The sequence below is a fragment of the Pseudomonas sp. NPDC089758 genome, assembly GCF_044748705.1.
In the GTDB taxonomy this organism is placed as follows: domain Bacteria; phylum Pseudomonadota; class Gammaproteobacteria; order Pseudomonadales; family Pseudomonadaceae; genus Aquipseudomonas; species Aquipseudomonas putida_X.
On record NZ_JBIVGN010000006.1, the window covers coordinates 170755 to 282590 of the forward strand.

Annotated in this window: 119 protein-coding genes, 3 tRNA genes and 1 pseudogene (2 of these 123 only partly in view); 73 read left to right on the plus strand and 50 right to left on the minus strand. The window is 59.3% G+C overall.

Annotated features, from left to right (window positions below):
* The 4 genes in view from ACIPZH_RS10975 to ACIPZH_RS10990 are tightly spaced (at most 2 nt apart) and all read left to right on the plus strand, a layout consistent with a single transcriptional unit that may run on beyond the window.
* Positions 1-206, plus strand: partial view of an NAD(P)/FAD-dependent oxidoreductase gene (locus ACIPZH_RS10975; protein ID WP_241805318.1) — the end only. The gene continues 1042 nt to the left of window position 1, outside the view; the window shows 206 of its 1248 coding nt (coding positions 1043-1248); its start codon lies off the left edge, out of view; its stop codon occupies positions 204-206.
* On the plus strand, positions 203-1015 hold the full coding sequence (locus ACIPZH_RS10980) for a DUF1365 domain-containing protein (protein ID WP_400636180.1): 813 nt from the start codon (positions 203-205) through the stop codon (positions 1013-1015). Before ACIPZH_RS10975 ends, ACIPZH_RS10980 begins: the two co-directional genes overlap by 4 nt.
* The gene (locus ACIPZH_RS10985; protein WP_400636181.1) at positions 990-2249 is read left to right on the plus strand and encodes a class I SAM-dependent methyltransferase; all 1260 of its coding nucleotides are present in this window, start codon (positions 990-992) and stop codon (positions 2247-2249) included. The genes ACIPZH_RS10980 and ACIPZH_RS10985 overlap by 26 nt, the downstream gene beginning before the upstream one ends.
* Positions 2250-2251: 2 nt before the next feature.
* The gene (locus tag ACIPZH_RS10990; protein ID WP_400636182.1) at positions 2252-2740 is read left to right on the plus strand and encodes a DUF2878 domain-containing protein; all 489 of its coding nucleotides are present in this window, start codon (positions 2252-2254) and stop codon (positions 2738-2740) included.
* Position 2741: 1 nt separating this feature from the next.
* On the opposite strand, the gene ACIPZH_RS10995 is transcribed toward ACIPZH_RS10990, so the two are convergent.
* Together ACIPZH_RS10995 and ACIPZH_RS11000 are read right to left on the minus strand one after the other, a co-directional pair.
* Positions 2742-3278 carry a DUF3833 domain-containing protein gene (locus ACIPZH_RS10995; protein WP_267816910.1) on the minus strand — a complete coding sequence of 179 codons (537 nt, stop codon included), beginning with the start codon at positions 3276-3278 and terminating at the stop codon, positions 2742-2744.
* A 2-nt stretch (positions 3279-3280) separates the two neighbouring features.
* Positions 3281-3787, minus strand: a complete 507-nt coding sequence (locus ACIPZH_RS11000) for a chalcone isomerase family protein (RefSeq protein WP_400636262.1) — start codon at positions 3785-3787, stop codon at positions 3281-3283.
* 311 nt (positions 3788-4098) lie between these two features.
* On the opposite strand from ACIPZH_RS11000, the gene ACIPZH_RS11005 reads away from it, so the two are divergent.
* A complete protein-coding gene (locus tag ACIPZH_RS11005) occupies positions 4099-5397 on the plus strand; it encodes an MFS transporter (protein ID WP_400636183.1) in 1299 nt (432 codons plus the stop codon).
* A gap of 107 nt (positions 5398-5504) precedes the next feature.
* On the opposite strand, the gene ACIPZH_RS11010 is transcribed toward ACIPZH_RS11005, so the two are convergent.
* Together ACIPZH_RS11010 and ACIPZH_RS11015 are read right to left on the minus strand one after the other, a co-directional pair.
* Positions 5505-6257 carry a TerC family protein gene (locus ACIPZH_RS11010; RefSeq protein ID WP_400636184.1) on the minus strand — a complete coding sequence of 251 codons (753 nt, stop codon included), beginning with the start codon at positions 6255-6257 and terminating at the stop codon, positions 5505-5507.
* A 25-nt stretch (positions 6258-6282) separates the two neighbouring features.
* Complete coding sequence (locus tag ACIPZH_RS11015; protein WP_241805325.1) at positions 6283-6522, minus strand: hypothetical protein; 240 nt, start codon at positions 6520-6522, stop codon at positions 6283-6285.
* Positions 6523-6656: 134 nt separating this feature from the next.
* Here ACIPZH_RS11015 and nhaR point away from each other — a divergent pair, with 134 nt between their 5' ends.
* The 3 genes from nhaR to ACIPZH_RS11030 all read left to right on the plus strand — a co-directional run bounded on the left by nhaR (position 6657) and on the right by ACIPZH_RS11030 (position 9611).
* Positions 6657-7550, plus strand: a complete 894-nt coding sequence (nhaR, locus tag ACIPZH_RS11020) for a transcriptional activator NhaR (protein WP_400636185.1) — start codon at positions 6657-6659, stop codon at positions 7548-7550.
* Positions 7551-7626: 76 nt separating this feature from the next.
* Positions 7627-8838 (plus strand): serine/threonine transporter SstT, encoded by a 1212-nt coding sequence (gene sstT / locus ACIPZH_RS11025; protein ID WP_400636186.1) that lies wholly within the window; start codon positions 7627-7629, stop codon positions 8836-8838.
* 125 nt (positions 8839-8963) lie between these two features.
* Positions 8964-9611, plus strand: a complete 648-nt coding sequence (locus ACIPZH_RS11030; RefSeq protein ID WP_400636187.1) for a YceH family protein — start codon at positions 8964-8966, stop codon at positions 9609-9611.
* 5 nt (positions 9612-9616) lie between these two features.
* Here the strand turns inward: ACIPZH_RS11030 and ACIPZH_RS11035 are convergent, their stop codons facing one another.
* The 9 genes from ACIPZH_RS11035 to ACIPZH_RS11075 form a co-directional block, all read right to left on the minus strand.
* On the minus strand, positions 9617-9805 hold the full coding sequence (locus ACIPZH_RS11035; RefSeq protein ID WP_012315031.1) for a hypothetical protein: 189 nt from the start codon (positions 9803-9805) through the stop codon (positions 9617-9619).
* A gap of 57 nt (positions 9806-9862) precedes the next feature.
* Positions 9863-11425 carry an alkyl hydroperoxide reductase subunit F gene (gene ahpF, locus ACIPZH_RS11040; protein ID WP_400636188.1) on the minus strand — a complete coding sequence of 521 codons (1563 nt, stop codon included), beginning with the start codon at positions 11423-11425 and terminating at the stop codon, positions 9863-9865.
* A 124-nt stretch (positions 11426-11549) separates the two neighbouring features.
* On the minus strand, positions 11550-12113 hold the full coding sequence (gene ahpC / locus ACIPZH_RS11045; protein WP_012315033.1) for an alkyl hydroperoxide reductase subunit C: 564 nt from the start codon (positions 12111-12113) through the stop codon (positions 11550-11552).
* A 265-nt stretch (positions 12114-12378) separates the two neighbouring features.
* A complete protein-coding gene (gorA, locus tag ACIPZH_RS11050; RefSeq protein ID WP_400636189.1) occupies positions 12379-13734 on the minus strand; it encodes a glutathione-disulfide reductase in 1356 nt (451 codons plus the stop codon).
* 175 nt (positions 13735-13909) lie between these two features.
* The gene (gene galU, locus ACIPZH_RS11055; protein WP_012315035.1) at positions 13910-14749 is read right to left on the minus strand and encodes a UTP--glucose-1-phosphate uridylyltransferase GalU; all 840 of its coding nucleotides are present in this window, start codon (positions 14747-14749) and stop codon (positions 13910-13912) included.
* Positions 14750-14797: 48 nt separating this feature from the next.
* On the minus strand, positions 14798-16159 hold the full coding sequence (locus ACIPZH_RS11060) for a UDP-glucose dehydrogenase family protein (RefSeq protein ID WP_400636190.1): 1362 nt from the start codon (positions 16157-16159) through the stop codon (positions 14798-14800).
* Positions 16160-16258: 99 nt separating this feature from the next.
* Positions 16259-17191, minus strand: coding sequence for a c-type cytochrome (locus tag ACIPZH_RS11065; protein WP_400636191.1), 933 nt, complete (start codon positions 17189-17191; stop codon positions 16259-16261).
* A complete protein-coding gene (locus ACIPZH_RS11070; RefSeq protein ID WP_400626839.1) occupies positions 17188-17838 on the minus strand; it encodes a c-type cytochrome in 651 nt (216 codons plus the stop codon). The genes ACIPZH_RS11065 and ACIPZH_RS11070 overlap by 4 nt, the downstream gene beginning before the upstream one ends.
* A 145-nt stretch (positions 17839-17983) precedes the next feature.
* The gene (locus tag ACIPZH_RS11075; RefSeq protein ID WP_267816941.1) at positions 17984-18343 is read right to left on the minus strand and encodes a hypothetical protein; all 360 of its coding nucleotides are present in this window, start codon (positions 18341-18343) and stop codon (positions 17984-17986) included.
* Between the two features lie 160 nt (positions 18344-18503).
* Between ACIPZH_RS11075 and ACIPZH_RS11080 the strand changes: the two genes are divergently transcribed.
* The 8 genes from ACIPZH_RS11080 to csrA all read left to right on the plus strand — a co-directional run bounded on the left by ACIPZH_RS11080 (position 18504) and on the right by csrA (position 24291).
* Positions 18504-18806, plus strand: coding sequence for a DUF1883 domain-containing protein (locus ACIPZH_RS11080; RefSeq protein WP_241805335.1), 303 nt, complete (start codon positions 18504-18506; stop codon positions 18804-18806).
* A gap of 7 nt (positions 18807-18813) precedes the next feature.
* Positions 18814-18984 (plus strand): hypothetical protein, encoded by a 171-nt coding sequence (locus tag ACIPZH_RS11085; protein WP_241805336.1) that lies wholly within the window; start codon positions 18814-18816, stop codon positions 18982-18984.
* A gap of 31 nt (positions 18985-19015) precedes the next feature.
* Positions 19016-20092, plus strand: coding sequence for a nitronate monooxygenase family protein (locus ACIPZH_RS11090; RefSeq protein WP_241805337.1), 1077 nt, complete (start codon positions 19016-19018; stop codon positions 20090-20092).
* A gap of 137 nt (positions 20093-20229) precedes the next feature.
* Positions 20230-20988: a molybdate ABC transporter substrate-binding protein gene (modA, locus tag ACIPZH_RS11095; RefSeq protein WP_400636192.1), complete on the plus strand. Its 759-nt coding sequence runs from the start codon at positions 20230-20232 to the stop codon at positions 20986-20988.
* Positions 20988-21668 (plus strand): molybdate ABC transporter permease subunit, encoded by a 681-nt coding sequence (gene modB / locus ACIPZH_RS11100; RefSeq protein ID WP_400636193.1) that lies wholly within the window; start codon positions 20988-20990, stop codon positions 21666-21668. The genes modA and modB overlap by 1 nt, the downstream gene beginning before the upstream one ends.
* Position 21669: 1 nt before the next feature.
* Positions 21670-22761, plus strand: a complete 1092-nt coding sequence (gene modC / locus ACIPZH_RS11105; RefSeq protein ID WP_400636194.1) for a molybdenum ABC transporter ATP-binding protein — start codon at positions 21670-21672, stop codon at positions 22759-22761.
* Positions 22762-22818: 57 nt separating this feature from the next.
* On the plus strand, positions 22819-23841 hold the full coding sequence (locus ACIPZH_RS11110; protein WP_241805341.1) for a DNA topoisomerase IB: 1023 nt from the start codon (positions 22819-22821) through the stop codon (positions 23839-23841).
* A 252-nt stretch (positions 23842-24093) separates the two neighbouring features.
* Complete coding sequence (csrA, locus tag ACIPZH_RS11115) at positions 24094-24291, plus strand: carbon storage regulator CsrA (protein WP_012315047.1); 198 nt, start codon at positions 24094-24096, stop codon at positions 24289-24291.
* A gap of 62 nt (positions 24292-24353) precedes the next feature.
* On the opposite strand, the gene ACIPZH_RS11120 is transcribed toward csrA, so the two are convergent.
* The 3 genes from ACIPZH_RS11120 to ACIPZH_RS11130 are packed head-to-tail and all read right to left on the minus strand — an operon-like array spanning position 24354 to position 27329.
* Entirely contained in the window at positions 24354-24707 is a 354-nt protein-coding gene (locus ACIPZH_RS11120) for a response regulator (RefSeq protein ID WP_012315048.1), read from the minus strand.
* A gap of 10 nt (positions 24708-24717) precedes the next feature.
* Positions 24718-26163 carry an ATPase domain-containing protein gene (locus tag ACIPZH_RS11125; RefSeq protein WP_400636195.1) on the minus strand — a complete coding sequence of 482 codons (1446 nt, stop codon included), beginning with the start codon at positions 26161-26163 and terminating at the stop codon, positions 24718-24720.
* Between the two features lie 5 nt (positions 26164-26168).
* Positions 26169-27329 carry a nitrogen regulation protein NR(II) gene (locus ACIPZH_RS11130; protein ID WP_400636196.1) on the minus strand — a complete coding sequence of 387 codons (1161 nt, stop codon included), beginning with the start codon at positions 27327-27329 and terminating at the stop codon, positions 26169-26171.
* A 299-nt stretch (positions 27330-27628) separates the two neighbouring features.
* On the opposite strand from ACIPZH_RS11130, the gene ACIPZH_RS11135 reads away from it, so the two are divergent.
* Positions 27629-27713 (plus strand) — tRNA-Leu (locus tag ACIPZH_RS11135).
* A 176-nt stretch (positions 27714-27889) separates the two neighbouring features.
* Positions 27890-28303, plus strand: a complete 414-nt coding sequence (locus tag ACIPZH_RS11140; protein ID WP_241805345.1) for a DoxX family protein — start codon at positions 27890-27892, stop codon at positions 28301-28303.
* A 1-nt stretch (position 28304) separates the two neighbouring features.
* Here ACIPZH_RS11140 and ACIPZH_RS11145 read toward each other — a convergent pair whose 3' ends face one another.
* On the minus strand, positions 28305-28508 hold the full coding sequence (locus tag ACIPZH_RS11145; RefSeq protein WP_241805346.1) for a hypothetical protein: 204 nt from the start codon (positions 28506-28508) through the stop codon (positions 28305-28307).
* 253 nt (positions 28509-28761) lie between these two features.
* On the opposite strand from ACIPZH_RS11145, the gene ACIPZH_RS11150 reads away from it, so the two are divergent.
* Complete coding sequence (locus ACIPZH_RS11150; RefSeq protein ID WP_400636197.1) at positions 28762-29436, plus strand: polysaccharide lyase family 7 protein; 675 nt, start codon at positions 28762-28764, stop codon at positions 29434-29436.
* 276 nt (positions 29437-29712) lie between these two features.
* On the plus strand, positions 29713-30117 hold the full coding sequence (locus ACIPZH_RS11155; RefSeq protein WP_267817006.1) for a hypothetical protein: 405 nt from the start codon (positions 29713-29715) through the stop codon (positions 30115-30117).
* 48 nt (positions 30118-30165) lie between these two features.
* On the opposite strand, the gene ACIPZH_RS11160 is transcribed toward ACIPZH_RS11155, so the two are convergent.
* From ACIPZH_RS11160 to ACIPZH_RS11170, 3 genes are all read right to left on the minus strand, one after another.
* Positions 30166-30423: a hypothetical protein gene (locus ACIPZH_RS11160; protein ID WP_400636198.1), complete on the minus strand. Its 258-nt coding sequence runs from the start codon at positions 30421-30423 to the stop codon at positions 30166-30168.
* Between the two features lie 163 nt (positions 30424-30586).
* Positions 30587-30883: a hypothetical protein gene (locus ACIPZH_RS11165; protein ID WP_267817010.1), complete on the minus strand. Its 297-nt coding sequence runs from the start codon at positions 30881-30883 to the stop codon at positions 30587-30589.
* A gap of 359 nt (positions 30884-31242) precedes the next feature.
* A complete protein-coding gene (locus tag ACIPZH_RS11170; protein WP_400636199.1) occupies positions 31243-32244 on the minus strand; it encodes a zinc-dependent alcohol dehydrogenase family protein in 1002 nt (333 codons plus the stop codon).
* 107 nt (positions 32245-32351) lie between these two features.
* On the opposite strand from ACIPZH_RS11170, the gene ACIPZH_RS11175 reads away from it, so the two are divergent.
* Complete coding sequence (locus ACIPZH_RS11175; RefSeq protein WP_400636200.1) at positions 32352-33251, plus strand: LysR family transcriptional regulator; 900 nt, start codon at positions 32352-32354, stop codon at positions 33249-33251.
* A gap of 27 nt (positions 33252-33278) precedes the next feature.
* Here the strand turns inward: ACIPZH_RS11175 and ACIPZH_RS11180 are convergent, their stop codons facing one another.
* Entirely contained in the window at positions 33279-34109 is an 831-nt protein-coding gene (locus ACIPZH_RS11180) for an AraC family transcriptional regulator (protein ID WP_400636201.1), read from the minus strand.
* Between the two features lie 129 nt (positions 34110-34238).
* On the opposite strand from ACIPZH_RS11180, the gene ACIPZH_RS11185 reads away from it, so the two are divergent.
* Positions 34239-34757 (plus strand): carboxymuconolactone decarboxylase family protein, encoded by a 519-nt coding sequence (locus ACIPZH_RS11185; protein ID WP_400636202.1) that lies wholly within the window; start codon positions 34239-34241, stop codon positions 34755-34757.
* A 12-nt stretch (positions 34758-34769) separates the two neighbouring features.
* A complete protein-coding gene (grxC, locus tag ACIPZH_RS11190; protein WP_400636203.1) occupies positions 34770-35024 on the plus strand; it encodes a glutaredoxin 3 in 255 nt (84 codons plus the stop codon).
* A gap of 233 nt (positions 35025-35257) precedes the next feature.
* Here grxC and ACIPZH_RS11195 read toward each other — a convergent pair whose 3' ends face one another.
* From ACIPZH_RS11195 to ACIPZH_RS11205, 3 genes are read right to left on the minus strand one after another with little or no spacing between them, the layout of a single operon-like run.
* Positions 35258-35467, minus strand: coding sequence for a hypothetical protein (locus ACIPZH_RS11195; RefSeq protein WP_400636204.1), 210 nt, complete (start codon positions 35465-35467; stop codon positions 35258-35260).
* Positions 35461-36735, minus strand: coding sequence for a translesion error-prone DNA polymerase V subunit UmuC (gene umuC, locus ACIPZH_RS11200; protein WP_400636205.1), 1275 nt, complete (start codon positions 36733-36735; stop codon positions 35461-35463). Before umuC ends, ACIPZH_RS11195 begins: the two co-directional genes overlap by 7 nt.
* A complete protein-coding gene (locus ACIPZH_RS11205) occupies positions 36725-37153 on the minus strand; it encodes a LexA family transcriptional regulator (protein ID WP_241805353.1) in 429 nt (142 codons plus the stop codon). The genes umuC and ACIPZH_RS11205 overlap by 11 nt, the downstream gene beginning before the upstream one ends.
* A gap of 102 nt (positions 37154-37255) precedes the next feature.
* Here ACIPZH_RS11205 and ACIPZH_RS11210 point away from each other — a divergent pair, with 102 nt between their 5' ends.
* A complete protein-coding gene (locus ACIPZH_RS11210) occupies positions 37256-37945 on the plus strand; it encodes an SOS response-associated peptidase family protein (protein ID WP_400636263.1) in 690 nt (229 codons plus the stop codon).
* 239 nt (positions 37946-38184) lie between these two features.
* On the opposite strand, the gene ACIPZH_RS11215 is transcribed toward ACIPZH_RS11210, so the two are convergent.
* Both ACIPZH_RS11215 and sohB read right to left on the minus strand, forming a co-directional pair.
* Positions 38185-38258 (minus strand) — tRNA-Cys (locus ACIPZH_RS11215).
* A 152-nt stretch (positions 38259-38410) separates the two neighbouring features.
* Entirely contained in the window at positions 38411-39430 is a 1020-nt protein-coding gene (gene sohB, locus ACIPZH_RS11220; protein ID WP_241805354.1) for a protease SohB, read from the minus strand.
* Positions 39431-39626: 196 nt separating this feature from the next.
* Here sohB and ACIPZH_RS11225 point away from each other — a divergent pair, with 196 nt between their 5' ends.
* The 4 genes from ACIPZH_RS11225 (at position 39627) to ACIPZH_RS11240 (ending at position 42761) form a co-directional block, all read left to right on the plus strand.
* On the plus strand, positions 39627-40337 hold the full coding sequence (locus tag ACIPZH_RS11225) for a histidine phosphatase family protein (protein WP_400636206.1): 711 nt from the start codon (positions 39627-39629) through the stop codon (positions 40335-40337).
* Between the two features lie 55 nt (positions 40338-40392).
* Positions 40393-40710 carry an SCP2 sterol-binding domain-containing protein gene (locus ACIPZH_RS11230; protein ID WP_241805356.1) on the plus strand — a complete coding sequence of 106 codons (318 nt, stop codon included), beginning with the start codon at positions 40393-40395 and terminating at the stop codon, positions 40708-40710.
* Positions 40711-40902: 192 nt separating this feature from the next.
* Complete coding sequence (locus ACIPZH_RS11235; RefSeq protein ID WP_241805357.1) at positions 40903-41970, plus strand: phosphotransferase family protein; 1068 nt, start codon at positions 40903-40905, stop codon at positions 41968-41970.
* Positions 41971-41993: 23 nt separating this feature from the next.
* Positions 41994-42761 (plus strand): SDR family oxidoreductase, encoded by a 768-nt coding sequence (locus ACIPZH_RS11240; RefSeq protein WP_400636207.1) that lies wholly within the window; start codon positions 41994-41996, stop codon positions 42759-42761.
* Here ACIPZH_RS11240 and ACIPZH_RS11245 read toward each other — a convergent pair whose 3' ends face one another.
* On the minus strand, positions 42762-43583 hold the full coding sequence (locus tag ACIPZH_RS11245; protein ID WP_400636208.1) for a class I SAM-dependent methyltransferase: 822 nt from the start codon (positions 43581-43583) through the stop codon (positions 42762-42764). It abuts the gene before it with no gap.
* A 91-nt stretch (positions 43584-43674) separates the two neighbouring features.
* Positions 43675-44025, minus strand: a complete 351-nt coding sequence (locus ACIPZH_RS11250; protein ID WP_267817053.1) for a hypothetical protein — start codon at positions 44023-44025, stop codon at positions 43675-43677.
* Between the two features lie 112 nt (positions 44026-44137).
* On the opposite strand from ACIPZH_RS11250, the gene ACIPZH_RS11255 reads away from it, so the two are divergent.
* Entirely contained in the window at positions 44138-44440 is a 303-nt protein-coding gene (locus tag ACIPZH_RS11255; RefSeq protein ID WP_241805361.1) for an RcnB family protein, read from the plus strand.
* Position 44441: 1 nt separating this feature from the next.
* Here ACIPZH_RS11255 and ACIPZH_RS11260 read toward each other — a convergent pair whose 3' ends face one another.
* Positions 44442-45602 (minus strand): GGDEF domain-containing protein, encoded by a 1161-nt coding sequence (locus ACIPZH_RS11260; RefSeq protein ID WP_400636264.1) that lies wholly within the window; start codon positions 45600-45602, stop codon positions 44442-44444.
* A gap of 224 nt (positions 45603-45826) precedes the next feature.
* Here ACIPZH_RS11260 and ACIPZH_RS11265 point away from each other — a divergent pair, with 224 nt between their 5' ends.
* The 4 genes from ACIPZH_RS11265 (at position 45827) to ACIPZH_RS11280 (ending at position 50015) form a co-directional block, all read left to right on the plus strand.
* On the plus strand, positions 45827-46006 hold the full coding sequence (locus tag ACIPZH_RS11265; RefSeq protein ID WP_241805453.1) for a hypothetical protein: 180 nt from the start codon (positions 45827-45829) through the stop codon (positions 46004-46006).
* A gap of 51 nt (positions 46007-46057) precedes the next feature.
* Positions 46058-46444: a glycine zipper domain-containing protein gene (locus ACIPZH_RS11270; protein ID WP_267817057.1), complete on the plus strand. Its 387-nt coding sequence runs from the start codon at positions 46058-46060 to the stop codon at positions 46442-46444.
* A gap of 191 nt (positions 46445-46635) precedes the next feature.
* On the plus strand, positions 46636-48465 hold the full coding sequence (locus ACIPZH_RS11275) for an SLC13 family permease (RefSeq protein ID WP_400636209.1): 1830 nt from the start codon (positions 46636-46638) through the stop codon (positions 48463-48465).
* 125 nt (positions 48466-48590) lie between these two features.
* Positions 48591-50015: a diguanylate cyclase gene (locus ACIPZH_RS11280; RefSeq protein ID WP_400636210.1), complete on the plus strand. Its 1425-nt coding sequence runs from the start codon at positions 48591-48593 to the stop codon at positions 50013-50015.
* A 1-nt stretch (position 50016) separates the two neighbouring features.
* On the opposite strand, the gene ACIPZH_RS11285 is transcribed toward ACIPZH_RS11280, so the two are convergent.
* Positions 50017-50778, minus strand: coding sequence for a TSUP family transporter (locus tag ACIPZH_RS11285; RefSeq protein ID WP_241805454.1), 762 nt, complete (start codon positions 50776-50778; stop codon positions 50017-50019).
* Between the two features lie 100 nt (positions 50779-50878).
* Between ACIPZH_RS11285 and ACIPZH_RS11290 the strand changes: the two genes are divergently transcribed.
* Positions 50879-51799 (plus strand): LysR substrate-binding domain-containing protein, encoded by a 921-nt coding sequence (locus ACIPZH_RS11290; protein WP_349974911.1) that lies wholly within the window; start codon positions 50879-50881, stop codon positions 51797-51799.
* Positions 51800-51915: 116 nt separating this feature from the next.
* Here ACIPZH_RS11290 and ACIPZH_RS11295 read toward each other — a convergent pair whose 3' ends face one another.
* Together ACIPZH_RS11295 and ACIPZH_RS11300 are read right to left on the minus strand one after the other, a co-directional pair.
* Positions 51916-52110 (minus strand): hypothetical protein, encoded by a 195-nt coding sequence (locus tag ACIPZH_RS11295; protein ID WP_196996614.1) that lies wholly within the window; start codon positions 52108-52110, stop codon positions 51916-51918.
* A gap of 194 nt (positions 52111-52304) precedes the next feature.
* Positions 52305-52565, minus strand: coding sequence for a hypothetical protein (locus tag ACIPZH_RS11300; RefSeq protein ID WP_267817067.1), 261 nt, complete (start codon positions 52563-52565; stop codon positions 52305-52307).
* Between the two features lie 319 nt (positions 52566-52884).
* Here ACIPZH_RS11300 and ACIPZH_RS11305 point away from each other — a divergent pair, with 319 nt between their 5' ends.
* Positions 52885-53070: a hypothetical protein gene (locus ACIPZH_RS11305; protein ID WP_400636211.1), complete on the plus strand. Its 186-nt coding sequence runs from the start codon at positions 52885-52887 to the stop codon at positions 53068-53070.
* Between the two features lie 159 nt (positions 53071-53229).
* Here ACIPZH_RS11305 and arfB read toward each other — a convergent pair whose 3' ends face one another.
* The 4 genes from arfB to vasI form a co-directional block, all read right to left on the minus strand.
* Complete coding sequence (arfB, locus tag ACIPZH_RS11310; RefSeq protein WP_267817069.1) at positions 53230-53643, minus strand: alternative ribosome rescue aminoacyl-tRNA hydrolase ArfB; 414 nt, start codon at positions 53641-53643, stop codon at positions 53230-53232.
* A 735-nt stretch (positions 53644-54378) separates the two neighbouring features.
* Positions 54379-57984, minus strand: a complete 3606-nt coding sequence (gene tssM / locus ACIPZH_RS11315) for a type VI secretion system membrane subunit TssM (RefSeq protein ID WP_400636212.1) — start codon at positions 57982-57984, stop codon at positions 54379-54381.
* Positions 57959-59449, minus strand: a complete 1491-nt coding sequence (gene tssA, locus ACIPZH_RS11320; RefSeq protein ID WP_400636213.1) for a type VI secretion system protein TssA — start codon at positions 59447-59449, stop codon at positions 57959-57961. Before tssA ends, tssM begins: the two co-directional genes overlap by 26 nt.
* Entirely contained in the window at positions 59437-60069 is a 633-nt protein-coding gene (gene vasI / locus ACIPZH_RS11325; RefSeq protein WP_400636214.1) for a type VI secretion system-associated protein VasI, read from the minus strand. The genes tssA and vasI overlap by 13 nt, the downstream gene beginning before the upstream one ends.
* A gap of 334 nt (positions 60070-60403) precedes the next feature.
* On the opposite strand from vasI, the gene tssB reads away from it, so the two are divergent.
* From tssB to ACIPZH_RS11465, 28 genes and pseudogenes are all read left to right on the plus strand, one after another.
* Positions 60404-60907: a type VI secretion system contractile sheath small subunit gene (gene tssB, locus ACIPZH_RS11330; RefSeq protein WP_400636215.1), complete on the plus strand. Its 504-nt coding sequence runs from the start codon at positions 60404-60406 to the stop codon at positions 60905-60907.
* Positions 60908-60924: 17 nt separating this feature from the next.
* A complete protein-coding gene (tssC, locus tag ACIPZH_RS11335) occupies positions 60925-62415 on the plus strand; it encodes a type VI secretion system contractile sheath large subunit (protein WP_400636216.1) in 1491 nt (496 codons plus the stop codon).
* The gene (tssE, locus tag ACIPZH_RS11340) at positions 62412-62822 is read left to right on the plus strand and encodes a type VI secretion system baseplate subunit TssE (RefSeq protein WP_241805374.1); all 411 of its coding nucleotides are present in this window, start codon (positions 62412-62414) and stop codon (positions 62820-62822) included. Before tssC ends, tssE begins: the two co-directional genes overlap by 4 nt.
* Before the next feature lie 3 nt (positions 62823-62825).
* The gene (gene tssF / locus ACIPZH_RS11345; protein WP_400636217.1) at positions 62826-64592 is read left to right on the plus strand and encodes a type VI secretion system baseplate subunit TssF; all 1767 of its coding nucleotides are present in this window, start codon (positions 62826-62828) and stop codon (positions 64590-64592) included.
* Positions 64556-65572, plus strand: coding sequence for a type VI secretion system baseplate subunit TssG (gene tssG, locus ACIPZH_RS11350; RefSeq protein ID WP_400636218.1), 1017 nt, complete (start codon positions 64556-64558; stop codon positions 65570-65572). Before tssF ends, tssG begins: the two co-directional genes overlap by 37 nt.
* Entirely contained in the window at positions 65569-66126 is a 558-nt protein-coding gene (locus ACIPZH_RS11355) for an FHA domain-containing protein (protein ID WP_400636219.1), read from the plus strand. Before tssG ends, ACIPZH_RS11355 begins: the two co-directional genes overlap by 4 nt.
* Positions 66123-66917, plus strand: coding sequence for a type VI secretion system lipoprotein TssJ (gene tssJ / locus ACIPZH_RS11360; RefSeq protein ID WP_400636220.1), 795 nt, complete (start codon positions 66123-66125; stop codon positions 66915-66917). Before ACIPZH_RS11355 ends, tssJ begins: the two co-directional genes overlap by 4 nt.
* Before the next feature lie 52 nt (positions 66918-66969).
* A complete protein-coding gene (tssK, locus tag ACIPZH_RS11365; RefSeq protein ID WP_400636221.1) occupies positions 66970-68307 on the plus strand; it encodes a type VI secretion system baseplate subunit TssK in 1338 nt (445 codons plus the stop codon).
* A gap of 1 nt (position 68308) precedes the next feature.
* Entirely contained in the window at positions 68309-69157 is an 849-nt protein-coding gene (gene icmH / locus ACIPZH_RS11370; protein WP_400636222.1) for a type IVB secretion system protein IcmH/DotU, read from the plus strand.
* A gap of 134 nt (positions 69158-69291) precedes the next feature.
* Entirely contained in the window at positions 69292-69816 is a 525-nt protein-coding gene (locus tag ACIPZH_RS11375; protein ID WP_400636223.1) for an Hcp family type VI secretion system effector, read from the plus strand.
* 72 nt (positions 69817-69888) lie between these two features.
* Positions 69889-72288 carry a type VI secretion system Vgr family protein gene (locus ACIPZH_RS11380; RefSeq protein ID WP_400636224.1) on the plus strand — a complete coding sequence of 800 codons (2400 nt, stop codon included), beginning with the start codon at positions 69889-69891 and terminating at the stop codon, positions 72286-72288.
* Between the two features lie 3 nt (positions 72289-72291).
* The gene (locus ACIPZH_RS11385; RefSeq protein ID WP_400636225.1) at positions 72292-73161 is read left to right on the plus strand and encodes a VRR-NUC domain-containing protein; all 870 of its coding nucleotides are present in this window, start codon (positions 72292-72294) and stop codon (positions 73159-73161) included.
* Positions 73158-74423, plus strand: a complete 1266-nt coding sequence (locus tag ACIPZH_RS11390) for a type VI immunity family protein (protein WP_400636226.1) — start codon at positions 73158-73160, stop codon at positions 74421-74423. The genes ACIPZH_RS11385 and ACIPZH_RS11390 overlap by 4 nt, the downstream gene beginning before the upstream one ends.
* Positions 74416-76482 carry a type VI secretion system Vgr family protein gene (locus ACIPZH_RS11395; RefSeq protein ID WP_400636227.1) on the plus strand — a complete coding sequence of 689 codons (2067 nt, stop codon included), beginning with the start codon at positions 74416-74418 and terminating at the stop codon, positions 76480-76482. Before ACIPZH_RS11390 ends, ACIPZH_RS11395 begins: the two co-directional genes overlap by 8 nt.
* 14 nt (positions 76483-76496) lie before the next feature.
* Positions 76497-77852, plus strand: coding sequence for a DUF2169 domain-containing protein (locus ACIPZH_RS11400; protein WP_400636228.1), 1356 nt, complete (start codon positions 76497-76499; stop codon positions 77850-77852).
* Position 77853: 1 nt separating this feature from the next.
* The gene (locus tag ACIPZH_RS11405) at positions 77854-78210 is read left to right on the plus strand and encodes a DUF4150 domain-containing protein (RefSeq protein ID WP_400636229.1); all 357 of its coding nucleotides are present in this window, start codon (positions 77854-77856) and stop codon (positions 78208-78210) included.
* 4 nt (positions 78211-78214) lie between these two features.
* A complete protein-coding gene (locus ACIPZH_RS11410) occupies positions 78215-79306 on the plus strand; it encodes a hypothetical protein (RefSeq protein ID WP_400636230.1) in 1092 nt (363 codons plus the stop codon).
* 21 nt (positions 79307-79327) lie between these two features.
* Entirely contained in the window at positions 79328-79759 is a 432-nt protein-coding gene (locus ACIPZH_RS11415; RefSeq protein ID WP_400636231.1) for a hypothetical protein, read from the plus strand.
* Between the two features lie 13 nt (positions 79760-79772).
* Positions 79773-80192 carry a tol-pal system YbgF family protein gene (locus ACIPZH_RS11420; protein WP_267817137.1) on the plus strand — a complete coding sequence of 140 codons (420 nt, stop codon included), beginning with the start codon at positions 79773-79775 and terminating at the stop codon, positions 80190-80192.
* Positions 80193-81347: 1155 nt separating this feature from the next.
* Entirely contained in the window at positions 81348-81863 is a 516-nt protein-coding gene (locus tag ACIPZH_RS11425; protein WP_267817139.1) for a hypothetical protein, read from the plus strand.
* Between the two features lie 48 nt (positions 81864-81911).
* Positions 81912-82283, plus strand: coding sequence for a hypothetical protein (locus ACIPZH_RS11430; RefSeq protein WP_400636232.1), 372 nt, complete (start codon positions 81912-81914; stop codon positions 82281-82283).
* A 126-nt stretch (positions 82284-82409) separates the two neighbouring features.
* Positions 82410-82910, plus strand: a complete 501-nt coding sequence (locus ACIPZH_RS11435) for a hypothetical protein (protein ID WP_267817143.1) — start codon at positions 82410-82412, stop codon at positions 82908-82910.
* 378 nt (positions 82911-83288) lie between these two features.
* Complete coding sequence (locus tag ACIPZH_RS11440; protein WP_400636233.1) at positions 83289-83951, plus strand: GAD-like domain-containing protein; 663 nt, start codon at positions 83289-83291, stop codon at positions 83949-83951.
* Between the two features lie 278 nt (positions 83952-84229).
* The gene (locus ACIPZH_RS11445) at positions 84230-84772 is read left to right on the plus strand and encodes a hypothetical protein (protein WP_400636234.1); all 543 of its coding nucleotides are present in this window, start codon (positions 84230-84232) and stop codon (positions 84770-84772) included.
* Between the two features lie 312 nt (positions 84773-85084).
* On the plus strand, positions 85085-85582 hold the full coding sequence (locus tag ACIPZH_RS11450; RefSeq protein ID WP_400636235.1) for a hypothetical protein: 498 nt from the start codon (positions 85085-85087) through the stop codon (positions 85580-85582).
* Positions 85583-86006: 424 nt separating this feature from the next.
* The gene (locus ACIPZH_RS11455; protein WP_267817150.1) at positions 86007-86447 is read left to right on the plus strand and encodes a hypothetical protein; all 441 of its coding nucleotides are present in this window, start codon (positions 86007-86009) and stop codon (positions 86445-86447) included.
* A 720-nt stretch (positions 86448-87167) separates the two neighbouring features.
* Positions 87168-87635, plus strand: coding sequence for a hypothetical protein (locus ACIPZH_RS11460; RefSeq protein WP_400636236.1), 468 nt, complete (start codon positions 87168-87170; stop codon positions 87633-87635).
* 551 nt (positions 87636-88186) lie between these two features.
* A pseudogene (locus ACIPZH_RS11465) lies at positions 88187-88363 on the plus strand (LysR family transcriptional regulator); the annotation flags it as partial.
* 184 nt (positions 88364-88547) lie between these two features.
* Here the strand turns inward: ACIPZH_RS11465 and ACIPZH_RS11470 are convergent.
* The 10 genes from ACIPZH_RS11470 to ACIPZH_RS11515 form a co-directional block, all read right to left on the minus strand.
* Complete coding sequence (locus ACIPZH_RS11470; protein WP_400636265.1) at positions 88548-88667, minus strand: hypothetical protein; 120 nt, start codon at positions 88665-88667, stop codon at positions 88548-88550.
* A 356-nt stretch (positions 88668-89023) separates the two neighbouring features.
* Positions 89024-89099 (minus strand) — tRNA-Gly (locus ACIPZH_RS11475).
* A 63-nt stretch (positions 89100-89162) separates the two neighbouring features.
* Positions 89163-89723: a CDP-diacylglycerol--glycerol-3-phosphate 3-phosphatidyltransferase gene (pgsA, locus tag ACIPZH_RS11480; protein ID WP_400636237.1), complete on the minus strand. Its 561-nt coding sequence runs from the start codon at positions 89721-89723 to the stop codon at positions 89163-89165.
* 33 nt (positions 89724-89756) lie between these two features.
* The gene (gene uvrC / locus ACIPZH_RS11485; RefSeq protein ID WP_241805391.1) at positions 89757-91580 is read right to left on the minus strand and encodes an excinuclease ABC subunit UvrC; all 1824 of its coding nucleotides are present in this window, start codon (positions 91578-91580) and stop codon (positions 89757-89759) included.
* A gap of 5 nt (positions 91581-91585) precedes the next feature.
* Complete coding sequence (uvrY, locus tag ACIPZH_RS11490) at positions 91586-92224, minus strand: UvrY/SirA/GacA family response regulator transcription factor (RefSeq protein WP_012315215.1); 639 nt, start codon at positions 92222-92224, stop codon at positions 91586-91588.
* A gap of 63 nt (positions 92225-92287) precedes the next feature.
* Positions 92288-92677: a helix-turn-helix domain-containing protein gene (locus ACIPZH_RS11495; RefSeq protein ID WP_241805392.1), complete on the minus strand. Its 390-nt coding sequence runs from the start codon at positions 92675-92677 to the stop codon at positions 92288-92290.
* A 179-nt stretch (positions 92678-92856) separates the two neighbouring features.
* A complete protein-coding gene (locus tag ACIPZH_RS11500) occupies positions 92857-93288 on the minus strand; it encodes an N-acetyltransferase (protein ID WP_267817161.1) in 432 nt (143 codons plus the stop codon).
* A gap of 127 nt (positions 93289-93415) precedes the next feature.
* Positions 93416-94111, minus strand: coding sequence for a glutathione S-transferase N-terminal domain-containing protein (locus ACIPZH_RS11505; RefSeq protein WP_349975094.1), 696 nt, complete (start codon positions 94109-94111; stop codon positions 93416-93418).
* Positions 94112-94184: 73 nt separating this feature from the next.
* Positions 94185-94685 (minus strand): PaaI family thioesterase, encoded by a 501-nt coding sequence (locus tag ACIPZH_RS11510; protein WP_400636238.1) that lies wholly within the window; start codon positions 94683-94685, stop codon positions 94185-94187.
* Between the two features lie 99 nt (positions 94686-94784).
* On the minus strand, positions 94785-96167 hold the full coding sequence (locus ACIPZH_RS11515) for an amino acid permease (protein ID WP_400629634.1): 1383 nt from the start codon (positions 96165-96167) through the stop codon (positions 94785-94787).
* A gap of 254 nt (positions 96168-96421) precedes the next feature.
* On the opposite strand from ACIPZH_RS11515, the gene ACIPZH_RS11520 reads away from it, so the two are divergent.
* Together ACIPZH_RS11520 and ACIPZH_RS11525 are read left to right on the plus strand one after the other, a co-directional pair.
* On the plus strand, positions 96422-97318 hold the full coding sequence (locus tag ACIPZH_RS11520; protein WP_400636239.1) for a LysR substrate-binding domain-containing protein: 897 nt from the start codon (positions 96422-96424) through the stop codon (positions 97316-97318).
* A gap of 105 nt (positions 97319-97423) precedes the next feature.
* The gene (locus ACIPZH_RS11525; protein WP_400636240.1) at positions 97424-98668 is read left to right on the plus strand and encodes an aspartate aminotransferase family protein; all 1245 of its coding nucleotides are present in this window, start codon (positions 97424-97426) and stop codon (positions 98666-98668) included.
* Between the two features lie 3 nt (positions 98669-98671).
* Here the strand turns inward: ACIPZH_RS11525 and ACIPZH_RS11530 are convergent, their stop codons facing one another.
* The gene (locus tag ACIPZH_RS11530; RefSeq protein WP_241805399.1) at positions 98672-98974 is read right to left on the minus strand and encodes a hypothetical protein; all 303 of its coding nucleotides are present in this window, start codon (positions 98972-98974) and stop codon (positions 98672-98674) included.
* Positions 98975-99113: 139 nt separating this feature from the next.
* Between ACIPZH_RS11530 and ACIPZH_RS11535 the strand changes: the two genes are divergently transcribed.
* Entirely contained in the window at positions 99114-99539 is a 426-nt protein-coding gene (locus ACIPZH_RS11535; RefSeq protein ID WP_400636241.1) for a hypothetical protein, read from the plus strand.
* A gap of 73 nt (positions 99540-99612) precedes the next feature.
* The gene (gene fusA, locus ACIPZH_RS11540) at positions 99613-101724 is read left to right on the plus strand and encodes an elongation factor G (RefSeq protein WP_400636242.1); all 2112 of its coding nucleotides are present in this window, start codon (positions 99613-99615) and stop codon (positions 101722-101724) included.
* 177 nt (positions 101725-101901) lie between these two features.
* On the opposite strand, the gene ACIPZH_RS11545 is transcribed toward fusA, so the two are convergent.
* Positions 101902-103344: a SulP family inorganic anion transporter gene (locus ACIPZH_RS11545; RefSeq protein WP_400629639.1), complete on the minus strand. Its 1443-nt coding sequence runs from the start codon at positions 103342-103344 to the stop codon at positions 101902-101904.
* Positions 103345-103447: 103 nt separating this feature from the next.
* On the minus strand, positions 103448-104602 hold the full coding sequence (locus tag ACIPZH_RS11550) for a hypothetical protein (protein WP_267817175.1): 1155 nt from the start codon (positions 104600-104602) through the stop codon (positions 103448-103450).
* Positions 104603-104743: 141 nt separating this feature from the next.
* Between ACIPZH_RS11550 and ACIPZH_RS11555 the strand changes: the two genes are divergently transcribed.
* From ACIPZH_RS11555 to ACIPZH_RS11575, 5 genes are all read left to right on the plus strand, one after another.
* Complete coding sequence (locus tag ACIPZH_RS11555) at positions 104744-105478, plus strand: secretin N-terminal domain-containing protein (protein WP_400636266.1); 735 nt, start codon at positions 104744-104746, stop codon at positions 105476-105478.
* Positions 105479-105971: 493 nt separating this feature from the next.
* On the plus strand, positions 105972-107297 hold the full coding sequence (gene aceA, locus ACIPZH_RS11560; protein ID WP_012315229.1) for an isocitrate lyase: 1326 nt from the start codon (positions 105972-105974) through the stop codon (positions 107295-107297).
* A gap of 393 nt (positions 107298-107690) precedes the next feature.
* Positions 107691-109448, plus strand: a complete 1758-nt coding sequence (locus tag ACIPZH_RS11565) for an OPT family oligopeptide transporter (RefSeq protein ID WP_400636243.1) — start codon at positions 107691-107693, stop codon at positions 109446-109448.
* 394 nt (positions 109449-109842) lie between these two features.
* The gene (locus tag ACIPZH_RS11570) at positions 109843-110085 is read left to right on the plus strand and encodes a hypothetical protein (protein ID WP_349975102.1); all 243 of its coding nucleotides are present in this window, start codon (positions 109843-109845) and stop codon (positions 110083-110085) included.
* A 151-nt stretch (positions 110086-110236) separates the two neighbouring features.
* Positions 110237-110533, plus strand: a complete 297-nt coding sequence (locus tag ACIPZH_RS11575; protein WP_400636244.1) for a DUF3077 domain-containing protein — start codon at positions 110237-110239, stop codon at positions 110531-110533.
* Positions 110534-110860: 327 nt separating this feature from the next.
* Here ACIPZH_RS11575 and ACIPZH_RS11580 read toward each other — a convergent pair whose 3' ends face one another.
* Positions 110861-110974 carry an NUDIX domain-containing protein gene (locus ACIPZH_RS11580; protein ID WP_400636245.1) on the minus strand — a complete coding sequence of 38 codons (114 nt, stop codon included), beginning with the start codon at positions 110972-110974 and terminating at the stop codon, positions 110861-110863.
* Between the two features lie 787 nt (positions 110975-111761).
* Here ACIPZH_RS11580 and ACIPZH_RS11585 point away from each other — a divergent pair.
* On the plus strand, positions 111762-111836 hold the 5' portion of the coding sequence (locus tag ACIPZH_RS11585) for a hypothetical protein (protein WP_241805407.1). It continues 684 nt past the right edge of the window; 75 of the gene's 759 nt are visible here — the first part of the coding sequence; its start codon is at positions 111762-111764; the stop codon falls past the right edge of the window.

Sequence of the window (111836 nt, forward strand, 5' to 3'; positions counted from 1 at the left end):
TGGTGGACCCCACGCAGATCCTCGCTCGCTTCAACTACGCGCACCCGCAGTACAGCCTTGTCGCCCTCGCCGCCCAGGCCCGGCAGGCTGAACTGCAGGGCCGCCAGCACAGCTACTTCTGCGGCGCCTACTGGGCCAACGGCTTCCACGAGGACGGTGTGGTCAGCGCCTTGAAAGTGGCCGAGTGTTTTGGGGAGGCGTTGTGATCAGCAGCCTGTGCCACGGCTGGGTCAGCCATCGGCGCCTGACCCCGCGCCAGCATGCCTTTCGCTATCGGATCGGCATGTTCTACCTGGACCTGGATGAGCAACCCTACCTGCTCAGCCTAAGCCGCTGGCTGGGGCGGTCGCGACTGGCGCCGCTGAGCTGGCGCGAGAGCGATTACCTGCCAGCGCTGACCGGCAATGGCACGCCACTGGCCCAGGCCGCTCGGCAATTGGTTGGCCAGGCGACCGGGCAAACCCCGGAAGGCGCCGTACACCTGCTGACCCAGCCGCGCTGCTGGGGCCTTTCGTTCAACCCGGTGAGTGTCTACTTCTGCCACGACCAGGCGGGCCAGTTGCAAGCCATCCTGCTGGAGGTGCGCAACACGCCATGGCGCGAGCGCTTTCACTACGTATTGCCGGTGCAGGACGGCCTGTCTACCGGGTTTTCCGTGGCCAAGGCGTTTCATGTGTCGCCGTTCATGCCCCTGGACATGGAGTACCGCCTGCGTTTCTTGCTCGATGCGCGGCGCGTGCACGTGCACATGGAGAACTGGCGCGAAGGGCAAAAGGTGTTCGATGCCGACCTGGCGCTGCAGCGCGGGCCGCTGGATCGCACTGCCCTGCACCGCCACATCCTGAGTTTCCCCTGGATGAGCCTGCGCACCGTAGCGGCCATCTACTGGCAGGCCTTGCAGCTACTGCTCAAGCGCACGCCCATCCACGACCATAGCGCCAGCCTGGGCAACCTGAGCCTGGGCCAAGCCGCCTCCAAGGAGTTAGATGATGACCGAGCCCACCCTGAGCGTTAGCAAGTCCACCGGCCTGACACCGCTGCTTGGCAACCTGGCCAGGACCGCCGTGCTGGCCCAGTTGCGCGGCTTGGCCCACGGCAGTTTGCGGGTCATCTGCAATGATCGTCAGTGGACCTTCGGCGAAGCCGGCAGCGCCCTGCAAGCCGAGGTCGAGATCGTTGACGAGGCCGCCTGGAGCCTGGTCGCCAGTAACGGCTCGATCGGCGCTGGGGAAGGCTATATCCATGGCTACTGGCGCACCCCCGACCTGGCCGCAGTCACCCGTTTGTTCGTCGCCAACCTTGATGTGCTCGATGCCATGGAGGGCGGGCTGGCACGCCTGGCACGCCCGGCCCTGCACCTGCTGCACCGGCTCAACCGCAACAGCCGACGCGGTGCGCGGCGCAACATCCTGGCCCATTACGACCTGGGCAACGCCTTGTTCGAACGCCTGCTCGACCCAACCATGATGTACTCGGCGGCGCAGTTCGAGAGCGCCGAGCAAACCCTGGAGCAGGCGCAACTGAACAAGCTTGAACGCATCTGCCAGAAGCTCGAACTCAAACCTCACGAACACCTGCTGGAAATCGGTACCGGCTGGGGCAGCCTGGCCATCCATGCTGCCACCCGGTATGGCTGCCGCGTCACTACCACGACGCTGTCCGAGGCACAGTACGCCCATACCCAGCAGCGGGTGCAAGCGCTGGGCCTCACGCAACAGGTCACGGTACTGCGCGAGGACTACCGCGACCTGAGCGGGCGCTTCGACAAGCTGGTTTCGATCGAGATGATAGAAGCCGTCGGCCACCGGTACCTGCCCACCTACTTCCGCCAGTGTGCCGCCCTGCTCAAAGAGGATGGCCTGATGCTGCTGCAGGCCATCACCATTCGCGACCAACGACACGCCCAGGCGCGGCGCTCGGTGGACTTCATTCAGCGCTACATATTCCCGGGCGGTGCGCTGCCATCCTTGAGCGTGCTGCTGGACACCGCCAGCCGCAAGACCGGGTTGAACCTGGTGCATATGGAGGACTTTGGCCAGGACTATGCCCGCACCTTGCGCCACTGGCGCGATAACCTGCGCCAGGCGCGCACGGCACTCAAGGAACTGGGTTACGACGAAACCTTCCAGCGCCTGTGGGAGTTCTACCTGTGTTACTGCCAGGGCGGTTTCGAGGAGCGTGCCATCGGCGTGGCGCAATTGTTGTGGGCCGCGCCGAAGGCCCGTCGGGCGCCTTTGTCAGGTGCCTGAACATGTCCCGTACCTGGCTTATCGCCAACGCCGTAGGGTTGCAGGCTGGCTGGTGGGTGTGTGTACTCGGCGCCCACACGCCCTGGTTGCTTGCGCTGGTACCGTTGGGCCTGGCGCTGCACTTGGGTTATTGCCATGAGCGTCGGGCAGAAGCGCGTGCGCTGCTGGCGGTAGGGTTTGCAGGTTGCCTGCTGGACAGCATCTTGGGGGCGCTGGGGGTATTCGCGTTTGCCCAGTGGCCCCTGCCCGGCTGGCTGGCCCTGATGTGGCTGGTATTGGCCAGCGGTTTACGCCACAGCCTGGCCTGGGCTACCCACCCGCTCTGGCTTGGGGCGCTGCTGGGACTGTGCGGTGGGCCGTTGGCCTACCTGGCCGGGGCGCGGATAGCCGGTGTGGAACTGCCGATGGGGCCCATGCCCACCGCCCTGCTGCTGGCAGGGGTCTGGGCGGTGGCATTTCCGTTGATGCTACGCCTGGCAAGAGCCACCTGAGTCACGGCACAGCCGTTGGCAGGCGGCGGAAGAACAAGGTGATCTGCCCAACCTCCACACCCAGCTTGCGCATGCTCGAGCGGTTGATCAGGGTGTCCTCATCCATCAGGTACATCCAGTCATCGATGTCCATTTCCCAATGCCGGCCGTCGACCGGCAGGTCCAGGCGGTAGCGCCAGTGCAGTGCATTGCCCGCAACCTCACCGCGGGCTTCGCCGATCACATCGCCCGCACGCCCGCGCCAGCGCCCGGGGCCGTCCGGGGTCAGGGTCCAGGTGCGTTGCTGACGCGTACCGTCGCTGTACACGAAGTGCTCGTCAAGAATCAGCCGGTCCCCTTCGCGGCGGCTGTCGATGCGCACATCGAAGCGTTTGACCACCTCCCCCGAGCGATTCTGGAAGATGCCCCAAGCCTGCACCGGCACGGAAAAGAATGTGACCAGATCCAGCGCGGGTTTTTCACGGGCGTAATGGTCGACTTCGACATTGCCGCAGCTGGCCAGCAGCAGGCAGCCGACCAGTAGCAAGATTCTTCGCATGTTCAATCTCCTGGTTCATTACCGGCCAGGCCGAGCAGGCGCTGGCGCAATTGGGGGTCACGGGCACGCGGGTCCAGCCAGATACCAAAAAATGCCCGGGCAAATACTGGGTCGGCGATTTCGCGACGCAGTTGGCCATTGACATAGAACCGGCAGCCCTGCCCCGGCAGGTACACCCCGGTGATGCGCGTGCCCGGGCGCACATCGACGAACGCCCCATTCATCGCTTGCGCCCAACGCTCAAGCGTGGCCTCGGCCAGGGGACGGTCGCTCAAGCGCTGCATTTCATCGAGACTGGCCTGCACCAGCGTCTCGCGTGACAGCCCCCGGTGGTAAAGAAGTTCCAGGGCAAACGGCTCACTCCAGCCCTGCGGCGAGCCGGCGCTCCACAAACGGGCGGTATAGACACGCAGGCCAAACCAGGTGAACTCACCGCTGCCCACGCTGCGTGCGTCGGGCACCGCTGGCCGCCAGTCCGCCAGGGCGGGTGGCAAGACGGTAAGCGCCATGGTAAGCACGAACAGATTCAGGGCTGAGATAGAGCTGCGCATGGCCATACTCTGAAGACCGTGATACCTAAATATTGTACAAGTATATTTTCATGTACAACTTTATGCAGAGATATCGGTTTTTCCACGCAAAATAATGACAGACGGCGACTGTTCGGTTATCGAACGCTAGAGCATTCTCTGGCATTGACGGTCCTTGTTTCACTGCTCACCATGCCCCGGCCTTGCGAATGCGTCCTGCCTTGAGCCAAACCCGCGAGCTAGAAGCATCCAGCAACTCATTACAATTTCAAGAAACAGGTACATCGGCCATGCCTCCTATTCCCCCTGCTTCCATGGGCAGCAAGATTCGCGACGCCTTCGCTGTCGGCAAGACGCGCTGGGGCATGCTTGCCCTGGTGTTCTTCGCCACCACACTGAACTACATCGACCGCGCCGCCCTCGGCATCATGCAGCCCATGCTGGCCAAGGACATGAGCTGGACGGCGATGGACTACGCCAACATCAACTTCTGGTTCCAGGTGGGTTACGCCATCGGCTTTTTGCTGCAGGGCCGGCTGATCGACAAAATCGGCGTAAAACGCGCATTCTTCATGGCGGTACTGCTCTGGAGCCTGGCCACCGGCGCCCATGGCTTGGCCACATCGGCCGCTGGCTTCATGGTCTGCCGCTTCATCCTCGGCCTGACCGAGGCCGCCAACTACCCGGCCTGTGTGAAGACCACCCGGCTGTGGTTCCCCGCAGGTGAAAGAGCCATCGCCACCGGGCTGTTCAACGCCGGCACCAACGTTGGCGCGATGGTCACCCCCGCGCTGCTGCCAGTGATCCTGGCTGCCTGGGGCTGGCAGGCGGCCTTTATCGCCATGGGCTGCCTGGGGCTGGTCTGGGTGGTGTTCTGGGGCTTGAAATACTTCAACCCCGAAGAGCACCCCAATGTGCGCCAGAGCGAGCTGGAGTACATTCAGCGCGAGGCCGAGCCTGAGGCGGTACGTGTGCCCTTCAGCCGTATCATGCGCATGCGCGGTACCTGGGCCTTTGCCGTGGCGTTCGCGATCACCGCACCGGTGTTCTGGTTCTACCTGTACTGGCTGCCACCTTTTCTCAACCAGCAGTACAACCTGGGCATCAGCGTGACCCAGATGGGCATCCCGCTGATCCTGATCTGGCTAACGGCCGACTTCGGCAGCATTGGCGGCGGCATCCTTTCGTCCTGGCTCATAGGCCGTGGCGTACGCGCCATACGGGCCCGCCTGATATCGATGCTGATCTTCGCCTGCACCATGATCAGCGTGACCTTCGCCGCCAACGCCAGTGGCCTGTGGGTAGCGGTGCTCGCCATTGCCGTGGCGGTCGGCGCGCACCAGGCCTGGACGGCGAACATATGGAGCCTGCTGATGGATTACACGCCCAAGCACCTGATAAGCACGGTGTTCGGCTTTGGCAGCATGTGTGCGGCCATCGGCGGCATGTTCATGACGCAGATCGTCGGCACGGTGCTGACGGTCACCAATAACAACTACGCCGTGCTGTTCACCATGATCCCGGCGATGTACTTCATTGCACTGGTGTGGTTGTACTTCATGGCACCGCGCAAGGTGGAAGCGGCGTAAGGGGCAGTTGCGTTCTTCTGGCAGGGCCTGCCGGCACAGACCCGTCAGTCAGGCGACTGGGGGCCGGGCTGCCGGCGAATGGGGCGCCTCGCGCCCCCTGCCTTGAATCAGCCTTCGGTCGCTTCACGCTTCATGCGTGCGCGGCGGGCCAGGATGTTGAGCACTTCGATCGCCGTCGAGAAGGCCATTGCCGCATACACATACCCTTTGGGCACATGGGCACCGAAACCTTCAGCGATCAAGGTCATGCCGATCATGATCAGGAAGCCCAAGGCCAGCATGACTACGGTCGGGTTGTCGTTGATGAAGTTCGCCAACGGGTCAGCGGCCACCATCATCACGATCACGGCAGTGACCACGGCAATGATCATGATCGGCAGGTGCTCGGTCATGCCCACAGCGGTGATGATGCTGTCAACCGAGAACACGATGTCCAGCAACAGGATCTGGAAGATCGCGGCAGCGAAGCCCAGGGTGACTGTGGAGGACACCTTGGCTTCTTCCTTGGCGCCGTGCGGGTCGACGTTCTCATGGATTTCCTTGGTCGCTTTCCACAGCAGGAACAGGCCACCGGCAATCAGGATCACGTCCTTCCAGGAGAAGGCATTACCGAACACTTCGAACACCGGGTCGGTCAACTGAACGATCCACGCCACCGTGCTGAGCAGCGCCAAGCGCATGACCAAGGCCATGCTGATACCGATCCGGCGTGCCTTGGAGCGGTATTCGACCGGCAACTTGTTGGTCAGGATCGAGATGAAGATCAGGTTATCGATGCCCAGTACCACTTCCATCGCCACCAGCGTGGCAAGTGCTACCCAGGCGGTGGGGCTTGCAGCGAGTTCCAGCAAATATTCCATTTTTCAGTCCTGCAACGTTTCTGGGTCAGATGTCCTGGGTTTTGTCTTGCTGGTCAGCGGCCTTGGGCTGCTGCCCTTCGGTGCCGATAGCGTCGCTCAGCGCCTGCTGCGCCGCTTCGTTGGTGTCATCGATGGCCTGCTTGGCCGACTTGGCGGCCTGGTCGAGCATCTGCTGGGCAGATTTCTCGGCTTGGTCGCAGCCTGCCAGGCTCATCAGCGCCAAGGCTAGCACCAAGGGTGTGCCAATGGATTTGAATTGCAGCATGGGGTCCTCGCTTGTCGATATACCGGCGGCGCGCAATACGCCTGATGGCATCGAATTCTAAAGATGACGATACATCAGGAAAATTCGTATTTTCACCGGGTATACTTCGGTTTTAACGAATCGGGAATCCAGTGATGCTCAACTATCGACAGCTTCACTATTTCTGGGCCGTGGCCAAGACCGGCAGCATCGCCCGCGCCAGTGAGCAACTGAACCTGACCCCGCAGACCATCAGCGGTCAGATCAGCCTGTTCGAGCAAACCTATGGCCTTGAACTGTTCCAGCGGGTTGGGCGGCAGCTGGAACTGACCGAAACCGGTCGCCAGACCTTGGTCTACGCCGAACAGATGTTCCAGATCGGCAGTGAGCTGGAGGCGATGTTGCGAGCGGGCCCGCAGGAGCAGATCCTGTTCCGTGTGGGGGTGGCTGACGTGGTGCCCAAGTCCATCGTCTATCGCCTGCTCGCGCCCACCATGGAGCTGGACGACGTGTTGCGCATCAACTGTCGTGAGGACAAACTCGAACGTTTGCTGGCCGACCTGGCGATCCAGCGCCTGGACCTGGTGATCTCTGACAGCCCGATGCCCAGCCACCTGGATATCAAGGGTTACAGCCAGAAGCTTGGGGAGTGCGGCTTGAGCTTCTTCGCTACAAAAGCGTTGGCCCAACGCCACGCTGGCGTCTTTCCTGGCTGCCTGCACGATGCACCCTTGCTGATCCCGGGCCAGGAGACAGTGGTGCGCAGCCGGCTGCTGCGCTGGCTTGGCGAGCAGCAGGTGCAGCCGCGGATAATCGGCGAATTCGACGACAGCGCCTTGATGCAGGCGTTCGGCCAGTCCGGCAGCGGTATCTTCGTGGCTCCCAGTGTGATTGCCGAGGAAGTGTGCCGCCAGTACGGGGTGGAACTGATCGGGCAGACCGAAGCGGTGCACGAGTCGTTCTACGCTATTTCAGTCGAGCGCAAGGTCAAGCACCCCGGCATCGTGGCCATTACCGAGGGGGCGCGCCGGGAGCTATTCCACTGGTGAGCAAAGAGGCCGGGACGACCCTACCAAGGTCTATGGTAAAGTCACGCCCTTTCAAGATACCGAGATAGCGCAGCACATGTCCCCCTTCCTCAACCTCCTCAACCGCACCAGCCTGGTGACCCAGATCGTCATCGGCCTTATCGCCGGTATTGTCCTGGCCTTGCTTGCGCCAGCCATCGCCCTCGACCTGGGCTTTCTCGGCAAGGTGTTCGTCGGCGCCCTGAAAGCAGTCGCACCGGTGCTTGTGTTCATTCTGGTGATGGCCTCGATCGCCAACCATCGCCATGGCCAGGAAACCCACATCCGCCCGATTCTCTGGCTGTACGTGCTAGGCACTTTCTCCGCGTCAGTGGTGGCCGTTGTTGCCAGCATGCTGTTCCCTTCGCAGCTTGCGCTAAGCAACGGCGATGTCACCCTGAGCGCGCCTGGCGGCATTGGTGAAGTGCTGCAAAACCTGGTATTGAGCGCCGTCGACAACCCGATCAATGCCCTGCTCAACGCCAATTTCATTGGTGTGCTGACCTGGGCCATTGGTTTGGGCGTGGCCCTGCGCCATGCCGGGACAACCACCCGAACCGTAGTCGAGGACCTGTCCAACGGCGTAACCCTGATCGTGCGTGTGGTCATCCGCTTCGCCCCACTGGGCATCTTCGGCCTGGTCAGCTCGACACTCGCTCAGTCTGGCCTCGACGCCCTGCTTGGCTACCTGCACCTCCTGGCGGTGCTGATTGGCTGCATGCTGTTCGTGGCACTGGTGATGAACCCGCTGATCGTGTTCTGGAAGATCCGCCGCAACCCTTACCCATTGACGCTGCTGTGCCTGCGCGAGAGTGGGATCACGGCGTTCTTCACCCGCAGCTCAGCGGCGAACATTCCGGTCAACATGGCACTATCCGAGCGCCTGGGGCTGCATGAAGACACCTATTCGGTATCCATCCCGCTGGGTGCGACCATCAACATGGCGGGCGCGGCCATCACGATCACCGTGCTGACCCTGGCAGCGGTGCACACGCTGGGCATCCCGGTCGACCTGCCTACCGCCGTGCTGCTGAGCATGGTGGCGGCGGTCTGCGCCTGTGGTGCGTCTGGCGTGGCCGGCGGTTCGTTGCTGCTGATCCCGCTGGCATGCAGCCTGTTCGGCATTCCCAGCGAGATTGCCATGCAGGTGGTGGCTGTGGGCTTCATCATTGGCGTGCTGCAGGACTCGGCCGAGACTGCACTGAATTCTTCGACCGATGTGCTGTTCACTGCGGCGGCCTGCCAGGCGCAAGAGCGCCGCAGCGCCTGAGACACGTGGGGCCGCATGGCGGCCCTTTCGCTGCCACGCAGGCTCCCATAGCAGCCCCCAAGTGATTGCTTAAGCCAAGCGCTTTACCTACGCTAGTGGCCTTTTCCTCGCAATGAGAGTTGGCCATGTCAGAACATCAAACCGCAGACGAAGGCCGCTTCAGCAGTATCGAGATCCGCATTCTCGGCGCGCTGATCGAAAAACAGGCCACCAGCCCTGAAAGTTACCCACTGACCCTCAATGCCCTGGTGCTGGCCTGCAACCAGAAGACCAGCCGTGAGCCGGTGATGAACCTGACCCAGGGCCAGGTCGGCTTGGCGCTGCGTGCCCTGGAAGGCCAAGGCATGACCCGACTGCAGATGGGTAGCCGCGCAGACCGTTGGGAGCAGCGGGTGGACAAGGCACTGGAGCTGGTACCGGCCCAGTTGATACTGATGGGCCTGATGTTTCTGCGTGGGCCGCAAACGCTCAACGAGCTGCTGACGCGCAGCAACCGCCTGCACGACTTCGACGACACCGAGCAGATCCAGCACCAGCTCGAGCGCCTGATCTCGCGTGGTTTGGCGCTGCACCTGCCACGCCAGGCCGGGCAGCGCGAAGACCGCTATACCCATGCGCTGGGGAATCCGGCCGAAATCGAGGCGATTCTTGCGGCTCGCCAGCAGGAAGGCGGGGTGCGCAACAGTGGCGGCAATGTGTCGGAAGAAAGGATCGAAGCCCTGGAGGCACGAATTGCCGCGCTGGAGGCGCGCCTGGCCGAGCTTGAAGGCTAAGCCACTCAGTGTTCCGGTTCGGGGAAGTTGCGGCAGCTTTTGCGCTCGGCCATTTCCCGGTCACTGGGGCGCTGGTCGACGAACACGGTACGGCCGTCTGCGTAGATCTCCAGGTAACCCCAGTGCAGGTCCTGCTCCTGCTGCCCGGGCTGGGGTGGCACTAGCCACCAGGGTTCACGGCTGATCAGGGTCATGGCTAACAATTCCGGAGGGTGTCGGCACTAAGCATAGACACCCCCCGGTTGTCAGCGTTACGCCGGCGCCGAGGTGCGGATCAGGTGATCGAAGGCCGCCAGCGAGGCCTTGGCACCCTCGCCCACTGCAATGACGATCTGCTTGTACGGCACGGTGGTCACGTCCCCGGCTGCGAAGACGCCCGGGATGCTGGTAGCACCTTTGGCATCGACAATGATCTCGCCACGCGGCGACAGCTCGACCGTTCCCTTGAGCCAGTCGGTGTTGGGCAACAGGCCGATCTGCACGAAGATACCTTCCAGCGCCAGGTCATGCAGCTCGTCGGTGGTGCGGTCCTTGTAGCGCAGGCCGGTCACCTTCTCGCCATTGCCCAGCATTTCAGTGGTCAGCGCGCTGGTGATCACCTTGACGTTCGGCAGGCTGTGCAGCTTACGCTGCAGCACGGCGTCGGCACGCAGCTGGCTGTCGAACTCGATCAACGTCACCTGGGCGACGATACCTGCCAGGTCGATCGCTGCTTCCACGCCGGAGTTGCCGCCGCCGATCACCGCCACACGCTTGCCCTTGAACAGCGGGCCGTCACAGTGCGGGCAGTAAGCCACGCCACGGGCGCGGTACTGCTGCTCACCCGGCACGTTCATTTCGCGCCAGCGGGCGCCCGTGGCGAGGATCACGGTCTTGGCTTTGAGCGAGGCGCCGCCGGCAAGGCGCACTTCGTGCAGGCCACCGTCGGTGGCAGGAATGAATGCTTCACCGCGCTGAAGGTTCATGATGTCGACATCGTACTGCTTGACGTGCTCTTCCAGTGCAGTCGCCAGTTTCGGCCCCTCGGTTTCCTGCACGGAAATGAAGTTCTCGATGGCCATGGTATCGAGCACCTGGCCGCCGAAACGCTCGGCAGCGACACCGGTACGGATACCCTTGCGTGCTGCGTAGATGGCGGCGGCAGCGCCGGCGGGGCCACCACCGACCACCAGCACGTCAAAAGCGTCCTTGGCGTTGATCTTCTCGGCCTGGCGGGCGCCGGCATTGGTATCGATCTTGCCGAGGATCTCTTCCAGGCCCATGCGGCCCTGGCCGAACACTTCACCGTTCAGGTAGATGCTGGGCACGGCCATGATCTTGCGCGACTCGACTTCGTCCTGGAACAGCGCGCCGTCAATGGCCACGTGGCGTACGTTGGGGTTGAGCACCGCCATCAGGTTCAGCGCCTGGACCACGTCGGGGCAGTTCTGGCACGACAGCGAGAAGTAGGTCTCGAAGGTGAACTCGCCTTCCAAGGCCTGGATCTGCTCGATCACTTCGGCACTGGCCTTGGAGGGGTGGCCGCCGACTTGCAGCAGCGCCAGCACCAGGGAGGTGAATTCGTGGCCCATGGGGATGCCGGCAAAACGCAGGCTGATGTCGGCACCCGGGCGGTTGAGCGAGAACGACGGGCGACGGGCATCGGTACCGTCCGCACTCAAGGTAATGAGGTTCGACAGACTGGCAATTTCCACCAGCAGGTCGTGCAGTTCGCGGGACTTCGCGCCGTCGTCGAGGGATGCAACGATCTCGATCGGCTGGGTGACCCGCTCCAGGTAGGTTTTCAGTTGCGATTTAAGCGTGGCGTCCAACATACGGGCGATTCCTTTTTCAATCTTCGGATACAAAAACGCCCAGGCAATAGCGCCCGGGCGTTTGGCGGGGCAGTGAGTACTTCAGCTTTGGCGGCTGCTCACCGCCCACGACTGGCGCACGGTCTTAGATCTTGCCGACCAGGTCCAGGGATGGCGCGAGGGTAGCTTCGCCTTCTTTCCACTTGGCTGGGCAGACTTCGCCTGGGTGAGCGGCGATGTACTGGGCAGCCTTGACCTTGCGCAGCAGCTCGCTGGCGTCGCGGCCTACGCCACCGTCGTTGATTTCGACGATCTTGATCTGGCCTTCCGGGTTGATCACGAAGGTACCGCGATCGGCCATGCCGGCTTCTTCGATCAGCACGTCGAAGTTGCGCGAAATGACGTGGGTCGGGTCACCGATCAGCGGGTACTTGATCTTGCTGATGGTGTCGGAAGTGTCGTGCCAGGCTTTGTGGGTGAAGTGGGTGTCGGTGGACACGCCGTAGATTTCCACGCCCAGCTTCTGGAACTCGGCGTAGTTGTCAGCAAGGTCACCCAGCTCGGTCGGGCAGACGAAGGTGAAATCGGCCGGGTAGAAGAACACGACAGACCACTTGCCCTTCAGGTCGGCTTCGCTGACCTGAACGAATTCGCCGTTGTGGAAGGCGGTGGCGTTGAACGGTTTGACCTGGCTGTTGATGATTGGCATGAGAGACGCTCCTTCATGGGGTTGGAATCAGTTGATGGAGAGAATCCTAACCGCTGGTCGCCATGAAGGCTCATTGGCAAACCTCATGCTTGCGATTGGTTTTGGCTATAAGCGAGGTTTATTAATAGAAGGGATTGGGCTGAGCAAAGGATTGCGCACGCTTGTGCGGCCCCTCGCCGGCAAGCCGGCTTCCCTTGGTAGGCGCCGGCTTCAGGGCTGGGCCGTACCTGGGAAGCCGGCTTGCGGGTTTCAGGGGGAGTGAGGTTCAGCGCGTAACGGTGCGCATGGTGACGAACTCTTCCGCCGCCGTCGGGTGCACGCCAATGGTCTCGTCGAACTGCTGCTTGGTAGCGCCAGCCTTCAGGGCAACACCCAAGCCCTGGATGATCTCGCCAGCCTCAGGGCCGACCATGTGGCAGCCCAGCACCTTGTCGGTTTCGGCGTCCACCACCAGTTTCATCAGGGTCTTTTCCTGGATGTCGGTGAGGGTCAGTTTCATGGCGCGGAAGCGGCTTTCGAAGACCTGCACCTTGTGCCCGGCTTCCAGTGCCTGCTCTTCAGTCAGGCCCACGGTACCGATCGGCGGCTGGCTGAACACTGCGGTGGGGATGTTCTGGTAATCCACCGGGCGGTATTGCTCGGGTTTGAACAGGCGCCGTGCCACGGCCATGCCCTCGGCCAGGGCGACCGGGGTGAGCTGCACGCGGCCAATCACATCGCCAATGGCCAGGATCGTCGGAGCGGTGGTCTGGTACTGCTCGTCCACACGGATGTAACCGCGGCCGTCCAGCTCCACACCGGTGTTTTCCAGGCCCAGATTGTCAAGCATCGGCCGTCGGCCGGTGGCGTAGAACACGCAATCGGTGACCAGTTCACGGCCATCCTTGAGGGTGGCCTTGAGGCTGCCGTCTTCAAGCTGCTCGATGCGCTGGATATCGGCATTGAACTGTAAGTCCATGCCGCGTTTTTCCAGCTCTTCCTTCAAATGGGTACGCACCGAACCGTCGAAACCGCGCAGGAACATGTCGCCGCGATAGAGCAACGTGGTGGCAGCGCCCAGCCCTTGGAAAATGCCGGCGAACTCGACCGCAATGTAGCCGCCGCCCACCACCAGCACCCGGCGTGGCAGCGCTTTGAGGTAGAACGCCTCGTTGGAGGTGATGGCCAGTTCCTTGCCCGGAATGTCCGGTACCTGGGGCCAGCCACCCGTCGCGATAAGGATGTGCCCGGCGCTGTAGCGCTGGCCTTGCACTTCCACTTCGTTGGCGCCGGTGATGCGCGCATGGCCTTGCAGCAGCGTCACGCCGCTGTTGACCAGCAGGTTGCGATAGATGCCGTTGAGGCGTTCGATTTCGCGGTTTTTGTTGGCGATGAGGGTACCCCAGTCGAAGTGCCCCTCCTCCAAGGTCCAGCCGTAGCCGGCAGCCTGCTCCAGTTCATCCGCGACGTGGGCGCCATACACCAGCAGCTTCTTGGGCACACAACCAACGTTCACGCAGGTGCCACCCAGGTAGCGGCTTTCGGCTACCGCCACTTTTGCGCCAAAGCCCGCTGCGAAGCGCGCCGCGCGCACACCACCGGACCCGGCACCAATCACGAACAGATCAAAATCGTAGGCCATGTATTCAGTCTCCTTGGCTGGCGCTCAGCATACCGCCGTTGGCCGCCACAAACAAAAAAGCCACCCAGCCGGGTAATGCACGGCAGTCAGCATTTTCAGGGCCGCTGTGCGGCTCCAAATCGCTTGACTGTAGTGCATTACCCCGAAGGGTGGCTCGTAGACCCGCGGTGGCTTATCAGTAAGCCTTGCCGGTCTTGTAGTAGTTCTCGAAGCAGAAGTTGGTCGCGTCGATGTAACCTTCGGCGCCGCCGCAGTCGAAACGCTGGCCCTTGAACTTGTAGGCGATCACGCAGCCGTTCTGCGCCTGCTGCATCAGTGCGTCAGTGATCTGGATCTCGCCGCCTTTGCCCGGTGGGGTGTTGCGGATGATATCGAAGATATCCGGGGTCAGGATGTAGCGGCCGATGATCGCCAGGTTCGACGGAGCGTCTTCCGGGGCAGGCTTCTCGACCATGTTGGTCACACGGAAGATGTCGTCGCGGATCATGTCGCCGGCAATCACGCCGTACTTGTTGGTTTCCTGCGGATCGACTTCCTGGATGGCGATGATCGAGCAGCGGAACTGGTTATACAGCTTCACCATCTGGGTCAGTACGCCGTCACCTTCCGGGTTGACGCACAGGTCATCGGCCAGCACCACGGCAAACGGTTCGTCACCGATCAGCGGCTGGCCGGTGAGGATGGCATGGCCCAGGCCTTTCATTTCGGTCTGGCGGGTGTAGGAGAACGAGCACTCGTTGAGCAGGCGACGGATGCCGACCAGGTATTTTTCCTTGTCGGTGCCCTTGATCTGGTTTTCCAGCTCGTAGCTGATGTCGAAGTGGTCTTCCAGGGCGCGCTTACCGCGGCCTGTGACAATGGAAATCTCGTTCAGGCCAGCGTCCAGGGCCTCTTCAACGCCATACTGGATCAGTGGCTTGTTGACCACTGGCAGCATTTCCTTGGGCATGGCTTTGGTAGCAGGCAGGAAGCGAGTGCCGTAACCGGCTGCCGGGAACAAGCATTTCTTGATCATAAACGTCCTTAAACAAAGGCGGAGCCTGTGGAATTCGGCGCAGTCTAATCAGGCGGCAGTCACCTTACAATGCCCCGCCTGGGGCCGACCGATGCCATGATAGAGATAACCCAGTGTAGATAGTTCCAAGGGATCGTAAATATTACGGCCATCAAATATTACCGGCATGCGCATCAGCCCACGCACACGGCTGAAATCCGGTTGGCGGAACTGCTTCCATTCAGTCACCAGGGCCAGTGCATCGGCACCTTCCACGCAGGCGTAAGGGTCCTCGGTCAGCTTCAGTTGACCACTGGCCAGCGCCTGCGCATAGCGCTCGGCAACCCCGGCCAGCGCCACCGGATCGCAGGCCTGCACGCGTGTGCCTGCGGCCAGCAACGCATCGAGCAGCACCAGGCTGGGCGCCTCGCGCAGGTCATCGGTGCCCGGTTTGAAGGCCAGCCCCCATACCGCCACGGTACGGCCGCGCAGCACACCACCGAAATGCTGTTGCAGGGCGGTGAACAACAGGTTTTTTTGCTGATCGTTGCGGGCCTGTACTGCCCGCAGGATGGCAGGCTGATAACCTTGCTGCTCGGCTGTGCGCAGCAACGCACGGATGTCCTTCGGGAAGCACGATCCCCCATAGCCACAGCCGGCGTAGATGAAATGGCTGCCGATGCGCCGGTCGCTGCCAATGCCGTGGCGCACCTGCTCGATGTCCACGCCCAGGTGGGCGCACAGCCCGGCCAGTTCGTTGATGAACGATATCTTGGTGGCCAGGAAGGCGTTGGCGGCGTACTTGCTGAACTCGGCCGCACGCGGGGACATCACCAGGATACGTTCGCGGTTGCGCACAAAGGGCGCGTAGAGGCGTTGCAAGCACTGCCGTGCGGCCTCGTTGTCCGTGCCTATGATGATGCGGTCCGGGCGCATGAAATCGTCGATGGCGCTGCCTTCCTTGAGAAACTCCGGATTGCTCGCCACCTCGACGGTAAAGCCGGCGCTGCGCTCGCGCAGGCCCTGCATCACCTGCCGGGCCACGCGCTCTGCGGTGCCGACCGGCACGGTCGACTTGTTGACCACCAGGCAACTGCGCGGCAAATGGCGGCCAAGGCTGTCGGCCACGGCCAGGACGTGCTGCAGGTCGGCCGAGCCGTCTTCCAGGCTGGGCGTACCCACGGCGATGAACACCACCTGCGCCTTGGCCAGCGACGGCTGCCACTGGTCGCTGAAGCTCAGCAGCCCTTGCTCCATGCCCGCTTGCAGCAGTGCCTGCAACCCCGGCTCATGGATCGGACACTGGCCCTGCCGCAGCTGTGCCAGGCGGTGCGGGTCACGCTCCAGGCACACCACCCGGTTGCCCATCCCGGCGAAACAGGCTGCCGTCACCAACCCTACATACCCTGCCCCGATCACACAGAGGTCCATGGCCGCGCTCCTTGAGTGAGATAGCGGACATTGCTACCGCCCAGGGGTTGCAAAGCGGTGACGGCGCGATGACAGAACAGTGCGCCAACGGTGAGCGCGTCAGCTACCGGTGCCCTGCCCGATCAGCACCCCGTCGACCTTCTGCCCATACAGGTTGACGCCGTCGTTGGCATGGAACTTCAGCCGGGTCTTCTCGACAGAGCCCTCCACCAGCCGAGGGTCCTGCGGCCGTTCGTGGCGGTTGACCCAGGCTGCCACATCCCACGCCTGCTGATCACTCAGGCTGCCTGGCCGGCCCAGCGGCATGTTGCGCTTGATGAAGGAAGCCGCCGTATTGATCCGGTGCATGCCGGCGCCCCAGTTGTAGGAATCCTTGCCCCACAACGGCGGCATCACGTATTCGTCGGCCACCTTCTGCCCTTCGCCGTTGTCCCCGTGGCAGATGGCGCACTGCTCGCGGTAGACCTGCTGACCGCGCTTGAAGTCATAGCCACCTTTGGGTTGCGGTACTTCAGGGTACCCGCGCCCGGCGATCTCCACCCCTGTAGGGGCTTTGGTGGCCAACCAGTAGGCATAGACCGACAGCGCGGTCATCTGCGGGCTGTCGGCGGCCGGTGGCTTGCCGTTCATGCTGAACTGGAAGCAGCCCTGGATACGCTCGGCGAAGGTGTTGACCTTGTCATTTTTCTTGCGATATGCCGGATACATAGGGTACGCACCCCACATCGGCGCGGAGTGCGCCAAGCGGCCTTGGTCCAGGTGGCAGTTGCTGCAGTTCATGCCGTTACCCACCGCCTCAGGCATCAGTCGGCGGGTGTCGACGAACAGCGCATGGCCCTCGCGCACCATGTTGCCGAAAGCGTTGTCGGGCAGTTCACGCTCAGCGGGAGGCGCAAACTGCGCTGAGCCCTTGGCAGCAGTAACGTTCAACTGCGACTGGTCTTCCATGGCGATGGGCGCCGCAACAGCATGCCCCATGGCCGACAGCAGCAACGCTGGCATCAGTGCTTTCTTGGCTTTCACGGCTTTCATGGCTTGACCTCCTGGCTGGCAGGGGTGGCAAAGAATGCTGCGATTGCCTGGACCTCTTGGTCGCTCAGGGCCTTGGCCACGCCGACCATCAGCTGATTGGGGTCGTTGCTGCGGCTGCCATCGCGCCAGCCGTTGAGTTGCGCCGCCAGGTAGCTGGCAGGCTGACCTGCCAGGGGCGGAAAGTGCTCGCCCACACCACTGCCACCAGGGCCATGGCATTGCACGCAACCGGGAATGTTACGGCTCCAGTCACCGTAAAGCGCCAGGCGGGTGGTGGGGTCGTTAGCGATCTGCTGGCGGCGCACACCTGGGGCCTGCTCGCCTGGCAGGCTGGCCAGGTAGCTGCTGACGGCCGTGATCTCATCCTCGGTCAAGGCCTTGGCCAGCGGCTCCATCACCGCTTGTTTGCGGCTGCCGGCACGCCAGTCATGCAACTGTTTGCTCAGGTAACCTGCCGGCAGGCCGGCCAGGCGTGGGAAGCCAGCGGCGGCTATGCCCTTGCCGTCAGGGCCATGGCAGCCCAGGCAAGCCATGGCGGCGGGGTTGGCGCCACCCTGGGTGAAGATCTTCTGGCCATCGGCGGCGTGCGCCATGGGCCAGGCCACGATCAGCAGGCTGCCGATCAGGACTCGACTCAACGGGGTCATCACGAATCTCCATTTCTTTTGTTATAAGCTTAGGCTTAAAACACATAAGCAAATGGATACTAGCCCCGCCTGGGAACTGCCAACAACGGCAACACGACCAGCACATGGCAATTGGCCTTGTTAACCGCGTTTTACTTGAGCCAGATCAACCGCCAGAGATGCACTTGGTCGCCGCAGTGCGCACATCGCCCAAACGCAGTGGGAAGTTGTTCAAGCGTTCATGCAGCTTGATGCTGCTGCCGCTGCCACGTTCATCGATATCCACCAGTGCCGCTGGCCCGGCGCCGGCCGTCAGCTTTTGCGGCACGATCAAGCGCAGGCCATCGCCGCGCTGCTCTTCGACCAACGGATCACGGGTGTTCGCCAGCTCCTTCTTGACACAGTCGGCATACTCGCGGGGCGTCTTGCCAGAGATCACATCCATCGTTTCGTGCGACTGCTCCAGCTCGGAAACGCTGACACAACCACCCAGCGTCAGGGACAACGCCGCCACCATCCACTTCATTTGGCATACCTCAGCTATCAGGAATGCATCAGACCACGGCCAGGCACTTTTGCTCCGTGCTTTGGCAGATTTATCTAGCCCCACGCCATCCGGCGCGCCAGCCAATCCCGACATCGTGGTATCGTTCGCGTTTGCTGAACCCGACTTTGCGGAGCACCCCATGAAATTCGTACACCAGCGCGAGCATCTGAACGAGGACGACATCGTCGTCATCGAGTGCTCTCAACGCTGCAACATCCGCCTGATGAACGACGCCAACTTCCGCAGCTTCAAAAACGGCGGCCGACACACCTACCACGGCGGCCACTTCGAGCGGTTCCCGGCCAAGATCACGGTACCTAGCACCGGTTTCTGGAACATCACCATCGACACCGTGACCACGCGCCCGATCTCGGTAACGCGCAAGCCAACCTTGTCCCACAAGATCAAGATCATCCGTCGTTCGTCGTCCAAACTCAGATAAGACCGCCATGAACCAGAACATCAAGTACGTCATCAAATACAAGCTCGACGGCGAACGCCGCTGGGACTTCGCCGTCATGTCCGATGCCTCGCACGAGCAGGCACTGGAAGCCCTGCGCAAGATCCACGGCGACGACGCCGACAAGATCAGCGAGATCCACGTCAGCAAGGCCCTGTAAAAACCGCTGGGAAAACCGCTGGGAGAACTGCATGAGCAACTGGCCCGACCGTCGTATTCTCGATCTGCTGGGCATCGAGTTGCCCATTCTCCAGGCGCCCATGGCCGGCGCCAGCGGCTCGGCCCTGGCCATCGCCGTGGCCAACGCCGGGGGCCTGGGCGCCCTGCCCTGCGCCATGCTTACCGGCGAGCAGGTGCGCGACGAGATCGCAGCCTTTCGCAGCGCTTGCCCGAGCGCCCCGCTGAACCTGAATTTCTTCTGCCACCAGCCGCCAGCCCCTGACGTCGACCGCGACAAGCGCTGGAAGCTGGCACTCAAGCCGTACTACACCGAACTGGGCGCCGACTTCGAGGCTCCCACCCCGGTGTCCAACCGCGCCCCCTTTGACGAGCACAGCTGCCAGTGGGTCGAACAACTGCGCCCGGAGGTGGTGAGCTTCCACTTCGGCCTGCCCGACGCTGCGCTGCTGCAGCGTGTGAAAGCAACCGGAGCCAAGGTGCTGTCCAGCGCCACTACGGTGGAAGAAGCGCTGTGGTTGGAGGCCAAGGGTTGCGACGCGATCATTGCCATGGGCAGTGAAGCCGGTGGCCATCGCGGCATGTTCCTCAGTGAAGACATCAACAGCCAGATCGGCACCTTCGCCCTGGTGCCGCAGGTTGCCGATGCAGTCGGGGTGCCGGTGATCGCCGCTGGCGGCATCGCTGACCCTCGTGGCCTGGTTGCCGCGCTGGCTCTGGGGGCCAGCGCCGTGCAAATCGGCACGGCCTACCTGTTCTGCCCGCAGGCCAAGGTGTCTGCGGCCCACCGGCGCGCGCTGGACAGTGCTTCGGCCAGCGACACGGCCCTGACCAACCTGTTCACCGGGCGCCCGGCACGCGGCATCAACAACCGCGTCATGCGCGAACTGGGGCCGATGAGTGAACTGGCGCCACGCTTCCCCCTGGCTGGCGGCGCGCTGATGCCGTTGCGGGCAATCACCGATCCACAAGGCAACAGCGACTTCAGCAACTTGTGGGCAGGGCAAGCGTTGCGGCTGGGCAAAGCGATGCCGGCTGAACAGCTGACCCGGGAAATTGCAGAGAGGGCGTTGACGCTGATTGGCCGTTAGCCACTGACCTGGGGTGCAGCCCCTGAAGGGATTGCGCCAATTTCAGCTATCAAGCCAGGCAGCACCTTCCGGCTTCAGGGCTATCGCTATATAGTTACCGCTATAACGATAACCTGCACTCCCAAGGAGCTGTTTTCATGCGTACACGCTTGCCCCTCCTGGCCGCCACTGCCCTCGCCTGCATCCTATCCGTCAACAGCGCCTGGGCCGACGAGGTGCAGGTTGCGGTCGCTGCAAACTTCACCGCGCCGATCCAGGCCATCGCCAAGGACTTCGAGAAAGACACCGGCCACAAGCTGATCGCTGCCTACGGCGCCACCGGGCAGTTCTACGCACAGATCAAGAACGGCGCGCCGTTCGAGGTGTTCCTCGCCGCCGATGACAGCACCCCGGCCAAGCTGGAGCAGGAAAAGGACATCGTCCCCGGCTCGCGCTTCACCTACGCCATTGGTACGTTGGCCCTGTGGTCGGCCAAGGACGGCTACGTTGACGCCCAAGGTGAGGCACTGAAGAAAAACCAGTACAAGCACCTGTCCATCGCCAACCCGAAAGCGGCGCCCTACGGCCTGGCCGCCACACAAGTACTGGCCAAGCTTGGCTTGGCTCAAGCCACCCAGGGCAAGATCGTCGAAGGCCAGAATATCACCCAGGCCTTCCAGTTCGTCTCCACCGGCAATGCCGAGCTGGGTTTCGTCGCCCTGTCGCAGATCTACAAGGACGGCAAAGTCACCCGTGGTTCGGCCTGGGTCGTACCGTCCGAACTGCACGACCCTATCCGCCAGGACGCCGTCATCCTCAACAAGGGCAAGGACAACCCGGCGGCCAAGGCACTGGTTGAATACCTCAAAGGCCCCAAAGCCACTGCGATCATCAAGTCTTATGGTTATGAACGCTGATGCCACTGGACGCCAGTGACCTGGGTGCCATCTGGCTGACCGTCAAGCTGGCCAGCCTGACCACCCTGATCTTGCTGCTGATCGGCACGCCCATCGCCTGGTGGCTGGCGCGTACGCGCTCTTGGCTGCGCGGGCCGGTGGGCGCGGTGGTTGCGCTGCCGCTGGTGCTGCCGCCGACGGTGATCGGGTTTTACCTGCTGATCGCCCTCGGCCCGCATGGCTGGATAGGCCAGGCCACCGAGGCGCTGGGCCTGGGCAGCGTGGTGTTCAGTTTCACTGGCCTGGTGATCGGCTCGACGGTGTACTCCCTGCCGTTCGTGGTGCAACCGCTGCAGAACGCCTTCGCTGCCATCGGCCAGCGCCCGCTGGAAGTCGCCGCGACCTTGCGCGCCAGCCCGTGGGACACCTTCGTACAGGTGGTGCTGCCGCTGGCACGGCCTGGTTTCATCACCGCCAGCATCCTTGGTTTTGCCCACACCGTAGGCGAGTTTGGTGTGGTGCTGATGATTGGCGGCAACATCCCTGACAAGACCCGCGTGGTCTCGGTGCAGATCTTCGATCACGTCGAGGCCATGGAATACACGCAAGCCCACTGGCTGGCCGGTGCCATGCTGGTGTTCTCGTTCTTGGTGCTGCTCCTGCTGTACGCAGGGCGCCGAGGCAAGCCTGGCTGGAGCTGAAATGAGCGGATCGATTGTGGCGCGCATCAAGCTTGCGCGTGACGACTTCACCTTGGATGTCGACCTGCAACTGCCAGGGCGCGGCATCAGCGCCCTGTTCGGCCATTCCGGCTCGGGCAAAACCTCGTGCCTGCGCTGCCTGGCCGGCCTGGAAAGGGCCGCGAGCGCCTATATAGAGGTCAATGGTGAAGTCTGGGAAGACAGTGCGCGCAACTACTTCCAGGCGCCCCACCTGCGGCCGGTCGGCTACGTGTTTCAGGAGGCCAGCCTGTTCCCGCATTTGTCGGTGCGTGGCAACCTGGCGTTCGGCTGGCGGCGAATTGCACCAGACGAGCGCAAGGTCAACCTCGACCAGGCCTGCCAACTGCTGGGCATCGGCCACCTGCTCGAGCGCAGGCCGGCAACCCTGTCGGGCGGCGAGGCTCAGCGTGTGGGTATCGCCCGGGCACTGCTCAGCAGCCCGCGCCTGTTATTGATGGATGAGCCCCTGGCCGCACTGGACGGGCCGCGCAAGCGCGAGATCCTGCCCTACCTGGAGCGCCTGCACGATGAACTGGACGTTCCCGTGATCTACGTCAGCCATGCCCAGGACGAAGTGGCGCGGCTGGCCGACCACCTGGTGCTGCTGGAGCAAGGCAGGGCAACGGCCAGCGGCCCGATTGGGCAAACGCTCGCGCGCCTGGACCTGTCGCTGGCCCAAGGCGACGATGCCGGCGCGGTATTAGAGGGCGTGGTGGTTGACCACGACGCCCATTACGGCTTGCTCGACCTGCGCCTGCCTGGCAGTCAAGCGCCGGTGCTACGCATTGCCCACCCGGCGCACGAAACGGGCAGCACCTTGCGGGTCAAGATTCAGGCCCGCGACGTCAGCCTGACGCTATCGCCAGATGGCGCCTCCAGCATCCTCAACCGGCTGGCCGTGCGGGTGCGTGACGTGCACCCGGCAGACAACCCGGCGCATGTGCTGGTCAGCCTGGATGCCGGCGACAATGCCCTGCTGGCGCGCATCACCCGCTTCTCGGCGGACCAGCTCGGCCTGCATCCGGGGCAGGCGTTGATCGCGCAAATAAAGTCGGTAGCGCTATTGGGCTGAGCATCACTCGCGCGGCCGCTGTCCATTGATCAGTGACCTGATCGAGGCCTGCCGCCCATGCTTGACTGCACCCTACCCGCCAGCCTGCATTACGTTGACGATAGCCAGCCCGGCCTGAGCCGGCGCCGCTGGCGCGACCGTTTCATCTACCTCGATGCCCAAGGCCAACGGGTGCGCGACAGCGAAACCCTGGCGCGCATCGCCGCCCTGGTGATCCCGCCAGCCTACACCGACGTGTGGATTTGCGCCGACCCGCAAGGCCACCTGCAAGCCACAGGGCGCGATGCGCGTGGCCGCAAGCAATACCGCTACCACGCACAGTGGCGCGAGCTGCGCGATCAACACAAATATGGACGCATGCTGGCCTTCGCCCAGGCATTGCCCAAGCTTCGGGCACAGCTGGAGACCCACCTGGCGCGCCCGGGGCTGGACCGGGAGAAGGTAATGGCACTGGTGGTCAGCCTGCTGGACCACACACTGATCCGCATTGGCAACCAGCGCTATTTACGCGACAACAAATCCTACGGCCTGACCACGCTGCGCAACCGCCATGTGAAGGTCGAGGGCAGCACCATCCGCTTCCAGTTCCGCGGCAAGCGCGGCGTGGAACACAATGTCACCCTGCGCGACCGACGCCTGGCCAACCTGCTCAAACGTTGCATGGAGCTGCCGGGCCAAGCGCTGTTCCAGTACTTGGACGAAGAAGGCCAGCGGCACAGCATTGGGTCCAGTGAGATCAACCAGTTCCTGCAGCAACTGACCGGTGCCGATTTCACTGCCAAGGATTACCGCACCTGGGCAGGGAGCAGCCTGGCGCTGAGCCTGCTCAGGCCGCTGGCCTGGGAGCCGGAGAGCGAGGCCAAGCGCCAGGTTGCGAGCATCGTCAAGCAGGTGGCCGCGCGCCTGGGCAACACCCCGGCCGTATGCAGGCGCTGCTATATCCACCCTGCCGTGCTGGAGCATTACGCGTTGGGACGCCTGGCAGAGCTTCCTGGCCGCCGCGTCCGCAAGGGCCTTGATCCCGAAGAAGTGGCATTGCTGTTGTTTCTGCAGGCACTGGAGCAAGCACAAGCCAATTGAACGAGCCTATACCTGTAATCATGCAGAGAAATTTCCCATTAAGGCCGAAGCGCCCTATCCTTGCCACCGAGCACCTTCGCCGGACGCTTACCCGCGTTTCACCACGGCACCTGCAACTAAAGACACACAACAGAATTTGCTTTACGGGGAATTAATATCCGCCGAAAGCGTCTTTAATGAGAAGGAAGAGGGACAGGCTCCCACCACTGCGGCACTTGCCGGGTGGATTTCGATACCACCAAGGAGAACTACATGCTGATACTCACCCGTAAGGTTGGCGAAAGCATCGTCATCAACGATGACATCAAAGTCACCATTCTGGGCGTCAAGGGGATGCAGGTGAGGATTGGCATTGATGCACCAAAAGATGTCCAGGTGCACCGTGAAGAAATCTTCAAGCGTATCCAGGCCGGTAGCCCGGCGCCGGAAAAGCACGACGATCAACACTGACTGCGACACTTCAAGCCGCACGGACGCGCTTGATCGATTGCGTACCTACCGCAGCCCGAGCCTCAGGCGCCAAGCAGCTCGCGCACTTTGGCGATCAACTTGTCCACGTCGAACGGTTTGTCGAACGCCGCAGCGAACAGCTCCGGGCGTCCTTGGCTGGCCTGCGCGCCACTCATCAGGATCACAGGGAGGTCGGGCAACTGCAGCTCTTTGCGGATGGCCAGCACCAACTCTTCGCCGTTGAGCACCGGCATCATGTAGTCGGTGATCACCAGATCCACGCGTTTTTCCTGTAACGCTTCCAGGGCCTTGCGCCCATTGCTCGCCTTTTCTACCAGAAAGCCTTCGTCCTCCAGGGCAAAGCCCAGGATATCGGCGATCAGGTATTCGTCATCGACGATCAGAATAGTGTTCATCCGCCGCCCTTCACCCGCTGCCTTGGGGCACGGGCGTACCCGAGAGCACACCGGATGCGCCCTCGAAAGCCTTGTGCAGGTGAATGCCCTGTGGGCCGATATGCAACTCATGCAGCGCAGGGTCATGATGGCTGTCACGCACCTTGAGCACTGACAACATGCGCCGCAGTTGCGAATCCAGTTCGACAAAACGCATCAATAACAGGTTATCGACGATGCTCGACAGGTCGGGGGCCGGGGCGGTGATTTCCGAGCCGAACAGGTCGCGCATCTCCCAGGTGAGCATGACGCTGACATCGCGTGCGCGCAGCTCCCCAGTCAGGGCGCGGAAAAACGCATTGAGCCGTGCCGGGTCAGTTGCCAGGCGGCTGAATGCGCCCAGGCTGTCGATCAGCACACGCTTGCTACCCTGCTGCTGGACTTGTTCCAACAGGCGGGCACCGACCTGGTCGAGCAAGCCCTCGGTCGTCGGCTGCCAGCTCAGTTGCAAAGCACCTTGCCGCTCCAGCGCGTCGAAGTCGTAACCCAAGGAAGCGGCCTTCAGGCGTACCCTGGCAGGTGTTTCATAGAAGCCGAAATGCAGCGCAGGGCTTTCGGCGGTTGCTGCGCCAAGAAAGGCCAGGCCCAGCGACGTCTTGCCTGCACCGGAGGGGCCCATCAACAAACTCACCGAGCCACTGGCCAGCCCGCCGCCCAACATTTCGTCCAACGCGGTTACGCCCGAGGTCACCTGGCTCAGCGTGGCCGAACCCAGCTGGCTGGGGTGGCTGTACAGCGCTTCCAGGCGCGGGTAAACATGGATCCCGTCCTCGTCGATCAGGCATTCATGGCGCCCGGACAGTGCACCGCTACCCCGCGTCTTGCGCAGTTGCACATGGCGCACGGCGCGGCTACCCAGCAACTGTTCCCCCAGTTCGATCACGCCATCGACCATGGTGTGCTCGGGGCTGCCTTCATCGAGCCGGGCACTGGTCAGCAGCAGCGCGGTACAGCCGGCAAAAGCGGCATGCCCCTGCAATTCAGAAACGAACTTCTTGGTATCCAGTGTGGTTTCCGCGCGGACCCTGGCATTGAGCAGGCCGTCGACGATCAGCAGGCTGGCTTGCTGCCGGGCAATTTCCTGGCGGAGCAATTTGACCACCGCATCGAGCCCCTCCTTTTCGAGGGTATCGAAGGCACTGACGAACTGGATCTGGTCACCGATCAGCGCCGAGTCGAAGAACCCCATGGTCGCCAGATACTGAAAAAGCCGTTCATGGGACTCGCTGAGCAGGGTGGCAACCAACACTCGTCCACCCGTGCGTACATGACCACATGCCAACTGGTTGGCGAGGATGGTCTTGCCCGCGCCAGGTGGGCCCTGAACGATGTAGGAGCCGCCTGTGACCAGGCCGCCCTTGAGCAAGGCATCGAGCCCTTCGATCCCCGTCAACAGCCGCTTGAGTGCCTGAACCATGGGAGTTACCTGTGGGGTTGAGGGGCCGCAGCGTGCTCCGACGCCGGCAGGTAAAGGCGCATGCAGGTGCCCTTGCCGACCGTACTTTGCACAGTGATTGCGCCGTTGCTTTGCTTGGCAAAGCCGTAGGCCTGACTGAGCCCGAGACCTGTACCCTTGCCAAAAGGCTTGGTGGTGAAAAATGGCTCGAAGATGCGTGGCAGCACTTGGGAGTCGATGCCAGCACCGGAGTCGCGCACTTCAAAGCACACGAACGTGCCGTGCAGCCCGTCTACTTCGCCGGTGAGCTCGACAGCATCAAGCGCAATACAGATTGTGCCGCGCTCACCGACGGCATCGCGGGCATTGAACAGCAAATTGAGCAGTACCATCTGCAACTGCCCGGCATCTACCTCGATCACGGGCAGGTCAGGTTGCAGGTGCTCTTGCAGTTCGATATCGCTCGGCAAGGCGTGCTCCAGCAAACTGCGCGTGGAAGCCAGTACCGTAGCGGGCGCCACCACCGTGACATCCATCTGCCGATGCCTGGCGAACGTCAGCAGTTGCTGCGTCAGCTCGGTACCACGCTGGCCTGCATCCAGGATGTGCTCCAGCATACGCTGCACACGCACGGGGTCCGGACTGTTCAGTGCCAGCTTGGCCGAACTCATGATGATGGTGAGCAGGTTGTTGAAGTCGTGCGCCAATCCGCCGGTCAATTGGCCCAGCGCCTCGAGCTTTTGCGCCTGGAACAGCTGAGCACGCATGGCGTCCAGTTGCAGTGCCGATTCGCGCCGGTCGGTAATATCGCGCGTGACCTTGGCCAGGCCAATGATCTGTCCCAGATCATCGCGGATCACATCGAGGGCGGCCAACGCCCAGAATTGCGTACCGTCCTTGCGTACCCGCCAGCCCTCATCTTGCGCCACGCCCAGCTCGATGGCTTGCTTGAGCAGATAGTCAGGGCGCCCTTCAGCGCGGTCTTGGGGTGTGAAGAACAGCGAGAAATGCCGGCCTATCACCTCGTCGGCACGGTAGCCCTTGATCCGTTCAGCGCCGGCATTCCACGACACCACGTGGCCAGAAGGGTCGAGCATGTAGATGGCATAGTCCACCACAGCCTGCACCAGTTGCTCGTAGCGGTTGGCGGTCATTGCAGGTGGGGCGATGCAGTCGGCTGAAACCATGCAAACTCCACTGGCACAGCGGTTGGGCGGTAATGAGTGCGGCCAGCGTAGCCTCAGGCATGGGCGGACGATGCACCCGTTAGCACGATGATGGCTGGCTAAGTACGCAGACGCTGCACTTATTGGATCCAGTAAGGAACGGCACAGTGGCCTAATGACAGCGAGGTGTCAATCGCCTGTGCAAATGCCACCCACTTCTTAGATCATAGGCGCTATGGTTGACGCAACTATAACAATGGGTTATAAAGCGCGCCTGATTACCAGCGCCTTCTGCTCAGAGGCGTGCCGGTTTCAAGCGTGCGAGTGTGGTGGAATTGGTATACACAGCAGACTTAAAATCTGTCGGCGTGAGCCTTGCGGGTTCGAGTCCCGCCACTCGCACCATATTCCTCGAAAAGGCGCCCTTACGGTAATGCCCTTCAGTCAAGCGATGTGCTGCATAGCAGCCCTGACAACGCCAACTGACCGACATCAGCCATACGGCGCCTTTTTGCTGCCCGGCGGAAATTCGCCTTGCAGCTGCTAGAGTGGAGTTTGTCTGCATCCACTGGAAGGCTGCCATGCGCTACTCCCTGCTTGCTGGTCAACGCGACGTGATCATCCTGGTCGCCCGTGTGCTGTTGATGATCCTCTTCGTCATTTCCGGCTGGGCGAAGCTGACCGGCTTCGAGGGCACGGTCGGCTACATGACGTCGCTGGGAGCCCCCGCGCCCATGGTCGCCGCAGCGGTCGCCGTGATCATGGAATTCTTCGTCGCGATCATCCTGATCCTAGGCTTCTACACCCGTCCGCTAGCCTTGCTGTTCGCCCTGTTCGTACTGGGCACCGCGCTGTTGGGGCACCCGTTCTGGAATATGGTCGACCCTGAACGTGCCGCCAACATGACCCAGTTCCTGAAGAACCTCAGCATCGTTGGCGGTTTGCTGTTGCTGGCGGTGAGCGGCCCCGGGCGATTCTCGCTGGACGGGCGCTGAGTCAGTCGTCCAGGTCATCGTGCCAGGCTGGATGGTCGCGCTCGTCATCATCGAGGTCATCGAGGTCATCCAGCAGCGCATCATCCTCTTCGACCTCATCCTCGGCACCCTGCGCATCCGCCTCAGGTTCAAAGCTGTCGTAGAGAAATTCGTGGTCGAGCAGGTGATCGTGTTCAGGCTCGTGCAGGTCGTCTTCGTCGCGCATGGTCGCTCCCGGAAAAATGGCACGCCTGTATAGGCGCATCTGCAGCCATGGTCAATGGATGGGGGAAGTTAATACTGACTTAACCGGTCGCCCTCATCCTACAGGCTCTCCCTTCAAACGTGACTTGCCCGCCAGCATGGCGGGCTTTTTTCTCCCTGCGCCTCATCAGTGAAACACGTCTTCGATGGAACTTCCCCCCTGCCTGACAGGCTCGCAAACCTTGCAGGACTCGGAATTTTCAAGGAGAAATTTCATGGCCGTATACATCGACAATCTGATCATCACCACCCCGGTGCCGAAATCGCCCTCCAACCCGGATGCCCTGGAGGTCACTGGCGCACAGGCCTTGGCTACCCTGACCAGCGTTGTTGCCCGTCAGAGTGACGGCTCGATACGCATGACCGCCCCGACCAAGGGCGCGGCCAGCAAGAGTACTCACCGCACACGCTGCGAATGGAAAGAAGCCGTGTACTGGCCACTGGGCAGTGCCGCGCGCCACCGCAATCACCAGACCATGACCCTGGAGAAGGTCAATCTGGCGCAAAAGGTGGTTATTGCCCAATTGCATGTGAAAGATAACAACAGCCCGCCAATCAAGGTGTTCTGGAACAAAGGCAAAATCACTGTAGGCTTTCGCTCAGATTTGACTCAGGCAACGCCTCTCAACAGCACCGTGCTGGCCGATGTGCCGCTGGGCGTGCGTTTCGATGTGAGTATCGAGGTTAGCGAAGACGGCGCTTGCAAGGTCAGCGCGAACTGCAATGGCCGCAGTGGCACCACGGTCGGGCTGCAACTGGGGCCATCGTGGGCAACGCAGACGCTGAATTTCCACGGCGGGGTCTACAATCAAGTGGACTTCAGCGATGACACGCCGGCAGAGGATGCTTCGGTGTGTGTGATCAGCGCACTTGAGCTGAGCCATGAGTGAGCCAGGCATTACTGATTGCCTACATGCTCTTCACGAATTCATGACACACGCCTTGGCACACTGACACTGCTTCTCACGTTCTTTGGGCCCGCCACTTGTTGGCGGGTTTTCTTTTTCCGGTGGGCCAATCCCCCCGGACGCTGAATGCCAACCTTCACGCATGCTCACCGTTACCCTCGTAGCTGCTCGGTTTCGGAAATCTTTGCCCCCACAACGAAACAAACGACTCCCAGGCCATCATGCGCAACAGCGGGGGGATCAGCTAAGGTACGACCCTTGGTCATCTTTTTGTACTACTCAGTACATTTCACGGGTAAAATCCGCTCCCGCCCGGGAATTGCCCTACAAACCTACGATCTGGTTATGGAGTGTATTGAGACGATGCAAACGGATTCAAATCGCCTGATGACCGCTCTGGAGCGCAAAATGCTGCTTGAAAGTTTCAGCATCAGCGCTACCCAGATTGAGGAGCAGTTGAAGTACATCGTTTGCGGGCACTCCACATCAGCCGAGCTAGAGCGACTGCTTGGCCCGTATGAGGACTGCGAAAGCCGGGGTGACCTGAGATTGCTTCGGTGGGCGTTTGTCTACACAGAAGAGGGCCTGGGCCTGAGCGACCCTCAAGTGCTCACGGTGGCCATCGACGCAAAGGGCTGCGTCACTGATTTTGCCCTCGTGTAGCGCAAGGCCTGAGGGAAATCATTCACGAACGCCCTGACGCTCTAAATGCTATCGACTTCTTAAACGCTGGCTAGAGTTATTGCTCGCGCCTCTCAACTGGGGCGCCTCCAGAACCCTGCGATTCTGGGCATCGGCGAGCTCCATCCAGTGATCGAACGCCTCACGGTGGCTGCGGCAGGTATCGTACCAATCGATGCTATCGATTTGCCCATAGGCGATCTTGGTCATCGTATCAGCCGTCAACTCGCTGAGCCTTTTGAGCGCTTGGTACGCATGATACTGGCGCTCTTGATTATCAGTGTCCATGAGAATTCACCCGCAAGTCCATGTTTCTTATCAGTACTACTTACACCGACTAGCACACCTGCCTGGTGTTTCTTACTGCTGGTGAAAACCCGACGAACGCATCACTTCTCCCCTAGCTCGAACTGACTCTTAGCTGCCAACGTAAGCACCGCAGCGGGAGGCCTTACCCGGTCTTTGAGCGCTCCGACTGACTAATCTCTCCGGCCGCGATCCGACGGGCGCGCCCCACACCCCACGCCAGCGCTCTGGTCATGGATTCACCGGGACGTGAATCGAATGCCTCCTCATGAAGGGCCATGCCGCCTGAGGCATACACCCCGATGAACATCTGCGTGTTACCTGTGCGCGACAGTCGCACCTGCACATCTATGAATGTTCCGTCATCGAGTCTTTCGTCATGAGTCCTACTGTGAAGCGTCGGGTCAGCCCAAGCCCAGAAAACTTCACCGCGTATCCTCATGGCGCTCTCCTAATACTTTGGTCTTATTCGGATGGTGTATTGCCACCATAGCCAAAGCCCGGCGCTAAGCAACCGAGTACCACCGGTTTGTGATTTGAATCGGACAATCGGTTGTGATCAGCCTGAACTCAGCGAACGATGAGCATATTCGGCATTGCAGGCCTACTTAAGGCGATAAAAAGTGTAAGCCCCGCCGCTTGCTGGCCTGCTAACAGCTCCATAGGCCGCTAACGCGGTCCTTGCGCTCGCTAAGCGCTATTGGCGCTCTCGCCTGCTGATTCCCGCCTTCGAGGGTATACGCCATGGCATGACTCCGCAGGTTAACCTCCAAGGAGATTTCTGATTAAGAGATCTCAAGACTATTCACTCACCACCTGGATAACTGTTTTGCCCTTGCCGAGACCTTCCGCGACCTGTCGGAACGCAGCGTTGACTTCACTCAGTGCAAAGTGATGTTCATCTACCCGGACCGCCAGTTGCCCCGCGTTTACGAGTGCTACCGCCTCTCGCAAGATCGCCCCGTGGTGATCACGCCCCTTGCCAGTGAGTAACGGTGCCAAGGTGAACACTCCTGAATAAGTGGCGCTCTTGAACGATAGCGGCGCAAGGCTGTGCTGGCCCCAACCGAGGCAGCTCAGTACGTGCCCGGTATAAGGCTTCACAGCCTTGAACGACGCGTCCAGCGTGCTACCGCCCACGGTATCGTAGACGATGTCGAAACCTTCCCCGGCCGTATATTGCTCGATATAGGACTCTACGCTCTGCGCCTGGTAGTCGATCGCCGTGGCCCCCAGCGAACGAATGAAGTCGAAACTGGCGGCCGAACCGGTGGCGTAGACGTTGGCCCCACGCGCCCTGGCCAGCTGGATGGCCATTTGGCCGACCCCGCCTGCTCCGCCATGAATCAGCACGTTATGGCCGGCGCGGACGTTCGCGCGGTCCACCAGCCCCTCCCAGGCGGTGATAAATACCAGAGGCAAGGCGGCTGCCTCGCGCATGTCGAGTGCGTGCGGCTTTGGCGCAATCAGCCGGGCATCCACGGCGATATACTCGGCCATGGTGCCCTGGGCCCCGCCGATTCCTCCGGCCATGCCGAAGACCTCCTGGCCGGGAGTGAAACCTTCTACCGCCTCGCCCAGTTCGACGACCGTGCCGGCCAAATCCAGGCCGAGTACTGCTGGCAGTGCCTGACGGGCGTGCGCGCCCGCACCGGTGGCGATCTTCGTATCGAGGGGGTTGACCCCAGCGGCATGAACCATGACGAGGATCTGCCCTTTACCGGCAGCTGGGCGAGCAACGTGGCGTACGACCAGTGGGGCCTGGGCGGACTCGGCGATAGCGGCAAGCATGGTCTGACTCATGACGGGATCCTCTGTTTGAGTGAGTTGATACAGATTGCTCCGTCTCACCCATTCCGATAAGAAGCTAAAATTGCATATTACTTATTCCCCATAGAGGCCTTGTCGCGATGGATCTGTTCGACAGCATGCGCATCTTCGTACGGGTCGTGGAGCGATGCTCTTTTTCGGCAGTGGCTCGGGAGCTGAACATGGGGCAGCCGGCCGTCAGCAAGCAGGTGCGGGCCCTGGAGCGGTACCTGGGAGGGCCTGTATTAGCCCGCACCACACGACACCTGGCTCTGACCGACCAAGGGCAACGCTTCTACAGCCACTGCCAGGACATTCTCGGGCAAGTCGAAAGCGCCACACGCCGCTTTGCCAGTGATCAGGAGCAGATCGCAGGGCCCCTGCGCGTCGCCGCACCGGTCAGCTACGGGCGACTGTGCATTGCCCCTCTCATCGGGACGTTTTTAGAGCGCTACCCAGATGTGCGAATCGACCTGCGACTGAGCGATCACAACGAAGACCTGCTCATGGAAAACATCGACCTTGCGGTCAGGATAGGTGCGGTGAAGAGCGAGGGCCTCGTGGCTGTATCGCTGGGCACCACTACACGGGGGGTATACGCCTCTCCTATGTATCTGCAACGCCACGGTCTGCCACTTGAGCCTAGTGAATTGGCAGGCCACAACTGCATCGGCTTTACGCTGCTTGAACACTATGATCACTGGCGCTTCACGCGCGGTGCAGACAAATTCGATATCGCCGTCACAGGCAATGTCACCAGCAACAGCAGTGAGGCCATCCGAGAAATGGTGCTCTGTGGCATGGGTATCTCCCTTTCTGCGCAATGGCTGTTCGCTGCCGATGTTGAACACGGCCGTGTGCGTACTGTGCTCGACGATTACCAGCCCTGCGCACTGCCAGTCAGTGCGCTGTTCAGCCGCGAGCGGCGACATTCGGCTCGGGCAAAGGCGTTCATCGGTCATCTGCGAGAGCACCTGCAAGTGCTCCCGGACAACTCCTAGCTCCCGCACAGTCGGGATACCGTGCCGCTAAGCATCCTGCATGCTCTGCTGCAACCAATCCCTCGGGCTTGCGCCCACCTTGCGGCGAAAGGTGCGGGCCAGCGCAGATGGACTTTCGTAGCCGACCTCATCGGCAATCAGGGCAATGGGACGGCCTTCACGCAGACGTTTTTGCGTCAGGCTGATGCGCCAGTTCGCCAGGTAATCCGCAGGGGTAACTCCCACGGTGTCGCGAAAGTGCGCAGCAAAGCTCGCGCGGGACATGCCTGAGCGCTCAGCCAACTCTGCCACGGACCAATTGCGCTGTGGCTCGTTATGGATTCCCACCAACGCCCGGGACAGCTGAGCATTGGCCAACCCGGCCATCATCCCCGAGGCAATACTGCGGCTGGCAATGAGATGGCGAAATAACTGAATCACCATGAGCTCGAATAGACGATTGAGGATGACATCCCGCCCGCACTCGTCGCCGAAGGCTTCTTCGAACAGCCAGTCGAGGGTGCCATCGAGACCTTGTAACTCGCGCAACGGCTTAATGATGAATGCCGGCAAAGCCAAGGTCAGTGGATTGTTGGCTCCGCCATCGAATTGCAAGGTGGCGCACACCAATTGCGCTTGATCTGCTTCGATGGCCTGCAACTGATGCTCCTGCGGACGCACCGCCAGAATCAGGCCGGGTTCTGTCAATTCGAGGACCTGACCGCCTTTGCCCCTGAAGACGAGACGCCCCGAACGCAGCAGATGTGCGTGGCCGAAACGCTGCTGCCCCTGAAAGTGAGTCGTTCCACAAAACCCGCCTTGGTGGAAGGCAGACGCATGCAGGTTGAAATGATTGAGCAGAGTCGATAGTCGGTCCATAGCGCGCTCAGATTTAGACGATCTGTCGCATAGATTCGACGATCTGGATCCGAAAGGATAGTCCTCCTCCCTACTATTGATTCCAAGCTTGATCGACAAGCTGCCTAATCAACCTACTGGAGAACTACCATGACTCGTATCGCTGCTCTCTCACTGGACCAAGCGCCTGCTGGCTCGCGCGCTGCCTTGGAAGGCATTCAAAAAGGCCTCGGCTTCATTCCCAATGCCTTCAAGACCCTGGCTAACTCCCCGGCCGCACTCAATGGCTACCTGGGTCTCGCCCAAGCCTTGGGAAAGAGCTCACTGAGCGCCGTCGAGCGTGAGGTCGTTGCACTCGCCACCTCCCAGATCAACGGTTGCGACTACTGCCTGGCCGCTCACGCCTTTTTCGGCTCCAAAGCGGGCTTAAGCGATGAAGCTATCAGCCAGGCTCGTAGCGGGACACTCAGTGCAGTCGCAACGCTGGCACAGCAGATCACCGCAAGCCGCGGCCAATTGAGTGACGAGCAGATCGCTGCAGCGCGTGAGGCCGGTCTTGGCGATAGCAAGATCGTCGAGGTGGTTGCGCAGGTGACGCTGCTGACCCTGACCAATTACCTGAACAACATCGCCACAACCGATATCGACTTCCCGCCGTCGGTACACTAGGAGGAAGCCGCCATGAGCCAAGTGACCCTCTACACCACTCAGCACTGCCCTTACTGCGTGAGCGCCAAGCGACTGCTGGCGAGCAAGGGGGTGACCCCGCGCGAAATCGATGTTGAAGCATCGCCTCAGCACCTCATGGAGATGTTGCAGCGATCGCGGCGCAGAACCGTTCCGCAGATCTTCTTCGGTGAACTTCATGTCGGCGGTTTCGACGACCTCGCCGGTCTCGATCAAAAGGGCGGGCTCGACGCTCTGCTTCACAGCTGACGTGCAAGCGTGCTCCGGAACAGGCCCCCTTCCGGAGCATTATTGTTATCTACCGCCCTCTCGCGGCGATAACCAACCCGAACTCAAATACGCAAAACTCGGTGATTCTTGGACCGCTATCAGCCAAGACTAACCATCGAGTATCGGGTGATTTGCGCTAGTGCGAGACAGGCCTGAGTGACTGCTTCAATGCAGCCACTGACGACCGGCAGCTAACGGCCCCTAGCCTCCGCTCACGCTACCTCTTCAAGCTCAAACAGTGCCCACAGCCGAGCAGACTCGGCGAACTCCAGCATCTCGACGAGTTGGTCTGCATCAACGTCGCTGCGCCGGTGCGCGGCAATCGCGAGTTCAGCAAGCACAGCTGCTCGACCATCGGGATCGGCCACCAGAGCCGATTGGTCATTGAGTTCGGCCAACCACGCCGATGGCAGCCTCAACATTTGACCGTCCACAACTGGTCGATCCGCGTCGTGTAGGATTGGCTCATCATCTCCCTCCTCATTGCCCAGTCCGGTGTCGCCGGCACACTGGCGGCGCGCATCGTCCCCCTCCCCCAGCGCTCGTTGATGCCATCCATCACCTGCATCAACCGGTCACATGCCACCGATTGCTTCAGCGCAAACAAGTCCCCTGAAAACTCACCTGATTGCCGCAGGTCCATCAGCAGCACCTCTGCCTTGCTGTAGCGAAAACCGGGCCTGAAGATACGGCCAACCGCTTCTGTGGCTAATCGGGTCATCAACAGCGTGTCGCAGGTAGGGTATGGAAGTTCAACCAAAGCCCCCTGTGCGTGGTGCGCCTCATCCGGGTTGAACATGCCGGTGCGGATGCTGACGCGCATGCGCTTGCACACCGAACCCTGGACCCGAAGCTTTTCTGCAGCCCGACTGACATAGGTGGCCACCGCCTGCTTGATGGGCGCCAGCTCAGTCAGCCGCTTGCCGAACATCCGGCTGCAGCAGATCTCCTGCTTCGGCGGCTCAGCCTCATCCAACTCCAGGCAAGGCGTGCCAGCCAGCTCGCGGGCAGTTTTCTCGACCACCACACTGAATTTCTGTCGCAGCGTCCAGGCGTCAGCCTTGGCCAGATCCATCGCCGTGTGAATGCCCATCGCTTCAAGGTGGGCAGTCATACGGCGGCCCACTCCCCACACCTCTTTCACCTTGGTATTGCGCAGCACCCAATCGCGCTTGAACGGCTCAGTAATATCGACCACCCCGCCAGTCTGGGCTTGCAAGCGCTTGGCCATGTGATTGGCGAGCTTGGCCAAGGTCTTTGTGCCGGCGATCCCAACCCCCACAGGTATGCCGGTGCACTGGAAGATCCTGGACCTGAGCTTTCGCCCGAACTGGGTCAGGTTTTCCTGGATACCGGACAGGTCAGCGAAGCACTCGTCGATGCTGTAGATCTCGGCGGCAGGCACCATCGACTCGATCAGGGACATGACGCGCTCGCTCATGTCGCCGTAGAGCGCGTAATTACTGCTAAAGGCCATGATGCCGTGCCGACGCAGCTTGTCCTTGGCCTGAAAGTACGGCTCGCCCATCTTCACGAATGGCTTGGCGTCGTATGACCTGGCGATGACGCACCCATCATTGTTGCTCAACACAACGATCGGGGTCTTGGCCAGGTCGGGCCGGAATACTCGCTCGCAGCTCGCGTAAAACGAGTTGCAATCGATGAGTGCGAAAACTTGGTCACTGCGCATGGTCGCGAACGCTGTAACGCACAACGCCCCATATGACCAGATCATCGCCCTCCATGATGTACCGCGGCGGATACGCCGGGTTTTCCGACTTGAGGATCACCACGCCATCGCGACGGTGCAGGCGCTTGCAGACCGGCTCGCTGTTTACCGCGGCAATCACCACGTCGCCGTGCTCGGCCTCACGGCCGCGATCTACGATGACAATGTCGCCGGAGTAAATCCCCGCCCCTTGCATGCTGTCGCCCTCCACTTTCACCAGATACACATGGGGTGCGCGGAGGTCGAACAGCTCATCAAGGGAGATATGGCCTTCCAGATGGTCCGCTGCCGGGGATGGAAATCCGGCCGGCACATGAAATGAATAGAGCGGTAGCGGCTCGGTAGTGCCAGATGGCGTACCCAAAATTGTGATGGTCATAATGGTGAGCCTGATGAATACTGTATGTGTATACAGTAAATCCGGCATGGGCCGCTCGGTCAATCCTGAGCGATGAAAATTCTGACGGGCGAGAGGTGGGCAATGTGCGGACGGTACTCGATCTACGAATCGATGGATCATTACCTGCGCCAGCTATCGCTGGACCTGGTCGTGATAAATGGTTATGACCGCGAGCCAATAAGCCGTTACAACGTGGCGCCCTCCACCCGCGTCGAGGTCATACGCCAGGTAGACGGGGGGCTGAGCGTGGATCGGGTGAAGTGGGGGTGGTCGCCATTTTGGGCGAAGGGGAAGCGCCCCGACCCGATCAATGCTCGTGCTGAGACGGTCGTGACGGGGAAGTTCTTCAGAGACCTGTGGCCAGCCGGTAGAGCCCTGGCGCCAGCGAACGGGTGGTTCGAGTGGATACCCGACCCAGCAGAGCCAAAGCGGAAACAACCGATGTACATCACGAGCGCGGATGGCGCCCCGCTTTACTTCGCTGCGCTCGCTGAAGTGCACCAGGGCACTGAGCCGGACGAGCGCGACGGGTTCGTGATCGTCACGGCCGCGGCAGACCAGGGGCTGATCGACATCCATGACAGAAAGCCCTTGGTGCTGACGCCAGAGACCGCTCTAGAGTGGCTGGCCCCTACCACGTCGCCTGAGCGCGCTGCAGCGATCGTGGAGACAGGATGCCGCCCGGCTGAGGATTTCAGGTGGTACCCGGTGGGCAAGGCCGTGGGGAATGTACGTAATCAGGGCGCTGAGTTGATAAGGCCGATTCAGTGAAGAGGCGGCACATCCTTTGCGCGGGCTTTAGCTGTCGCGCGAAGGTGGTGGTCGGCTACTGTCTGAAACAACGACTCGCAGACCTTGGTCAGTTTACCGAGGCACTGCTGGAACGGCGAAAGCTGCACGGTGTGCGCAACTCATGCCTCATCACCATGACTCAAGCCTGCGGAAACGATAGGGTTTTCTAACGCCCAAAGAAAAACCCCGCAGACGTTAATCTGCGGGGCTTTCGAATGTGGAGGCCGAGGTCGGAATCGAACCGGCGTAGACGGATTTGCAATCCGGAGCATAACCACTTTGCTACTCGGCCTCAAAGTTCGGATCTAGTTGCTTACGCTTCTATCTCCTTGAAACGTAGAACCTTTTTCAAAGTTTGCTGCGTTTCGATGGGCGCCATTATGTCTGCATTCATTCAACCTTGCAACCCCCTGAACAGAAAAAATATTCAAGAGGTTCAAGGTGTTAGCGCAAGCGGCCAAGTTTGCTCCACAACCCTACCACGGCGTTCTCCACCGCACCGCTCGCCGCCATGCCGATTCGCTCCTGAAGGCTTTTGCGTTCGGCATAGTGCACATGGAACAGGTTGGCGTTGCGAGCGCGCTCGCTGAGGTACTCGTCGCTGGTCTGCAACTGGTCCACCAGCTTGCGATTCAGCGCGGCGACACCCAGCCAGACTTCGCCGGTGGCCACTTCGTCGATGTGCAACTGCGGGCGGTAGCGGGCGACGAAATCCTTGAAGAGCTGGTGGGTAATGTCCAAGTCTTCCTGGAACTTCTCGCGCCCCTTCTCGGTGTTCTCGCCGAACACGGTCAGGGTGCGCTTGTACTCACCGGCAGTCAGCACTTCGAAATCGATATTGTGCTTCTTCAGTAGGCGGTTGACGTTGGGCAACTGCGCCACCACGCCGATCGAACCGAGCACGGCAAACGGCGCGCTGACGATTTTCTCGCCGATACAGGCCATCATGTAACCACCGCTGGCGGCCACCTTGTCGATGCACACGGTCAGCGGGATGCCGGCCTGGCGGATGCGCGCCAGCTGCGAGGCCGCAAGGCCGTAGCTGTGCACCAGGCCACCACCGCTTTCCAGGCGCAGTACCACCTCGTCACGCGGCGTGGCGAGGGTCAGCAGTGCCGTGATTTCGTTGCGCAGGCTTTCGGTGGCGGACGCCTTGATGTCGCCATCGAAGTCGAGCACGAACACCCGGCCTTTCTCTTCGACCTTGCCTTTTTTCTGCTGTTTTTCCGCTTTGGCCTGCTGCTTGCGCAGGGCCTTGAGCTGGGCCTTGTCGAGCAGGCCGGATTCCAGACGCTCGCGCAACTCTTTGTAGAACTCGTTTAGGCGGGTAACCTGCAACTGCCCGCCAGCCTTGCGCCGCCCCTTGCCGCGCAAGCCGGCGATGGCAGACAGCACCACCAGGATGGCAATCACCAGGGTGGCGGTTTTAGCGAGAAAGCTTGCGTATTCGGCAAGAAACTCCACGTTGACTCCTTATGAACCTGCGCCTGTACGGCGCAAAACTTTAGCAAGCATACCGGTGCGCCCGTGGCGCTGCCAGCTGCGGTAAACGCTGGCAACACAGTTCAAACGACCTTTTCAAACGCTTGTATGTTTTTCGTTGACAGCCTGTGTGGCGCATCCTAACCTCGCAGCAACCTTCAAGCGGCCGGATACCTTCGTGGGCAACCTCTACCTCATCCGACATGGCCAAGCCTCATTCGGCGCAGACGACTATGACGTGCTGTCGCCGGTGGGCATGCGGCAAAGCCAGGCACTGGGTGAGCACCTTGCCCGGCTGGACCTGCGCCTGGACCGATGCGTGGCGGGCGACCTGCGCCGCCAGCAAGACACTGCGCGGCTGGCGCTGGAGGCGTTGCACGCCAATGGCTGCGCAGTGCCCGCCATTGAGACCGACCCTGCGTTCAATGAGTTCGATGCCGACGGTGTTATCCGTGCCCTGCTGCCCGGCTTGCTGGCCGAAGAGCCACAGGCCCTGCACATCCTGCGCAATGGCGCGCAGAACCGCAGCGAATTCCAGCGCCTGTTCGCCGTGATGGTGCAGCGCTGGCACGACGGCGAACAGGCCGACGACGGCCTGGAAACCTGGCAAGCGTTCACCGCGCGAGTCCAGGGTGGTTTGCAACGTGTGCTGGACAGCGCCGGCAGTGGCGACAACATCGCGGTGTTCACCTCAGGAGGCACCATTGCCGCCCTGCTTCACCTGACTACTGGAATTACCCCCAGCCAGGCCTTCTCGCTGAACTGGCAGATCATCAACACGTCGCTCAGCCAGCTGAAGTTTCGCGGCCGCGACGTGGCACTGGCTTCCTTCAACAACCAGGCCCACGTGCAGTTGTTGAAGGTGCCGGAGCTCATTACCTACAGATGAGCCCGGCTTGTTGTGTCCCGATCAGGGACGTAAATCACTCAATAAGGAATACGCCATGACCTCCGTAGCTGATGCCGTGAAAAAGATGCAAGAGAAGTTCAATCCGTCTGCAGCCGAAGGCCTGGACCTGGTGTTCGGCTTCGACATCACCGACGAAGACAAGAAATACGCCCTGATCGTCAAGGACGGTACCTGCGACCTGCAGGAAGGCGAGAACCCTAACGCCAACTGCACCCTGGTGATGGACAGCGACACCCTCAAGGGCATCGTCAGCGGCGAGACCGACGGCATGCAGGCGTTCATGAGCGGCAAGCTTCGCGTTGAAGGCGACATGATGCTGTCGATGAAACTCAGCGAGCTGTTCCCTTCCTGAGTGATGGGCGCACCGCGCGAGACGAAAACCGAAGCCAGACCGGCTTCGGTTTTTTTTTGCCCGCCGTGGCGTATTCGGTGCAGTGATCGGCCGGCAACACGCAAACCTATAGGGCACCTGGCACGCTTGTTCCAATGCCTCAAGCCCATTAGATTAGCCAATAATCCTTGCGATCGATAATAAGGTAAACGCATGACGCTCACCGATCAGTCCACTCAGGTACGCCCCGGCGAAGAACTCGACGCGGCAGTCATCGATCCTTACCTGAAGGCCAACATCGCCGGCCTTGAGGGCACACCACGCATCAGCCAGTTCCCCGGGGGAGCCTCCAACCTGACCTATCTGGTGGCTTACCCAGGCCGTGAGTTCGTGCTGCGGCGCCCGCCTTTCGGCCAGAAAGCCAAGTCGGCCCACGACATGGGCCGTGAGTTCCGCATCCTCAACCAGCTCAACAGCGGCTTTCCTTATTGCCCCAAGGCCTACGCCCACTGCACCGATGAAACGGTGATCGGCGCCGAGTTCTATGTGATGGAGCGGGTGAACGGCATCATCCTGCGTTCGGACATTCCCGCCGAACTGAACCTGGATGCCAGCCGTACCGAGGCCCTCTGCAAAAGCTTCATCGACCGCCTGGTAGAGCTGCATCAAGTCGACTACCAGGCCTGCGGCCTCGCCGACCTGGGCAAGCCTGAGGGGTACGTGCAGCGCCAGATCGAAGGCTGGACCAGCCGCTACGAAAAAGCCCTGACACCCGATGCGCCGCGTTGGGAGCAGGTCATTGCCTGGCTGCGCGAAAAGATGCCGGCCGACCACCCTCGCCCAGGCATCGTGCACAACGACTACCGCTTCGACAACGTGATCCTCGATGCCGAAAACCCCATGCGCATCATTGGCGTACTGGACTGGGAGATGGCCACCATCGGCGACCCACTGATGGACTTGGGCAACAGCCTGGCCTACTGGATCGAGGCGAGCGACCCGGCGCCGGTGCAACTGATGCGGCGCCAGCCGAGCAATGCCCAGGGCATGCTAACCCGCCGCCAGTTCGTCGATTACTACGCCGAGCGTGCGGGCATCCGCCTGGACAACTTCGATTACTACTATTGCTATGGCCTGTTCCGCCTGGCGGGCATCGTGCAGCAGATCTACTACCGCTTCTACCACGGCCAGACCCAGGACAAGCGCTTCGCCCAGTTCATTCACATGAACCGGCTGCTGGAGCAGATGAGCCTGCAGGTAATAGCCAAGTCCACGCTCTGACGACAGACACCAAGGAAAACAGCATGTCCAAGACCCACCTGTTCGACCTCGATGGCAAGATCGCTTTCGTCTCCGGCGCCAGCCGCGGCATTGGCGAGGCCATCGCGCACCTGCTGGCCCAGCAAGGTGCTCACGTGATTGTTTCCAGCCGCAAGCTCGAGGGCTGCCAGCAGGTGGCCGATGCGATCATCGCGGCAGGCGGCAAGGCCACCGCAGTGGCCTGCCACATCGGCGAACTGGAACAGATCCAGCAGGTTTTCGCCGGTATCCGCGAACAGTTCGGCCGCCTGGACGTGCTGGTCAACAACGCCGCCACCAACCCACAGTTCTGCAACGTGCTGGACACCGACGCGGGCGCCTTCCAGAAGACCGTCGACGTCAATATCCGTGGCTATTTCTTCATGTCCGTCGAAGCCGGCAAGCTGATGCGTGAAAACGGCGGCGGCAGCATCATCAACGTGGCGTCGATCAATGGGGTTTCGCCAGGGCATTTCCAGGGGATCTACTCGGTGACCAAGGCTGCGGTGATCAACATGACCAAGGTCTTCGCCAAGGAGTGCGCGCAGTTCGGCATCCGCTGCAATGCCTTGCTGCCTGGCCTGACCGACACAAAGTTCGCCTCGGCGCTGGTGAAAAACGACGCCATCCTCAACGCTGCACTGCAGCAGATTCCGCTCAAACGCGTGGCCGCCCCCAAGGAAATGGCCGGCGCCGTGCTGTACCTGGCCAGCGATGCCTCCAGTTACACCACCGGTACAGCGCTTAATGTCGACGGAGGCTACCTGTCCTGATCAGGCCTTGATCGCCTGCAGGGTGTAACTCAGCGGCAAGCGCTCAGGCTCCCGGCGCAGGCGCCATTCGCCGTCGGCGCCTTTGTCCATCTGGCCGGGTAACGCCTCCCAGGGGATGCTCTGGTGCTCGACCAGTGCCGTCAGTTGCAGCCCTTGCGCCAGCAGGGCACTGACGACATCGCCCAGACCATGGTTCCACTCATGGGTTTCGGTCTGGGTGAGGCGTTGATCGCTGTCGACGTAAGTCTGGTCGCTGTGCCAAACCGTCGGCGCTTCGTGCTCGAAGTAGGAATATTCCAATTGCAGCCGGTCCTGATGGTCTTCATTGACGGCCATCAGCATCGGGTGGCCATCGCGTAGAAACAGCCGACCGCCAGGCTTGAGCAAGGCCGCCACTGCCCGGGCCCAAGGCTCGATGCGCGGTAGCCAGCACAATGCACCGATTCCGGTGTAGACCAGGTCGAAGGTGCCTGCCTGCAGTACCTGATCGGCCTCATAGACATCGGCTTCTACGTAGTCGATGGCTGTGTTGCAACGCCCGGCAAGACGCCGCGCCTGCATCAGCGAGGCTGCCGAATAATCCAGCCCGCACACCAGCGCGCCCAAGCGCGCCAGCGACAAGGTGTCGGTGCCGATATGGCATTGCAGGTGAGCGGTGCGCAGGCCCTGAATATCGCCAAGGCGTGGCAGGTCGAAGCGTACGGTCTGGGAAAGGTGCGCCGGCTGCTGGACCAGCTGCTCGACCTCGTAGTCCTTCGAGGCAGCATGCAGCGGCGCGCGCTCATCCCAGCTGGCGCGGTTGAGTTGATGTGATCGGTCCATGCTGTACGTCCTTGTCGTTTGAGTTGCGGCCATCGGCACCTTGCCGAGCGTGCCCACGCAGGCGCCGGCAAAGCCCCTAATCCTGCAAACGTTACAGGCAGGTAGCCGCCGCCGCCCGCCGCTGCAGGGCCACGCCGTCATTCTTCTGCGCGTAGTAATCCACCCGCGTGCCGCCCGCTTGAGGATAGACATCCACGAACGACTCCGCTTCGCGGGTATACACCGTCAGCCCACCTTGCTTGCGCGGCTGCAGATAGCCGCTGGCGTCGTCCCCGAACACATCCTCTTTCTGCCAACTGAACTGGATGCACTGGGCCACCAACTCCGGCGCCTTTTGCGAATCGAGCTGTGCAGTCGGCTTGCCACCACGGGCCGTATCCATGGTCGCTGAAGCACAACCGACCAATACCAGCGCCGCAGCCATCGGCAGAATTGCTCGCATGTTCCATCCTCGGGACAAAAAGAAGGCGACTCTAGCACTGCGCAGCATCGCGAGTGAATTGTCGGATGGGGGCTGTTGTCGCAGATAAGGCATGCCATCTCAGGAGATTGAAATGAAAGTCCCTCGCCTTTTGCCTTCGCTGCTACTGGCCACCCTGCCCTGCCTGCCAATGATGGCGTCAGCCGCACCCTCGGCTCAAGAGAGCGTTACCGCACCAGAAACCCATAACCGCGAACTCAAAGTGGGCGACAAGGCCCCCGACCAGTACAAACGCGACGAAGCAGCCGTGGCCGACTGGAAAGCCAAGGGCCTGCCAGCACCGGAGAAAGAAAGCCACTGGGTACGCATGGGCGACCACTATGTGCTGGTGCAGATCACCAATGGCGTGGTGCTGGCCATCCACCCGGCGTCCTGACTCAACTGGCAGCGGTCAACGCCGCCATGTACACCGTGTTGCGCCCGGCTGCCTTGGCCTGATACAGCGCCGCGTCAGCCTGGGCAAGCAGGCTCGCGGTAGTGTCGTGCGGGCCAGGCACGCCGCACCACAGCCCCACACTGAAGCGCAGCGTGATCTGGTCCCCGGCGAAGTGCGCCGGGCTGAGGGCAATGGCCTCCCTCAGGCCCTGCAGAGCTGCCATCGCGCCATTACGATCGGCTTGCGGCAACAGCAGCAGGAACTCCTCCCCCCCATAGCGGCCCAGACTGTCGCGGTGACGCAGGCGCTGCTCCAACTGCCGAACGCAATGGCATAACACCTCGTCCCCGGCCAGGTGCCCGTACAGGTCATTGATACGCTTGAAATGGTCGAGGTCGATCATCGCCACGGCCAAGCTGCTGCGCTCGCCACGGGCGCGGTCCAGCTCGACGGCAAAGCGCTCGAGAATCGCCCGACGGTTATAGGTGCCCGTCAGTACATCGCGCAAGGCCAGGTGCTTCAACCGCGATTCGCTGCGTTCCTTGGCCATCAGCACCAGGCCAATGGAGTACATCATCACCGTTACCGTACCGATAGCGACGGAAATGCTCTGCTTGAGGTTACTGCTGTCGTAGCGCATTTCCACGGCAGTGCCATTGATCACTGCCAACGCCCGCATGCCCAGCCCCACCAGGCTGACAAGGGCGCCAATCTGAAGCAACAGGTGCGCCCTGCCCGGCCGCTCCACGTGGCGCCGCACCCAGTACAGGATCAGCGTGCACTGCAGCATCAGCACCAGCGTCGCCAGCAGCATGCGCGGCTCCACGGTGTCGAGCAGCAGCATCAGGCCCACCAACATGCAGACGGGAATGATGAAGACCTGCCGCCAGGGCACAGCCTGCTCGCGCACGCGAAACAGGCTGGCCGAATAGAAAGCCAGGGCCAATGAAAGCAGGCTGTTACCCACCCCATAGCTGAGCCACAGCGGGGCATGACCATAGGCGGTGTAGCAAACGTAGGCCAACGCATGGGCGAGCAAGCCGCAAGCGGTGAGCCAGAGGTTGTCGTGGCGATTGGACCGGCCGACCAGCAACAGGCAGAACGCCAGGATGGTCGCGACCAGTGCAACGGCGGCGAACAGCGTGGGTGTATGGGCGATCATCATGATTCACCGTGTGGCAGATGGCCGTCTTCTTTGCGGCCTGTGCGCAAGTCTAAGCGCGCTGCCACAGCCGAGCCATGACCGAGCGGGACAGAACAGCTGCCGGCAAGCACGCCATTGATCGTCACCGCAGCAAAAAATTGTCCGCTCAGGAAACCAAACGGATCGATCACAGTCTCAGCATGTGCCCCGTAAACCTAAGCGGATCAAGGACCTATATCGTGATGACCCGCCTTGCAAGTTTTTCTCTGATCGCCACTTTTCTATTGGTTGCCGGCTGCCACCATCATCACTACCACGATGACGAGGGTGGATGGCGCGATGGCGACCGTGATCACCGTCACCATCAGCGGCATGACCGAGACGATGATGATCGCCGCTACCGTGACCGCAACTACCGCTGACACTACTTTGCACCCCATTCTTAACCTGATGAATTTCCGAGGCTCCCTATCATGCGTCTGACTTTGCCTTCCCTTGCCCTTGGCCTGATGCTGTGCCAAGGCGCTTTCGCCGGTGACGGTACTGCCGCCATTGGCGGTGGCCTGGGTGGCGTCCTGGGTAATGTCGTCGGCCAACAGCTCGGTGGCAGCACGGGTGCAGCAGTCGGCGCAGGCCTTGGCGGCGCCGCGGGCAGCGCGGTGGCTGCGCGCAAAGGCAATCGCACCGAAGCCGCCATCGGCGGCGGCCTGGGCTCGGCGGGCGGTTCGCTGTTGGGCGGCAAGGTCGGCGGCTCGGCCGGCTCGACCATCGGCGCCGGCCTGGGCGGCGCGGCAGGTGGCGCCATTGGCAACCACCTGGGTGACAACAACGGCAAGAAGCATCGCCGGCACCGTCACTGATTCAGCACAGCCTTTGCGGGGCCGGCTTGCCGGCTCCTGCTTTCCGGGCCTCATCGTTCCCGCAAGCTCCAGCGCCTGAACAAGGCAGCCCCCTCCACGCTGACCCTCATCAACACGCTCTTCACCACAAGCTGCCACACTGAATGCTACTGTCTTTCGTGCCCCCTTGAGTGAAGGAACACCCCCGCCCCATGAACCAGGAACTGCTCTGGGTCCTCGGCCTGTTGGCTGTCGTCATCGTGCTCTTCGTCATCAACCGACCACGCATGGACGTCGTCGCGCTGATGGTGATTCTCGCCCTGCCCCTGTCGGGCATCCTCACCGTGCAGCAGGCCTTGGCTGGCTTCAGCGACCCCAACGTGGTATTGATCGCAGCCTTGTTCGTGATCGGCGAAGGGCTGGTGCGGACCGGCATCGCTTACCGCATCGGCGAATGGATGAGCGACCGGGCCGGCAATAGCGAGGCACGCCTGCTGGTGTTGCTGATGGTATCGGTGGCCGGGCTGGGCTCGGTAATGAGTTCGACTGGCGTGGTCGCGATCTTTATCCCGGTGGTGTTGAGCATCGCCGCACGCCTGCAGATTTCGCCCAGCCGCCTGATGATGCCGCTGAGCTTTGCAGGCCTGATCAGCGGCATGCTCAGCCTGGTGGCCACACCGCCCAACGTGGTGGTGCACAGCGAGCTGGTGCGCCACGGCGAGCAAGGTTTCAGCTTCTTCAGCTTCACGCCCTTCGGCCTGGTGGTGCTGGTGCTGGGGATCGGCTACATGCTGCTGACACGCCACTGGCTCAATGGCGAAATACGCAAGGACGGCCGAGTGGAAAGCCGCCGCACCCTGCTCGACCTGGTACTGGACTACAAGCTCAACGGCCGGGAGCGGCGCCTGCGTATTCGCCCGCGCTCCCCGCTGATCGGCCATACCCTCGGGGAGTTGGAGCTGCGCACCCGGCATGGCGCCAACGTGATCGGCATCGAACGCCAGCACAAATTCACCACCAGGGTGATCGCAGCCGATTCGAGCACCGTCCTGCAGCAGGGTGATGTGCTGCTGCTCGACCTGTTCGCCAATCGCGACGACCTGCGCAACCTGTGCCATACCATGCAGCTGGAACCGTTGCACTTCAAGGCCGCGTATTTCATCGACCAGTCCCAGGAGCTGGGCATGGCCGAAGTGTCCCTGCCGCCCGGCTCGCAACTGGTGGGTAAAAGTATCCTGAGCCTCGCCTTTCGTACCCGCTACGGCCTTAACGTGGTGGGCTTGCGCCGTGAGCAGAAGGCGATCGACGAGCGCCTGGTAGAAGAGCCCCTGCGCCTGGGCGACACGCTGCTGGTTGTCGGCCCGTGGAAGGCGGTGCGCCAGTTGCAAAGCCAGCCAAAGGACTTCCTGGTACTGAGCTTGCCTGTCGAAATCGACCAAGTGGCACCGGCCCGTACCCGGGCACCCTATGCCCTGATCAGCCTGGCGGTGATGGTCGGGCTGATGGTCAGCGGCGTGGTACCCAATGTGATCGCCGCGTTGATCGGCTGCCTATTGATGGGGGCCGGGCGTTGCATCGATATGAACAGCGCCTACCGCGCCGTTCACTGGCCAAGCCTGATATTGATCGTCGGCATGCTGCCCTTCGCCCAGGCGCTGCAGCAGACTGGGGGCATCGACCTGGCAGTGGGCGGGCTGGTCAGCCTGTTGGGTGACGCCGGGCCAATCGCCATGCTCGTCTGCCTGTTCATGGTCACAGCGGTGATCGGCCTGTTCATTTCCAATACGGCGACCGCAGTACTGATGGCACCCGTGGCGATCAGCACCGCGGCCCAGCTGGGCCTGTCGCCGTATCCGTTCGCCATGATCGTGGCCCTGGCCGCATCGGCGGCGTTCATGACCCCGGTTTCCTCGCCGGTGAATACCCTGGTGCTCGGCCCGGGCCAGTACCGCTTCGCCGACTTCGTCAAGGTTGGTGTGCCCTTCACTGTGCTGGTGATGCTGGTAGCGGTGGTGATGGTGCCGTGGTTCTACGGTCTATGAAGCGAGAGGTTATTGGCCGTTATCCTGCGTGATCGCGGCAGATTGACATGAAGCGGCCCCTGGAAACACACTGACACGTTATTGCTCCAGGTGCCCTAGGCCGTTGTCCTGGATTTCGTCTCCGCTTGTCGGTCGAGCCTATGGTTTATTCAGCCAAATCGCGCGTGTTGCCCTATGTCGCTCTGTTCGGCCTGACCTTCGCCCTGACCCTGGGCGGTATTCTGGCGCGGCCGATCGAGTCCTTGTCGTTGTTCTGGCCCGTCAATGCGGTACTGACCGGCGTGCTCTTGCGCTACCCGCGCCAGGCCACCCTGCTGGGGTTCACCTTGGTCTGGCTGGGCATGGTCGCCGCCGACCTGGCCTGCGGCAGCGCCTGGCCGCCAGCGCTGTGGCTCAACCTGTGCAACCTGAGCGTCATAGTGACCGTGTGGCTACTGCTGTCACGCTTGCCACGCCTGCACCGGCGCATGCGCAGCCCGCGTGGGGTGCTCAGTGTATTCGGCGCCTGCGCGGCCGGTGCGACGGTGGCGGCGAGCCTGGCCTGTGCCATGGCTACACCCTGGTTCGAGCAATCGGTGCGCGCAACCTGGCTGGCCTGGTTCAGCGAACAATTCTCGACGGCGGTGCTGCTCCTGCCGGTACTACTGACGGCACCCTCCACACGGGCACTGGTGCGCAGCAGCGCCCAGGCGGTAGCCATGGCACCTTTATTGGTGCTGCTGGCCTCGCTGGCCTTCAGCATCGCCTTCGGCGGGCCGGGAGCGATTGCCTTCCCGATCGCGGCACTGCTGTGGTGTGCATGGACCTACTCACCGTTTCTGGTTTCGCTGCTGACCCTGATTGCCGGGAGCACGCTGATCGTCGCGGTGGCGCAGAACCTGATGCACTTCAGCGTGCCGCAAAGCGAGCTTGGGGTCACCACACTGATGTCGGCTCGCCTGGGCATCGCCATGCTGATACTCGGGCCACTGGTGGTCGCCTGTGTCAGCCAGACCAATCGCAGCCTGCTCGCGCGCCTGGCGCATCAGGCCACCATCGATCACCTGACCGGCGCGCTGACCCGCAGCGCCTTCAGCCGCCGCGCCAACGCCCTGCTCGACAGCCGGCAAAAACATGCACAGGCGCTACCGCTGACCTTGATGATGCTCGATATCGACCATTTCAAGTCGATCAACGACCGCCACGGCCACGGCGTGGGAGATCAAGTGCTTCGCCTGTTCGCCCGGACCCTGCAAGACCAGTTGCACGGTGGCGAGCTGCTGGCGCGCATGGGCGGTGAGGAGTTTGTGGTACTGCTGCCAGGCCTGGCACCGGAGCGCGCCAGCTTCACCGCCGAACGCCTGCGCAGAGCAGTCCAGGACCTGCACCTGGCACAGGGCGACGGGCGCCTGCAGATCACCGTCAGTATCGGCCTGGACGGCTGCGCCGGGCACGAGCCGGCGCCGAACCTGGACGACCTGCTGGCCCGTGCGGACCAGGCGCTGTACCGCGCCAAGGCCTACGGCCGCAATCGTGTCGAAGTGGCGAAGGCGCAGCGCCAGGTGATTTGACTCAGCCTATCAGCAAGTCCCAGGACAGCTTGGCGATCAGCACGCACAGCAAGACCAGGAACAGCCCGCGCACAAAGCCTGCGCCCTTGCGCACGGCCAGCCAGGTCCCGGTCAGCGCTCCAAGCACGTTGCATGCGGCCATGGGCAAAGCAATGGCATACAGCACATTGCCCGAGGGCACGAAGAACACCAGCGCCGCGAGGTTGGTGGCGATGTTGACCACCTTGGCCGATGCCGAAGCGTGCAGGAAGTCCAACGCGAAAAAGCGAATGAACAGGAAGATCAGGAAGCTGCCGGTACCCGGCCCGAACAGGCCGTCGTAGAAACCGATGGCGCCGCCGATCAGTACCGCCAGGCATTGCTCCTTGCGGCCGATCTTTGCCGGCGCGTGCAAGGTGCCGAAATCTTTCTTGCAAAAGGTGTAGATCGCCATCAGCACGATCAGCACCAGCACGGCTGGGCGCATCACGCTGGGCGGCACCAGCGACACCGTGGCGGCCCCTGCAAACGACATGATGAACGCACTGAGCGCCGCCGGCACGATCAACCCCCAGTCCAGGGTGACCTTGCGAATGAACGAGCGCGCTGCGAACGCCGTGCCGCATACCGATGCCAGTTTGTTGCTGCCCAGCAAGGCGGCAGGTTGCGCCGTGGGCAGTACATTGAACAGTGCCGGAATCTGAATGAGCCCACCACCTCCGACCGCAGCATCGATGAGGCCGGCGGCAAAAGCGAACAGCGAGAGTACGGCGATATCCATGATGGCGCGGGTTCCAGGCAGTGAAAGCAGACTGCAAGGCTAATCAAAACGGCGCGCCTGTGTTGAAATGCCATATTGCGAAAACTGCAACCAGGAGACACCCATGGCATTGGACATGCTGCGCGAAATCCAGGCGTTCGTCAGCGTCGCGCACAAACGCAGCTTCGTCGCCGCTGCGCGCGCCCTGGGCCGCTCGCCCAGCGCCGTTACACGGGCGGTGCAGGCCCTGGAAGACAACACCGGGTGCAAGTTGCTCAACCGCAACGCCAACGCGGTGACCCTGACCGATGCCGGCGAGCGACTACTCCCCCATGCCGAGCGCTTGCTTGATGTGCAACGTGATGCCGCGGATGAATTGGCCGCACTCAGTGGCAGCGCCCAAGGCTGGATCCGCTTCGGCGTGCCGCAACTGCTTGGCGAACACGTGCTGCCCGGTGTGCTGGCGGCGTTTTCCCAGCGCCACCCACAGGTAACGCTGGACGTGCACTACCGTGACGAGGCGCTCGACCCATTGCTGGGCAAGCTTGATTTCGTGGTGCGCGGCGCGTTTCCACAATCAAGCGAGCTGATCGGTTATCCGCTGTGGCGCTACCAGCGCCATCTGTATGCCAGCCCGGACTACCTGGCGCGCCATGGCATGCCCAAGCGGCCAGAGGATCTGGCTGACCATTCGCTGATCCTGCATACCGCCCCGCGCATTCTCAAGGCCTGGCACTTTTCCCGCGACGGCCGAATTACCAGCCTGCGCCCCCATCCAAGGCTGCGACTGAGCTCAGGAGATGCGGTCTATCACAGTACGCTGGCCGGTGCCGGCATTGCCCGCCTGGCCGACTGGGTGGGCGAAGCACAAGTCAGCGCCGGCCGTTTGGTACGTGTTTGCGCTGATTACCGGCTGACATCCAGTACCGGCCAAGACCCGCAAATGCACGCCGTGTATCCTGCCGGCGAGTTGCCAGCGCGGGTCCGTGAGCTGCTGCTGGCACTGCGCGAGGCAGGCAATGGGGGCAGCCGGCAGGCACGCTGACATCTGTTCAAAATCTGCTCAATTCAACAGAAGCCGCAAACGGCTTGGCTTACAGCATTTTATCCACAGACCTACCCACGTTTTTTGTGGACAGATTTCCCCGCGTAAAGAAGGACTTATCGCACGCGCAGTAGTGCTGCATTCGCCGCCTTGACCAGTTCGATCCACTCAACCGCACTGATCACGCCAGATTGTTCCAGCGCATCGGCACTGCGCAACGCCTGGTCGTATTCGTTTTCTTCGAGAATACCTGCGGCCAGGAAACGGCTACGCCACTCCAGCAGCGCTGAAGGGTCCTTCTTGCATTCCATCTATCTATCGACTCCAAGGTAAAAGGCCGGCCCACTGCCGCGACTCAATATGACGCGAGCGGGAGAGTACACGAGGCCTTTTCACTTGAGAATGACTTGCAGCTACCGCCAGTCTAACGGTATACCAAGGACCACTGCCGTGGCGGCACGACGCGGGCCCGCGCGAGAAAATAGCCGGGCCGCAGGGAACGGTGTCAGCCGGGGGGGATGGTGCCCAGCAGGCCTACCAAAAGGGTCAGCAGCAGAAAACCACCCAGAAACAGCGCGAGCTTGCCCATCAGAACCTCTTCAACGTGATAGCGGGAATGAAGGCATTGTCGGCGCAGAGCTGATATGGATACAGAGTCAGGTCGGATGAAAAAAAGCGTATCAGATGCGCTCGCGGTCACCGCGACGCAGATACGCGCCCGGTCGACCGTGATCGCCAAGGTGGCAGTGGGTTCGTAGGCGTTCACAAGAGCGAGTTCGACCTGCCCGCCCCCGCACAATTGCAACTTTAAGTTTCAGCGCAGACTGGCCAGCCTGCCAACACCATCGTGCCTACTTGAACGGCTTGGTCATCGCCGGCTCAGCAATTACGGGCATCCGCCGCACGCCTGATCTACACGAATAGAAACAGCCCCTCGTTAATTTGTAGGAAGTTTTCCCCTCGGCTGTAGGCCGCATCTTGCTGCTGAGTATGTGCTGTATGAAACCTCAGTTTCCGCTGCGATATCGAACTGCTAGGGTCCATTTTTCCTACAACGGCACGGAAGCCTTCAGCATGAGGGAAACATGGACCAGTTCAATACTTCTGGCCTGGGTCTGCAAAAATGCCTGCTCGAATTACGCAAAGAGCGGGATCTTCTGAAAGCACAGGGCAAAGATGAGGAGGCGCAACGGCTTACGCGTAAAATCGCGGGGATGGAGGCGACGCTGGCAGGGATGCCCCTGGAGATGAGGCCGGTGACACTGCAGTAGCGTACCTGTCCGTTTGCCAATGCTCGCTAGTCACCACTGCGGGCTGGATATCGAGCGCCGCCCGCGCGGCGCACGATACTTGAGTGGGTCGCGGACAGCTTCTGCCGCCTGGCCATCGACCCCTAGCTTTTGGCGCAGATGGCGCTGGAGACCCCAGCACTAAAAATCCACTTTGCCCCGCCCCGCCTTGACATTGCTCCGCCTGGCTTTGCCTTCCAGGCGACGGGTCTTCGAACCAAGGGTCGGCTTGGTGGGACGGCGTTTCTTCTCGGTCTTGCCGGCATTGATGATCAACTCGGCAAGGCGCGCCAGTGCGTCAGCACGGTTCTGCTCCTGCGTGCGGTACTGCTGCCCTTTGATGATCAACACCCCCTCGCCGGTGATGCGGCTGTCACGCAGCGCCAGCAACCGTTCTTTGTAGAAGTCGGGTAACGAAGAGGCCGGGATGTCAAAGCGCAGGTGCACGGCGCTGGATACCTTGTTGACATTCTGCCCACCCGCGCCCTGCGCGCGGATGTAAGTCAGTTCGATTTCGGCATCCGGTATCTGTACGTTGTTGGAGATGGTCAGCATGATCAGGCCCTTGCAATTGCCCCCGATTATCGCAGGGTTCTCGCGAGAAGAAATGAGTGAATAGTCCTTCTGCATCATCTCCCCTGTCACACTCGGATTAACGAATGCCGGCGGGGCATGAGGACTGTGGGGGCGACATTGAATTTTCGTTGCCTGGAACAGCTAGGATCCACCTCCAGCAACCCGTCGCTGGCCAAGCGGTCCACCACTATCGCTTCCTCACGCACATAGTCGGCCACCTCGTTCTATGGGGAACGAACACACCACCTATAGGCAGGGTCCAGCGGCTCGTAGCGCCATTCCAATACAGCGGGTACACCACCATCCCACCTTGTGCCTCTTCCAGGAACCGCTCAGTGTCGGGTAGCAAGCCGGCCAGTTCAGGTCCCATAGTGACGCATAAAGCAATTCGCTTCGTTGAACGGTGGCACCCTGGCTTGTCTTCGCCTTCATTACCATCGAACACCCAGGGAGACTCCAGCGCTACCACGGGAAAGGGTAGCCGTGCCAGGTCCAGGTGGGCCTGGCGGACCTCACCCATGTCCACTAGCTCAGCGCAGTTGGGCAGGATGAACTTCACACTTTCGCGCAAAAGCCTCACGACGGCGTAAGGGGCGTGCAGGATACCGGGCATATCCTAACGCACGGTATGAATGCCAGACTCCAGTTGTTCGATGGCGTGGGCACAATAATTCAGCGCCTTTACTCGCTCTTCCGTTTGCATGATCTTCCCCTTTATAAACCTGCCTGCGTGCTAGGCCCCAGTTTGGGCGACTGTTGCAACAGCCCTCGTGGCAAGTGGAAACCTTTGAACGGTTCCTGAGTAATGGGGTTGAATGCTTTTTCAGCGTTGAGCCTGTAGCGCATCACGCCATCGCCGGCCCTGAAGCTCAGGTCCACGCTGGCCGCCGTGCGTCCATTGAGCGAGCCACGGCTGAGCAAGCGGAACATCGACCAGGGGCCACGGTATTCAAGGCTGCTGCTGTTACCGTTCTGCCTCAGCAAGGTCAGGTTGCTGCGCACCTGCTGCCCCAGGGTGTTAGGCCAGACGATGCCGGTGATTTGGCTCGAGCCATGGGTGTAGGCAATCAGTTGGCCGTCCAGGTCCAGCAAACTTGTACGCTGATTGGCACTCAGGCCCAACGGCTCGATGCTGAACTGCACGCTCAGGTTGCCGCGCTGATCGAAGAAGGTCTCACGGATACGGTCTGCCCGTTCCAGCTGTTCGATCACATCGCTACGGATCAGTGATTGCCCCTGATGGCCCGCTTGCAGGCTTTCGAGGTTTTCCTGCAGGAAGACCTTCAGGTATTGATCATGGAATCGCTGAAGCCGCCCCTTCGGGCCAAAGAACGCCTCGAAGTCGTCCAAGGAGGCATCGGGCGCCCGCACCACGAAGGGGTAGCGCCCGGCCAGGCGCTGCTGGAAGAAGCTATAGACCTCAGCGTCCCAGCGCCGCTCCAACTCACGCAGGGCTTCGACATTCAGCACTCGCGCCGTTTGATCGGCGACCTTCCGGATCTGATGGTTGATGGGTTCCGGCAAGCCAGTAGCCACCCGCTGCAGGGTGCCTATCGGGTCCTGCCCCGTCATCGAGAATCGCTGATGCACGGCCTGCAGCGCCGCCTTGCCTCTGTCAGGGCTATCCTGCACCGACTTGGCATAGTCGTGCACGGCCGCGATCGCACCGAGGGTCTCATCGTAATAGCTGGGTTTCTCACCGGCTGCTTGCAGCATGGCACCCAGCCCAGCAAAGGCCCGTTGAATAGCCAATGCCTGTTGCTGCTCAGGTTTGCTACTTGCAGGCCGCAACGCTTCGGCTTGCGCAAGAGACTCTGCGCCCACGGCCGATGAAAGCGACGTATTGTCCTTCACAGCATCCAATAGCCGATGCAGAGGCGCCGCAGGCCCGGTCAGTTGCTGCAGGATCGCGACCCCATGATCCAGATCACGGAAGTCAGCCACCGCGAAGGCATTCAAGGCGCGCCGCCAGCTGTCAATGAAATCGGCGCTGTACAAGTTACGCAGCCGTTCGCCTAGCGCCTCCCGGTCGGCATCCGAGTAATCAAGCTGACCGCGCTCACCCAGCGCCCACTGGTCGATCATCGCCATTTCCGCAAACCGCTGACTACGGGGTTCGAAGTACTCTTTGAAGCCTTTGGCGGTGAGCATGGGTGCTATCAGTACCCCCTCCCCCTGCCCGGCGCGAGACGACAGCTGATACACCACATCGAACGCTGGCCCCACCTGATGACGCAGGTCCAAGCCAACATGCAGCTGTTCCCCAGCCTGCTGTTTCAGGCTCGCATAGACTCGCTCTGGCAGGGGAATCTGGCGCAGCGTCTGCTGTACCTCGGCAATGCGCTGGCTGTACTGCGGCAGATCGGTATCGGCATAGGCCAAGGCATAGTTGAGGTGCCGCATCAGGTCGCGTTGCAGTTGCCCCTGGCCGGGATACTTCTGTTGCCACTGATGGGCGAACCAGTCCTCGACCCATTCGGGCCGGCGGTTCTGGCGGTCCTCCAGCATTCGATAAACACGAAGAGCAGCCATTTGCTGTTCACTGCCAGGTGGTGCAGCGTCCATTGCATCGATCACGCCACTTGCCAGGGCGGGCAAGAAACGCTTGGAAAGCAACGCCAGGTAGGCCTCATCGACGCGGGGGCCGATGGCGCGCCCCTGGTACAAACCAAGATCGGAAATACCCGGCCACGCATCACGGTAGTTGCCAAACACCGACACGGCATCGCGAATCTGGTCCAGGGGCTCCAACAGGTTGCGCCCGGAGGGGTCCAGACGCTGGTCCACTTGGTGATGGCTGTACTCACTGCTCTTGGCAAGCACGTTGGCGGCCTTGGCGCCATTGATGTCAAAGTAGCGCTGCCAACTGGCGATGGCGACGCAGAAGGCAAGCCCGCCTACTGCAGAACCCACCCACAGCAACCGCCGTTTGCTGCGTGCCACTTTGATGTTGTCTCCGGCAAGCCCGGCTTCCTGGTAGATGACACGCCGGAAGGCATGCTGAATGAAATAGACCAGCGCCGGCCCCTGCGACTTGCCCTCACGCAGCGGAAACTCGGTGTTGTAGGGCTGCGCCGCCTCACGCACGAACGCGTTGAGCATGTCGCCCTGCTGCACGACCGAGGACCAGTAAACACCGCGTACCAGAGCCGGGGTGGTGAAGCGGTCACTCGCGAGGGCTTCTTTCAAGAAGCCAAGCAGTATCGGACGCAACCCGATCAGCTGCCCATGCAGTGTGAACAGACGCGAGCGCTGTGCTGCACCGTTCAGGACGTCCAGCCGTTCGACCACCTGTTCGAACAGATCGTTGATCAAGCGACGGTAGTGTTCACCATATTCCTCCAGCCAATCGTCGAACGTGCCGGCAGCCTCCAACTTGAAGGTGAAGCCCAGCATTTTTTCCCGTGTGGCGGCAGGCAGCGCGGCGTATAGCTGGTCAAAACCGTCCAGCAGGTCGAATTTGCTCAGCACCACATACACTGGCAGGCGCGATCCCAACTGATTGCTTACCTCATACAACCGCGCGCGCAAGACATGCGCCAGCGCAACACGGTGCTCAGGTGCCCCCTGCAGCAAAGCAGGCAGGTCGACAACCAGCAAGAGGCCGTTGAGGGCTCTTTGGCTTCGGTTACGCACCAGCCAGCCCAACAGGTGTTCCCACAACCTGGCCGAGGTTGCAGGGGGTGGGTTCGATGTTTTCGATGCTTCGGACAAGCCCGCCAACGCCCCCTGACGAATGAAGGCGCCCGGAGGGTCGATGATCACGGCGTCGTCACTGACCCACCAGCCTATCGGGTGTGCCAGTGCTTGCGCCTGTCGGCCCCGAGCTTGTGCTTTGTCGATACGGGTCAGGGAAAAGCTTTGTTCAGTACGGTCGATAAAACTGGTCTTGCCGGCCTGCTCGTCACCCACCACCAGATACCAGGGCAGCCGATACAACGCACGTCGGCCACCGGCGTTGTCCAGATAACGCGCCAGCCCTTGGTCTAATGCCTTTTCTTGTGCCTGAACGAAGGGCAATACATCGTCCAGCTCAGCGGCCACCGCCTGCTGGCGCTGCGCCTGCAGGCGGCGCGAACGCCCGTGCAAGACCACCAGCCAGCAGAGCAGCGGCACCAACACAAGTGTCAGGCTAGCCAGCGCGCGATGCGCCACGCTCGCCAGCGGCTGCTGCTCGCGCCAGGTCCATTGCGGGCCGAGCCACCAGAGCGCGGCCAGTAGCAAGACGGCGCCCAGCCCAAGCAGCAGCGGCATGGCCAGGCCGACACCCGTCAGCAGGGGCAGGCCCCAACGTTTAAGATGCTTCCACACTCGACTCATCGTGACTCCCATTTCTTGTTGCAATCAGCCCGCGAGGGATGGTGGATGCATACTGCTGAAGGCGTTGAAACACCTCAGGCTCCCAGGCGCTGGCGGAGGTTTCCTGCATCGTTCGAGCAACGCCTGCGCATAAATCCTGGGCCAGCCAGGACACACCCCGGGCAGCCAACAGATCAGCCGCGATCACGGTGGTATGGCAGCGCTCACGCAAACTACGGAAGTCCGCCTGCATTCCCTGCAGCCTGAGCAATACCGCTTCAACGCCGCTGGTTTCCAGCTGGCAGGCCAGTTCCTCTCGAAGCGTTGCGAATTCCTGCGAAGCTGCGCCCGAATCGGACTGCCCTTGTGTACCCCGGAGCCACGCCAGACATTGGTCGTCGACAAATACTCTGCCGTCGCTGAAGCACAGCTGCTGCAGCGCAGGTATGCGCTGCACGAACCGCGCACTCGCTGCGCGGATAGCCTCAGCCACCTCGCTCATCGCCAGGCGCGTGGCAGCGCTCGCTGCGAGAAAACTGCCACGTATCCAGTAGGGACTGGCCGTCACGCTCTTTTCGATCCGCTGGAGGATGGCCACGTCAACTGCAGTGCCGGCGATGGCATCTTCATAGTCCCCGGCGATCTCCTGCGGCACCGCCATCAGCTCAGTGCGATGGCCGTGCCTGGTTTCAGGCGCCGTCTGGATGTGGGCCCACAAGCCGAAACGACGCAACTGGTAGCCAGCAGGATCGTAGGGGTCATGCTGGTTGATCAGCTCAGCCATGGTGAGCATGGCTCTTCGTGATTCACGCTCGTTGGCGAACGACACACGGGGCATTGGCGTGGCGATGACCTCGGCCAACGACGCAGACTTGCTGCCTTTTGCAGGGGGCTTTTCCGTGGGGGCCTCAGTGAGCCCGTTAGCAAGCTCCATGTGCTTGCGTAGTAACCGATCCAGCTCGCTCAGGGCCGCTTCTTCGAGCTGCGCTGCATCGCGCTGCTGTTGCAGCCTTTGCAGTGCGCCCTGAGCCGCCGCCGCGTGCGCGGGGCTGAAGGTGAAGCGATCCAGGCGCGGTAATGCCTCGGCCAAGCGGATCAGTGTCAGGGCAACCAGCTTACGCTTACCGAGAAACCCTTTAGGGCCCGGTTTAGGATGTGCACTTTCCCAATAGGCTTCGACCATGCCGGCCAACAAGGCCAGGGTAAAACCCCAGCGCTCCCAGCATCGGCTACGTAGCCAAGCGACACTCAGGTGCGCGACGATGCGATAGTGCTTGCACGCTTGGCCCAAGTACTGGCGGGACGCTTCTTCGATGAATGCCCAATCGATGGAAGGCTCCTGCAGCCCACCCAGCTTGACCATCTCCTGGTCAATGGCCTGGTAGGTTTCGTCCTCCACGTCGAACAGGCCGGCAGGGTTCTGTGCGTCGATGGGGGCAAGCAGCCGGGCAATGTCCTGTGCGGTGACCTCTGCTACCAGCGACATGCTTTGCGCGCCTCATCGATGAGTGGGTCCAGCCCATGGGCATCGAAAAGCAGCCCGTCAACGGCCGGGCTATCGCTCTGGACCTGAATGCGATAGGCCTTTATCAGCTTTTTGATCTGCTCGATGGCCGGCAAGCCTCTGCCAGCGTCAAGCACCTGGCCGTTTTCCGTCACTTGCCAGAGGGTAGGGACAGTTGAACCCCGCTCGCCCTGCAACTGCACGTTCACCCGACTGGCCTCGATGGGTTGTGCTGTAACCAGTTGCAACCTGGAAATGTTTTGCACGCAGCTGATGACCAGGTAGGTATGCGGAGCGACCGAAGCAATCGCCGGCGCCGAGATCATCAGCCCATCATCTTCAGCCTTGAGGCGAAACGTCAGGTCCTCTGGGGGCCGCCCCACCTCGTTGGTCAACACACGACGCAACGTGGGCGAGTCTTGCTCCGGCGCGGACCATTGCACAGGCACAAGATGAGCAGGCGTTCCGGCCGATCTATCGAAACAGGCCAAACGTTCCAAATTGGAAACGATGCGCCGACAATCCTGATCGGAATACACGGACATCGATAGAAAGCTGAGCACCAGTGCAAGACTTACTATGTAAGAATTTTTACCAGCCATCGCAAGTAACTCCCTTTCAACAACACACACTCCTTGATCACCAACGAATCCAAATAACCATCAGGCACTTCTGAATCCGGAAATCGACAACAGCCTAGCTGATAAAATTCCTGTGCGACAAACAAATATTTTTTAACACTTTTGCACTCGACCAAACATGCAAACCAAGCGCATGTTTTTTTGGGCACCCCATAAAGCCCGCCAGCTTGTTTAAACCACCGTTGTTTTTTGTTTATACCGCAGACCAACATCAGGGAAATTTCCTACAAAACATACTGACGCACACCACATAACTTTTACGCACGCCCACAATTAACAAGGGAGATATTCGGCGATGGCAAAAGCCACAGGGTCAGTTGCACCTAAAGAACGCATCAACATCAAATACGTACCCGCCACTGGCGATGAACAGGCCGAAGTAGAGCTGCCGCATAAGATGATGGTGCTTGGTGATTTCGGGTTGAAAGATGCCCGCGCCTTAGAGGACCGCTCGGTCATGCGCATCGATAAACACTCCTTCAACAATGTGTTGAACGATGCCGATGTCAACCTGGTGATGTCCGTGCCCTCCGTGCTCAGCACGGCCCCCGACGCAGAGCTCGCGGTCAGCCTGCGGTTCAAGTCCATCAGCGATTTCGGGCCCGACAGCATCGCGCGACAGGTACCGGAGCTGAACAAGCTGCTGGAGCTTCGCGAAGCGTTGGTCGCCCTGAAAGGCCCCCTGGGCAACGTGCCCACCTTCCGCAAGCAACTGCAGCACCTGCTGAATGACGAGCAAGCGCGCAAACAACTGGCCCAGGAACTGGACTTGGTGCTTGAAGCGCCGAAAGAAGACTGAGACAACGGAGCGTCCCTATGCCAAAGCAAAACAACACGACTGTCGCGGTTGAAACAACGACCGAAACGCTGAGCAACGCCACCCTGCTCGACCAGATCATGGCAGAAACCAAATTGGTTCCCAGCCAAGAGGGTTATCAAGTCGCTCGCCAAGGCGTGTCTGCCTTTATTACCGAAATCCTTAAAAGTCATGACCCAGATCAACTTATCAACAAACACCGGGTCGATCAGATGATTGCGGAGCTGGATCGAGTACTCAGCAAGCAGATGGATGCCATCCTGCATGAACCCGAGTTCCAGCAACTTGAATCCGCCTGGCGAAGCCTCAAGCTTTTAGTCGACCGAACAGACTTTCGCGAGAACATCAAGCTTGAAGTTTTGCACGTCAGCAAAGGTGATCTGCTCGACGACTTCGAGAACTCAGCCGACATCACCTGCAGTGGCATCTACAAACATGTCTACACCGCAGGTTATGGCCAGTTTGGCGGTGAACCGATTGCCGCGATGGTCGGCAACTACAACTTCGGCCCCTCCTCTCCAGATATCAAACTGCTGAGTTACATGGCCTCGGTGGGCGCCATGGCACACGCCCCTTTTCTCGCGGCGCCGTCTCCTGAGTTCTTCAATCTCAGCAGCTTCGAAGAGCTGCCAAACCTCAAGGAGGTCAAGGACATTTTCGCCGGCCCACGGCATGCCAAGTGGCGTGCCTTCCGTGAAAGCGAGGATGCCCGGCATGTTGGGCTGACCGGCCCACGCTTCATGCTCCGCTCGGCCTACCATCCGCAGGAAAATCCGGTCCAGAGCTATCACTACCGCGAGGACATCGACGGGCAGCACGACAATTACCTGTGGGGCAACTCCGCCTTTCTGCTGGCCAGTTGCATCAACGACAGCTTCGCCCGCTACCGCTGGTGCCCGAACATCATCGGCCCACAATCGGGTGGCGCAGTCGAGGATCTGCCGGTGCACCTGTATGAGTCCTTAGGCCAGCTTCAGGCCAAGATCCCTACCGAAGTGTTGATTTCCGACCGCAAGGAGTTCGAGCTGGCCGAAGAAGGCTTCATCGCCCTGACCATGCGCAAGGACAGCGACAACGCCGCGTTCTTCTCAGCCAACTCGGTACAAAAACCAAAGAACTTCCCCAAGACCCCGGAAGGCCTGCAAGCGCAGACCAACTACAAGCTCGGCACCCAGCTGCCCTACCTGTTCATCGTCAACCGGCTGGCTCACTACATCAAGGTGCTGCAACGCGAACAGATCGGCAGCTGGAAAGAGCGCAAGGACCTTGAGTCAGAGCTGAACAAATGGATCAAGCAATACGTCGCCGACCAGGAAAACCCGTCTGCCGATGTGCGCAGCCGTCGCCCGTTGCGCGCTGCAAAGGTCGAAGTTTCGGACGTTGCCGGTGAACCGGGTTGGTACCAGGTTTCTCTCGCCGTACGACCGCACTTCAAGTACATGGGAGCGAATTTCGAAATCTCCCTGGTTGGCCGGCTTGATACCCAATGAGTGGATTTTTCGATGACTTGGTGACGAACCCGTTCGCAGGCCGGGCGCTGTCCAGGCAAGAAAACGCTACCCAGAAGTTCGCCGCCATCAAGCGCCACCTCGAAACGTTGCTCAACGCTCGCCAGGGTTGCTCACAAAGCAGCCCTGAGCTGGGCCTGCATGACTTCAACCGGCACGACGCAAGCAGCGGCGACCTCCTGAAGCAAGTGAGCGCAGACATCCGCCGCACCATTGAGCGCTTCGAACCGCGCGTGCACGTGCGAACGCTCAAGGCAGTACCCGATTGTCATGCCCCCTTGGAGCTGCACTTCCGGCTGGACTGCCACGTGCAGGTCAACAACCACACCGAGCAGCTGCAACTGGAGCTGCTGGTCAACGGCCATAACCGCCACACCCGCGTGAGGTGACCCATGTCACTCAAGGATCGATTCAGCGAAGAGTTGCGTTATCTCCATGAACTGGGGAACGATTTCGCTCAGGACAACCCACAACTTGCCCGGCTGCTCGGCAAGGGTGGTAGCGACCCGGATGTCGAACGCCTGATGGAAGCCTTTGCCTTCCTGACCGCCAAGCTCCGGTTGAAGCTGGAGGACGACCTGCCGGAGCTGACGCACCCGATGCTGCAGTTGCTTTGGCCCAACTACCTGCGGCCTCTGCCGAGCGCCACGATCATCCAGTTCACCCCACGCAAGCAAGCGCTCAGCCAGTCGCAGCGTATTCACAAGGGCTCGCGGTTGTTCTCCAAACCCGTGGATGGCGTGCACTGCGAGTTTCGGACCTGTACGGCGGTGGACATCCATCCGTTCGAGATCGACGCGGTCAGTGCTACGCAGACGCTCGACAGTTCGGTGGTTCGGCTCGACCTGCGAACCTTGGTCGATCGGCCGTTGAACACCTTGGGCTGCGCCAGTCTCGATTTTCATTTGAGCGGTGATACGCAAACGGCCCGCACCCTCTATCTGTGGATTGCTCACTACCTCAAACATGTCGCGGTGACAGTCGATGGCGAGGTCCGCCGGCTGCCGGCCAGCAGCATCGTCCTCCGAGGGTTCAGCCCGGATGAAGCCTTGCTGCCCTACCCACCGAACGTGTTCGACGGCTACCGGATTTTGCAGGAGTACTTCATCTTTCCCGAGCGTTTCCACTTTTTCAGCGTTGCCGGCCTGGAGAAGGTCTGGCCCGCTGAGGCGGCTCAGGAGGTCTGCCTTGAATTTCACTTCACCCGGCAGTTGCCTGATTCGCTGCGGGTCGGCAGGGCAGACTTCAGCCTGTTCTGTACCCCCGCGGTAAACCTGTTCAGCCACAGCGCCGAGCCCATCGACCTGTCCCAACGGTTCGCCCAGGCTGAGCTTACGCCCCGAGGTGAGGAGCGCCACGCGTATGAAATATTCAGCGTCGATCGGGTCATCAGCACCCGCACGACAACAGACGGCAGCGCCGGCGAACACCTGCGAACCTTCCGAGCCTTCGAGTCGTTCGCCCATGAAATCGAGCACGTGCAGGGGCGCACAGCACTGTATTACCGCTACATCATGGAACCGTCCCTGCGGGACGATAGCGTCACCCACCGTATCGCATTCGTACGCGCAGACGCCAACGCCTACATCGGCGAGCTGGAAACAGCCTCCATCGACCTGACCTGCACCAACCGAGATCTGCCGCGAGCGTTGGCTGTCGACGACATCAATGTGATTTCCGAGATCACGCCTCCCCTGGCCACCTACACCAACCTCTGTGCGCCAAGCCGCCCCTGTCGGCCGGTGCTGGACGGCCAGTTGCAATGGGCCCTGATCTCCAACATGTCGCTGAACTACCTGTCGCTGCTCTCGGCCGAGCCGTTGAAAGCGGTCATCAATGCCTACGACTTCGCCGCCCTGCATGACATCCAGCAAACCCGTACCACCCGCAAACGCCTGGACGGCATCCAGGATGTGCACACAGCCCCCCTGGACTGGCTGATCAAGGGCCAGCCCATTCGCGGCCTGCGTACACGGCTGAAACTGGACCAAAGCGCATTCCTCTGCGAAGGCGACCTGTATCTGTTCGGTTGCGTGCTCGCGCACTTCTTCGCCCTGTACGCCAGCATCAATTCCTTCCACCAACTGGAAGTGATCAACACCACCAACAACGAGCACTACACATGGCCAATCCAGACCGGCAAGCAACCGCTGATCTAGCCGACAAACTGCTCGCCGAGGCGCACCAGTACAACTTCTTCCAGTTGCTAGAGCGCCTGTACGGTTTGCACGGGGACAACCTGGAACCACGCTGGCCCGACCCGGCCACGCGGCGGCGCGTGCGGCTTGCGAGCGACCCGCGGCTGACCTTTCCGGTGGCCGACGTGTACAAGGCCGAACGCATGCCAGACGCAGGAGACCGCTATCGCGTGTGCACCACCTTCATGGGGTTGCACGGCACTGACTCGCCCTTGCCAACCTATTACTTAGAAGAAGTGTCGTACGAGCATGCCCACGGCATCGGTGTGCGGCCGGCCTTCTTCGACTTTTTCAATCACTACCTGCTGAGCCTGTTGCACCGCATCTGGCGCAAGTACCGCTATTACATCCGCTTCCAGCCGGGTGCTACCGATGGCTTCTCGCAGTACATCTTTGCCCTGCTCGGGTTGAACGACAAACAGCTGCGCGGCCACACCGCTCTGCCCTGGAGCCGGCTGCTCAGCTTCGCTGGGGTCATTGCCAGCCGCAGCCGTGCACCGGGTACCGTTGCCGGCATCATTGCCCACTGTTTCGACTTGCAGCAGGTGCAGATCCGCGAATTCGAAACGCGCTCAGTCCTCACTGAGGCCAAGCAGCTGGTACGCCTTGGCCGCAGCAACGGCGAGCTTGGCAACTCCTTCATGATCGGCAGCCGCACGCGAACCCGCAGCAGCAAGTTCACCATCGTGATCAGCGAGTTGGACCAGGAACAGTTGCGTGACTTTTTGCCCAGCGGCCTCAATTTCAATCGCTTGCGTGCACTGATCGATTTCCTGTTGCGCGACGGGCTGGCCTATGACTTGGAGCTGCGGATAAAGCGCAACGCGCTGTCGTCCTTCTGCCTGCACCGTAGCCAAGGCGCCTATCTGGGCTGGACCAGCTTTGTCGATGACCGCCATGGCCAGATCAGCCCTGTGGTGCGGTTCCGGGGGCGCTCATGAGCACATTGACCTTGAGCATCACCAACCTTGATCAGCTGCACCACAACGTCACCGCCCGCCATCAGTTCGACTGCGCGGGCGGCACCATCGGCAGCGCCGGGTGCACCTGGCTGATCAATGATCGTGAGCAGACCGTTGCACCGGTCCATTGCGAGATTCGCTGGATCGAGGGCAGCTTCTGCGTAATCGACCGCTGTCAGCGTACCTACCTGAATGACAGCCGCGAGAACTTGGGGCCACTCGCCCCCAGGCGCCTGGTTGAGGGTGACCAACTGGGGGTTGGTGCCTATCGCCTGCACGTTCAATTTTCACAGGCCGATTCACATTCCCTGGAGGAGTTGTTCAGTTCTAAACAGAACCTCCTTGACCGCTGGTTGCTAGAGGCCCCAGGCACCGCCTGGCAAACCGATTCAGGCGCCGCGCAGGTTGCCGCCGATATCTGCTCGGCCTTCGCGCCAGGTATCGGCAACGATCCCTTGACGGCGCTGGATACAGCGACAAGCCCAGCCAACGAGCCCCCGCTGGACCATTTCATTGCAGGAGATCGCCCATGATGCGTCATTCACTCGTGGCCGGCCTGCTGGTTGCGCTGCTCGGATTTTCGGGGTGCACCTCCCTGAGCAAAATCGGCCAAGTGGTGATGGACCCCTCGGTACCCGTCGGCCCACCCAATGAACACCCCACTCAAGTCGCGTTCAGCATCAATGCCAGCCCAACACTCAATGGCAATCCGCACAGCCTTGAAGTGGTGTCCGAGTTGGAGCCTGTGATCGAGCCCAGCCCGTATGCCGTTAGCCTGAGCGCCGGTGACCCTTACGTGCTGACCGAAAAAATCGGGGCCTTGCATGAGTACCTGCAGGAACACTTCCCCGCCCTGTCGCCCGTCGACATGCCACTGGACGATGGCGACGATCCAGCGCGCTCCCCCCTGGAAGAAAGTACCCCCGGCAGCTACGAGGATCCGACCGTAGCCCTGATCTTGCCTCGCACCACCACCGTGGCTGCCGAGCCCATCGCTACGCCCATGGCCATCAAAATCCTGCAACTGCGCGACGACTCGCTCATCCGCAACAGCGTGTACGAACTGCTGGACAAGGACCCTGCCAAGGCGCTGCGAAGCACCTACATACGCGATGACGATTACTTGCTGCGCCCTGGCCAGTTCAAGTTCATCCCCTTTACGCCCATCGAGCCGGAGACACGCTTCGTTGCGGTGATCGCCGACTACCGGAACCAGGAAAACGCCACCTGGAGCCAGGTACTGCGCATTGCGCCCCGTGGCCACCAGATCATCTTGTCGGTATTGCTCAACGACACGCAGGTCCTGCTCAAGGAGGAGGACTGATGGTACCTGCAGCCGTGCATTTCTCGCTTACTCACGCTGACATGGAGCGCTCATGAGTTCACGTAACCCCGTCCTGTGGCCTGAGGGCCTGTTCGTCAAACCGCAGCATTTCCAACAGGCTTGCCGTGCCGCCGAAGCGGCGTTGCATCAACGTCTTGGTAGCCTGAACGCCGCCTTCTACGGCTTCAGCGAGCTGCAGTTGAACGATGAATACCTGAGCCTGGGCAAGGTCGCCATCACCCGTGCACGAGGCATCATGCCGGACGGCACAGTGTTCGATATCCCCGCAGACCTGCCACCACCCCCACCGCTGGAAATCGAGGACGACGGCGCCAACGACAGCGAGATCTACCTGTGCCTGCCGCTGCGTACCGAAGGTGGCCGGGAGGTGAGCTGGCCCGACAATGCCGCCAACTTCCGTTACCGTGCCCACGCAGAGGAAATCAAGGACACCCACAGCGCCGACGGAGACTTGGTGCAAGTCGACCTGGCGGTGCCGAATCTACAGCTCAAACGCAAGGCCGAAGACAGCAGCGCTTATACACGGTTGGCTTTGGCCCGCATTCTGGAACGCCGCCCCGATGGCAGCCTGCAGCTGGATGAGGGGTTCTACCCCACCAGCGTTTCGGTGCGTGCGGTGCCAGCGCTGCAACGCTTCCTTGAAGAAATCACCAACTCCCTTCGCGAACGTGCGCGCAGCCTGGCCGCCCGCATTGGCGCCTCAGGGCAGTCCGGTATCGCCGATATTCGCGACTTCAACCTGCTGCAGGCCATGAACCGCTGGTGGCCGTGCTTCCAGCATCTGGCTCGGCAAGGGCAGACCCACCCCGAGCAGCTCTACCTGTGCATGAGCCAGGCCTGCGGTGAGTTCGTGACCTTTACCGACGAGAGCCGGCTGCCACAGGAATATCCCGCCTATCACCATACTGCGCTACGCACCTCCTTCAAGCCGCTGGAAGATACGCTACGCCGGGCACTGAGCACAGTCTTGCAACCACGCGCCGTTTCGCTGCCATTGGAGACGCTGGAGTACGGCGTTTTGACAGCCGCGTTGGAGGACCGCCGACTGATCGATGGGGCCACGTTCATCCTTGCAGTGCGCGCCGATCTGCCACCCCAGGCGTTGCGCCAGATGTTCATCCAGAAAGCCAAGATCACTTCACTCGAGGCACTGGAGGAGTTGGTGCAGTTGCAACTGCCCGGCATTCCCTTGAACACCTTGCCGGTGGCGCCTCGCGACCTGCCCTTCCATGCAGGCTTCAGCTACTTCGAACTGGATCGACGTGCCCCTGCCTGGGCATGCATGAAAAAAGCCAATGGGTTCGGGATTCATATTGCAGGGGACTTCCCTGGGCTAGAGCTGCAGTTCTGGGCGATTAGGAGTGAATGAAATGAAAAATGACACTCACAACAGTCAGGGTAACGATAAAAAGTTCTTCGGGGCGATAGAGAATGCTGATAGCGGGGCGAATACATCGCCTGCCGATCCTCAATCAGAAGTACAGGCCCAGCCTGCTTCTGAAGGCTACCCCGCCGACCCGGAATTTCAACTGCGCGGTGGTTACGTAAACCTGATGCTGGACGCCGCCGCCCCCTTGTTTGGCCTGGTGATACGCCTGCGCACCTTGGATGCGTTGCCCAACATCCAGGAGGTGCACCAGCAGGTAAGCAACACGATCGTCAATATTCGCGAGGAGCTACGCCAGCACGGCTACGAGCCCGCTCAGTTGCTGGCGTACTCCTACGGCCTTTGCCTGTTCATCGATGAAGCGGTCATGGAAAGGCCCTGGGGTAAAAACAGTTGCTGGAGCCAGAAACCGCTGCTGAGCATCTTCCATGACGAAACCTGGGGTGGGGAGAAATTCTTCACCGTGCTGTCGCGCTTGATGCAGGAACCCAAGCGCTACCAGGACGTGTTGGAGTTCATGTACTTCGTGCTGTGCCTTGGCCTGAAGGGCAAATACGCCATCGCGCCGAAAGGCGAAGAGTCACTGAACGGGCTTATTCACCAGCTCCACGGGATCATCCGGGAACTGCGCGGCCCCGTGCCGGAATCGGTCTGCGACCCCTACACCAACGTGGCCCCGCGCAACTTCCGCATGAACCGGCAATGGCCGTGGTGGAGCCCGCTAGTGATTTCCGCGATCGCCATGGCGGTGGCCTACGGCATCTACAGCTACCGGCTGCACTTGATAACCACCGAAGTGCTGGAGTCGCTCAACAGCATTTTGCAGCAGTAAACAGCCGACAACCGACGCAACTGAATTCAACGGATTGACGAGGCGATTTGCTTCGTTGACAAGCCCATCACTCTCGATGGCCACGCCGCCTTTGGCACGCGTGTTTTATCCACATAGATGCAGGAGTCATTGTTATGCCAACACCCGCTTACATTTCTATCGAAGGTATAAGCCAAGGAAACATCACTAAGGATGCCTTTACTGCCGACTCGGTGGGCAACGTTTATGTTGAAGGTCACGAGAATCAAATTCTGGTACAGGAAGTCAGTCACCGCATCACCGTGCCCACCGACCCTCAAAGCGGTCAACCGGCAGGACAGCGTGTTCATGGTCCACTGGTGTTTACATGCGCTCTCAACAAAGCCGTACCGCTACTTTACAGCGCTCTGTCCACTGGTGAGATGCTGCCAAATGTCGAGCTCAGCTGGTATCGCACTTCTATAGAGGGCAAGCAAGAACGCTTCTTCACGACCAAGTTGACCGATGCCGTAATCACCGATATCGACTTGACGATGCCGCACATTCAAAACCAGCAGAACAAAGACTTCACACAGTTCTTCAAAGTTTCAATGTCTTATCGCGGCATTGAATGGGAACACATTACAGCCAGCACTGCGGGTTCGGACGACTGGCGTAAACCAATAGAAACAGACGTTTAATTTAACACTGCAGCAACCGGGCAGGCTTACTGCCCGGACTGTGACGTGTAGGCCAGCGAAATAGGATTTCAAATGCCTCGCCAATCTGACTTGCGTTACAGCTTCCAGCCTCTAATTGGCAAAGCTGAATTCGAAGTGGTGTCGTTCGAGCTTCGAGAAGGGATCAGCATACCCTTCGAGCTGGACCTGAAATTGGTCAGTTTCGAAAACGATATCGACTTCGGCCACCTGCTCGACCAACCCGTGCTCTTCACCATCTGGGAAGGCGAACGCCCAGTGCGCTACGTGCACGGCCTGGTCAGCCGTTTCAGCCAGGCGGAAAGTGGCTTCTATCGCACCTACTATGACGCACTGATCGAGCCGCAGCTGGCCCGTGCCAACCTGCGTTCGAACTGGCGCATCTTCCAGCAGAAGACCGTGCCGCAGATTCTTGAATTGATGCTCCAGCGCCAGGGCATCAACCAATACCAAGTGCGCGCCAGCATGGACCATCAGGTCCGCGAATTCTGCGTCCAGGCCGGTGAGACGGACTTGGCGTTCATCGACCGCCTGGCGGCCGAAGAGGGCTTCGTCTACCGCTTCGCGCACAGTGAAAAGCTGCACAAGCTGATCATCACCGATCGGCTGCAGTCCCTGGGCCAGATCAGCCATGGCGCCATCAAAACCGACGATGAAGATGAAGGGTTCTACGATGACGACGAGCCTATAGACCCTAACCGCGTGCTGTACCACACCAACAGCGGTGGTGACCAAACCAAACCCTGCCTGCGCCGCTTGCGCTACAGCGAGCAGGTGCGTACTGCCCGCCAAGTGCAGCGCGACTACACCTTTACCAACCCGGCCTACCGCCAGGAGCACAGAGCCGCCGGGCCCTTCCTGGAGCATCAGTCCAGAGAGTACGAATACTTCGATTACCCAGGCCGCTATAAACGCGATGCCGTGGGCAAACCGTTCACTGAAAACCGCATCACTGCGCTGCGCCATGATGTCCGTATTGCCGAGGTCCAGGGCGATGACGTGCGCCTGCAACCGGGCCTCAGTTTCACCCTCACCGGTCACCCACGTGACGATCTCAATACGCATTGGCGGGTGAACACCGTTACCCATAGAGGCCACCAGTTCACCAGCCTGCAGGAAGAAGCCGCCGGCGCCGATGCAAGCACGCGCTACGAGCAGACCGCAGCGCTGGTCCCCGGCAGAACCGAGTGGCGCCCTGCCCCATTGGCAAAACCGCGAATCGACGGACCGCACATGGCCACCGTCGTCGGCCCACCGGGCGAAGAAATCTACTGCGATGAATGGGGCCGGGTAAAAGTCAGTTTCCCCTGGGACCGCGAAAGCCAGAACAACGAGTTCAGTTCGTGCTGGCTGCGAGTATCTCAAGGCTGGGCGGGTGGCAGTTGGGGCTCGATGGCCATCCCTCGGATCGGCCAGGACGTGATCGTGCAGTACGTCAACGGTGACCCCGACCAGCCGATGATAACCGGGCGCACCTACTGCGGTGATCAGCTGCCGCCTTATGACCTGCCCGATCACAAGACGCGGATGACCATCAAGAGCCAGACACATAAGGGCGATGGTTTCAATGAGCTGCGTTTCGAGGATGAACTGGGCCGGCAGGAGGTATTCATCCATGCCGAAAAGGACCAGAACAACGTCGTCAAAAACAACGAGACCACCTTCGTTGGCAATGACCGCAGCGAACGCGTGGACCACAACGAAACCCTCTCCATTGGTGACCACCGCACTGAAGACGTTGGCAAGAACGAAACAATCAGCATCGGCGCCAACCGCAGCGTGACCATCGGCGCCAACAAGACTGAAACCATCAGTCTCGCCAAGGCGGAAACCATCGGTTTGGCCAAGGCCCTGACCATCGGGGCGGGCTACCAAGTGAGTGTCGGTGCGGGCATGAACACGACAGTTGGGCTCAGTCAGAGCGAACAGGTGGGGATACATAAGAAAGAAACTATAGGGAAGCGCTACAGCATCAGCGCTGAGAATGAATTTAGCATTGAGGTCGGAAAATCCATACTTTTGATGAAAAGCGATGGATCAGTGCTAATCAACGGACACAGCTTCACGTTTGAAGCGACAGGCCCTGCAAAGATCAGCGGACGGATAGTCGACCTAAATATAAAAGAGCCAGCTGAACACCAATCAATCTCTGCGCCATACATCGCAAGATTCACCTTAATCAAAAGCGACGACCAAAAATATGAAGGCTATAAGTACTCGTTATCAGACGGCAAACGAACCCTTCAGACTGGCATAACTAAACAAGACGGAAATACCGGGTGGATACAAACGGAAGCAGCAACACCAATCTATTTGAAAAAGGCAAAAATGCGTGAAGACCAGAAAATAAGTGATCATTGGCGGCCTCGCCTGATGACCATCTCGAACGTACCCAAAACGAAACTTTCCGAACTAAACGTTGACTATTTGGACATTTTTGGCGAGGAGGACTGACCTATGCCTGGCCCAGCTCTCCCATGGTTGATCAGGGGCGGACACACTGCTTGGAAAGCTTATACCGCATACGAATCAGCTCAAACCGCAGCTGACGCTGCAAAACTAGCGGCAGAAATTAGCGCCAGAAGAAAGGAATTCACTAAATTATTCGAAACAACCATACAACAACTAAAAGAAGAAATAACCATAAACACTCAAACCATGGAACTTATAGGAACATCCGGCAAAAGCACCGTTCACCGAAGAGGCACTGAAGGATCAACATTCAGAGAATTCATCGAGCGCAAAATTCCTTTCCGCCCAGCGATTAGCCTGATCTGTAATGCGGCGCTGACCAGCCCTATCAGAGTCCCAAGAAGGCTTAAGAAAAAAATTCCGGGCGAAGTGATAGAAACGACAATCGAAGTTACCCTCAAACAAACCACCGCATCTTTGGTCGTCGAGGTAATTGATGAAGTACTAGAATGGCAAAGCCCGCTAAAAGCGGAACCCAACTATGACAAAGTAACTAAGGCGCCCTATCTTGGCACTCCCGAAACACGGCCACAGAGGCTCAGCGAAATTTTTCCATTTTGGCCGCGCCCTAGAAACAGCTTAGCTCCCGACCTGGTAATAGTGGAATATCGACAAAAACCATTCGAGTCAAACAATGTATTTGCCGCTGTAGAAATAAAATTCCCTAGAGACTGGGTAAAGGTGAGGCAACTAGAGGAATACGCTCACTTAATGACACCAAAATCTGGCCCGAACCCACGCAAAGCCGGAAAGGAAAAGGTGGCGTTATTGAGAGTACCTGAGGACTGCACATCAACTACGGATGAGGACACCACAAAAAAAGCGTCAACACAAAACAGAGGGAGGAAAAGATGAGTACCACGCGCCCATTGTTTACTGCAGCCGAGCTTGACGAATTCTCCGAGTTGCTTAAGGAGTGGCCGAACAGCGCATTTGGGAACGAAGCATGCGAAATTGGCGTAAGCCCGTTCTTGAGTTTTTACTTTCCCTACTCACCGGAAAAACATCAAGAAACAATGAAATCCATAATTTCCATCCACAAAGCGTTTGAGGCACTGCTTGATTTCCCTTATGTAATTGCCACGCACCCTGTATCCGAAAAACCTTATCCCTATAGCTCGACTCGCATACCTGACATAACAAAGCTGGCCGAAAAATGGAAGATAGACGAGAGCTTTACCTTAAATTTTACAGACGAACCAAATCATGGTTATTCACCGTCCACTGCCGGATATTTTTGGCGAAGCGCCACCTGGGACGGGGTGAGCAATAATGCATATTCCTCCATACTTTTATACTACCGCTGGAGTTGGTGGTTAGAAAATCGCGAACAATGGAGAAACTTGACACTCAAGACGATCGATCTGTTGGAACCCCACCAGGTTTACTGTGGCCTCGCGGTCGCCAACCCATTGGAGTTCGGCGCCCGTTCAGAAGCAGCAACATGGGAGCGATCGTTAGCCGCTCGCTTCTACGGCCTTGATATCGAATTCCCATTTGGAATGCGAGACGAGTTAATGGATGGAATAAGGCCACCCACATGGGGTTTTTTCCTATCCGATTATTGGCGAGAAAAGCTAGCTCTGGATCGTGAGGCCGTGCAAAAAGCCTTGAATCATCCAAATATATCGATAAAAGAATTAAGAACAGGCCAGTGGATAGAACTAGGAGAGCGCCCAAGTCTTTATCCGGTGGAGAATGGCCTTCCCGAACTGCCTATCATAATCAACAAGGTAATTAAGCCAATACGTCATAAAAACCTAGGGCTAATTGGTTTCGGACAATGGTCGGGCGACCCTAACGAACGCTTCTCCGACATTGATGCCGAGCGCTGGCTTGGTCGGTTCGATGAAGAGAGTGACTGGCCCTTGCGTAGCGCGCGCTTTAACAGCCCTCGCAATCCACAATACACGCCGCATCTTACAGCCATGCCCGCCGGTAGCCAATGTCCCGTAGACGGCTGGTGGACTACACCTGCGAAATTAAAATCAAGAAAGTTCTTCGCGAAAGGAGAGATATTCCCAGACGTTAGGACTGAATCAGCAAAGGGGCATATCGTTTGGCTGTGGGACAACAATCAGGGATTAGAACAACCGGGCGGGAGCAGCGATGCTTAGACAATCCGACGTCCGTTATAGCTTCCAAACGCTGGCTGGCAAAGCTGAATTCGAAGTGGTGTCGTTCGAGCTTCGAGAAGGGATCAGCATACCCTTCGAGTTGGACCTGAAATTGGTCAGTTTTGAAAACGATATCGACTTCGGCCACCTGCTCGACCAACCCGTGCTCTTCACCATCTGGGAAGGCGAACGCCCAGTGCGCTACGTGCACGGCCTGGTCAGCCGTTTCAGCCAGGCGGAAAGTGGCTTCTATCGCACCTACTATGACGCACTGATCGAGCCGCAGCTGGCCCGTGCCAACCTGCGTTCGAACTGGCGCATCTTCCAGCAGAAGACCGTGCCGCAGATTCTTGAATTGATGCTCCAGCGCCAGGGCATCAACCAATACCAAGTGCGCGCCAGCATGGACCATCAGGTCCGCGAATTCTGCGTCCAGGCCGGTGAGACGGACTTGGCGTTCATCGCCCGCCTGGCGGCCGAAGAAGGCTTCGTCTACCGCTTCGCGCACAGTGAAAAGCTGCACAAGCTGATCATCACCGATCGGCTGCAGTCCCTGGGCCAGATCAGCCATGGCGCCATCAAAACCGACGATGAAGATGAAGGGTTCTACGATGACGACGAGCCTATAGACCCTAACCGCGTGCTGTACCACACCAACAGCGGTGGTGACCAAACCAAACCCTGCCTGCGCCGCTTGCGCTACAGCGAGCAGGTGCGTACTGTCCGCCAAGTGCAGCGCGACTACACCTTTACCAACCCGGCCTACCGCCAGGAGCACAGAGCCGCCGGGCCCTTCCTGGAGCATCAGTCCAGAGAGTACGAATACTTCGATTACCCAGGCCGCTATAAACGCGATGCCGTGGGCAAACCGTTCACTGAAAACCGCATCACTGCGCTGCGCCATGATGTCCGTATTGCCGAGGTCCAGGGCGATGACGTGCGCCTGCAACCGGGCCTCAGTTTCACCCTCACCGGTCACCCACGTGACGACCTCAATACGCATTGGCGGGTGAACACCGTTATCCATAAAGGCCACCAGTTCACCAGCCTGCAGGAAGAAGCCGCCGGCGCCGATGCAAGCACGCGCTACGAGCAGACCGCAGTGCTGGTCCCCGGCAGAACCGAGTGGCGCCCTGCCCCATTGGCAAAACCGCGAATCGACGGGCCGCACATGGCGACCGTCGTCGGCCCACCGGGCGAAGAAATCTACTGCGATGAATGGGGCCGGGTAAAAGTCAGTTTCCCCTGGGACCGCGAAAGCCAGAACAACGAGTTCAGTTCGTGCTGGCTGCGAGTATCTCAAGGCTGGGCGGGTGGCAGTTGGGGCTCGATGGCCATCCCTCGGATCGGCCAGGACGTGATCGTGCAGTACGTCAACGGTGACCCCGACCAGCCGATGATAACCGGGCGCACCTACTGCGGTGATCAACTGCCGCCTTACGACCTGCCCGATCACAAGACGCGGATGACCATCAAGAGCCAGACACATAAGGGCGATGGTTTCAATGAGCTGCGTTTCGAGGATGAACTGGGCCGGCAGGAGGTATTCATCCATGCCGAAAAGGACCAGAACAACGTCGTCAAAAACAACGAGACCACCTTCGTTGGCAATGACCGCAGCGAACGCGTGGACCACAACGAAACCACCTCCATTGGTGACCACCGCACTGAAGACGTTGGCAAGAACGAAACAATCAGCATCGGCGCCAACCGCAGCGTGACCATCGGCGCCAACAAGACTGAAACCATCAGTCTCGCCAAGGCGGAAACCATCGGTTTGGCCAAGGCCCTGACCATCGGGACGGGCTACCAGGTGAGTGTCGGTGCGGGCATGAATACGACAGTTGGGCTCAGCCAGAGCGAACAGGTGGGGATACATAAGTCGGTGATAGTCGGCAACACGTTCAACATCACCGCCGGTGACGAACTGAGCATCACCGTGGGTAAGTCCACGCTAGTGATGAAGTCCGACGGCACCGTGCTGATCAACGGCAGCAACTTTGACTTCAGTGCCACAGGGCCTGTGCAAATCAACGGCAAGGATGTCGATATCAACTGAAGGGGTAACCCAAGATGAAGTTTCGCAACCTGACGCCCTTTGACGTCATGTGCTTCAGTGCGCTCGCGCCTGACGGCCAGGAACATCCGGTCATCGCAATGAAGGTTGGCTATCGCCTTGAACCGGTTGAAGATCAGGCAGGCCGGTATCGCGCTATCGTCATCGATAAAGACCCGCTACCGCTATGTAAAGCCGACACCTACTACGGCGAACCCGGTATGGGCTCTGTGCTCGAGGAAAGCGACCTAGCGCCCTTCAAACCCCGCTGCGATGTCATCGTAGTCGGCCACTCACATGCGCCTGCAGGTCGTCCGGCACACACTTGGGAGGCTGGGATACGCGTCACATCCACCCGTCCCAACATCGAGCTCTCTGATCCAGCGCCGCCGAAGCGTGCACCGGGTGTTCGCCTCACCGCCGCCGAATTGCAAGAGCATCAGGCCAACATCTTGGACGTGCGGCGACGTAATAGAGAACAGCGCACGCCGAAGCTGTTATTGGACAAAACACTTCGCTTCACCGGCCCGCGTGAGTTTCGTCATGGGCTACTGGGATGGCACTTGTCCGAACCAGAACTCGCCACCCGCGTTCCACTGCGCTGGGAATGGGCTTTTGGGGGGGCGAGCCAAATCGCCAACCCACAATTTGGGCGCGCACCCGATGCTCCCGAGTTTCTCCTCAACGAAGTCTGCTTTAGCAACCCATTAGGCCGGGGATGGCTAGAGCACCACCATGGAAAGCTGCATTACGAGCTGACGGGCGACTTCCTTGAGCGCTTGCCGGCCGCCCAAATAGAACATCTGGACGATCCCATTGAACGCCTCGTTCGCACACGGCACCCGGCGGGCCCGCTGGATGCATCAGCTATGGCCGATGTGGCCAATGGGTATGGCTACACGCCCGCAGGCTTTGGCATCGTCGGCCGCGCCTGGTCACCACGTCTGGCTCTCGCCGGCACCTATGATCAAACCTGGCAAGACAACCACTGGCCAGGTCTGCCGCAAGACTTCGACTTCGCTTACTGGAACGGTGCCCCCTCCGATCAACAGATCCCTCACCCAGCGCCCAACGCGCGCATCACGCTGTTCAATCTGACCGATCCATCATTGAGCGCTGACGGACGCTGTGACATCCAGTTACCTGGGCACAGACCTTTCGTACTCATGCGTATGACCAACGGTGTGATGCTCCCGCTGCCCATGCTCACCGACACGCTACGCATCGATACCGATGCCATGACGCTGTCAATGACCCACCGCATCAGCCTGCCCGGATCGCTCGATATACGTGTGCTCGAAGCACGGTTTGAGAGCAACCCTGACGCTCCGATCATCCGGCGGGCAAAACGCGACAATAGGGAGCAGGTGTGACATGGCCGACAACGTAATGGCCCGCCAACAAGGCAAATGGACAGTCGTCAGCATCGCGCCCGATGTTTGCAAAACGCCCATGGGCAGTAGCATTCCACCCGTGCCCTACCCCGTTACCGCAGAGCTCGATACCAGCACCGGGGTTGCCCAGAGCGTACGCGCCAATGGCCATCCGGTTGTGATCTACAAACGTAGCTTTACACCCAATACCATCGGCGACGCAGCCGGCAAGGCGAAAGGTATAAAGAGCGGCACTGTAGAGGGCAAGTGTCACCCACTGGAGCACAGCAGTTCCGTGCGTGCCGAGGGGAGTCATCTGGTTCGTCATGGCGACTTGTTCTGGATGAATGGGAGCTGATGCCATGACGGATCAGCCCGTGCAACTGGACACGCTTCATGTCCAGGTCCAGGAGGTAGCACTACGCAAGCTGCCAGGCGGCCCAGACAGGATGTTCATACAGACTGACGGCACCGGTAAGGTGTTGGTCGACTTTGCAGATGGGGTCAGCGAATGGGGCGAGGCCCTTCAGCTTGACCAAGAACGATATGAAGCACTGCGCAAGGAGGCATTTCAGAGAGAACTTGCTGACCTGCAGGACATACCCACCTACACTGAACTCTACCCTCCCGCAGGCCGCGGTGGCGCTATCACCTCGCCCAATGGCAACACGCTGGGGCGCGTGAACGGTGAAACGCCTGCAATGGGTAAGGCTGCGAACGACGCCAATGCTGAGGTGGACAGCGAGACGCCCGCGGAAGGGGTAACGGGCGAACAGGCGCTGGACGGTATTCAGTTAGGGCTGGATATTGTTGGCTTGATTCCGGTGGTGGGCGAGATCGCCGATGTCGCTAACGCCGGCATCAGCCTATCGCGCGGGGACTATGCGGGTGCCGCATTGTCGCTGCTTTCGGCTATTCCGTTCGTAGGTTACTTGGGTACAGCAGGAAAGGTCGGACGTCACAGCGCGAAGCCAATTCAGGAGGCGTCGACTGAAGTTGCAAAGAAAACCTATGAACGATCGGTTAAAGAAACCACTGAGAGTCAGGCAAAAAACACGGTTGCTGGAATAGATGGTTCTGGAGCTAAAGTACTAGAGAAGGCAAAATCACTCAGGGAGAGGTATCTAGGACGCACGCCAGGAAAGAAATCCAAGACGGGCCGGGAGGTCCAAGAGCGTATGCGCCATGAAGGAAAGCTACAAGATAACCCATATACAGGCAAACCCGAGTTTATGGCATCAGATGGAAAATGGTATGACCTGAGCAAAGCGGATATGGCTCACAAAGAAGATGCTGTCGTATGGTGGAACCGCGTAGGGCGCAAACACGGAGCCAAAAGCCCAAAAGTGAGAGAGTGGATGCTAAAATCTGACAACTACTATCTTGAACACAGATCCATAAATAGAAGTCGAGGCGCAATCACAGGACAGAAACACCAATACGACACCCCCTGAAATACCGGAGTGGATTTTCATATGAAGGTTAACAAAGACCACCTAGATCGCATTAAAGAGCTGGCAACATCGGGAAGAAAAGCATGGCTCGCTGGCAATCTCGAACTCGCAGAGCATGATTTTCTTGCCTCATGGGACGCAATACCAGAACCGAAACTAGAATACGACTTCTCTCAAACAGCCTCATACGGGATCACCATTTTCTACAGATCAACCGGGCAGATTGAAAAAGCTAAATTATGGCTTAATATTGCGCGCAGTTCTTACGGTGCCGGCGAAGCCTCTGAGGAATACATAAGCTTCCTAGAAGCAACAATACTATTTGAAAACAACGAACTGGAGCGCGCATACGAGCTGTTTTATCCACAATACAAAAAATATGGAAAAAGAGCTTTTGAAGGCGAAGATAAAAGATACTTGCATTTTGTAACAGAACGAACAAAGGAGTCTTAAAGTGGAGCTTCCAATGAAGACCTATAACGCCATAAACTCTCTTTCGCAAGAAGGCAATACACTCATGGATGCGGATGAGTTTGACCTCGCAGTTGAGAAGTGGCAAAAAGCAATTGATCTCATTCCAGAACCTAAAACAGACTGGGAAGCCTACATGTGGCTATCCGCCTCTATAGGGGATGCTTTATACCAAAAAAAACTCTATGAGATCGCAAGCGCAAACTTTATCAACGCTCTGAATGCACCTGGAGGGATCGAAAACCCATTCGTACATTTTCGATTGGGGCAGTGCCAAACCAAGCTTGGTAATGAACGACTAGGATTGGATCACTTACTAAAGGCCTACATGCTTGATGGCGAAGATATATTTCTTATGGAAGCCGATGGAATATTTTCACTGGAACTACTGAAAAATCGAGGACTCGTCAATTAAATTTACCACCAAACAAACATCAATCAATTCGACCACCAAGACGTAGCACCAACATAGAGTCCTGACCTTAGGACTTATGCCATAGCCACAAGTAGTGACAAGGCGAAGACACGAAAAAACGGGACGATTGTAGCTTGATTGCCAGCGCGGCAGACCGCAGCTTTCGTCGTTTAAGCTATGAAATCGAGAGAGGGAGGCGCACTTTTCAACACGTGTGTTGCCACCGCTCCAAGCACGGCAGAGGGTACTGACCTGGTCGTACGCCAATATTTCAGCGGGCGTAGGACGATTGTAGGTAGGGCGATTTTAGCTTTGAAGCAAAGAATATTTTCTGACATTCAACAGCCCCTGAGTACGCAACCAGCAAGATTTGGTGTTTCATGACCTCCTATCTACCAGCAACTTCAAATGATTGCTTCCAACTCCAATACTGACGCGGACAGCAAGCCCCCGCAGCAGGGGTAAAGGGCGAACAGGCGCTCGACAGTATTCAGTTATGGCTGGATATTTTTGGCTTGACTCCAATGGCCGAGATCGCCGATTTCGCTAACGCCGGCATCAGCCTACCTCTGGGGCTATGCGGGTGCCGCATTGTCACTGCTTTCGGCTATTCCTATTGTGGGATATGCAGGCACAGCAGCCAAGGTTGGACGATATGGCACCAAAACGGCAAGCGATTCATCAACCATAGTACCAAGACGAGCCAGTGAACATGAGGCGAAACTAACAAACGATAGATCACCAACAAAATAGGTGAAAATCTTTCCGGCAAACCTGCCAATGAAGTGAGTAAGCACCGTAAAAAGCGAGCAGGCAAAGGCGGAAAGGAAATATGGTGATCTGAAGAGGAAAAGTGGTAAGTGCAAATACACTCGCGACCATATTCCCTCTAAAGCAGCTTTGAAAGCACGCGCAGAAACTTGGAGAATGGATCAGTAGACACCGATTGAGGATGCAAAAAGCTGACGGCCGACTTCCATTAATTAAGGCCTCTGTGGCCAATCGGAATGGCTACTCGCCCGCAACTTTAGCGTGGTCGGCGAAACTTAGTCACCACGCCTGGCAATCGCCGGCAACTATGATCAGGCCTGGCAAGACAATTTTTTAGGAGGCTGATCGAAGACCCTTTGCACAAAAAATTATGGAGCTTTAGGAATGAATACTCTAGACCACGACAGCAAATATCCAACACCTGAAAATTTCTTACATGCAATACATAAAGACTCAAACTCACCAGAGCTCAATTTTATTTTTTCCGAACTCAAAATCTCCAGGCAAGACCTAGATCACTATCAACTAGATGTCAACGGTCAGCGAATTTGGTCAAATGACATATTGGGCCTTCAGTTGGAATTCAAAGATATTGGACTACTAGAGAAAGTTCCATATCACGACATTGATGAGGGGCCATGGGTGCTCACGGATGTTATTTTCTGGGGATGGCAGCGAGAAACTAATACTTTTTATATGGGTCCACTTCCATACGGATTGGACTTCAGCATGGACCGCGGCCAGGTAAGAATTAAGCTCTCCACAGATCTTGGAGAGCCTGAGATATTCGGATTTTCCAATAATATCGATGCTTGGAGGTTAGGAGAGGTCGAAATCACAGTCGACTATGACGGAGCCAGGGGTATTCGCTGCATCAGTCTTGGGCTTCCAGTTGAATAACAAATGTCATTGCGGGTATTTCCAAATTTTTTGAGGAATGGCGATGACATGAAACTTCATGAAATAATAGCATTCTTCGGAAAGAGCACTTCTGACCCAGAAGTTGATTGTATGCTGCACTCTCTGGGCATAACACGCAGACCCCAACTGCACCGCCCCGCTTACCCTCCTTATGAGGTGATCCTGCGTGCGAGTTTTTTGGGCATGCTATTTTCCTTTAGCGAGCGAAACTACTGGGAAGGCTTGCCGATAACTTTACACGGCAGAAGCAACACGCTGATATTCACAAATATCGCCATCACGTCAGGCAAACCTCACATCATGCGCCCGTATACCGGCAATGATTTACCTTTTGACTTACATTGGAGCGATGATCGAACCAGAGCCCGCGAAAAGCTAGCAAAAGCTGGTTGGAGTTAACAACTACGCGCCTACAAACGAGACGCCTGGTGGCTGCCTAACTATCACATTCGTCTGACTTATCAGCCCGGAGATATAATCAGCCCAGAACTACCGGGAATTTTTGATATCAGTTTAGGAATTACAATGCCTCCGTCGACTGAACCCTATCCGCCCTACGAATACCCTTCAGTTGACCAAATTTATGAGCTCTTCGGACAATCTCCCGCCACCTCAGACTTCCAGTATATTTTCCGCGACTTCGATCCTGCCACATTAATGAATGAGTCAGAATTAGAGATCGTTGAAAGAAAAAATCACTATGGGTTTTCGCTGTATTTCGACAAGTCAAAACGTGCTTCGGACGGGCGACCCACATTCGCCGGAATCAATATGTGCCGTGACCGTCTAGGGACATCGACGGCTTGGAGGGGTCCATTGCCTTTCGGTCTAAACTTCGATGACAACCCTTGCATTTTAGAAGAACGACTTGGTCAAAAAGCCGATCACTGGAGTGATAACATAGTCTTCGGAGATGCCCGTTGGTTCTTTCGAAATTTTTTGATATGGATAAATTTTGACAACATGGATAACTGCATTGAATCAATTCGGATATTGCGCGCGGGCTATAGGGATGATTTACTTTAATAAAATTACATCGCAGCGCGCTCAAGCAATTATATCATTTTACTGCGAGTGCCAATATGGCTTTACGGTTGAGCCATTTTCATGAAACCCCGCCGCGAAAATTATTGGCGCCTCGCCAGATTTACCTAAACCCAAGCTCCCGAGGCGGCAAGATAAGCCGTTATGGCTTACTGTTTCTCACAAATTTTTGGCAAAAGTATAGAGCACTTTCACTTAATTACTTGCCACAAAAATCGTGATCAAGAGCCTGCAAGCGGGGGGCATGCAGCACTATTGGTGAAAGCTGGGGGCATAAGGCGGGAATGGAGAAAATCGAACGTGCGGCCAAAAGGGTGTCAATCTAATCATTAGTCCAACAGATAAAAAAGGAAATAATTTATGCGAGATTTAGATTTTGCTGAGTTCATCGAGTGCTTTGGAGAAGCCATTCAACAAACCCACGTTCCAGAAGCAAGCATTGCGAAATGGAAGGATACACTCCCTCCTGTATTAATCCAATACTGGCAAGATGAGGGGTGGGCAGGATATGGAAACGGAATTTTTTGGACTGTTAACCCTGACGATTACGAACATCTTAAAGACACCTGGCTGAAAGATACACCGATAGAATTTCTTGATAGATTCCACGTCATAGCCAGAAGCGCTTTCGGAAACCTATACTTATGCGGCGAAAAAACCGGGCATAGTGCATCAGTTATCTGTAACAACAATGAGATACTTGCATTAAAAAGCCGCCTAAAACCTAAAGAGCTGGCAAATCAAAACATGACAATACAATCACTATTTGGAACCAGCGAACTCGACGACTATGATAACACCGATTCAAACGGCAAACTTTTATTTGAGCGCGCACTTAAGAAATACGGCCCACTTGCCGTCGACGAAATGTACGGCTTCGAACACGCCCTTGTGGCAGGAGGGAAGCCCAGCTTGGAAAATCTTCGTAAAGTAAAGCTCGATCCTCACTTGCTAATTCTACGCGATCTCGACACTCCGAAACTACCCCTCTCCAATACAGACCTAGAAAAACTGATGAAATAATCCAACTTTATTCGATAGGAATATCCCTATGAAACGACCATTAGACGAGATAAGGATTCAGACAGCAAAGACATCGCATCAACACAGGAAGTACAACCTGAACTAAAACTAAACTGGACAATTATCATTACAGCCTTGTTTTACCATTGAGACCACGGGCAATCTAACTACATTTAATGTAAGCGGCCGGGAAAAAACCTACCGACCCCTTGTATTCCAGGCATACAGCATTCAAACAATGCTTAGCCTTTAAGCATCTTAGGAAGTCAGGATTAAGAATGTTACTCACCATGGAACAAATTGAGTCTGAACTCAGAACGAAGTTTGAGCCTTTCGGCAGCGACATGAATGACCTTATCCTTAAACGCCGCACATCGCCCCGCAAAAATATAAACATACTGGAAAATTCGATCAGTGCAAAGATCCCAAGCGATTTTTTGATGTTCATCCAACAGTACGACATGAAGAATTTTACGCTTGGGCCGATATCATTCGGAACACACAAAGATTACATTGAGCAACTCATAGAGATCAATGCAGACAATGAATTTAGTCGCTGGCGGACAGGAAAGCTAAGACCAAGCAACACTATTGCCATTGCAACCTCCGATCCTTATACAATATTGCTAAATACGGAAAATGGGAGAATTTTTGCTATCACTAGCGAATCAAAAATGTCTGACTGGAAAACAATCGCCTTTAATTTTGAAGCATTTGCAAGAGGAGTCGGAACTATTTTCCTAAAACAAGGAAACGCTTCAGAAATAATACCTGCGGTACACGCAGAGAACGGTGAGTTCTGGGAAGAGCTTTTATCATGAAGAGGTGCCGTCCGCAGTAATACCTGAACATCTGCGACGAACCTATCTTGCAATCCGCTGTATACGCGTCTCGTCGCTTGGGCGACGGTAGCCATAACACCGTCATCGGGCGGCACTTATTGCACCAGCTCGACCAGAAGCGTGGGCATCCTCTGCCGCCCCCAACAACGGCCAAAGCCCAGCCAGGAATTAGGAGTCATGAGCCACTGGGGCAGCGATTGAGACGAGTACCGGTTCGAGTACAACCTAGAAGCCGGTGAAACCCTCGTCACGAACAATCTCGGCCGCCGTGATCACTACTATAGGGGCCCATTGTACGAGGTCTATAAACACATCGATCCACTCGGCAATTGCTGGCAAGAAGAGACTGTCGCCGGCCAACTGCTGAAAAGCATCGACCCTCTAGGAGGCGAATGGCGCTACAGCTACGACGATATCGGTCGCTTGATTGAAACCCGCGATCCCCTCGGCCGCAGCGAGCACATCAAATACTTGCGACCCTGGGCATTGCCGGTCCAGGTTACCGATACAGCCGGGCGAACTCAGCAATACGGCTACGACAAACACGGCAATCTGCTTTGGCAGCAAGACCCGCTGGGCCGCAAAACACAGTATCAGCGCAACCCAGAAGGCCGCGTTACCCAGATCACTGATGCCCTCGAAAAGAACAAGTACCTGACTTGGAACACTTGCGGTCAGTTGCTCAGCTACCGCGACTGTAGCAATGCCCAGACGCCGTATCACTACGACGTCCATTGCAGCTTGCATGACAGCATCAATGCCTGGTCGGACGCCATGGCTACAGCGTAACTTTCCGTTACGACACCGATGCTTGACTACTGGAACTCACAAACGAGAATGAAGAATCATACCACCTCGGCTGGGCTGAATTGGATCACTTGGCTGGACTAAAAGACCTGAATAGCAGTGGTCACCTCTATGTCTACATCGTGTTGAATGAGGTACCACGCATTACCCATGTTAACAATTTAAAAGAATAGAATTTCAGTGTAATACCACGATACAAAATGGCAGAAATTTTACATACAGCAACCAGCATACTAACAAACCAAGAGGTGGGCATTATGACAGCGGGGTTAGTTACCTCAACCAGCCAGACAGGGTGAGGGCCTTTTATTCAATTCATCTTCTTGAACCATGATCAGACTTGAGGTGCTTACGGAATCAGCGCCGAAATTTGAGGTTTCAAACCATGCCCCATAAGCAAAAAATCATGACCGACATTACAAATGGATACCGGAGACCTCATGATATTGAAATACTCGCCAGCGAAATTTACACATGGCTTTGCAGCGACAAACTAGCAGACAGGGGAATCATAACGGATTTTGTTTCAAGCGTTAATAACTCAAAATTCCCTAACGTCATTACACTAACCTTCGAATACCTACAGCGCCTATCCACGCATAAAGGAGAACTATTATACGAGGAGAGCGAGAAAATAGGTCATTTATTTGAATCCATAAACATCATGACGATACTAGGCCTCCACCATGAGGACGACATAATCACGGAGTCTGACGACCTAATAATTAAGGCCTTGAAAAGCAAACGAATTACCAACCTACCCGACCAAATAAACACCGACAAACCATGGTGGAGTAGAGTATCAGCCAAGCATCTCAAAGCTGACATTCCCAGCAAAAAACCTTGACCAACCTTATTATATCCCGGCCCTGCATTGGGATACTTAACCCATCAGGGTCTACCGATACCTGCGACTTAATAGATGAACGCATACACAGGCATATGATGCGCTTGTACCCCTCCAACTTGATGCGATCCATGCAACAAGTGCATCAGCCAAGATCAAAAAGTTTTAAATCACGTGTATTAGCATTCTTGGCGAAAAGCTGAGATGCGGAAAAATCAAGCTAAACTCTGCATGTTAGGCAGGAAAATCCTGTGAGTCAAATGATAATTTCAAAAAAGAATTCATACAATTTCCTACAATACAAGGACACTGCTTCAGAGGCCCCATCAATATTCAATGAGGGAGTGAGTCTAGCCGTGTTCAAGCCTACACTCAACTACAAAGTCAAAAACAGAGCAACATCCAGAGAAAAGCGACTCCCACACAAATCGAAATTCTCCAGGAAAACTAGACGACGATCACGCAGGGCATCATATAGATGATAGATTTGAAAGCTCGCCCAAGCTTGATAACATCGTCAGCCAATCAAGACTGCAAACATAAGCACTTATAAAAGCCTCGAAAATCAATGGGCAGAAGCCCTCAAAGAGGGTAAATGCGCATCTATAAAATCAGGCCAATCTATTCCGGATCATCCGCCAGGCCCAGCAGCTTTAGAGTCGACCATGTGATCGACGGTCTAAAAAAGTAGAACGAATTAAAAATTAGGAAATCTTAAATATGAACAAATCTTTTGAAGATTATCTTTCTGAACACCAGGCAGACATGATGAGAATAGCACTTGAATACGTAGACGGTAGAGCTGACGAAGTTTTCGTTCACGCTGCGTCAGAAGAAGGAATATCGTCTTTCGATGTGTTCTATAAAATCAATGGCCAAATAGTGAGAAAAGAGGAGATTAATTCTAACATCAAACCCGGCGAAACCAAATATGACGACTCAGAAGATCGACAAGACGCCATGCTGGATATTGGACTAGATAATATCGACGCCATTGAGGAAAAATGTCTAGAATTTGGAGTTAAAGCCCCTACAGAAATGCGACTACATTATGAAGTAAGAAGTGGAAAATTTCGCGCACAATTACGATACGATAACGTTTTCACCAACACTCCGGATCTGCTACCAGGAAACCTATTCGATGCGTGGTTTTCAAGCGAGCTGACAGGAGGGTCAAGCCTAGAATGAAACCTCAGCTAAAGTGCATCAGCTTCATCAATAAATTACTGCGCCCCCTGTATTTCATGTACCCACCAATACCAAAAGGGGCGGACTAAAAATCGCAAAAGCATGACCTTCGAGAATATTTCCGCCCCGCGCCATACAGCAGAACTGATGTAATCGCACTATTATACTGGCGTCTCCGTATGAGCTTTCTCAGCGGATGAGTTTTTACTTCCGATCGAAAGGAAAACCCCTACAGGAACTGGGGGCGTAACCACGTGTACACGACAAAATTGAGTAGCACCCAACATTCTACCTGCCGGCACCCTCTCAAGTCGGGCCGCAGCTGATCTTTGCCAAGGGAAACCGACCTCAGTATGTAAGCAACGGTTTGGATGCTGAGGGTTTTCAACCCACGATGTCATGTTCTGCACTGCAAGCAGCGGTCTGCCTGCATTGATCAAAGTTGAAGCATCATGTTCGCAGTCAGCATCCCTTTCCAGCGCTTGTGCCTGACTTGCAACGTTGCGGCGAGAGTTGTTCTCATCAATGGCAATGCATCCCAGAGGCGCACGATGAACTTGCCGCAGTTGCAATTTTTCCTCGCTGCGACCGAAGATCGCCACTTCATCCGTGCGGCCGATCGCCTGCACATCGAACAATCACCGCTCTTCAGAACGATTCGTGACCTGGGACATGATTTGGGAGTGACTCTGTTTGAGCGCGGTGCTGGCATTGGGGCGTATCTGACTCTGGCAGGCCAAGCACTGGCAGAATCCGCCCCACGGATTTTCAGTCTGGTTGATCCAGGCACGCATGCAACTTTGGCTGCCGCTGCCGACTCACTCGTGACACTGCGCGTTGCCCTCTCCGACGGCATCCTGCCCAAACGCCTCGCGGCGCTGCTGGCCTGCAGCCGCGAGGAAGAACACGACATCAACCTGCAACTGTTCGAGGCGCCACTGGCCGAGCAGCCAAAGGCCGGTCGCGGTGGGGATTGGTGCCCTCGGCGATTAACCACAGCAGCTCATCGCGCAGCGAGTGCGCCGGGCGCATCCCTACCTCGGGATAGCTGCCGAACGACAAGCGCTTTTGTTTGCTGGCCCATGAGGTATCGCTATCGCCAAGGGTGTTGTCCTTGACGTGGCCTTGCCCTGGCGAACCGTTGCATCTGAGAGTGCCATGTACGAGCTCCTGAACATGAAATCAGGGCTAGATGCTCGTAACACTCAACGCTCCTCTCCAGCAACAAACCGCCACTGTGGACGTCCGGATTTCGTGGACTAATTTCGGTACTAAAAAAGTCCGGATCACCAGGCACCAGAGTGGCTTAGACTGAAACGAAAAAAAGACGCCGAAGCGTCTTTTTTCGATGACTTACAGACTTCGATCGAACTCTGTAGATCTATAACTGGAGCGGGAAACGAGACTCGAACTCGCGACCCCGACCTTGGCAAGGTCGTGCTCTACCAACTGAGCTATTCCCGCGTCGTGATGGGTGCCATTCTAGCGATATCTAAAACGGCGTCAACCCCTTGATTCAAAAAAGTTTTATTTTTGTTCCGAACCTTTACGCAGGTGCGGCCAGGCGGCCAGCAGGTAGTGGGCCATCGACCACAGCGTCAGCGCCGCAGCAACCAACAGCAACCCGTAGCCCAGAATCACCCAGAAGGTCACCAGCGGCGGATTACCCAGCAGGATGATCAGCGCCAGCATTTGCGCTGCGGTTTTCCACTTGCCGAGGTTTGACACCGCCACATGCGCCCGCGCCCCGAGCTCAGCCATCCACTCACGCAGGGCCGACACCACGATCTCACGGCCGATGATCACGGCGGCCGGCAGGGTCAGCCAGAAGTTGGCGTGGACTTGCACCAGCAGCACCAGGGCTACGGCGACCATCAGCTTGTCGGCCACAGGGTCGAGGAACGCGCCGAACGGCGTGCTCTGCTGCAGGCGACGCGCCAGGTAGCCGTCCAGCCAGTCGGTGGCGGCGGCGATGGCGAACACCGTGCTGGCGGCCATATAGCTCCAGTGATAGGGCATATAGAACAGCAAGATGAAGATCGGAATGAGCAGGACGCGTAGAACGGTGAGCAGGTTTGGAATATTCATCGGTACGACTGGCTGCGGGTTGAGCCCGGCATTCTACTCGCTATGCAGGCTGGCATAAATCGACTCGGCAAGCTTTTTACTGATGCCGGGCGCTTTGGCAATTTCATCGATACTGGCGCGGTTGAGCTCTTGCAGGCCGCCGAAATGTTTCAGCAGGTCGCGGCGGCGCTTGGGCCCTACCCCGGCAACATCTTCCAGGCTGGACACTCGGCGGGCCTTGCCACGGCGAGCGCGGTGGCCGGTGATGGCAAAACGGTGCGCTTCGTCGCGGATCTGCTGGATGAGGTGCAGCGCCGGGTTGTCACCCTTGAGGGTGAACTCGTGGGCCACGTCATTGAGGTAAAGGGTCTCGAAACCGGCCTTGCGGGTCACGCCCTTTGCCACACCGAGCAGGGTCAGGTCGGTGAAGGCCAGCTCCTGCATCACTTCGCGGGCCATGTTCAGCTGGCCCTTGCCGCCATCCACCAGCAGCACGTCGGGCAACTTGCCCTCGCCGTCCTTGATGCGCCCATAGCGGCGCGTCAGGGCCTGGTGCATAGCGGCATAGTCATCACCGGCGGTCACACCTTCGATGTTGAACCGACGGTAATCAGACTTGAGCGGACCTTCAGGCCCGAATACCACGCAACTGGCGACCGTTGCCTCGCCGCTGGAGTGGCTGATGTCGTAGCACTCCAGGCGCTGCGGCACTTCGTCCAGGCCCAGCACCTCGGCCAGGGCCTCGAACCGTGCTGCCATGTGTTGGCGGTTGGCCAGGCGGGCGTTGAGCGCCTGTTCGGCGTTGGTCACCGCCAGTTGCTGCCAACGCGCGCGGGTGCCGCGCACGCGGTGGCTGATGGTCAGCTCACGGCCGCGCAGGGTTTGCAATGCCTCGCTGATTGCAGCGAAGTCCTCGTGCACCACGTTGACGATCAGTTCGCCCGGCAATTCGCGCTCGGCATTGCCCACATAGAACTGGGACAGGAAGGCGGCCATCACTTCGGACACCTCTTCCTCGATGCCTACCTGCGGGAAGAAGTTCTTGCTGCCCAGCACCCGGCCACCGCGCACGCTGATCAGGTGCACGCAGGCCCCACCGGGGTTGATGAATGCGGCAACAACGTCGACATCGCCGGAGCCGCCTTCCATGTATTGCTGGTCCTGGACCCGGCGCAGCAAGGCGATCTGGTCGCGCAGTTCGGCGGCCTTCTCGAAGTTCAGGGCCATCGCGGCCTTTTCCATCTCGGCATTGAGCTCATTGCCCAACTGCTGGCTGCGGCCCTCGAGGAACATCACCGAATGGCGCACGTCCTCGGCATATTCCTCTGCATCGACCAGCCCCACACAAGGCCCCTTGCAGCGCTTGATCTGGTATTGCAGACAAGGGCGGGTGCGGTTGGCGTAATAGCTGTCCTCGCATTGGCGTACCGAGAAGGCTTTTTGCAGCAGGCCGAGGCTTTCGCGAATGGCCCCGGCGCTGGGGTATGGCCCAAAGTAGCGCCCCTTGGCTTTTTTCGCGCCGCGGTGAATGCCCAGCCGTGGGAATTGGCCGTCGGATAAAAACACGTACGGGTAGGATTTATCGTCGCGCAGCAGGATGTTGTAAGGCGGCCGCCACTGCTTGATCAGGTTCTGCTCTAACAGCAGCGCCTCGGTCTCATTAGCGGTGATGGTGGTCTCGACCTGGGCGATGCGCCCCACCAGCGCGGCCGTTTTAGGCGCCAGGCCAGTCTTGCGGAAATAGCTGGCCAAACGCTTCTTGAGGTTCTTGGCCTTGCCCACATAGAGCAGCCGAGCCTCGCTGTCGAACATCCGGTAGACGCCCGGGCGAGCGCTGCAGGTTGCCAGGAACGCGCTGGCATCAAAAGCTTGGGACATGAGGTTCAGAGGCTTGCGTCGACCATACCGTGGCGAACGGCCAGCAACGTCAGTTCGACGTCGCTGGTGACCGAGAGTTTTTCAAAGATCCGATACCGGTAAGTATTGACGGTCTTGGGCGACAGGCACAACTTGTCGGAGATGAGCTGAACCTTCTGGCACCCAACGATCATCAGGGCAATCTGGATTTCCCGCTCCGACAGCGCATCGAACGGCGAACCTTGCGGCTGGAACGACTTGAGTGCCAGTTGCTGAGCGATCTGCGGGCTGATGTAACGCTGCCCGGCAAACGCCAGGCGGATGGCCTGGACCATCTCGTCCAGCCCCGCGCCCTTGGTCAGGTAGCCGGCCGCGCCAGCTTGCATCAGGCGGGTGGGGAACGGGTCTTCCTCGCACACGGTCACGGCCACCACCTTGGTATCAGGGTGGCTGCGCAACAGTTTACGGGTAGCCTCAAGGCCACCAATGCCAGGCATCTTGACGTCCATCAGCACGACATCCGGCTTGAGCTCCCGGACCAGCTTGAGCGCCGACTCGCCCGAATCCGCCTCCCCCACTACCTGCAAGCCGTCGATGTCGGCCAGCATGCGTGTAATACCGGTTCGCACCAGATCGTGGTCGTCGACCACTAGGACCCTAATCAAGCAGACACCTCGTCAACAGGGCGATTGGATCCCGCCACCTTAACAAAATTTTTCAAGACGGGCCTAGCGTAAAACTTCCTTAGGGAAGGCCCTACGCTCACGCCACTGCGGCCGCATCGCATCACTGCGCCCTCCATCGCCCAACAGCCGCTCCAGCAAATGCCCGAACGCGGCTTTGTCGTCAGCAGCCAGGCGCCTGAACGCAGCCACTAAACCGGTTTCATCCGCCGTCAGACTGTCCAGTTGCGCGGGGGTGCGAACACCGCTGAGCACATAGAGCGCGTCCACGCCTCTGGCCGCCAGCGCAGCTAGGTAATCGAGCCTTGGCGTGCGCTCGCCACTTTCATATTTGCCCTGGGCATTGGGTTCGACGCCGCCGATATCACCAAACACCCGCTGGGTCATCCCCAGCCGTTCACGCTCTTCCTTAAGACGCGGACCGAGCCCATTCATACTGATGTTTCTCCTGCTTCCCTAGCCATCATCAAATACTGCTCACAACCCTGTGGGCCTTTGCAGACTACTCGGTCACTATGCCCATCGCACGCCGGAGTCGCAAGCCAGTATCATGCCTCCACCAAGCGCCGTAAGTCTTGATCTGCATGGCTTTTACAACACACATATGACGCGGATCAGCCAATCACCTTCTGCATACGCACAAAACACTCATCCTCGCCCATTTCGACAAACCCTTGGCGCTGGTACAGCCGCCGCGCCGGGTTGCTCTTGAACACCATCAAGCGCAGCAATGGCAGCCTCTGCTGCGCCGCCTTATCGGCCAGCGCTTGCAGTACCCAACTGCCAACCCCTCGCCCGCGATGCTCAGGCAACAGGTGCAGTTCGCGAATGAACAATGCCTGGCGGTCCTTGCTGAGGCTACAGAAGCCCAGCACGGATCCCCCTTCCACGATCAGCCACTGCTCCCGCCAATCCCAGGCCTGATCGAACGCCTCTTCGATCCACAACAGATCGAATTCCCGATAGTAGGCCAGCATGGCCCGGCGCGTGAGATCACGGGCGAAGGTGCGGTGGGCATCGGTCGCAGGTATCAGCTCAATGGGCATCACACACCGCCTTGCTCAACCAACCGTGGCCGGGCACCTCGCGCTTGCAGCGGATCATCGGGGGCCTCCTGCATTGGCCTGCAGCCTTTCGACAGGTTTGGAAATTCACTGACCGGGTCTCAGCGCATCAACCCGGGATTTTCAGGCCCCGCTGAACGGCTGGGCGCTCGAGAAAACCGCTCAGCACGCGCTGCACGTTCTTGAACTGATCGAAGCCGACCAGCTCACTGGCGTTATAGCGTTCCACCAGGTTACGTACCCAGGGGAAGATGGCGATATCGGCGATGCTGTACTCATCGACCATCCACTGCCGCCCTTGCAGGTGCCGGTCCAGCACGCCTAGCAGGCGCTTGGATTCGTTGACGTAGCGGTCCCGTGGGCGCTTGTCTTCATACTCCTTGCCAGCGAAGAAGTGAAAGAAGCCGACCTGGCCGAACATCGGGCCGATGCCGCCCATCTGGAACATCAGCCACTGCAGCGTCTGGTAGCGGGTCGCCGGATCATGGCTGAGCAATTGCCCGCTCTTTTCTGCCAGGTACTGCAGGATCGCGCCCGACTCGAACAACGGCAAAGGCTGGCCGCCAGGGCCATCGGGGTCGAGGATCGCCGGGATCTTGTTGTTCGCGCTGAGGGAGATGAACTCAGGGCTGAGCTGGTCGTCGGTTTCGAAGCTCACCTTGTGCGGCTCGTAAGCCAGGCCGATCTCCTCCAGCATGATCGACACCTTGACGCCGTTGGGCGTAGGCAGCGAGTACAGCTGCAGGCGCTCGGGGTGTTGCGCGGGCCATTTGCGTGTGACGGGAAATGCGCTGAGATCGGTCATGGTCAACCTGTGCCAAGGGAATGGACCTGTCACTTTAGTAACATCACGGGCGGCTGACCATCACCTGCCGTTTTCAGCTCACTTGGCCATGGGCCTTGAGCTTGAGCTTTTGGGTATCCACACGGACGAACACCGAATCGGCGCTGACTGTCAGCACATCCCCCGCCCAGACCTCGCAGATGACCCGCGTCTTGCGCCCGACTTCGCCTTCCACGCGCGCCTTCAGCAGCAGCTCGACACCCAGGGGTGTGGGTTTGAGGTAGTTCAGGCCCAGGCTGCCGGTGACACAATCGATACGTGGCAGGCTGCCCGGCGTACGCCCTTCGGCCCGGTAGTGGTAGGCCATGGCAGTCCAGTTGGAATGGCAATCGACCAGCATCGCCAGCAGGCCGCCGTAGACCAGCCCCGGCCAGCCGGTGAACGTGCCGTCGGGCGTATGGCGGCACACCAGGTGGATACCGTCGGCTTCCCAATGGCTTTGCACATGCAGGCCGCTGGGGTGGGCAACGCCGCAGCCGTAGCAAATACCGTCGGGTGCGGCCAGTGCCTGCAGGCAGAGCGCTTGTTCGTTCATACGCGTCCTTTACGTGTGGCAATGGGTCGGGATGCAAGCTGCATGGTAGCGCCGCGCCTGGCATGCGCCAATGCAAAGGGGCGCAAAGCGCCCCAACGTTCAGGCAGGCTGCGCCACCGCCCTGGCACCGCGCTGAGTCAGCGAAACCAGCAAGATGAACAAGGTCACCCCGGCCGTCATCAGGGTCTCGTAACGGTACGCATCACTGAACAGCATATAGCCCAGCACCATCACGATAGTGCCGATCACCAGCCAGGTCAGCCAGGGGAACAGCCACATCTTCAGCTCCAGCGCACGCCCCTCTCGATCGGCACGGGCCCGCATGCGCAATTGCGAGACGGCAATCACCAGGTACACCAGCAAGGCAATCGCACCGGTGGTCGACAGCAGGAAGCCGAACACCTTGCCGGGGAACACGTAGTTGACGAAGCAGCCGGCAAAGCCTGCCAGGGTCGAGAAGACCACCGCCACGGTCGGCACGCCAGCACCGGAAATACGTTTGGTCATGCTCAGCGCCTGGCCACGGGCACCCAGGGAATACAGCATGCGCGAAGCGGTATACAGGCCGGAGTTCATGCAACTGGTGACCGCCACCAGCACCACCAGGTCGACCAGCAATTTCGCACCGGGCACATTGAGCACCTCAAGCACCCGCTGGAACGAACCTACCGCCTTGAGTTGCGGATCGTTCCAGGCCACCAGCGACACCACCAGGAAGATCGAGGCCAGGTAGAAGATGGCGATGCGGTACACCACCAGGTTGGTGGCGCGGCGGATCTTGTCTTTCGGGTTGGCGGTCTCGTCAGCGGCAATGGTGACGATCTCGGCGCCGAAGAACGAGAAGATGGTGATCAACACGCCACCGAGCACGGTACCGAAGCCATTGGGCATGAACCCACCGCTGTCCCAGAGCCGGCTCACCCCTGAGACCTCGGCCAGTGGCCAGAAGCCGAACACAGCCAGGCTGCAGACCACGATGAAGGCAATGATCGCGATCACCTTGACCAGGGCAAACCAGTACTCGAACGCACCGAAGTTCTTCACGCTGACCAGGTTGGTGCCCGACAGCACGAACATGATCAGGAAGGCGAATAACCACGACGGTACCGCCGGGAAGTAGGCGTGCAGGATGTCAGCGCCAGCGATGGCTTCGACCGGGATGATCAGCACCCAGAACCACCAGTAAAGCCAGCCGATGGTGAACCCTGCCCAGGGGCCGATGGCCTCGGAAGCGTAAGTCGAGAAGGAACCGCTGTTGGGGTTGGCAATGGCCATTTCGCCGAGCATGCGCATCACCAGCAACACCAACAGGCCCGTCATGGCGTAGGAGATGAGAATGGCCGGGCCAGCGGTGGCAATGGCATTTGAGGAACCGATGAACAAGCCGGCGCCAATGATGCCGGCGATGGAAATCATCGACACCTGACGGGAGGTCAGGCCGTGCTGCAGGGAACGCTGTTTCTTGTTTTCTAGCGAAGCCATGGAGAACCCTCGAATGGGTCGGCCGTCGCAGGGACGGCTGAAAAAGTTGGAGCAGAATTCATCTAAGTCGTGATGCTGTTTTTCTTGTTTTGCAGTTGCCGGCGGTGCACTTTCCTCCTCTTCGCAGTACCGGTTGTCATCGTTGATCCAGGTCAGTATTAATCTATAGGGCGAGGTCAACAAACGACCTTTTCGAAGCACATGATTCCAGTATGGAATGAACTCCTTCCTTTTTTGCTCGGTACGCGCCTGCCATGTCCAAACGCCTGATGCCCTCGACTACCGCCCTGCAGTGTTTCGAAGCGGCCGCCCGCCACCTGAGCTTCACCCGGGCGGCGCAAGAGCTGCACCTGACCCAGAGCGCCGTCAGCAAGCAGGTCGCGCAACTTGAAGAACTGCTTGCACACTCGCTGTTCCAGCGCGTTCGTCGGCGCCTGCACCTGACCCCGGCCGGCGCCCTGTACCTGACCGAAGTGAACAAGATCCTCAACCAGATCGACATTTCCAGCCGCTACATCCTCAGCTATGGCGACGAAACCGAAGTGCTGCGCATCGCCACCCAGCCCACCTTCGGTGCTCGCTGGCTGGTGCCCAGGCTCAGGGGCTTCGGTGACCGCTACCCGCGCATCCACCTGGACATCCGTAACGAGCTGGAGCCCTTCGACCTGGTGCAGGCCAAGGCGGATATCGCCTTCTTTTTCGGCCAGGGCACCTGGCCGGGGGCGACCTGCATCGAACTGTTCAGCGAAGAAGTGGTGCCGGTGTGCGCACCGCAGCTACAGGCCCGGCACCGCTTCGACAGTGCCCAGGCCCTCACCGAGCACCGCTTGCTGCAATGCGCATCTCGCCCGGAAGCCTGGCACGAATGGTTTCTGGGGCTGGGCCTGCACAGCCAGAACAGCTACCACGGGCCACGGTTCGACACGTTCTACCTGTGCATCCGTGCGGCCGTCGCAGGTTGCGGCATCGCCCTGATCCCGCGCTACCTGGTGGCCGAGGAGTTGAGCGAAGGCAAGCTGGTAGTGGCCTGGGATCACCCGGTGGCGAGCAATGGGCGGCACTTCATCGCCCATGCCGAGCACGCGGCAGAGGTACCGAAGATCAGGGCCTTCGTGCAGTGGATTGGTGAACGGGTGGCAGAGGAAGACTGACCGAGTTCGCGAATCCATGGAATGATCGCAATCGAATAATTCGTTTGTGGAATAGCACTTCGACGCGCTTCGATAGTAAGAAACTCGAACAAGGTCTGCGTGCCCATGAATCTGGAAAGTATCAGCCAATCCATTGCCATCGTTCATCCGATTACACTTTCCCATGGCCGTAATGCCGAAGTCTGGGATACCGACGGCAAACGTTACATCGACTTCGTCGGCGGCATTGGCGTGCTCAACCTGGGCCACTGCAACCCGGCCGTGGTCGCGGCCATCCAGGCCCAGGCCACGCGCCTGACCCACTATGCCTTCAACGCGGCCCCTCACGGCCCTTACCTGGAGCTCATGGAGCGCCTGCACGCGTTCGTGCCGGTCAGCTACCCGCTGGCCGGCATGTTGACCAACAGCGGCGCCGAAGCAGCAGAAAACGCCCTCAAGGTCGCCCGCGGTGCCACCGGCAAGCGCGCCATCATCGCCTTCGATGGCGGCTTTCATGGCCGCACACTGGCCACCCTGAACCTCAACGGCAAGGTCGCGCCATACAAACAAAGGGTCGGTGAACTGCCGGGGCCGGTCTACCACCTGCCCTACCCCAGCGCCGACACCGGAGTCACCTGCGAGCAGGCGCTCCAGGCCATGGACCGCCTGTTCAGCGTCGAGCTTGCGGTCGAGGACGTGGCGGCGTTCATCCTGGAGCCGGTGCAAGGCGAAGGCGGCTTCCTCGCCCTGGACCCGGCCTTTGCCCAAGCGCTGCGCCGGTTCTGCGACGAGCGCGGGATCCTGATCATCATCGACGAGATCCAGTCGGGTTTCGGCCGCACCGGGCAGCGCTTCGCCTTCCCGCGGCTGGGCATCGAGCCGGATTTGCTGCTGTTGGCCAAGAGTATTGCCGGTGGCCTGCCGCTGGGGGCGGTGGTCGGGCGCCAGGCGTTGATGGCGGCGCTGCCCAAGGGCGGCCTCGGCGGGACCTATTCAGGCAATCCGATTGCCTGTGCGGCGGCGCTGGCAAGCCTGGCGCAGATGACGGATGAGAACATTGCCACATGGGGCGAGCGCCAGGAGCAGGCCATCGTCAGCCACGTAGAACGCTGGCAGCAACGCTTTCCGTTCATCGGGCGCCTGACAGGCGTCGGTGCGATGCGCGGGATCGAGTTCGTCAATGCCGACGGCAGCCCTGCCCCCGCTCAGCTGGCCAAGGTCATGGACGCGGCGAGGGCCAAAAGCCTGTTGCTGATGCCCAGCGGCAAGGCGCGCCACATCATTCGCCTGCTGGCCCCACTGACCATCGAAGCCGAGGTGCTCGAAGAAGGGTTGAACATCTTCGAGCAGTGCCTGGCGGAGTTGAACTGAGGCTTACAGGCCCAGCTCCTGCGGGGTCAGCATGTCGGACTCGAAAGCGATCCAGCCGCCTTCGAGTTCGGCGTGGCCGTTGACGATCGGGCCGTAGTAGGTCAGGCCGTTCTCAAGCGTCACGCAGATATGCGTGGCCGGTTTTTCCGGGGCCGCGAGCGTGCCGACGAAATGCACCTTCTTCAGGGTTTCGGTCACGGCTTCCAGGCCAACACGCATGCTGGGGTTTTCCGAGGCCTCGACATCGCCCCCACGGTCTTCGGCGCTGATGGTGACGGTGGCGGTGTACGGGAACTGGGTGCTCAAGCGGGGTTACCTCGGTATTGGATGCAGGCTTGCGGGCGCGTAGATTACGGCAGCTGTACGCTGTTGTCTCTAATGGCCTCCCCCGGCTTGATCTGTTAGGGTGCGCGCCGATGCACGCCACACCACACGAGGACACCGAGTGAGCGCCGAAGAACCCCTGATCGCCGACCTGTTCGAGGTCGACAAACGCCTGACCCTCAAGCCCGTCGTGGACTTCAACAGCTACCTGCGCAACGCGTTTGGCGAAGGCCCGTGCCGCTGCCACCGCTGCAGCGAAGGTGGCGACGAAAGCACCTATACCCACGCCCACAGTTTCATGTTCGAGGGCGGCCAGTGGCACCGACGTTTCGCCAGCACCGCCGGCAGCGACGTCGCGCAGGTACTGAAAAAAGCCTGGCTGTCGTACACCAAGGCTGACCTGCCCTTGGTCGGGGCCCTGGACCTTGCCACTCTCAAGACCTTTACCGAAGCGGCGTTGCATGAGCGCCTGCTGGCCCTGCTGCCCGCCAGCGGCCTTGCCCGCGAAGTGGACGGCCAGTGGCTGCTGCAAGCCCAGACCGACTGACGGCCCGGCGGTAAAGCAGGATTCTCCCGCTCTGCTACCTTGGGAGAATCCGCTCATCCGCAGGTAGTGTGTCATGGCCCGTACAACGCCCATCGAGCTGTACCGCAACATTGGTATCGTCGCCCACGTGGATGCCGGCAAGACCACGACCACCGAGCGCATCCTGTTCTACACCGGGGTCAACCACAAGATGGGCGAGGTGCATGATGGTGCCGCGACCATGGACTGGATGGCCCAGGAGCAGGAGCGCGGCATCACCATCACTTCGGCGGCGACCACGGCCTTCTGGCAGGGCTCGACCAAGCAGTTCGCCGACAAGTACCGTTTCAACATCATCGACACCCCCGGCCACGTCGACTTCACCATCGAGGTGGAACGTTCGCTGCGCGTGCTCGATGGCGCCGTGGTGGTGTTCAGCGGTGCCGACGGGGTGGAGCCACAGTCCGAGACCGTGTGGCGCCAGGCCAACAAGTATCACGTCCCGCGCCTGGCCTATATCAACAAGATGGACCGCCAGGGCGCGGACTTCCTGCGCGTGGTCAAACAGATCGACAAGCGCCTGGGGCACCACCCGGTACCGATCCAGCTGGCCATCGGCAGCGAAGAGAACTTCATCGGCCAGATCGACCTGGTGAAGATGAAGGCGATCTACTGGAACGACGCCGACCATGGCACCACCTACCGCGAAGAAGAAATCCCGGCCGAACTCAAAGCACTGGCTGACGAATGGCGCGCGCACATGGTCGAGGCGGCGGCCGAGGCCAATGACGAGTTGACCACGAAGTTTCTCGATGGCGAGGAACTGAGCATCGAGGAGATCAAGGCCGCCCTGCGCCAGCGCACCATTGCCAACGAAATCGTGCCGACCATCCTTGGCTCTTCGTTCAAGAACAAAGGCGTGCCGCTGATGCTCGATGCGGTGATCGACTACCTGCCAGCGCCCTCCGAGATCCCGGCAATCAAGGGCACCGACCCGGACGACGAAGATAAGCACCTGGAACGCCACGCCGACGACAAAGAACCGTTCTCGGCCCTGGCGTTCAAGATCGCCACCGACCCTTTCGTCGGTACGCTCACGTTCGCCCGGGTGTACTCCGGCGTGCTCAGTTCCGGCAATGCAGTGCTCAATTCGGTCAAAGGCAAGAAAGAACGCATTGGCCGGATGGTGCAGATGCATGCCAACCAACGTGCTGAAATCAAGGACGTATGCGCCGGTGACATCGCGGCCTTGATCGGCATGAAGGACGTGACCACAGGCGACACGCTGTGCGACATGGACAAACCTATCATCCTCGAGCGCATGGACTTCCCGGACCCGGTGATCTCCGTGGCCGTAGAACCCAAAACCAAAGCCGACCAGGAAAAAATGGGCATCGCCCTGGGCAAGCTGGCCCAGGAAGACCCCTCGTTCCGCGTGCGCACCGATGAGGAGACCGGCCAGACCATCATCTCCGGCATGGGCGAACTGCACCTGGATATCATCGTCGACCGCATGCGGCGTGAGTTCAACGTCGAGGCCAATATCGGCAAGCCCCAGGTCGCCTACCGCGAGAAGATCCGCAACACCTGCGAGATCGAGGGCCGCTTCGTTCGCCAGTCCGGCGGGCGCGGGCAGTATGGGCACTGCTGGATCCGCTTTGCGCCAGGTGATGAAGGCAAGGAAGGCCTGGAGTTCATCAACGAAGTCGTTGGCGGCGTGATACCGCGCGAGTACATCCCGGCGATTCAGAAAGGCATCGAGGAGCAGATGAAGAACGGCGTGCTTGCCGGCTACCCACTGATCAACCTCAAGGCTGCGGTATACGACGGCTCGTATCACGACGTCGATTCCAACGAGATGGCCTACAAGATCGCCGCCTCCATGGCCACCAAGCAACTGTCGCAAAAAGGTGGGGCGGTGTTGCTGGAGCCGGTGATGAAGGTCGAGGTGGTTACGCCCGAAGAATACCAGGGGGACATCATGGGCGACCTTAGCCGGCGCCGGGGCATGATCCAGGATGGCGACGAGACGCCCGCCGGCAAGGTGATCCGTGCCGAGGTGCCACTGGGAGAAATGTTCGGCTACGCCACCTCGATGCGCTCGATGACTCAGGGGCGGGCCAGCTACACGATGGAGTTCACCCGTTATGCCGAGGCGCCGGCGAGCATTGCAGACGGGATTGTGAAGAAGAATCGCGGGGAGTGAACCGCGCGAGGGCTGCGCCCTCGATCGCCGGCAAGCCGGCTCCCACCCCGACCGCGCAGCGCTTCAGGGCTGCGCTTTACCTGTGGAAGCAACCGTCTTGCCCAATTGCTAAAAGTTGCCGCAATCCAGGTGGGAGCCGGCTTGCCGGCGATAGGGCCGGCACTACCCCATCAAGACTCAGTGGTGTTCGCCAGCCCGCTTCAACAGCTTCTTGCAACGCTCGGACAGATGCACCACCCGCAGCTGCTTGCCCGCCTTGGCATATCGCTCGCGCAAGGTCTTCAATGCGGCAATTGCCGAGTAATCGACAAAGCTCACATGCTGGCAATCCAGGGTAACCTTGGCCGGGTCACCCGCCGGGTCGAACTGGTTGAGAAACGGCGTGACCGAAGCGAAGAACAGCGTGCCATGCACCTGGTAGTGCTTGATCCCCTCGGCATCTTCATGGCTGTCGGCATACAGCTCCCGAGCATGCTGCCAGGCAAAATTCACCGCTGCGATGACGATACCGAACAATACGGCCGTGGCCAGGTCGGTGAACACCGTGACCACCGTCACGGCAATGATCGCCAGCACATCGCTGACCGGCACTTTGTGCAACACCCGCAAGGACGCCCAGGCGAAGGTCTGCTGGGCGACCACGAACATCACCCCGACCAGCGCCGCCAACGGAATACGCTCGATCAGCGGCGACAGGAACAGCACGAACAACAAGATCATCACCCCCGCCACCACGCCGGACAGCCGGCCGCGGCCATTGGAGCTCAGGTTGATCACCGTCTGGCCGATCATCGCGCAGCCGCCCATGCCACCGCACAAGCCTGAAACCATGTTGGCCGCCCCCAGAGCCACGCACTCACGGTCCGGGTAGCCGCGGCTCTCGGTAATCTCGTCGGTGAGGTTCAGGGTCAGCAGGGTCTCCAGCAGGCCGACCATGGCCATCAGCACCGCGTATGGGGCAATGATCTTCAGCGTTTCCAGGTTCCAGGGCACGTCCGGCAGGGCCAGCGCCGGCAGCCCACCCGCGATGTGTGCCATGTCTCCGAGGGTGCGGGTCGGCAGGTCAAGCAGGTACACCAACACGCCAACGCCGAGGATCGCCACCAGCGCTGGTGGCACGGCGCGGGTCAGCTTGGGCAGCACGTACACCACCAGCATGGTCAGCGCCACCAGGCCGATCATCAGCCACAGCGGCATGCCGCTGAGCCACTGCTCACCCGCCTTGAAGTGCTCCAGCTGGGCCAGGGCGATGACGATCGCCAGGCCGTTGACGAAGCCAAGCATCACCGGATACGGCACCAGGCGCACCAGTTTACCCAGGCGCAGCAGGCCGAACAGGACCATCACCACTCCGCCCAACAGCACGGTGGCCAGCAGGTACTGCGCACCGTGCTGCACCACCAGGGCGACGATGACCACCGCCATCGAGCCGGCAGCACCGGAGATCATGCCCGGGCGGCCACCGAACAGCGCAGTCAGGGTGCAGATGATGAAGGCGCCGTACAGGCCCATCAGCGGGTTGAGGTGCGCCACCAGGGCGAAGGCGATGCACTCGGGCACCAGGGCGAATGAAGTGGTCAGGCCGGCGAGCAGGTCGGCGCGAAGTCGGGCGGGTTTCATGACTATCCTGTGATGCAGGGCCAGGCGGCCGATACTGAAAAACAAACGAAGGGCGGGATGTTACGGAATTTGTCTGGCTGAGACCACCGCAAGCAGGCCAGCCCTAGCCGCGCGCCAGCCACTCGGCCATTGCCACATCTTCCAGCGCGTACTCGCCACGATTGGCCTTCCACACCAGCTCCTTTTCCCGCAAGGCATCCAGGGCTTTCTGCACATTGGGTGTGGTGGCATTGGCTTGAGCAGCGGCCTGTTCCAGCTTTCGATTGACGTCGATGAAGGTCTGCTCGGTGAAAGGCGAGAACGGCTGCCGGGCCAGCGTACGTTCGGCCATCACCGCCAGCACCGCCTGTTGTAACGCAGACAGCTCGTTCCAGGCACTTTCGTAGTCGCTCCACACCCCGGCCTGATGGTTCAGCGCGCCGGTGCGCAGCAGTTCGCCAAGGTTACCTGCCTCGCCCAGCCCGATACTCACCTCGGTCAGCAACTTACCGAGCATCTCCGGGCGCCGGCCCACACGTTCGAAGGCATACTCCAGGTCCTCGGCCTTGAACTGGTTGCTGGCCGCCAGACGGCCATTCCAGACAGCGGTCACGAAGTCGACGAAGTCCCGCCCCAGCAGCGGAAACGCTGTGATGCTGGCACCATAGAATGGCTGCTTGCTCTTGAGCACCAGATTGGCCAGCTTGTCCCGGCTGGAGCCGGTAAACACCAGGCGCAACCCATCCGGGCCGTCACCCCGGTTGAGGTGGTCGCGCGCCGCCTTGAGGGCGAACATTGCGTTCAGCCCACCCTCGCTGTTGAGGGCATGCTGCGCCTCGTCCACTACCAGCACCACCATTTGCCCACACACCTGATGCAAGACCGCAAGCGCCTGGGCCAGTGTGGTACCGGCGGGCAGCTGCGGCCGGGTGAAATCCCAGCTGAGCGTGCGCAGCAGGTTGATCTTGTCGATACCCGCCTTCTTCGCGGTTTTGGCCAGGGTGCTTTCGAAACGCGCCAGAGCGCTGCCGATGGCACCACTGATCAACTCGGCAGGGTCGGCATCACGGTCAGACCACAGGTCGACATACACCGGCAGCCAGCCACGTTCCAGGCAGGCTGGAATGAAGTCGTTGTTCAGGAATGTACTCTTGCCCGTGCGCCGTGGCGCTGCGAGGAACATCCCCGAGCTGTAGTCGACGAACGACTCGCCAGCCAGGTCCCTTACCAGGGCTTTAGCCAGCTGTTCGCGGCGGAAGATCGGGCGGGCAAGGCTCATGGCAATATCCTGAATTATCCAGACGACTATAATTTATGTTTTATAGAATAAATTCAGGATAAAAGACAGCTTGTGATGCACGACAGGCACGAGTCGCGCAATTTTGCCATCATGTTGATTCCACCTGCGGAGATCATGGACATGGCGCTACGCCCCCTTTTAACTTCCCTGCTGCTGGCCGCCAGCCTGGCCGCCCACGCCGCCACCGAAGTGCTGCCGCTGCAGCACCGCAGCAGCGCCGAGCTGCTGCCCGCCGCCCAGTCGTTCATCGGCAAGGACGGTAGCGTCAGCGCCTTCGAGAACAAGTTGATCGTCAATGCCAGCCCCGAACGCATCGACGACCTGCGCACCCTGCTGCAACAGCTGGACACCGCGCCCAAGCGCCTGATGATCAGCGTCGACAACAACGACAGCAATTACCAGGACAACCGTGGCAATGCACGCATCATCCATTACGGCACCAGCAACCGGGATGGTGGCCTGCAGCAGGTCCAGGCCAGCGAAGGCCAACCCGCGCTGATCCAGGTCGGCCAGAGCATCCCGGTCACCAGCACCAGCACCGACGGCTACGGGCGCATCCAGAGCAATACCGAATACCGCAATGTCACCCAGGGTTTCTACGTGACTCCAAGCCTGATCGGGGAAACGGTCCGTCTGCAAATAAGCACCAATAATGACCGCATCAGCCATGAACGTGCTGATGTAGTGAAAGTGCAAAGTACCGACACGACGGTGACCGGCAAGCTCGGCGAGTGGATTACCCTGGCAGGGTTCAACCAGCAGAGCCAGGCCGAGCTCAATGCGTCAAGCCGCACATACAGCACCCAACGGGGTGAAAACATGACTTTACGTGTCAAAGTCGACCTTCTCGACTGACCCCAGGCGAATCAAGGCCTCGACCAAAGGCCTTGAAACTGACCGACAAGTCGCATTAGACCAAAGATGTAGTAAGCACAAAAAACCACTACAAAACATTTGACAGGCTCTTTTTCCCAAGGGCATGATGGCCTCGCTCCCGCTAATCAGGGGCCCTGGCAAGGGCCTTCGAGGCGCCTCCTCCCACCCTTGGAGGCACTCGTGTCTATACGGCCCACAAGGCGGTTCGACGGGATTGCGACTGCAACGAAGAAGTTGTCCCGAGGGACGGAAGCGCATCACCGCAGTTCTGGCAATCGCGTAGCACCGCAGCAAGGCATCCACGAGCCGACCTGCCGGAGCATGCCCTCGCCCGGCCTGCAACCCCTTCCCCCCTCCGAACCTTCCCGTTCGCCGCCGCACTCCCCACGGACAGGACAGCCGCCACGCCCCTGATTCGCTTCGTGAGCATCAGCACAATTACCCCAAGATCGATGCGACGAGGTTTATTTCCATGGCACTGACACGCGAACAGCAAATTGCAGCCCTCGAGAAAGACTGGGCCGAAAACCCGCGCTGGAAAGGCGTGACCCGTACCTACACCGCCGCCGATGTCGTTCGCCTGCGTGGCTCCCTGCAGCCGGAGCACACCCTGGCCCGCCTGGGTGCAGAAAAACTGTGGAAGCTGGTCACCGAAGGTGCCCACCCGTCCTTCCGCCCTGAAAAAGATTTCGTCAACTGCATGGGCGCCCTGACCGGCGGCCAGGCAGTGCAGCAGGTCAAGGCCGGCATCCAGGCCATCTACCTGTCTGGCTGGCAGGTGGCCGCCGACAACAACTCGGCCGAGTCCATGTACCCTGACCAGTCGCTGTACCCGGTCGACTCCGTACCGACCGTGGTCAAGCGCATCAACAACTCGTTCCGCCGCGCCGACCAGATCCAGTGGAAAGCCGGCAAGAACCCCGGCGACGAAGGTTACATCGACTACTTCGCGCCAATCGTGGCAGACGCTGAGGCCGGTTTCGGCGGCGTGTTGAACGCCTACGAGCTGATGAAGAACATGATCGAAGCGGGCGCTGCCGGTGTGCACTTCGAAGACCAGCTGGCCTCGGTGAAAAAGTGTGGCCACATGGGCGGCAAAGTGCTGGTACCTACCCAGGAAGCCGTGCAAAAGCTGGTGGCAGCTCGCCTGGCCGCTGACGTATCGGGCGTACCGACCATCATCCTGGCCCGGACCGACGCCAACGCCGCCGACCTGCTGACCAGCGACTGCGACCCCTACGACCAGCCGTTCGTGATCGGTGAGCGTACCCGTGAAGGCTTCTACAAGGTACGCGCCGGCCTCGACCAGGCCATCGCCCGCGGCCTTGCCTACGCGCCGTATGCCGACCTGATCTGGTGCGAAACCGCCAAGCCGGACCTGGACGAAGCCCGCCGCTTCGCCGAAGCGATCAAGAAGGAATACCCGGACCAGCTGCTGTCGTACAACTGCTCGCCTTCCTTCAACTGGAAGAAGAACCTGGACGACGCCACCATCGCCAAATTCCAGCGCGAGCTGTCGGCCATGGGCTACAAGCACCAGTTCATCACCCTGGCCGGCATCCACAACATGTGGCACGGCATGTTCAACCTGGCGCACGACTACGCCCGCAACGACATGACCGCTTACGTGAAGCTGCAGGAGCAGGAGTTCGCCGACGCCAGCAAAGGCTACACCTTCGTGGCGCACCAGCAGGAAGTGGGCACCGGCTACTTCGACGACATGACCACCGTGATTCAGGGTGGCGCATCGTCGGTGACGGCACTGACCGGTTCGACCGAAGAAGAGCAGTTCCACTGATAGTGGCTTGCTGTTGAACAAAAGCCCGGGGCTTGTGAAAGCTCCGGGCTTTTTTTCATGCAAGCTTCTGGTTGTTTTCACAGAAAGAGCGCACGCAGGCCTGAGTTGTTCATGCCGGAGAAAATTCGGCTGCCATGCTGGCCCCGTCACGTCGCACTGACTTTTCTTTCACTCAATTTTCACGGCAACGAGCGGATACTGCAGCCATCCCTACGTGATAGACGCTCCTTTGCCCGCCCCTCCCGGCGGGCTTTCTTTTGCTCGCGATTTGCCATGGCCTGCCTAGGCCATGGCACTATCCATTTCAGAACGCTGCCCATCGGCGTGAACCTTCAGGGCTTTGCGGGCTCAGTTGTGCAGACAGCGCTTGCACCATCGAGAAAGGGATTTGTAATGGGACATGCTCCACCCGCCGCTCTGCCAAAGGTTCGCATCGAACGTGAGCTGAGCCCGCGGGCCGTGCTCACCGGCGCGCTGCTGGGCATCTTGCTCACGCCGTCGAATGTGTATGCGGGCCTCAAGATCGGCTGGTCATTCAACATGTCGATCATCGCGTTGCTGGTCGGCTTCGCCTTGTGGCAGGGCATGGCGGGCCGCACGAAGGGCCGGCCCGCGTGGACACTGCACGAAAGCAATATCAACCAGACCATGGCGTCGGCGGCTGCTTCCATCATTTCTGGCGGGCTGGTGGCACCGATCCCTGCCTATACGCTGCTCACCGGCAACCAACTGGACCCAGTGCCGATGATCGCCTGGGTGTTTTCCGTAAGCTTTTTGGGCATCTGGATCGCCTGGTATCTACGCCCCGCCTTGCTCAACGACCGTGACCTGAAGTTCCCCGAAGGCATGGCGACCCTGGAAACGCTGCAGCAGATCTACAATCATGGGCGCGAAGCCATGGCTCGCATCAAAGTGCTGTGCAGTGCAGCGCTGCTGTCAGGGCTGGTGAAGTGGATTGATGGCTTCGCCTGGGCCATACCACGCTGGGCCCCCACACCTGCGCTCGAACGCCTGACCTTCACCGTCGACCCTTCACTGTTGCTTATCGGCTTTGGCGGCATCATCGGCATTCGCGTGGGCCTGACGTTGCTGTTCGGCGCCGCGCTGGCCTGGGGTGGGCTAGCGCCGTGGCTGATCGACCACGCATTGGTAGTGATCGCTCCGAACGCCAGCGGCCCCCAGTTCGCCGCGCTGGTGGAGTGGCTGTTGTGGCCGGGCGTAAGCCTGATGGTCTGTGCGACCCTGACTTCATTGGCAGTTCGTCTGTTGCAAGTGCCACGGCGGTTGCTTGCGAATGAGCCAGAACGTCGGGCGCCGCGTGTCAGGGCACGGTTTTCGCCAGGGCCTGCATCGGGTCTGCTGCTGTCCATCGCTCTGGTCGTCACCCTGCAGGCGCTGCTGTTCGGGATCGATTGGTGGATGGCGTTGTTGAGCATTCCTTTGGCGATTTGCCTTGCTGTCGTCGCCGCACGCGTCGTCGGTGCCACCGGCATTGCGCCGATTGGCGCGATTGGCAAGCTGTCGCAACTCAGCTTCGGCCTGATCGCCCCGGGCCAGGTGGCCATCAACCTGATGAGCGCCAACACGGCAGGTGGCGCGGCCGGGCAGGCCACTGACCTGATGAACGATTTCAAGGTTGGCCTGGCGATCGGCGCCACCCCGCACAAGCAGCTGGTTGCCCAATGCATCGGTATTTTCATCGGCAGCGTGGTCGGCGTACTGGTTTACCTGATGCTGATCCCGGACCCGCAAACCATGCTGCTTACCGAGCAGTGGCCTGCGCCGGCTGTCGCGACCTGGAAAGCGGTGGCCCAGACGCTGACACATGGCTTGGGAGCGCTGTCGCCGGAAATCCGCTGGGCGATCTTGGTCGGCAGCGCCGTTGGCGTACTGCTGGGCATGCTGGACAGCCTGCTACCGCAACGGGCGGCACGCTGGCTGCCGAGCACCGCCGCACTGGGGTTGGCATTCATACTGCCAGCGTCGATCGCAATGATGATGGGCTTTGGCGCAGTGCTTACCTGGCTGATCAACTGCCGATGGCCCAGAGTCACAGAGCGCTTCGCGATCACAGCGGCCGCAGGGTTGATTGCCGGTGAAAGCATCACGGGCGTTGGGGCATCGTTCTGGGAGATGCTTAGGGCGTTGTAGCTGCAGGAAACAGCATTGCACACACGGCAGCGCCAATGTTTTTGCCTGCCGTGAGTGAATGTCAGCTCTGGGTCTAGGTGGTTTCTAATTGGGTTCGGAAAATCAGACTTTTTCCCTTTCATGTAGTCCATTTCCCAAACATACTGCAGCCGCCTGATTTCCGTTGCGGTCGCCCTGCTCGCGCTCTAGTCTCGGCCTGTTGCTGCACAACAGCGACACGGCTTTGACAGGCCGTAACGGTATGTAGGTAGGCAGCGTCTTCAATGGCGGCTGTGTGTGGGGCACGCTTGCGTGCGCCGGAACTTCCTATGTCCGCCGGTCTGTCAACCTGCACACAGCTGCCACCCAACCTGTTTGACAGCGGGATAGGTGTGCTCCCCTTGGAGATATAGGAATGTTAAAGATAGTCCCCGATCCACCCCATGCCCTCCACAACCTCGAAGACACTCTCATCCAGGCCGCAGACTTCGCTAACTGCGCGCTAGCCGTTGCGCATCAGGCGATGCTTGTTCAGCCGCGGTCGCCTGCGTCGGCTCTGATGAGGGCGTCGACACATGAACTCGAGTCGCTGCGTGTGCTGCTTGAGGCGGCATTGATTCAGGTCCAGATGCCGGCCGAGCCGCGAACCCTGCACTGAGTCGACAACACTGTGTTGTCTGGGCGGGCACTGACGCTGGCAAGCCGGCTACCGAGGCATGCGCGGCATTGCGTGAGGCTGATGTCGCGACTACGGGCGCACCTTACCCACGAAAGGGCCCGCTCAGACCCTGGATGCTTCGGAGAGATCAATGCCTAGCGACGAGCCGGACGTAAAAACCACCGTGGGCAAGACCACGTTCTTTCAAGGTGAACACCAGACCCACCCCCTGTTTCGCGTCGAGGCCGGCATCCCTTGCCAGTCTGCCCGGGAGCAGGCTTCGGAACTGATGGGTTATGTGCGGGAATTGACGATCATCGGCGTGATGGATGAGAAACCGATGATGGTCTGGGCAGCGCATTACCTGAGTGCCTTGGCCAAGGCGCTGATGGATGATGCCGAGTTGGGCATGATGCGCCGAGAAAGAGGCCCGGCATCACTGAGGTGAACTTGAAAGCACTGCAAAAGCTGCTGCCACCGATTTCTAAGAAGGCTCGCTCAACGTCGCCGAAACCGTTACCCAGCGCTCCCGCAAATGACGCGGATAGCCAGCAAACCTCTCGCATCCTTTAATCAGACACAACGCTTGAGCACGGTTTTGGATCGGTCGTCGGACTTGACACCTGGCAACATCCCTCGCTTTGATCCACCGGCAAGCCTCGATCTCGTTGCGAAGTCGAGGTTTGTCACTAGCTACTAGCCCTGCGTGCTTCGAACAGGTAATGGATCACCTTCTCTTCGCGGTACACCGAGACATAGCGAAGCTCATCAAAGACTAAACCTGTTTCTTCCGCCATTTCCGCATAGCCGCCTGCCGAGGGGTCTCTTCGCGTTCTACCCTGCCGCCCGGCAGGTTCCACTTCGCGTTGCGATTGCGCACAAACAGCACTTCGCCATCTTTTTGCTAGATCACGGTAGCGCGAACTTTGATGACCTTGCGTTCGGCTGTAGCAATGCCCGTTGCCTTCATGGAGAGTCCTGATGGGTTGGGGCCGGACTTGGGCTCTGCGGCCCCTTTATGCCAAGCCTATGCCTGCTTTGTGTCCGTTAAATGACCGCCAGTGATCTCGACCATTCAAGCTATTCTCTTAGTTGGAAAAACTTCAGACAGCTCAATGCGATGTTCCGCTCATCCCTCAAGCTGAAAGATATTGGAAGCGCTTACGACATAAACCATACCCTAGGGTGTTCCCAGAGCTAGCTTTCTATCCCCCAGAAACGCAAAAGGCAGGCCCACTTTCGCACTTAGCCAACTGACTTAACTGATAAAAACAAGTAAAAGGCAACCCAACAAAAGTCAGCAGCCTGAAGTCTGCAAATGCCATTTCAATAAATCAAAAATAGGAATATCAAGAAATATTGAATGAATTATCTAGTGCGGAAATATGGACTGAAATATGGGCCTAATGCATCTGATCTATTTTTTCCTTACACCGAACAGCTAAGTAGTCCATTAACATGGCGGAGTTTTTCTGCCCCAAATGGCATGCCATGCATTTCAAAAAGTGGGGGCTGGGGAGGAATCGTCAGGCTTGAGTGGGCACCCACCACAAGCGCTTTTTCTCATCCGCTTCCACCTCCCCTGCTCCGATAGCTTTACCCGCACTGTGATCGTCGAGATAATGGCATTTTAAAATCAAAATACCTGCCAACAGTAGGCATCACATGGAGCTCGAATGAACCAAGCACAACCCCCCGTGTTTTCTCCCCGCACCAACCAGATCACCTCGCTGGCAGCTAGGATCATGACC

Coding starts and splice junctions, on each gene's coding strand:
- ACIPZH_RS10985 (WP_400636181.1), top strand. CDS start 990: ATGACCGAGCCCACCCTGAGCGTTAGCAAGTCCACCGGCCTGACACCG.
- ACIPZH_RS10990 (WP_400636182.1), top strand. CDS start 2,252: ATGTCCCGTACCTGGCTTATCGCCAACGCCGTAGGGTTGCAGGCTGGC.
- ACIPZH_RS10995 (WP_267816910.1), bottom strand. CDS start 3,278: ATGCGAAGAATCTTGCTACTGGTCGGCTGCCTGCTGCTGGCCAGCTGC.
- ACIPZH_RS11000 (WP_400636262.1), bottom strand. CDS start 3,787: ATGGCGCTTACCGTCTTGCCACCCGCCCTGGCGGACTGGCGGCCAGCG.
- ACIPZH_RS11005 (WP_400636183.1), top strand. CDS start 4,099: ATGCCTCCTATTCCCCCTGCTTCCATGGGCAGCAAGATTCGCGACGCC.
- ACIPZH_RS11010 (WP_400636184.1), bottom strand. CDS start 6,257: ATGGAATATTTGCTGGAACTCGCTGCAAGCCCCACCGCCTGGGTAGCA.
- ACIPZH_RS11015 (WP_241805325.1), bottom strand. CDS start 6,522: ATGCTGCAATTCAAATCCATTGGCACACCCTTGGTGCTAGCCTTGGCG.
- nhaR (WP_400636185.1), top strand. CDS start 6,657: ATGCTCAACTATCGACAGCTTCACTATTTCTGGGCCGTGGCCAAGACC.
- sstT (WP_400636186.1), top strand. CDS start 7,627: ATGTCCCCCTTCCTCAACCTCCTCAACCGCACCAGCCTGGTGACCCAG.
- ACIPZH_RS11030 (WP_400636187.1), top strand. CDS start 8,964: ATGTCAGAACATCAAACCGCAGACGAAGGCCGCTTCAGCAGTATCGAG.
- ACIPZH_RS11035 (WP_012315031.1), bottom strand. CDS start 9,805: ATGACCCTGATCAGCCGTGAACCCTGGTGGCTAGTGCCACCCCAGCCC.
- ahpF (WP_400636188.1), bottom strand. CDS start 11,425: ATGTTGGACGCCACGCTTAAATCGCAACTGAAAACCTACCTGGAGCGG.
- ahpC (WP_012315033.1), bottom strand. CDS start 12,113: ATGCCAATCATCAACAGCCAGGTCAAACCGTTCAACGCCACCGCCTTC.
- gorA (WP_400636189.1), bottom strand. CDS start 13,734: ATGGCCTACGATTTTGATCTGTTCGTGATTGGTGCCGGGTCCGGTGGT.
- galU (WP_012315035.1), bottom strand. CDS start 14,749: ATGATCAAGAAATGCTTGTTCCCGGCAGCCGGTTACGGCACTCGCTTC.
- ACIPZH_RS11060 (WP_400636190.1), bottom strand. CDS start 16,159: ATGGACCTCTGTGTGATCGGGGCAGGGTATGTAGGGTTGGTGACGGCA.
- ACIPZH_RS11065 (WP_400636191.1), bottom strand. CDS start 17,191: ATGAAAGCCGTGAAAGCCAAGAAAGCACTGATGCCAGCGTTGCTGCTG.
- ACIPZH_RS11070 (WP_400626839.1), bottom strand. CDS start 17,838: ATGACCCCGTTGAGTCGAGTCCTGATCGGCAGCCTGCTGATCGTGGCC.
- ACIPZH_RS11075 (WP_267816941.1), bottom strand. CDS start 18,343: ATGAAGTGGATGGTGGCGGCGTTGTCCCTGACGCTGGGTGGTTGTGTC.
- ACIPZH_RS11080 (WP_241805335.1), top strand. CDS start 18,504: ATGAAATTCGTACACCAGCGCGAGCATCTGAACGAGGACGACATCGTC.
- ACIPZH_RS11085 (WP_241805336.1), top strand. CDS start 18,814: ATGAACCAGAACATCAAGTACGTCATCAAATACAAGCTCGACGGCGAA.
- ACIPZH_RS11090 (WP_241805337.1), top strand. CDS start 19,016: ATGAGCAACTGGCCCGACCGTCGTATTCTCGATCTGCTGGGCATCGAG.
- modA (WP_400636192.1), top strand. CDS start 20,230: ATGCGTACACGCTTGCCCCTCCTGGCCGCCACTGCCCTCGCCTGCATC.
- modB (WP_400636193.1), top strand. CDS start 20,988: ATGCCACTGGACGCCAGTGACCTGGGTGCCATCTGGCTGACCGTCAAG.
- modC (WP_400636194.1), top strand. CDS start 21,670: ATGAGCGGATCGATTGTGGCGCGCATCAAGCTTGCGCGTGACGACTTC.
- ACIPZH_RS11110 (WP_241805341.1), top strand. CDS start 22,819: ATGCTTGACTGCACCCTACCCGCCAGCCTGCATTACGTTGACGATAGC.
- csrA (WP_012315047.1), top strand. CDS start 24,094: ATGCTGATACTCACCCGTAAGGTTGGCGAAAGCATCGTCATCAACGAT.
- ACIPZH_RS11120 (WP_012315048.1), bottom strand. CDS start 24,707: ATGAACACTATTCTGATCGTCGATGACGAATACCTGATCGCCGATATC.
- ACIPZH_RS11125 (WP_400636195.1), bottom strand. CDS start 26,163: ATGGTTCAGGCACTCAAGCGGCTGTTGACGGGGATCGAAGGGCTCGAT.
- ACIPZH_RS11130 (WP_400636196.1), bottom strand. CDS start 27,329: ATGGTTTCAGCCGACTGCATCGCCCCACCTGCAATGACCGCCAACCGC.
- ACIPZH_RS11140 (WP_241805345.1), top strand. CDS start 27,890: ATGCGCTACTCCCTGCTTGCTGGTCAACGCGACGTGATCATCCTGGTC.
- ACIPZH_RS11145 (WP_241805346.1), bottom strand. CDS start 28,508: ATGCGCGACGAAGACGACCTGCACGAGCCTGAACACGATCACCTGCTC.
- ACIPZH_RS11150 (WP_400636197.1), top strand. CDS start 28,762: ATGGCCGTATACATCGACAATCTGATCATCACCACCCCGGTGCCGAAA.
- ACIPZH_RS11160 (WP_400636198.1), bottom strand. CDS start 30,423: ATGGACACTGATAATCAAGAGCGCCAGTATCATGCGTACCAAGCGCTC.
- ACIPZH_RS11165 (WP_267817010.1), bottom strand. CDS start 30,883: ATGAGGATACGCGGTGAAGTTTTCTGGGCTTGGGCTGACCCGACGCTT.
- ACIPZH_RS11170 (WP_400636199.1), bottom strand. CDS start 32,244: ATGAGTCAGACCATGCTTGCCGCTATCGCCGAGTCCGCCCAGGCCCCA.
- ACIPZH_RS11175 (WP_400636200.1), top strand. CDS start 32,352: ATGGATCTGTTCGACAGCATGCGCATCTTCGTACGGGTCGTGGAGCGA.
- ACIPZH_RS11180 (WP_400636201.1), bottom strand. CDS start 34,109: ATGGACCGACTATCGACTCTGCTCAATCATTTCAACCTGCATGCGTCT.
- ACIPZH_RS11185 (WP_400636202.1), top strand. CDS start 34,239: ATGACTCGTATCGCTGCTCTCTCACTGGACCAAGCGCCTGCTGGCTCG.
- grxC (WP_400636203.1), top strand. CDS start 34,770: ATGAGCCAAGTGACCCTCTACACCACTCAGCACTGCCCTTACTGCGTG.
- ACIPZH_RS11195 (WP_400636204.1), bottom strand. CDS start 35,467: ATGTTGAGGCTGCCATCGGCGTGGTTGGCCGAACTCAATGACCAATCG.
- umuC (WP_400636205.1), bottom strand. CDS start 36,735: ATGCGCAGTGACCAAGTTTTCGCACTCATCGATTGCAACTCGTTTTAC.
- ACIPZH_RS11205 (WP_241805353.1), bottom strand. CDS start 37,153: ATGACCATCACAATTTTGGGTACGCCATCTGGCACTACCGAGCCGCTA.
- ACIPZH_RS11210 (WP_400636263.1), top strand. CDS start 37,256: ATGTGCGGACGGTACTCGATCTACGAATCGATGGATCATTACCTGCGC.
- ACIPZH_RS11230 (WP_241805356.1), top strand. CDS start 40,393: ATGACCTCCGTAGCTGATGCCGTGAAAAAGATGCAAGAGAAGTTCAAT.
- ACIPZH_RS11235 (WP_241805357.1), top strand. CDS start 40,903: ATGACGCTCACCGATCAGTCCACTCAGGTACGCCCCGGCGAAGAACTC.
- ACIPZH_RS11240 (WP_400636207.1), top strand. CDS start 41,994: ATGTCCAAGACCCACCTGTTCGACCTCGATGGCAAGATCGCTTTCGTC.
- ACIPZH_RS11245 (WP_400636208.1), bottom strand. CDS start 43,583: ATGGACCGATCACATCAACTCAACCGCGCCAGCTGGGATGAGCGCGCG.
- ACIPZH_RS11250 (WP_267817053.1), bottom strand. CDS start 44,025: ATGCGAGCAATTCTGCCGATGGCTGCGGCGCTGGTATTGGTCGGTTGT.
- ACIPZH_RS11255 (WP_241805361.1), top strand. CDS start 44,138: ATGAAAGTCCCTCGCCTTTTGCCTTCGCTGCTACTGGCCACCCTGCCC.
- ACIPZH_RS11260 (WP_400636264.1), bottom strand. CDS start 45,602: ATGATCGCCCATACACCCACGCTGTTCGCCGCCGTTGCACTGGTCGCG.
- ACIPZH_RS11265 (WP_241805453.1), top strand. CDS start 45,827: ATGACCCGCCTTGCAAGTTTTTCTCTGATCGCCACTTTTCTATTGGTT.
- ACIPZH_RS11270 (WP_267817057.1), top strand. CDS start 46,058: ATGCGTCTGACTTTGCCTTCCCTTGCCCTTGGCCTGATGCTGTGCCAA.
- ACIPZH_RS11275 (WP_400636209.1), top strand. CDS start 46,636: ATGAACCAGGAACTGCTCTGGGTCCTCGGCCTGTTGGCTGTCGTCATC.
- ACIPZH_RS11290 (WP_349974911.1), top strand. CDS start 50,879: ATGGCATTGGACATGCTGCGCGAAATCCAGGCGTTCGTCAGCGTCGCG.
- ACIPZH_RS11295 (WP_196996614.1), bottom strand. CDS start 52,110: ATGGAATGCAAGAAGGACCCTTCAGCGCTGCTGGAGTGGCGTAGCCGT.
- ACIPZH_RS11305 (WP_400636211.1), top strand. CDS start 52,885: ATGGACCAGTTCAATACTTCTGGCCTGGGTCTGCAAAAATGCCTGCTC.
- arfB (WP_267817069.1), bottom strand. CDS start 53,643: ATGCTGACCATCTCCAACAACGTACAGATACCGGATGCCGAAATCGAA.
- tssM (WP_400636212.1), bottom strand. CDS start 57,984: ATGAGTCGAGTGTGGAAGCATCTTAAACGTTGGGGCCTGCCCCTGCTG.
- tssA (WP_400636213.1), bottom strand. CDS start 59,449: ATGTCGCTGGTAGCAGAGGTCACCGCACAGGACATTGCCCGGCTGCTT.
- vasI (WP_400636214.1), bottom strand. CDS start 60,069: ATGGCTGGTAAAAATTCTTACATAGTAAGTCTTGCACTGGTGCTCAGC.
- tssB (WP_400636215.1), top strand. CDS start 60,404: ATGGCAAAAGCCACAGGGTCAGTTGCACCTAAAGAACGCATCAACATC.
- tssC (WP_400636216.1), top strand. CDS start 60,925: ATGCCAAAGCAAAACAACACGACTGTCGCGGTTGAAACAACGACCGAA.
- tssE (WP_241805374.1), top strand. CDS start 62,412: ATGAGTGGATTTTTCGATGACTTGGTGACGAACCCGTTCGCAGGCCGG.
- tssF (WP_400636217.1), top strand. CDS start 62,826: ATGTCACTCAAGGATCGATTCAGCGAAGAGTTGCGTTATCTCCATGAA.
- tssG (WP_400636218.1), top strand. CDS start 64,556: ATGGCCAATCCAGACCGGCAAGCAACCGCTGATCTAGCCGACAAACTG.
- ACIPZH_RS11355 (WP_400636219.1), top strand. CDS start 65,569: ATGAGCACATTGACCTTGAGCATCACCAACCTTGATCAGCTGCACCAC.
- tssJ (WP_400636220.1), top strand. CDS start 66,123: ATGATGCGTCATTCACTCGTGGCCGGCCTGCTGGTTGCGCTGCTCGGA.
- tssK (WP_400636221.1), top strand. CDS start 66,970: ATGAGTTCACGTAACCCCGTCCTGTGGCCTGAGGGCCTGTTCGTCAAA.
- icmH (WP_400636222.1), top strand. CDS start 68,309: ATGAAAAATGACACTCACAACAGTCAGGGTAACGATAAAAAGTTCTTC.
- ACIPZH_RS11375 (WP_400636223.1), top strand. CDS start 69,292: ATGCCAACACCCGCTTACATTTCTATCGAAGGTATAAGCCAAGGAAAC.
- ACIPZH_RS11380 (WP_400636224.1), top strand. CDS start 69,889: ATGCCTCGCCAATCTGACTTGCGTTACAGCTTCCAGCCTCTAATTGGC.
- ACIPZH_RS11385 (WP_400636225.1), top strand. CDS start 72,292: ATGCCTGGCCCAGCTCTCCCATGGTTGATCAGGGGCGGACACACTGCT.
- ACIPZH_RS11390 (WP_400636226.1), top strand. CDS start 73,158: ATGAGTACCACGCGCCCATTGTTTACTGCAGCCGAGCTTGACGAATTC.
- ACIPZH_RS11395 (WP_400636227.1), top strand. CDS start 74,416: ATGCTTAGACAATCCGACGTCCGTTATAGCTTCCAAACGCTGGCTGGC.
- ACIPZH_RS11400 (WP_400636228.1), top strand. CDS start 76,497: ATGAAGTTTCGCAACCTGACGCCCTTTGACGTCATGTGCTTCAGTGCG.
- ACIPZH_RS11405 (WP_400636229.1), top strand. CDS start 77,854: ATGGCCGACAACGTAATGGCCCGCCAACAAGGCAAATGGACAGTCGTC.
- ACIPZH_RS11410 (WP_400636230.1), top strand. CDS start 78,215: ATGACGGATCAGCCCGTGCAACTGGACACGCTTCATGTCCAGGTCCAG.
- ACIPZH_RS11415 (WP_400636231.1), top strand. CDS start 79,328: ATGAAGGTTAACAAAGACCACCTAGATCGCATTAAAGAGCTGGCAACA.
- ACIPZH_RS11420 (WP_267817137.1), top strand. CDS start 79,773: ATGAAGACCTATAACGCCATAAACTCTCTTTCGCAAGAAGGCAATACA.
- ACIPZH_RS11425 (WP_267817139.1), top strand. CDS start 81,348: ATGAATACTCTAGACCACGACAGCAAATATCCAACACCTGAAAATTTC.
- ACIPZH_RS11430 (WP_400636232.1), top strand. CDS start 81,912: ATGAAACTTCATGAAATAATAGCATTCTTCGGAAAGAGCACTTCTGAC.
- ACIPZH_RS11435 (WP_267817143.1), top strand. CDS start 82,410: ATGCCTCCGTCGACTGAACCCTATCCGCCCTACGAATACCCTTCAGTT.
- ACIPZH_RS11440 (WP_400636233.1), top strand. CDS start 83,289: ATGCGAGATTTAGATTTTGCTGAGTTCATCGAGTGCTTTGGAGAAGCC.
- ACIPZH_RS11445 (WP_400636234.1), top strand. CDS start 84,230: ATGTTACTCACCATGGAACAAATTGAGTCTGAACTCAGAACGAAGTTT.
- ACIPZH_RS11455 (WP_267817150.1), top strand. CDS start 86,007: ATGACCGACATTACAAATGGATACCGGAGACCTCATGATATTGAAATA.
- ACIPZH_RS11460 (WP_400636236.1), top strand. CDS start 87,168: ATGAACAAATCTTTTGAAGATTATCTTTCTGAACACCAGGCAGACATG.
- ACIPZH_RS11470 (WP_400636265.1), bottom strand. CDS start 88,667: ATGCGCCCGGCGCACTCGCTGCGCGATGAGCTGCTGTGGTTAATCGCC.
- pgsA (WP_400636237.1), bottom strand. CDS start 89,723: ATGAATATTCCAAACCTGCTCACCGTTCTACGCGTCCTGCTCATTCCG.
- uvrC (WP_241805391.1), bottom strand. CDS start 91,580: ATGTCCCAAGCTTTTGATGCCAGCGCGTTCCTGGCAACCTGCAGCGCT.
- ACIPZH_RS11495 (WP_241805392.1), bottom strand. CDS start 92,677: ATGAATGGGCTCGGTCCGCGTCTTAAGGAAGAGCGTGAACGGCTGGGG.
- ACIPZH_RS11500 (WP_267817161.1), bottom strand. CDS start 93,288: ATGCCCATTGAGCTGATACCTGCGACCGATGCCCACCGCACCTTCGCC.
- ACIPZH_RS11505 (WP_349975094.1), bottom strand. CDS start 94,111: ATGACCGATCTCAGCGCATTTCCCGTCACACGCAAATGGCCCGCGCAA.
- ACIPZH_RS11510 (WP_400636238.1), bottom strand. CDS start 94,685: ATGAACGAACAAGCGCTCTGCCTGCAGGCACTGGCCGCACCCGACGGT.
- ACIPZH_RS11515 (WP_400629634.1), bottom strand. CDS start 96,167: ATGGCTTCGCTAGAAAACAAGAAACAGCGTTCCCTGCAGCACGGCCTG.
- ACIPZH_RS11520 (WP_400636239.1), top strand. CDS start 96,422: ATGTCCAAACGCCTGATGCCCTCGACTACCGCCCTGCAGTGTTTCGAA.
- ACIPZH_RS11525 (WP_400636240.1), top strand. CDS start 97,424: ATGAATCTGGAAAGTATCAGCCAATCCATTGCCATCGTTCATCCGATT.
- fusA (WP_400636242.1), top strand. CDS start 99,613: ATGGCCCGTACAACGCCCATCGAGCTGTACCGCAACATTGGTATCGTC.
- ACIPZH_RS11545 (WP_400629639.1), bottom strand. CDS start 103,344: ATGAAACCCGCCCGACTTCGCGCCGACCTGCTCGCCGGCCTGACCACT.
- ACIPZH_RS11550 (WP_267817175.1), bottom strand. CDS start 104,602: ATGAGCCTTGCCCGCCCGATCTTCCGCCGCGAACAGCTGGCTAAAGCC.
- ACIPZH_RS11555 (WP_400636266.1), top strand. CDS start 104,744: ATGGCGCTACGCCCCCTTTTAACTTCCCTGCTGCTGGCCGCCAGCCTG.
- aceA (WP_012315229.1), top strand. CDS start 105,972: ATGGCACTGACACGCGAACAGCAAATTGCAGCCCTCGAGAAAGACTGG.
- ACIPZH_RS11565 (WP_400636243.1), top strand. CDS start 107,691: ATGGGACATGCTCCACCCGCCGCTCTGCCAAAGGTTCGCATCGAACGT.
- ACIPZH_RS11570 (WP_349975102.1), top strand. CDS start 109,843: ATGTTAAAGATAGTCCCCGATCCACCCCATGCCCTCCACAACCTCGAA.
- ACIPZH_RS11575 (WP_400636244.1), top strand. CDS start 110,237: ATGCCTAGCGACGAGCCGGACGTAAAAACCACCGTGGGCAAGACCACG.